This window comes from Asaia lannensis NBRC 102526 (genome assembly GCF_024054035.1).
Classification (GTDB): Bacteria; Pseudomonadota; Alphaproteobacteria; order Acetobacterales; family Acetobacteraceae; genus Asaia; species Asaia lannensis.
In genome coordinates this window covers 115,344-230,686 of sequence record NZ_JAMXQU010000005.1, presented here as the reverse complement: position 1 = coordinate 230,686, position 115,343 = coordinate 115,344, and the positions used below count along the sequence as shown (strand labels likewise).

Below are 115,343 nucleotides of genomic sequence, written 5' to 3'. Positions count from 1 at the left end.
CACGACGCTTGGCTTCGTTATTGAGAACCGACGCCAGCTGGCGCGCCTGATCTGCCGTGATATGCGGCGCGTCGGAAGCCGCAGGAGGATTATCCGCCCGGGCGGCAGGCGCCCCTCCAACCATCAGGAGCAGGCAGGGCAGCAGGGTGACGAGTGTCAGAAACCGGGCACGCAGCATGGGTGCTCGAGAAGGGGACAGCATCGGGCGCATCCTCGCGAGGCAAAAGACAGGGTTGGAGGCCCTGCCTATACCGTCTTGAGGGGATGGGTCAAAATCCGGTCGCGTCCGGCCCGGTCGGCCCGCAATACGAGGCGCAACGACAGGCGGGGGCAAAGAAGCGCTGGTCGGACCCGCGTCTGGTTGTCAGGCTGCCTGCCAGTTCCGCGACGTTCCTGTTGGCGCATCGTCGCGGAAAGGCAGGGAAATCTCAGGCAGCGTTTGCCAGACGATGCTCACGCCACAGAATGGCCAGAGCCTCGACCAGAGAGTCGATATCGGCCTTGGTATGCAGCGGACCGGGCGTGATGCGCAGTCGTTCCGTTCCACGTGGCACGGTGGGATAGTTGATCGGCTGGATGTAATGGCCGAAACGCTGAAGCAGCGCGTCCGACAGGGCACGGCAGCGCGTAGCATCGCCCACCATGACAGGCACGATATGAGAGGGATTGGCCAGATGGGGAATACCCGCCCGATCGAGGCTCTCGCGCAGCCATGCGACAGCCTGACGATGCGCCGCGCGCTCCTTCTGGCTGGAGCGAAGATGGCGAATGCTTGCAAGCGCCCCGGCAGCGATCATGGGCGGCAGAGCCGTCGAGAAAATGAAGCCTGAGGCGAAAGACCGCGTGAAGTCGCAAAGTGCCGCACTGCCGGTGATGTAACCGCCCACAATACCAAAGCCCTTGCCCAGCGTTCCCTCGATCACGGAGAGACGATGCGCAAGACCGCGTTCTTCGGCAACGCCGCCGCCCTGATGGCCGTAGAGCCCGACAGCATGCACTTCATCGAGATAGGTCAGCGCATTGTACTTGTCGGCCAGATCGCAGATCTCCTCGATCGGCGCGATATCGCCGTCCATCGAGTAGACAGATTCGAACGCCACGATTTTGGGTGTTTCGAGCGGGATCGCCTTCAGCTTGGCTTCAAGATCCGCCACGTCATTATGACGGAAGATCATTTTCTCGGCACGCGAATGACGTATACCCTCGATCATGGAGGCATGATTGGCTGCGTCGGAGAGCACAACGCAGCCCTTCATACGGGCTGCGATCGTGCCGAGCGTTGCCCAGTTCGACAGATAGCCGGAATTGAAAAGCAGGGCTGCTTCCTTGCCGTGCAGATCGGCCAGCTCACGCTCGAGCGCCACATGCTCATGATTCGTGCCTGAGATGTTGCGCGTCCCGCCAGCCCCGGCCCCGCTACGGGAAAGGCTGTCATGCATGGCCTTGAGCACGTCGGGATGCTGCCCCATGCCGAGATAGTCGTTCGAGCACCAGACAGTGATATCGCGGCCCAACCCATGATGATAGGCGTGGGGGAACTGTCCGGCATGGCGCTCCAGCTCGGCGAAATGCCGGTAACTGCCATCGGCTTTGAGACCGTCGAGAGCTGTCTGGAAATACCGGTCGTAGATCGTATCTACCTGCGCCATCACGTGCTTCCCTTTGTTTCGCTCATAGCGCAGAACAGCTAATCGCGTTGCAGGGCAAGTTAAAGTCACGTTATGGGCTCATCAGTGCGCACAACGCGAGCACGATGCCGCGACAAATGCCCGCCCGGCCTCGGCTACGGTCTTCCGCCTTGCGTCAGGAACAAGGCGGCTCCCCGTTTTGCGCAATGCCATCCAGCTCGGGACAGGACCCGCTGAACTCGTCAAACCCAGCTGAAAGCGCGAACTCATAGTGCCGTGACGAGGTAATGTGCGCGAGATGGGTCCTGAGGCCCAGAGCCTGTAGCCCCTGACAGGTCGATCCGTAAAAATGCTCCGCCGCCGGATCGAGTATTTCATCGTCCTGATTTGTCCCGGCATTGAACCCGCGCCAGATCCCCGATTGTGCGGTCACGAGCGAAACATCGAGACTGATGCCGGTAAGAAGTCCTGAAGCCGCCCTGTCGCGCAGCACGCTCAAACTCGAGACATCCTGACCGAAACGTCCCAACCAGAGTTCGATCCCCCAGTCGATCAGCACAGCAAGCGCCAGAGCAGAATCACGATCGGCATCGATCAGCCGCCCCTCGTCCAGGATGAGCCTCAATCCGGCAGGAGGGAAGCCCGTCTCGGCGAGAATCTCCCCGAGCCTGTCGACAAAACGGCCATCCGGTATCGAACGATCCGTCAGGCTCGTCCCAAGACGACATCCGGGAGAAACCGATCCGACATGACGGCATATGGCCCTGATCGTGGACAGATCAGTGAATACGGAACCGGTATCCTGCTTTTTGCCCACACGCGCCGCGTTCAGTCGACGGCGACCGATCGACGCAGGCAGTTCGGCATCCCAGCCCTTGGGCCGGATAATACGGACGGAACCGCAATAACGGCGAACCCAGTGCATGACAGGGGACGTTGGCCTGTGAGCACGACGCATGCGGCTTTCCTGGCCTGAAGGAAGCGCGATCGATGCACGCCCCTGACAGAATACACCTCTCTGTTTCGGTTCACATGTCTCCTGCATCCCTGTATCGGATATTTGTGTGCCGGAGGTCGGGTTTACAGCACCAGTCATCCGATATCCCTCCATCCGACAGGCTCCCCAAAACCGATTCCGCTGCTCATATCTCCTGCCCGTGATAAGAAGATATCAGAATCCTCGTCATGCTTTGGCAAAAAGCCAACTTACGACACAGGTATAAGGACACGGGTATAAGAACGGGTTAACAGGGCGGGTGATGTGTGGTCTGGCTTCTGTATGAGACTGTTCTGCGTGCTTCCGCGACAGGCCCCGAGGATGCCGGACACGGTCAACGCGATAGAAAAGAACACAGATAAACACGCATCTTCGAAACGGGACTCGATTTCATTCTCCGGTCGCGCCAGAATGCGGAGTGAACTTGTCCAGTATGTGAAACGCTTCATACGCTCCCCTTTTCTTTTCCCCTGTCCAAGGACGAGACCATGTCGGCCTCCGCCCGCCCTTCCTATTTGTCCCAGATCCTGACCTATCCCCCTCTTCTGGCCCTCAAACCCTTCTGGCGCGTCACTTTTGCTGCCTTTCTGGGGTGGTTTCTCGATGCGTTCGATCAGACGGCGCTCCTGCTGACCCTGCCCGATATCTCCCATGATTTCGGCGTTACGATCAGCGCCATGGGCACCGTGCTTCTGGCGCAGAGCATAGGGCGTGCCGTAGGCAATACGGGCTGGGGCTGGCTTGCCGACAAATATGGCAGACGCCTCGCCTTCCTGCTTGGCGTGGTCTGGTTTGGCGTGTTCTCGGCCGCAACCGGGTTTTCGCATAGCTTGATGAGCCTGATCGTCATCCAGTTCCTGTTCGGCATCGGCTTCGGCGGGGAGTGGACAGCCTCTGCTGCCCTGCTGATGGAGAGCGTGCCGGGCAAGAGCCGGGCCATGGCCTCAGCCATCATGATGTCGGGATACGAACTCGGATTTCTGGCAGCAACCGCAGCACAGGCCGTGATCCTGCCTCATTATTCCTGGCGCCTGCTGTTCTTCATCGGTCTGGCCCCTGCCCTGCTCGCCCTGTTCATCCGCTGGGGCGTTCAGGAAAGCCCTGTCTGGACCCTGGAACAGGAACGCCAGAAAGGACTAAACGGTGCAGCACCCAAGCCCAAGGCGAAATTTGTGCTGACCATGGCTGCGGTTCAGGCCATTGCGCTTATGTCCTTTCTGGAGTTCCAGAAAGCGGCAATCTACAGCCTCTACCCCACGATCCTGCGCAATGTGCACCATCTGACACCGTCACTGGTCTTCTGGCCCATTGGGTGTTTCTGCATCGGCTCTCTGGTCGGCAAACTCTCCTGCGGCGCACTGGCAAGCCGGTTCGGTGATCTGCGGGTCATCATCGGTACACTGATCGTGGTGATCCTGACGATCTATCCGTTCCTCAGCGCCGACACCTATCCCGTCCTTCTGGTGTCTGCCGTGATCATGGGCCTTGCCGCTTCGGGGGTTTTCGCCCTGGTGCCTCATTATCTGGCCAAGCGCTTTCCCTCCGATACGCGCAGTTTCGGCATGGGGCTCAGCTATGCCATCGGCTCACTCGGACAGGGCATTGCAGGCAAGCTGGTCCCTGTTGTGGGCCGCAATCTGGGATTGCCGCTTTCAGCCCAGATTTTCGTCATAGGATCGAGCCTCATCGTCGGTGCCATTGCCTGGGCAGAGCCCGACAAACTACCCGGTGAAACCATGGAAACCGAATAGAAATCACGCCTCCACACGAAGCGTCAGGGTACGAGCGCCTGCTTTCAATCCGGCGCTCATCTATGGAAAAGGCCGGTGGTCATCCCACCGGCCTTTCTTTTTCCACAATGATCGCCGTGCCTCAGGCTGCCATGGCGTTGAGGCTGATCTGACGCAGGACGTTTCGGGCGATCTCGCGTATCGGCTCGTTACGAGACAGAACGAGCAGCGAAATCTCGACGTTGAATTCTGTCTTGATCGCTGTCTGGATTTCCACACCTGCCAGTGAGTCGACACCCAGTTCGTTGGGTCTTGCTCCCGGGTCGATGCTGTCGGGCTCGAGCTTGAGCACGTTGCCGAGAATGGATTTCACGTTATCGAGCACGAACTCGTAACGCTCCTCCGGTGTCAGGCTCTGGAGATGCGCAAGCTTCTGGGCAGACGTGTTCTTGATGCTCTTCTCACGACGGATAAGGCCGAATTTCGGATTGCGCTCTATGGCCCCATGATGGGCAAAGCAGGTTTCCCAGTCGATTGCCATTGCTGCCACGGTATCGCGGTCGCGATTGATCAGCGAAGTCAGGAAAGACAGGGCTTCCTGCCCAGGCAGAAGACGAAAGCCTGCGTTCTCGAAGAACTGAACCACATTCTCGTCTTTCGCCAGCATACCCACTTCGGCAATCGGTCCCCACTGCACGGAAACTGCTGGCAAGCCCTCCTTGCGTCTGGCACTGGCCAGCGCATCGAGCCAGGCATTGGCAGCCAGATAACTGCTCTGCCCAATATTTCCCGTGACCGTCACGATGGAGGAGTAGAGCACGAAATAATCGAGCGGGCAGTCGCGTGTGAGCAGATCGAGGTGACGCCCACCCAACACCTTCGGAGCCAGAACGCTGCGGAGACTGTCTTCAGAATATTTCGAGATCAGACGGTCGTCGAGAATACCGGCTGCGTGAAAGACACCCTTGAGTTCATGACCCGTCTCGAGAATATCTTCCTTGATACGGGCCACATCCTCGTAGCGGCTGACATCCCCATAGTGCAGCGTAACGCGGGCCCCAGCCTTTTTCAGTGCCCTGATCTGATCGAGTGTCGCCTTGTCGCGCCGTGCACTACGCCCCACAAGATGCAGATGACGCGCGCCGCTCGCCACCAGCCATGCAGCCGTCGCCAGACCCAGACCACCCTGGCCGCCTGTGACCAGATAGGCCGCTGAAGGATCGACTGGCCGTACGGGCTGACGCTGTGCACGTACATTCGTCAGATCCTCGTAAGACACGAGAATTTTGCCGATATGTTTGGACGAGGACATGAACTTGAACGCATCGCGCACTTCCGACGCGGGGTAGACCCGGTGCGGAAGAACCACCGTGTCAAATTTGCGCGAGAGATAGGGAATACGGTCGAAAATCGAGACGGCCTTGCGATGGTTCTGCGCCATCATGAGATCAAGATCGAAAGCGTGAAACGACACATTTCCGTTAAAGCTGAACTGGGACAGATCGCGCTTTTCCCAGATGTCCTTCTTGCCGATCTCGACAAAGCGCCCCGTATTGCACAGCAGCGCAAGGCTATGGGCCTGTATTTCTCCCGGCGAGCTGTTCAGCACGACATCGACGCCCTGCCCGTTCGTGACTTCGAGAATACCGTCATAGAAGGCAAGGCTGCGTGAATCCCACACCGCCTCACACCCACGGTCGAGCAGTATCTGGCGCTTTTCGTCATTGCTGGCCGTCGCGAACACCCGTGCGCCGATGATTTTCGCGATCTCGATTGCTGCAAGACCAACGCCACCTGCCGCCGAGTGGACGAGCAGGATCTCACCCTTCTTGAGGCGGGCCAGATCGTACAGGCAATACAAAGCGGTCGCGATGGCAATCGGCAAACCGGTCGCCTCATGCACCGTGACAGGACGTCCCTGTGTCTCGAAAAGTTCGAGCGGCGTTGCACGGAAGCCCTTGACCGGGATCGTCATATGCGAGGCAAAACATCCCGGATGACAGGTCAGATAGCGTTTGCCGATCTCGAAATTCCTGACCCCCTTGCCGACCGCCATGACCTCGAAACAGCATTCCATGCCCATTTCAACCGTATGATAGGTATCGAGCAGGAATTTCTCAGGCAGAACCGAAATGCCCTTGAGCATGTCCTTGAAGTTCAGCGATGTCGCGAGGACACGCACGAGGATTTCCCCGCGACCCGGCGGTTTGACGTCGAAGGCCTTGTAATGCAGACCGTCCAGCGTTCCGGTGCGGCTTTTCTGCAGCTTTATGCCCGGTGACCCCGGCAACTGTGCCAAGGGCCGGTCCGGCTGCCCATCGACAGGCATGAAACGTGGAACGAAGCGACGTCCTTCGCGCAGGGCAATTTCTGCTTCGTTATCCTCGTTGAGGATTTCGGCTGCCAGTGCAGTCAGAGCCTCGGTGCCGCTGAGGGTAGCAACGTCGATACTTTTGCCTCTGAACTCCGGGCGCTCGTCCACCAGCCCCTTGAAGAAGCCAAGGAGGGCTGCTCCATCCGGATTGACGACCGAACGTGATGAAAGAACGTCCTCCGGATCGAAGAAATTCGCGTTTTCCGACACATAGATTAGGCGAGGCTGCCTGTCTTGCCCTTCGAGTTTGAGACACTCGCCGAATTTGACGAGAGCGTTGACCTGATCGATGAGTTTTTCGAACGCGTAATCGGGATCCGGCGATGCCATATAAACAATGCCATCAAGCGCCAGTCCGGGCTCCAGACCGATCGTTTCCGCCGTGATATCGCCCGAACGAGGGGCCTCCAGAACCGTCACGCCATTCTCCTCGAACAGCGTTGCAAGCTTCTTGCGGGCCGCATTTTTATGCCCGACCAGAAGAATGGTCTTCGGCTCTGCAAAAAGGATCGATGCCTCGACTTCGACCCATCTGGTAAAATATTCCTGCGTCTCGACTGTTGTCGTCACGTCCTTCTGCGCACGTGGCACTTCGGCAAAGCGCAGCCCCTTGACCTCGGCGACGGGCATACCCTCAGGCGTGTAAAGACGCACGAACGCCTCGATCTGGCTGCGGCTGATCGATGTGATTTCGACACGCGCCAGAATTTCTGCATGTCCCTTGCCGAAACAGCTCAGTCTGTCGAAACCGACCGGCACATACATATGATCCGAAAAGCTTTCGGGCACGAGGCCGATCAGCGCATGCATGGCGCCATCCAGCAATGCCGGATGCAGGTAATATGCATCAGCCGCAGCGATCTCGTTTTCGATCAGGCCGATACGGGCATAGGCGATACGATCCTGCACGGCCAGACGCTGAAGTGTCTGAAAGCGGGGACCGTAGTGAAAGCCATGACCGCGGATCTTCTCATACAGGGCAGCCCCTTCGACGCCCTGTTCGAGCGCCGACAGAGCCTGCGCTCTGTCGATAACGGGCATGGGCCAGGGCGCTGCAGAAAGGATATCGACCGAGCCGTGATCGATCCACATCTCGGAAAATTCTTCCTTCGCGCTATGAAAGCGAAGACGCTTTCTGCTTTCCTCGTAATCGAGATAGAGAATGGGGTTATCACCCGACTGTACGACCAGAGGAGCGAGAATTTCGAAATTTTCCAGCACGACGCCAGTCTGGCCTTCAATGTCATGCCCGACGGCCAGAGCGGATTCGATAAATCCTGCTGCAGGCAGCAAGACGACATTGTCGATACAATGATCCTTGAGCCAGGGCACACCGAGTTCGGTCAGATCGACCACCCATGATTTTCCTGGTGTCATGGCGCCGAAACCGATCAGCGGATGACCCTTGCCGCCATGACGGAACCGATGCTCGCGTTCGTTTTCTATACGGAATATTTCGCGCGACCAGCGATAGGTCGGCAGGTCGATCAGCCTACCGCCTGTGATGGCCGGCCAGTCGAGGCGTGCCGTGTGCAGGATTATCGAGGCGACAGCGTGTTCGAGACATTTTGCTTCGCTTTCCTGCCTGTTGAGTGTGCTGATGACACTCAGCTTGGCCTGCTGTTTGTCGGCAACGGATTTCAGCGCCCGCCCGATGACCGGATGCGGACCAATTTCGACGAATTGCGTAAAGCCGTCTGCAAGACAGGCTTCGACAGCCGAAGAGAAGAGGACCGGCTGACGGGCATTACTGAACCAGTATCCGCAATCCGCACGATGATCCTCATCCACACGCTTGCCGTAAACCGTCGAATAGAACGGTGTCACGGCTGCCTTGGGCTCAAGCCCCGACAAAGCCTCCTTGAGCGAGGTTTCGATCCTGTCCATGACAGCGCTGTGGAAAGGAACATCCACATTGAGGATCCTGTTGAACAGGCCCTTTTGCGTGAGATGGGCGGCCAGGTGACGAATGGCGGGTTCCGGCCCCGCCAACGTGCAGGTCGTGGGTGCGTTGATGGCAGCCACACAGAGCTCGGGCGCCTCTGCCTCGATTAGCTCCAGCGCCGCCTCGGCGGAAAGGCCGACGGCAAGCATACGGCCCGTACCATCGAGCGATCCCTGAAGTTTACTGCGATAATAGATGACGGTAACCGCGTCTTCGAGGGTGAGACTTCCGCACACATAGGCTGCGGCGACTTCACCCATGCTGTGGCCGAGCACGGCATCAGGGCGAATGCCCTGCTGGGCGAGATATTCTGTGACCAGAATCTGGATGACGAAAATGGCAGGCTGCAGGATTGCCGTATTATCGATCCGGCTCTCTGCCTCACCACGCAGGATTTCCTCAAGGATCGAGCAACCTGATAGAGCGCTGAACAGCCTGTCGCATTCCTGTGCCAGAGCGAGAATGGTTTCTGGCGCTTCACGCAGCAGATAGCGCCCCATACCCCACCATTGTGGGCCAACACCGGAACAGACGAACACGATGCCACGACCGGCCTCTGCCTCGACAGTCGCCGAGATCATGTCTTCCTGACGCTGGTCCTTGAGATACGCCTCGAGCTTTCCTGCGAGATCCTGCTCGTCATGCGCAAGGACGAGCAGACGGTGGCGAAAGAGCGTACGCGATGTGGCAACGCTGAAAGCAAGATCGCCCAGATCGGGGCTGTTATTTCCCTCCAGACGGTCCCGATAGGCTGCGGCCATCAGTGGCAAGGATGTTTTCGAGAACGCCGTCAGGAGAAACGGGATCTTCCCGTTGATGCGACGCGCTTCCTGCGGCGCCTTCGCAGCGGAGAAACGATTTTCCGGACGGCGCAAAACGGCGATTGCATTCGTGCCGCCGTATCCGAATGAATTGACCCCCGCGTAACGCGCCGGCTCGTCGCCCCCAAGTGCGCGCCGCTCACCCATTGGGATCTCGAGATTCCACTCATCGAGATGAATGGACGGATTGATTGTTTTCAGTCCGGGCTGGGGAGGCACTTCCTGATGACGCAGGCACAAGGCTGCCTTGAGCGTGCCCAGCACGCCGGCCGCAGCCTCGGTATGACCGAGATTGGCCTTGATTGCGCCAATAACCAGCTTCTCGTCCTTGAAGCGGGCAATCGATTGCGACAATGCGTAGGTCTCGATCGGATCGCCGGCGGGGGTACCCGTGCCATGTGTTTCGACATAGGCAATCTCGCGCGGATCGACATCGGCCCGTTCCAGAACCTCCGTCATCAGACGCGACTGCGCTCCGGCATCGGGAGAGGTCAGGAACTGGGTGCGGCCATCGGAATTGACGCCTGTCGCACTGACGATAGCATGGATCGTGTCACCATCGCGTTCAGCATCCTCCAGACGCTTGAGAATGAACACGACGCTTCCCTCACCGCGTCCGTATCCATCGGCTGCCGCATCGAAACTCTTGGAGCGGCCGTCACGTGCAATGAAATGGCCCTTCGACATGAAAATCGAGGTCTGTGGACAGTCCATGAGGCTGACACCACCTGAAATGGCAATGTCGATATCGCCCTCATTCAGGCTGCGGCAGGCCTGATGCAAGGCCACGAGCGACGACGAGCATGCCGTATCGATCGACATGCATGGCCCCTGGAAGTCGAAGACATGCGCCAGTCGGGCGGAAAGCATGGTCGACGGGGTAGCAGTCGCTGCGAAATGATCGCGCACGGTCGGCAGATTATAGGGGCTGGACGTATGCGCATGGGCATCGATCGCGAAGATGCCGACAAACACACCCGTTCTGTGGCCGGAAAGGCGCGCGGGCAGGATGCGTGCCGTTTCCATGGCCTCCCAGGTCACCTCGAGCAGGAGTTTCTGCTGCGGATCGAGAATCTGCGCCTCTCTGGGCGAGATTCCGAAAAACAGAGGTTCGAATTCGTGGATGTTCTGCCTCAGGAAACTACCGCGCCGCATATAGGTTTTCGACGGGGATTCGATTTCCTCGCTGTAAAAGCGTTTTACGCTCCAGCGCTCGTCCGGAACATCGGTGACCGCCTCGCCTTCCGCGCACAGGAAAGACCAGAGCTCGTCGACATTGGTAATGTTGGGAGCCAGACGGCAACCGATCCCGATAATGGCAATATCCGACGTTTTGCTACGCGACATGGTGTAACTCTGATCCTGCTATGACTAATGAAGAAGGCTTAGAGCCTAGTTGCAGTTTAATATTCCGAAACATTCCGACACAAAAATAGATCACTCACTCGCTGCCTGAGAGCGCGCGAAGGCGTCAGACAGTCTCTCACGGTCCAGACGGCCATCGATCGACCAGGGAATGTGGTCCACCGACATAACCCGCACAGGTGGCAACGTAGGGTAAAAGGCTCTCAATCCCTGCGCGAGGCTTTCGGCGTCGAAATCTTTCGACGAAGCCAAGGCGATATTGATTCGTGTCCGCCCCGTTTCATCCAGAGAAGTAAAGCTCCCAAGTTCTCGCTGCTGTAGCAGGTTCCGCGCAATATCATCCACAATTCCGAGGTCGAATTTCTCACCTCCGATAGATACAAGATCGTCTACGCGTCCGGTGATACAAAGCATGCCATCCGCGCTGACATGTCCGCGATCACCCGGATAGAACCATCTATCCGAAAAACGTCGTGCCTGTCCCGACCCTGTATCGACATAGCTATCCAACAACCCAGAGCTTCGAATTCTGACGATCCCCTCCACACCGTGAGAAAGAGGCTTGTCATACGCATCGACGATCTGCAGCGTAACCCATGGCAAGATCGTGCCGACCATAGTGTCGGCGCTGAATCTGGCTGCATCTCCCAGCGCAAGCGCGCCGCATTCATCGGCACCATAAGCCGAGATGACGTTAGGCGTGAGTTTCGCAATTGCCCTATCACGCAATACCTGATTGAAACGCCCACCGGTTACGATGAGCTTGAGTGTATCCAACGGCTTCATACCAGGGGGCAACACTTCAAGAATGTGAGCCAGATGACCTGGCGTCACGACCGCAACGGTCGGTATCTTGCGTGCAATCAGAATACCGATATCGGTATGGCTGACAAAATTCAGAGGCGATCCTGCGCAGAGCCCGGTGCACCCGACGATAAATCCGGTCAACGAAATCACACCGATGGTCGACAGGATATGAGGATGGGTGGCCGCCACAGCACTGAGTGACTGATCCTGAAGGATCATATGTGTGATCGCCATTTCCGCCTGGCGGAAAGTCATGGCAAGTACACGCCGCTCTGCATCAGTACCTGCAGCAATTGCATAGCGACACACAGCATCGTAATCGATCGCCAGATTGCATCGTTCGGCCGGCGCCTGCGTGACGCGTGAAAACCAGGCTTCGTTGATTTCCAGCACCTGGATTTCCTGCAGGGACAATCCCCCCACGGAAATGACGACATCAGGCTCCAGAAGCTGGACATCTCTGAGAAATGTCGGGTTCGAGCTCTCCGGCAGAGACGCACTGGCAAGCCCGAGCGAGGCGAGAGATAGGATAAGAACCCAGTGCCAGTATAGATTACCGCAATGAATTCCGACCAGACGAGGATCCACTTCTCTGAGTTTGCCCAGAGCCTGGGTAACCGCAGTAACATCCCTGTCCAGCTGCCCGAAAGTCCAGTCCTGCGCCAGACTGTCGAAGGCAAGGGATTGCGGGTTTTGCCGAGCGTGACGCAGGGCCATGACATGAAACATAGACAACAATCCCTAAATACAAACGGGGCGGCTACGAAAGCCGCCCCGGGTTCCCTTGCGAACAGGACCCGTTAGACAGTACGAAACTCAGCCCACCTGAGCTCCAAAAAGCTCAGTTGGCGGGGCTTGAACAAGATATGGCCCCCCTGCCAATACTTCGATCGCCACAATACAAACCGCATCGGATTGACGATCGCTCAGGTCCAGCATCGCAGCTCCGGTGGTCCATCGTTGATGACCATCCTCAATATTGGACCAACCTTCAAGCGTTTCATTGTGAAGATGATCGGCCATATAACGTGTCCTGTCGGCTTCCCATATCTGGATATCTCCAATCAACACACCCAAACGGCGCCTGTCGTCATGAAACGGTCCAACGACATCAGATGGCCGCGACACCCGCGAGACAATACGCACACGCTTCGCATCCGGCGGTAGCATGAAAACACTTGATCGGTTGACGACACGCATCTTGCGCATAACGCGACCGCTCTCATCAATCAGATGCAGATCGGGATCTTCGATAACTTCCGGTATCTGCACTGTCTGTCCCAGATTGAGAAAAGCAGCACGATGCGTAAGCGAGGCATGCAAGGGTTCCACAAAACCCCGATCAACACGCAGAGATGCCGCGGCATTATCTTCCCATGTGTTTTCTGACGCATTGAGAAGATGTACGACTGCACCTGGCTCGGCAAAACGCTTGCGATCGCCAGTATCCAGATAGCTTTCGCTCAGCGCGCCATCGGCCCAGAGAATGGAATGCGCATCGGTTTCAACATGATAGTAGTCGAAATGCGTGATCGTACGATCATAATAGATGCTGCGACCGTTCACGAGCATACGAGCCGGCACGAAGGCTCCGTTGAGATACATGGCATGTTCGGGTGTCACGAGCAGGTCTTTGTGCGGCACACCCTCGCTCAAGGCATTACGCAGGATACGTACCGGGTAACCAGCTTCGTCATCATCGAGCCATGTTCTGACAATCGTTGATCGATGACCGAGCCATATAACCTTACGATACTCGGTCGCTCCCTCAACATAAGCAGCGACACGATCCCCCACAACGAGATTCTCGACCGCAATCTCGCCGCGCTCTGTCAGGATCATTGTTCCCCTTAGAAAGCACTTGTCATAAACGATGATTGTGCTGCCGTCGGTCGGATCTCTTTCGAGATGATAATCGCTTGCCGCATTTCCGGCCGTGCCCCGCACATCGGCACTCCAGACAACCTGGCCGGCTGCGTTCACGATGCTGATTGTGCTGTTGCCGTAAACAATGCGCTGACCATCGGTCCAGTTGAGCGTGTCGACATCGATGCGCCCCTTCCATCCGATGCTGATCCCCTTGAGAACGGCGCCCGACTGCACGACAAGTAACCCACCGGGACCGTGCCCTTCCTCGCAGATTCCGGAAATGACTGCGTTGGTCAATGTAGCACCGGAATTGACTGTCAGCGTACCGCCTGCCGCAATCACCGCACTCATCAGATAGGACCGGGCGTCGAGCGTCGCCGCTGCAGCAGCCCGAACGGAAAGAAGGGTCATTCTGGCCCCGCCATCGGCAAGCAGGTTTCCGCCCGATCCAAGAGTGGTAGACAGAGCCGTCGCACCGGACCCGACATGAATAAGGCCGCCCGCAGAAGCGATACAGTTGCTTGCGAATGCACCAGCGCCGAGCAGCTGAGTTCCTGCACTGAATAGCGTACCGACAGCAGAACCGCCAGCCGAGACAATCTGTGTACCACCCACAATGCTGCCGATGTCAGTACCGCCGCTTGCGAGCGCTTCAGTCGAGCCTATATCGAACTTACTGGCTGAGATGACACCCGGCCCCACAAACGATTGCCCCTTGAGTGTAAAACCGCCACCCGCAAGGCCGACGCCGCCAGACTGAACGTGAACGTCGACAACCAGCCCCGCCGCCCCCCCGTAATTCGACATCTTACTAGCCAGCACGCCACCCTGGGCACCGATAGTCGCACCACTCACGACACCATCGTTGATGGCAGCAAAACCACCACTATCATACGCTGTACCGCCAGCCGCTGATCCTTTGCCACCGGCAAGCACCACGCCACCGGACACTGCCGTCGCTCCATAAGCGACCGAGGCCGCAGACCCGATAAGCATGGCCGGATTATTCGTCCCACCAGCCCCAAGCCCTGCAACATAAGCATTGGTCGTCGTGTAATTCACGCCGGTCGTGATGAGCGTTGCGCCACTCAGCACCCGATATGTCGTCGGACCGATCTTGGTAATCGAGGCGTTTCCACTCATACCTGCGGAAGTAATACCCATTTGCCGACATCCCTTTAGGAACCCACAAATCAGACCGACAACACGGCGCCACCCCAGGATTTACCTACACATCCCAGGAATACGATCGAATTTGCTTCTGGTTCGTTCATAATTACTTAACTTTCCCAAAATTGCATACAAGAATCCTATGCGCAATAAGGATGTATATAGGATATTACTATACTATACTTCGATATTCAGTTTCCAAAAAGAAAACACCGATGAACCATATGACGCAACCCAATGATTAAAAAAGATTTTTACCTCTCAGCAATAAAGGGAAGATTTCGGACTCAGATAAATATGCGATGTGGCATTCAGCGATGCGAATGCGGCAATACTAATAATACCGCGCCGAGGAGCCATAATTTTCTCAATCGGATCGCATTAATTATTCTGGATGCTGGCTCGAATCCGTACACAAGAGACATGAGCCGTCAGAGCAGCTCATGTCTCTTGTAAGGAGGGCTTTTATCCGACCGAGGAAAACACTTCGTTTTCGGAGGAACTGACTCGATACGGCCCACCATCCAGAACCTCGATGCTCACCATTGCAACAGCATCAGCAGGCAGCTCCGACAGACAGAGCAATGCACGACCGGTGGTCCAGCGCATTTTTCCAGCCTCTTTATTGGCCCATCCCTCCAGCGTATCACGTGTCAGATGGGTATCCAGATTACGGGTTTGCCCCGCTTCCCAAATCTGGATTTCACCAATCAGCACACCAAGGTGACGTCTATCATCCAGAAATGCGCCGACGACATCAACTGGGCGCGCGGTGCGAGACACGATGTATACGTCGCCAGCCTGAGCAGGAACCATGAAGATATAAGCTCCATTAGCCTGGCGTACGGAGCGATACACATGCCCATCATTATCGATAAGATGAAGATCAGGATTATCAGTTACCGGCATTTGGGTATGGCTACCAACAAGCCCCATTGCATTCGCCCTATCAACCAGAGAGGCGAAGAGAGGCTCAACGAAATCACGCCCCACACGCAAGGGCGCCGCCGCATCCGTCTCCCAACTACGCTCGGGAGCATTCAACAATCTTACAACCGGACTATTCTGAGAGAATGTCTGACGATCACCGGTATCCAGATAACTTTCACTAAGCGCACCATCCGACCAGATAATGGAATGTTCATCCGTCTCGATATGATAATAATCGAATTGTGTGATTGTGCGATCAAAGAGGATGCTTCGTCCGTTGACAAGCATGCGTGCCGGTACGAAAGCGCCGTTCAGATAGAGCGCATGCTCCGGGGTCACCAGAAGATCCTTATGGGGCACGTTCTCTGCCAGTGCGTGGCGCAGGATGCGAACAGGATAGCCCGCCTCATCATCCGGAAGCCCCTGACGCACGACGGCCGAGCGATGCCCAGTCCATATGATCTGACGCAACTCCTCGCGGCCGTCGACATAGGCCAAGACGCGATCACCCACGTTCAGATTTTCAACAGCAACCTCGCCACGATCCGTGCGAATCATTGTCCCTTTCAGAAAGCATTTATCGTAGACAAGGATCAGGCTCCCGTCGTTAGGATCACGCTCAAGATGGAAGTCTTTCGCTGTACTTCCAGTTAACGTCGCCACGCTTCCCTGCCACAAGACATTCGAGCTGGCATCAAGGATTGTGGCCGTACCCCCCGAATACTGGACTGTGGCGCCAGAGACGAATTGAACGCTATCGACATCGAGGCGGCTCTTCCAACCCATCGATGTCACACCGCTAAGCACCGCACCTGAGTGAAGCACAAGCAATCCCCCGGCAGCGCCATCCGAGGTTGTACCCACGATCGTGCCATTGAATAATGTTGCACCTGAGTTGAGGGTCAGAGTACCACCGCCATCAATTACTGCGCCCGACAGCACAGCTGCAGCCTCGGCAGTCGCAGCACCCGCGGCCTGAATCTCCACCCCCCTAACCAATCCATAAGGGCCGACATGAAGACTTCCAGCAGAGCCTACGGTGATGGACGAGCCAGTTCCACCTGAATATACCTCGATACGCCCCCCGGCAGAAACAACAGAACCACTCGCATAACCACCATACGAGATAAGCTGCGTTCCAGCACTGAAGATCGATTTGAACGCGATACCAGCTGATGAAACAATCTGCGTCCCACCAATAATACTCCCCACATCCGTGCCACCAGACACCAGAATCTCGGTCGAACCAATATCGAACTGTCCGCTAGAGATAATTCCAGAGCCTGCGAAACGCTGACCTTTGATGGTAAACCCACCGCCCGCCAGACCATAACCACCAGCCTCGACATGAGTATTGCGCACAACACCAGCACCGCCGTCGTAGCCCGAAACCTGGGAGGCTAGAACACCACCATTCGACCCAATTGTAGCACCATCGACATAGCCACCGTTCGCTGCAACGAAAGAACCACTATTGAGAGCGGTACCCCCTGCTGCCGTACCGCCATTAGCGCCCATCGCTACGCCACCAAAACCGACCGTCGAGCCTGAAACGATACCCCCAGCTGAAGCGAGGAGCAAAGCTGGATAATTAGTCCCCCCCGATTGCCCAGGGAGCGCACCCGAGTTTTCTGGCCCATTACCAAATCCAGAGACGATCGCCCCTGAAGTAACATAGCCTCCCCCAGTAACAGCAAGCGTGGCACCACTCAGAACTGTGTATTTACCGCTCGACGACGTAATCTGAGCACCACTTACCGAGACGTTGGACGTAATAGCCATTTCTTCTTCCTTTGATAGCAGACTCGACATGCAGGGCGATCGCGCTGCAGACAGACATCACAACCGCGGAAAAATTTACCGTATATTAACCATTCGCCCGCGCCCTTTAATCCACATTGGGTTGTTTATAAACAAACAACCACACAATTCAACCTGTACAGTCAATAAAATTCACAATTTTTATCTAATCAATTTTTTTGACATAAGAAGTAATGGTCAGGAAACCGAAAGAAGTCCACCGCCCTACCGAAACGACCATCGTGAACGGCACATAAACCTTCGTTATATTTTTTTATTAATGAATGATAGTTTATAAATTTTTTGTATATATCGAAAATGTCCGCCATTTCCCGAAGTTATATCCGTCAATCTTTCCCATTCCATAAGCTTTCTTTCAACAGGACGAGCGCCAGCGCATCCCTGTGATTGACGGATTACCGGAGATTATTTAACGGCGCACAATAGTTTTCTTAACGAGCCAGCATCATAGCACCGACGGACTTCTGCCTGAAAACATCAGCGCTTTATCATGAGACAGAGAGGGCCTCGGGCGCTATGACTGCATTGTGGCTCGGCGCCCTACAGCTTGGATTACATGCAACTGAAGACGTGCTGATCTGCAGAAGGCGCGAGAAACCTTGGCGAGGACGGAATATTTATGGGCAAAATCTTTTTCCTCAACCCATTCGGTACCGATGCGATATCGGGAGGGGTCAAGGTTACCTATCAGCATGCAGAAATACTCGCCAAAAACGGCTATGAAGTTGCTGTCTATCAGCCAGCAGGCAAACCGAGCTGGATAGATATTTCGGACCGCATAACAATCTGTGACAGTTTTCATGCGAGTGCAGGCGACGTTCTTGTTTTCCCCGAGATCCTCGTCGAGCCTTTACTCGAGATAGCGAAATCCCCATTCCCTGGGAAAAAAGTCTTATTTTGTCAGAATTCGTTCTACCTCTACAGCTACAACTACAGCGGCAGCGCATTGCTGGAGATGGGTTTCGAACACTTCATCGTTCCTGGACATGAGACGGCGCGTTCTCTCGCTTCTGTTCTACGAGTCCCGAATATCCACGTTATCCCCAATTCGGTCGATACCGGACTCTTTTACCCGCGCGCAAAGCGTATGTGCATCGCTACCAATCCACGCAAGTGGCCTGGCGAGGGAGGAAACTCTCCCCTAGCTTATCTGATCATGTCGATGCTGCATCTCAAATATCCGGACACTGCTGATGTTCCATGGCTGATGCTGGAAAAAATGTCCCAGAGAGAGGTTGCTGAGGCTATGGGCAGTTCGGCTATTTTCCTTGCCCTTTCGCGGCAGGAAGCCCTGCCCCTCACCCCACTTGAAGCCATGGCGTCACGTTGCGCACTCGTCGGATTTCATGGAACCGGAGGGAAAGATTACGTTTCGCACCGTAATGGATACTGGTTCTCACCCGAACAGTGCGAGGAAATTGTCGATTGCCTCGCCGCACTTATTTTTGATATTCCACAGCGCGCGCCACACGTTGAGAGAATGCTCGATGAGGCCCAGAAAACGGCTAGCACTTATTCGCTAGGAATGACATTTCAAGCGGTCATGCAGGTTTATGGCGAGATTTGTGCCGGTTTCGGCCCACGGGCCTGATAAAAATGGATAAGTATCGAAATTATGGACAACATGCCAAGTCAGGTCGGCCCAGAGGGAATTCAATTCGATTTTCAGGATGGATGTCGCATCAATATCCCCCAGGGTAAATGGCATGTAGAGATAAGTGATACGACAACGCAGACTCTGCTGTTCTCACAGGACACCTCCGGCGGACTGATCTCAAGCACGAAAAAATATTTCGTGCCGCTCGCTTTCAAAATCACTCGTGATGGAAAGACAGTCATCGAGCATCATCTCGATCTGACTGGCCGGGAGATACTTATCGATATGCATCTTGGCGGAGTGGGCGATCATCTGGCCTGGATGGGTCATGTGGAGGCTTTTGCAGCAGAGCATTGCTGCCAGATCACATGCCTTGTTCGACCTGGGCTAGCCGAGCTTTTCGAGGGACAAAACGACAGGCTATCGATTACCGAGGATAAAACCTTTCTCGTTCGTCCTTTTTATGCACGTTACAAGGTCCTGATCTTCTTCAATGATATCAACCGTGATTATCAACCGACCGACTACAGGCAGGTTGGACTGGCTGTCACCGGGGCCTATATACTTGGCCTTACGCCCAAAGAAAGACGACCCAGAATACGCATTGCCGAAGGTGGCAGGCCGATTGAACAGCCCTATGTCTGTATAGCCACACAAGCTACAGGTCATAATAAATACTGGAATAATCCGCAGGGCTGGCCGCGTACCATCGCTTATCTCAAGAAAATCGGCTATCGCGTCATATGTATAGACCGTGATCGTGTTGGGGGTCAGGGAACGATCTGGCATCACATTCCTCATGGCGTTGAGGATATGACCGGCCTTATACCTCTCAGCGAGCGGGCTCGCTGGCTGAAACACGCCTCATTCTTTATTGGCTTATCGAGTGGGTTATCATGGCTTGCCTGGGCGTCTGGCTGCCCGGTCATCATGATCAGCGGTTTTACAGAACCTCTCAATGAATTCGATAGTCCCTATCGCGTCATCAACCGTCATGTATGCAACAGTTGTTCCAATGATGTTACAATTGAATTTGAACGCCTGAACTATATGTGGTGCCCGCGCCACGCCAATACAGAGCGTGATTTCGAATGTACAAAAATGATCTCCCCCGAACAAGTCGAAAAAACGATCAACCGCTTAATTGCCGATTTGCGAAGCGAAGCCTGAAATGAGCAAAATCGAAGCAATCATCGATTCGATTCTGAATTTCGATGGGGTAGCCGCGCCGTCGGATCAGGGACAGCAAATCCCATCGGCTCCCGACACGGCACCGCAAACGGTGTTAGAGACGCCAATCGAGATGGTCACCGAAGACGCTGGGACAAGCCTGCTGACAGAGGCAACGCTTCCAGCATCGGAGATGCAAGCCACCTCTGCCAATGCTGAGTCACATGCTGCAGGCACAGGCAGTGCGTTTCCAGATCCATCACCGCATCCTACCCAACTTGCTGATCATGGGATTGCGTTCGATTTCAATGCTGGCACACGCGTTAGTCTCCCCCCAGGACGCTGGCGTGTAACACTGACGGACATGGAACGCTCCGTCTGTCTCTACAGGGAAGAAGCCAGTAACTGCATGGTGCTGGGCTCAAAAAAATACTTTATCCCGACCCGGATCGAAATTCATTCGCTCGAACTGGATCAAACGGCGTTTGTGCATGAATATGATTGCCGGAACAAAGACGTCGCAATTCTACTCCCCGGTGGCACATTAGGCGATGCCATCGGATGGTTTTCCTATGCCGTCAAATTTCAACAGAAGCATGGATGTCGTCTTACAGTTGGAATGAGTACGCACGCATGCAGTCTATTCTCCGGCCAGTACCCAAGCGTCCGATGCTGCACTTTCGATGAATATGAGAGTGAGAGGAACAAATTTTACGCAACCTACTATATCGGCCTTTACTTCACCGATGAGGTACATGACTGGCAGCCATCCGATTTTCGCTTGGTAGGCCTCCACCGAACTGCGGCCCACATTCTGGGCGTGGACGATACAGATTCACCTCCCAGGATCAATCAATGGCCGATCAGCGAGCGTCCAATCGAAAAACCCTATGTCGTGATCGCGACACAGGCGTCCAGCCAATGTAAGTACTGGAATAATCCGTACGGATGGTCGGCGGTTATCGAAAAACTCAATGCTTTGGGCTACGAGGTCGTCTGCATAGATCGCGAATCTGTCTCAGGAAACCACAATCACTGGAACTATATTCCGCACGGGACACGAGACGAAACAGGCGATCGCCCTTTGACTGAGCGGGCTTACTGGCTTCGCCATGCCGCATTTTTCATCGGCCTATCCAGCGGGTTGTCTTGGCTTGCATGGGCAGCAGGAACACCGGTGGTCATGATTAGCGGCTTTACTCATCCCTCGAACGAGTTCCACACGCCGTATCGTGTGTTCAATCCTCATGTCTGCAATAGTTGCTGGCACGATATCCGCACGCCCTTCGAACACGGTAATTTCCTGTTCTGCCCCCGACATCAGGACACGCATAGACAGTTTGAGTGCACTCGCCTCATCATGCCCGAACATGTGCTTGCTTATTGCGAGACCCTGCATCGTCAGCTGACAACGGCGGAAGCCGGGTGAAACATGGCGCTCGTCCATATATCCAACAATAAAAACAGTCAGGTCGCCGCCCATGTATGAAGAAGATCAGGCCATTGTCGGCGTCGATTCCTGGAAGCAGCGCACGCTGGTCGACCTGCTCGAATTCCGTCGTCTGACGAAGGGCGAAAGCCCGATTTTTCTCTTTCTCGGTGACGGTGAAAATGTAACGGAAAGCTTGAGCGCGATCGAATTACATCGTCGCGCCTCTCTCGCTGGCGCGCACCTCATGCGCACTTTACCCGCGAAATCACACGTCGTTCTGCTTTTCGAGAACAGCCTCGAATACATCATCGGTTTTTTTGCGTGTCTCTATGCGGGTCATGTGCCGGTATCCGGCATTTATCCCAGCGCGATCGGCGCCACGGAACGCTTTGCATTTATTGTGGATGACAGTAATGCGCGCGCGGTACTCGGCAAACGCGAAACACTGACATTATTTCATCAGGGCGGCGCCGCCTTCACGGGACTGAAATGGATACCTCTGGAAAGCGCTCTTTCGGCCAGAGCCCCGATCGAACCCGTACCGCTTGCATCCAGTGATCTGGCCGTCGTTCAATATACGTCAGGCTCGACCGAAAATCCGAAAGGTGTGTGCCTCTCGCACCGTAATATCTGCCATAATATTCATGCACAGCTGATTTCGTTCCAGTATCAGGACAACGATACCGGATTGAGCTGGCTCCCCTTCACGCATGATATGGGATTGGTTGGCGCTGTACTGCCCGCACTGGCTGCTGGTAATCCCTTTTATTTCATGGCACCGGACAAGTTCATCGAAAAACCATTACGTTGGCTCATGGCCATAAGCCGTTTCGGGGCCACGATTTCGGGCGGTCCCGATTTCGCCTATCGCTATTGCGCCCGTTTGCCAGCCCAGGATATCGCACAGGGCCTCGATCTCTCGCGCTGGGGTATTGCCTTCAACGGATCCGAGAATATCAATCCGGTGACGCTTGAACGCTTCGCCGACCGCTTCGGCGCGCATGGCTTTGACCGAAAGTCTTTCTATCCCTGCTACGGGCTCGCAGAAAATGCACTCCTCGTCACCTCGGGACAAAAAGGCACAGGAGTCCGGCTGACCGCTTTCGATCGCACCGCCCTGAGCCACGGCAAAGCCGTAGCGTCGGAGAGTATCGACGGAGAAAACACCTCTTGTCTCGCCAGCTGCGGTTCGGCCTATGAGGATCAGAAACTCATCATCGCCAATCCCGATACCGGAGATTTCCTTCCTTCAGATACAGTAGGCGAAATCTGGATCGATAGCCCCAGCGTGAGCCTGGGTTATCTCAACAACCCGGTGCGCAATGCGCACTGCTTTATTGAAAGAGATGGGAGGCGCTACCTGCGCACCCAGGATTTCGGCTTTCTGCATGGCGGCGAATTGTATCATGTCGGGCGCCTGAGCGAAAAATTCATGTACGATGGCAACGTCTATTACACAAACGACATCGCACTTTCGCTCAGTCATGCTCTCGATGGCGCAACCTGCGTCGTTGCCCCGCCCGCCCTGCCTGAGCGCGAACTGCCCAGCGTGATGATCGAGCAGGACGACAAAACCGGCATTGTCGCTGCACGTCAGACAATGGTCGACCTTATGAAGACCTATCGCATCGAGCGTTTTTCGTTCTTCTTCATTCGCAAGGGTTTCATCATTCGCACACCGAGCGGCAAGATACGCTCCGATCTGACTCTGGAAAACATCCTGACCGAGAAATCCGCTATCATCGTATCGGGCGACACGCATATCCCGGTCGCAACCGGGATGATACAGATCATCTAGGCAAAGCAACCACACGCCGCCACGTTCTACGCAGAAAGCAATGCTGGCCAGAGCTGAATTGTCGCCTTTCTGCAACTCATATTGTGGCTAATGTCAATATCGGACTTGTGTTCGCCTGACTGGTTCCTTAATGCAGGCCCCCAATGTTGATACCGACCTGTTGATACAAACACAAAGATCCAGCGTTTCCCCGGTCCTTGTAGCTCCTAGCATACTATGACATCCTGCCTGCACGGGCCGGTTGCGCACAATCAGAAATTAAAGGCATTCTGCAAATGGCAGACAATACGTCCGACAAGATCTTGCAGCAGATCGCTCAGGGTATCGCTTCGCTCAACGCGGGATCGGCCCCGATCATCTTTGCCGATAATGTCCCGGTTTATGGTCATGTGGGTGGTATTATCACTGTAACACTGGCTGCCGAACGCCCTCACGGAAACGAGATTGTCATTGCACCGACAGCTCATCTCAGGTTGACACCCAAGGCAGCCAAGTTGCTCGCGGAATCGATTCTCAAGGCGTTCGCAATGGGTGAGCGCAAGGATGCAGCCGTCAATTAGAACGGGGTTGCGGCCTTATTGATTGTTTATCCGGGTTTCTGCCCCTGCTTGCCCATTTCCACACGATCCGCGCCCAATAGGCATCGTGTTACTCGGCCGCGGCCTCTCACTGTGCCCCGACGTCCAGCCTAACTGAGGGGTCATCCTGCCCGTCAGCTTCTCTGCGCAATCTCATCAGATTGGCTCTGGCGTCCTCATCTCCGCAGGTACAGCCTGCATGAAAATATTCCAGCGCATATGTACGGTTCACCGGTGTCGGTCCGAATCCTTCTTCATAAAGCAGACCGATCATGTTGAACGCCTTGCCGACACCACGTCGCGCTGCCTGCACATAGAGCATACAGGCGCGCTCCCGATCCTGAGCTCCTCCCTCGCCTGTCAGACAAAGATCGGCAAGATTGTAGAAGGCCCAGCCCTCTCCGCCCATTGCAGCCTGCTCGAAAAGCCTGCGCGCCTGGACCGGATGACGCGGCACACCCCAGCCCTGTTCGTAAGCACGACCCAACATATTGAGACAGGACGGATGCTGCGATGCGGCAGCTTTTGCAAAGAGACTGAAAGCCTCATGCAGCGCCCCACGATCGAGCGACCATTGGGCGAGATAAAGCTGTGCCTGCAAAGCGGGTTCAAGCGATGGCGCACCCAGGGGAGCATCGCAGAATGCGCCATCTCGTGCGCCCGAAGAGATAACAGGTGGCAGAACAGTCATAAATGGAGACCGGAGGATCCACGGTGGTCAGGAAATGCAGGCTCTGACTTCACGCCAGAAGAGGAACGCGGGGGGGAGGAAACCCGCATTCCTTCAGCGATCAGAAGCGTAATCCGACCGATCCCAGGAAGGTGCGTCCCGACAGAGGCACCGCACGCGACGTCGAGAAGGCCGACGCATAATTGCGATGATTGGTCAGATTATTCGCATTGAACTGCACATGGTAATGCGAGATGTCGTAGGAAATCATGCCATTGAGCGATACATTCTCAGGCATGCGGCCAGTGCGCCCCTCATTGGACCAGTAGCCCGAGGAATACTGAACGCCACCACCGGCCTGCAGCTTGCCCTGATCGGGACGCAGCACGAAGCGCGACAGATTATAGCTGCTCCAGACCGACAGACTATTCGCCGGAAGCTGGGGCGCACGGTTCCCTCCATAGAGCGCGCTATTGGTCACCTTGCCGCCCATATAGGCGTATGACCCGTAGATCTCCCAGTCTTTCGTCAGCTTGCCCGTCGCGCTGACTTCAAGTCCGCGAATACGACGCCCCGATCCGGCATCCTGAAATCCGGTAATGATGTTACCGTCATCGTCATAGGTGAAGGAATTGTTCTGCTCTATCTGGAAGATGGCCGCCGTGACGCCAAGCCGCTTGTTCAGGAAATCGGCCTTGCCACCAAGCTCGTACAGGTCGCTGCGCTGGGGCTTCAGGTCACGCCCATTAACCGCCACATCGCCAATATTCGTCGAACTCATGGTCAGAGACGACACGTCCGTCCCCACAGGCTTATAGGATTGCGAGAAGGTAAAGTAGAACGTCGTATTTTCGAGCGGCTCATACATCAGGCTGGCCGACGGGCTGAACTTGTTCGACTTCTGCTTCTGAACGCCAATCGACGACTGGGCAGCACTCCAGTAGGTCGAACGGTAATCGTCCCAGCGCACCGTGCCATAGACCGAAAGCTGTTTCGTCAGATGGATCTTGTCTGCAAGGAACAGGCCCAGATCGCGGAAATCCGCCGTGCGGCTGCCCGTTGCCGGGAAGATCAGCTCCGTACCCGGATACTCGAATTGCGGCGTGCGGATCGACTGGTTGTTCACGCGATTGATATAGGTGCCGTAAAGGCGATCATCTTTCGTGTAATTGATATCGACGCCGGCACGCAGGTCGTGACGCAGAAATCCGGTTCTGAACTTCGAATGGCCCATGCTGACATTCTGCACGCCCCAGCCTGCCTGGTCGTAGCCCATGCCGCCGCCCGCGCCATAGGATAGTGTCGGGTTTCCACCGACGAGGAATGCTGTTGCACACGCCCCCGAGCACGCGGCCGGCGTGGTTGCCGCAAAATTGCGCGTATAGTGCGAGTAGCGGGTGTCGTTCGAGAGCGTCAGCCATTTGGCCAGTTCCGAAGCGAATTTCGACGTCACCATATGAACGTTGCCATGATCGCGGTCGAAATTGCGCGAATAATTCGTATCGCGCGGCAGACCATATTCCGTGATCGGACGATAGGTCTTGCCGATCTGGATCATGGGCACGCCGTAATCCGGGCGGCCACGACTACCGAGCCACTGGTAATTCAGATGCCAGGTGTTCTTAGTACCGAGCCCGACACCCAGATCGGCAGCAGCGCCATAGCGATCGGTGCGGACATTGTTGCGGTCTGCCACAATCTGCTTGTTGTACATGCCGTTCACGCGCAGCGCGGTGTGGCTGTTGATTTCATAATTCGCATCGGCCGAACCACGATACTGCATGCCGCTGCCAAAGGACTGATCAGCCCCGAACGCATTGCCGCTATGCGCCTTCTTGAGTGTCTGATTGATGACGCCGCCCACATTGCCCGCACCGAAATACTCGCCTGACGGTCCCTTCACCACCTCGACGCTCTCGGTGTTATAAACGTCACGAACGTAATTGCCGAAATCGCGCAGGCCATCCTCATAGATATCGCCACGTGCCTGCTGACCGCGAATACGGAACTGGTTGCCGTTCATGCCGCCATTGCCCTCACCGGCAGACATGGTGATGCCCGGCACGTTGGACAGAGCCTGATCGAGCGTGAAGAGACGCTGCTCCTCGATCAGCTGCTTTGGCACGACGCTGACCGTCTGGGGTGTTTCACGCACGTTATCGGGCATACGGCCGATATCGAGCTGCGTAGTGTTGGTGTTGAGCGTGTTGATCTGCTCCTGGCCGTGCACGCGCACAGCTGGCAGGGCGATCGACTGCCCCTCGGCAGATTGTGTATCTGTGGCAAGCGTATCCTGCGCTTCGGCGCCTTCAACAGCGCCGAAACCCGCGCCGGCCGTCAGGGCGAGAAGAAGAAGACGTTTCCGTTTTCCTGAATATCCATCGGATATGGCGGAACTGTTCTGGCTGCTTTCATGCAACCCACGGAGGAACGCGCAGTCTTCTGGCATACGAATCACCACAATTTCGTTTCTGGACAACAAGGCCCTGCCGCCACAACATCTGAAATGTTTTGACACAACATGATCTCATGGAAAATGTTCATGCCTTGGACTGTCATGCATGACAGTATTACTCAGAATCGCGGCGCACGGCCTTCGACGCTGTGTTTCTGCCAAGTTACATGAAGATGCAAACGATTCTTAAAATCTTTCTTAACTGGCGAGTCCTTTGTGACTTTCAGGCAACATTTCTGCGCCGCAGAACTAGCGCGCTTCATGCTTTCGTCAGCCGGAAAAGACGGGCTGCCACCCTGCCGGTCAGATAAACTCGATATGGGTCTTGACCCCTATCAGCAGCTGGTTGCGCAACGCCTTCTGCAATCCGGGATTGATGTAATACTGGATATCGGGCGCTATCGAGACACCGCGCCATATATGCATCTGATAGAAGGCCTCGATCACTCCACCGCCAGTCTGGGGCGTCAGGGTATGTCTGCGCAGTTTCCTGTTCTGCCTGAACGCCTCGAGCTGGGCACGTCTGGCACCATCGGATACACGCACCCATGAAGCATTGAGCCCGATCGTATCCCTGCTACGCGATGCGAACATGCCGCGTATCAGAAACCCCAGTGAATACTGGGCTTCACGCAACTGGGTCCGTGGCGAATTCCAGTAAGCGACACCCATAAGGATCACACCGGCATCCGGCCCACGCCCCTTGAAACGCCAGACCATCTGATCGGCCATGATCCAGCTCGACCAAGAGCCTTTCAGTCGGCGCGGGGTTCCATCGGTAATATAGAAGCTCTGTCCGTTACCATCCTGGAACGGGCTTTCGTGGCGCGCGGTGTCATAAACGAAACCGACCTTGTAATGGCCGGGCAAGGCTTTGGCGGCCTCGGAACGCGGAGTCCAGGCCAGCTCGATCGGGAGTGCCATGCCATCGATGTTCGCTCCGTTGAACTTGAAACCGGTACGTGTCTGGTGATGCGTGTAGATCGCGTCCGTTTCCGTCAGGTAGAGTCCGCTTTTGGCAACCAGTACATCGCTGATCTGCACACGCGCACGCATCGCCCAGTTCGACATGGGGAATGCGGCATGCGCCTTGTTTTCAGACGCCGCACGCGGATTACCGCAAAAAGCTGCATTCATGAAATTGCAGTAGAGCGGATTGGCCGAGAAATCGGACAGGAACGTCATACGCCCCATGGCGGCACTCACACGGTCGTACAGCATGGATTTTTCCGCATAGGCCGAGACGAGATGAATCACCACATTCCCGACACCGCCATAGGTTGCCTGGCTGGGCGTCAGATAATCGCCGAATTTATGGCTGGTCGGACTGCCATATCCGCTCGCAAGGATGATGTGCGTCGAGACACCTTCTGCGCCGGCAAGACGCTCCCAGTCGATATCCGCGCCATAAGTGGCAATACCGACATTGCCTACCCCCTTTTTCAGCCCAAGCCCCGGTGTGGGTGATCCAACCATCCCCTGCATTTCGTTCGTATGCTGTACATGAAGCATCACGCCACGATCGCGCAGGCCGGAGAGACTTGCCAGTGCCGCATCGGCACGGGCCGGGCAGGCAGCGAGCGTGATGAGCGTGCATGCAAAAACTGGCGACAAGGCCAGAACGAGCGATGAGGCATATTTGCCCCGCAGGCAGGAAAAACCAGTCAGAAAAGAACGCTCACCGACCCTCACCTTTTTTCTCCCTTGCGGTTTCCGCCCCGCTTCAATCGCGGATTTATGGCGAATTTTCGCCTGTCTGGTCCTAGCAATGTTTTGTCTGTTACGCTGCAGGTCCATTCTCCAGTGCTATGAAAGGACCGAACATGGGCAATTACGCTTTCTGGCAGGTCGATGTCTTTGCCTCCCGGCCCTTTGCCGGCAATCCGCTTGCTGTTGTCGTCGGTGCCGACGACCTCGACGAGACAACCATGGCGCGTATCGCCAACTGGACAAATCTGAGCGAAACCACCTTTCTTCTGCGCCCCACCGTACCGGAAGCATCTTACCGGGTGCGTATTTTCACACCGGGTGGCGAATTGCCTTTTGCAGGTCATCCTACCCTTGGCACAGCCGCTGTCTGGGCATCTCTCCCGGGCAATACGCATGACGGTACGATCGTTCAGGAATGCGGGGTCGGGCTCGTTCGGGTCAGGGTCGAGGGCGCCACACTGGCTTTTGCCGCACCTGCCCAAAAGCGCAGCGGTCCGCTGAACGATGACGAACGTCGCAAAGCCTGTGAAGCACTTGGCCTTGGGCCCGAGGATATCGTCGATGCCGCCTGGGGCGATAACGGACCGCCATGGCAGCTTGTCGCCCTGCACGAGAGGAAAGATGTGCTCGCCATCGAACCCGACTGGTCGAAAATGGGGGATGCACTTTATGGCGTCGTCGCACCCTGGCGCGACGGACAGGACGAGACGGGTGCGGCATTCGAGGTACGGGCCTTCGTAGGGCAAAATCAGGGTTTTGAAGATCCTGTGACAGGCAGTCTGAATGCGGCCTTGGCTCAGTGGATGACCGGCATGAATATGGCACCGTCGCACTATATCGCCAGCCAGGGCACGAAACTCGGGCGCGCGGGACGAATAACGATCAGGACTGAAGGAAACGTGATCTGGGTCGGTGGCACGGTCACCCCATGTATTCAGGGAACGCTGAGCGTCTGACGGCGTCCGGCCAAACCGGAAGAGACAGAAAAGACCAGGCAACAGAAAAGGCGACCCCTTGCGGAGCCGCCTTTTTCCCGCCCATGAAAGGCGCCGATCTTACGGGATCAGAACCGTCTTGATGGACTTGTCGCCCTTCTTCATCAGGTCGAAGCCTTCCTTCCACTGAGCCAGCGGCAGGGAGTGGGTCACCACACCTTCGACCGGCAGACGACCATCGGCAATGGCGGCGATGGTGAAGGGATAGCAATACGGGCCCAGATGCGCGCCGAGCACGTCCAGTTCCTTGCGGTCGGAAATGATCGACCAGTCACAGGTCACTTCATCGCCGAACACGCTGAACTCGACGAAGCGGCCGAGCTTGCGGATCATGTGCAGGCCCTGACGAACGCTGGAGGGATGACCGGTTGCTTCGATATACACATCGCAGCCATAACCATCGGTCAGTTCCTTGACCTTGGCCACCACGTCTTCTTCGAGCGGGTTCATCACGATATCCGCGCCGAACTTCTTGGCCAGATCCAGACGGTCCTGCTTGGTGTCGAGCACGATCAGCTTGCTCGGGTTCTTCAGGCGGGCAGCGCCCACCATGCCCAGACCCAGCGTCCCGGCACCGGCCAGAACCACCACGTCATCAAGCTGGATGTTCGCACGGTTCACAGCGTGAACGGAGCAGGCATAGGGCTCGATCAGAGCAGCCGCCTCGGCGGGCATGTCTTCGGGAACGCGATGGGTACGCGACGTCTTGGGGAAGCGCATGTACTTCGCCATGGCGCCGTTCGTGTTGTTCTGGAAGCCGTACAGGTCGTGACGTTCGCACATCCAGTACTGACCGCCCTTGCAGTAGCGGCAATCGTCGCAGGGAACGATCTGCTCGCTGATCAGGCGGTCGCCCACCTTGTACTGCCCACGCAGGTTCTCGCCGATTTCGACTGCGCGACCGATGAACTCATGCCCGGGGATCATCGGCGGCTTGACGTAGCGCGGCTGCTCCTTGTCGCCCCAGAAGGAAGGAGCGCCCAGGAAGCACTTGATGTCACCGGCGCAGATACCAACGGTTTCGACTTCGATGATGATGTCATCGGGGCCGGCACGGGGCACGTCCACCTCTTCCCAGCGGTAATCGCCGGGTTCGTAGGCGACGACGGCCATCATCTTTTCAGGCAGAGCAACGCTGGTTGCCTCTTTCTGCAGTGCGCCCAGATCAGGTTTGACGATCTTGTTCATGGTCTTGCTCTTTCAGGAATTGAGACGGATCAGGCGGCGTTATGCTTGCGCGCCGGGGCCTCAAGTTCTTTCGCAATGGTCTGGAGGATCAGGCAGCAGGAGGTTGCACCGGCATCGAGCACACCGCGTGAACGCTCACCCAGACGGCTGGCGCGACCGATGCGGGCCACCAGATCGACTGTCGAGTCACGTCCGCGTTCTGCCGCTTCCGACATTGCGTTCAGGGCCTGTTCGAACGACTTGCCGTCATCCAGCGCCTTGTGGAAGGCCTCAACCGAAGGCTGCAGCGTATCGACAAGAGTCTTGTCACCCACGCGGGCATTACCAAGGCTGTTGATACCGGCCAGCGCTCCATCGAGCATCTGGGCGAAAAGCTTGCCGTCGAGGAACTCGACATTGCGCAGCGGGATCGCCATGCCTTCGAAGAAGCGACCGTAGAGCGGGCCCATCGAACCGCCGATACCGGCCATCAGGGAGTCGGAGAGCGCATCGAGTCCTTTCTCCATCACCGGCGGATTGGCACCCAGCGCCTCGCCACAACGGGCGAAACCCTTGGCCATGTTGATGCCGTGATCGCCATCGCCGATCTTGCCGTCGATTTCGCTCAGCCAGTCACGTGCCTTGACGATGGCATCGACCAGCGCCGGGATCACTTTCGTGGTTTCAGCGACCGGAATACCGCTTTTGGGAACGTATTTCTCGCCCGTTGCGGTCTTGACCAGTGCCTCGACCGGATCGGCCTTGGCTGCTGGCGCTTCGGCTGCAGGAGCAACTGCCGCACCGGCGCCGACACGGACCAGTCCGATGGATTCGGCAGGCGCAGCCATCAGACGATCCAGCTCCTCGTCGGTCTTCATGACGGTGAGCGTGGCGCCCTTCATTTCGAGCGACGTAAAGAGGTTGCCGACGAAGCGATGCGCCACTTCGATGCCCTTCTCCTTCAGGAGATCGGCCACATCGGCATAGAGCACATAGAGTTCGATGATCGGGGTGGCACCCAGACCCGAGAGCAGTACCGTGACGCGATCGCCCTTGGTGAAGGGCAGATCGGGCAGGATATGCTCAAGCATCAGCTTGGCGATATCGCGTGAGCGACCCAGTTCCTGAACCGACACGCCAGGTTCGCCATGATGGCCGATGCCGACTTCCATCGTCCCGAGTTCGATCGAGAAATTCGGATGCCCGTTGGCGACGATGGTGCAGGGCGTCAGTCCGACACCGATCGAGCGGGTGTTGGCAATGGCCTTGCGGGCTACGGCGATAACCTCATCGAGCGACCCGCCCTCTTCTGCGCGCGCACCGGCAGCCTTCCACATGAGGATTTCACCGGCGACGCCGCGGCGGCGCTCGGCTTCGCTGGCCGGTGCGGAGGCCACGTCATCGGTAGCGACAACGGTTTCGACCTTGATACCGGCTTCCTGGGCATCGCGTGCTGCCATACGGACATTCATGGTGTCACCGGCATAATTACCGAACAGACAGGCCACGCCGGCACCCGTATCGGCTTCCTTCATGGCGTCGAGGAAGCTGACAGCGGTCGGAGAAGAGAAGATCTCGCCGATCGCCACCGAGTCCAGCAGACCCGTGCCGACATAGCCGAGGAAGGCAGGTTCGTGACCCGAACCGCCACCGGTGATCACACCGACCTTGCGACGCCCTGTGGTCTTGGCGCGCTTGACGACACGCGGATTGGCGGTCTCGACGATGATGTCCGGATGCGCGAGAAGCGCGCCGCGAATACCGTCTTCGACCACACCGTCGGGGTCATTGAAGATACGGTCCAGCTTGGGACGTCCTGCGGGAGACTGGGATGAAGCGCCATCGCCGTGGCCGGTATGCGCTGCGTGAACGATTGAATGAACCATAATGGGCCCCATACTGTGTGCCGGGAAAACACCCTGTGTGCCCAAGAACCATAACCGTAACAGCCATTCTGCGTGAAATCACACTATTGAGAGTTATATTCGTTACCTATTATGTAGGATAAAAACACTCCTAATTCTTGCCTCCTTTGGGGATCCGCTTCTTCATCACGATAAATTATCATGTTTTCAATGCGTTATGGAGCCCACCATATGAGTGCCCTCGTGAAACCGGAGACATTCGCATGGTATTTTCAGGCAGACAAAATGTTATATATTTCGTCACATAATTTTGGGACATAATTTAACATATTGGCATGTCACTTTCGGCAGTGAGATGCGCCGTTTTCACAAACGGTTTTCGCGCGCAATATGCGCGGGTGCTTTCCCCATGCGCTTTTCAACCGCATTCCACAGCACTGCAATTGCCACGTTGATTGCAACGGCAGGGAGAGCAGGGTGAACGCCCCCTGCCAACCACCCGCTCAGCGCAAGTCCGACCCCACTGGCAAGCCCCGCAATCAATCCAGCCAGGATGGCACGACTGCGAACGGGCAGTGCCTCGACGCATACCAGAACGGCAGGAAGAAGCTGGACGAGGCCAAGATAGAAAAACTGGTTCAGTGTGACGATCAGCGTGTGCGGCCTGATCGCGATCAGCACGGAACAAACAAAATAGACCAGAATGACAACCAGCCCGACACGAGACTGCAGACGTGCGGGAACGGCCGGTATCAGGTTGCGCGTCACAATGGCTGAAAGACTGAGCCCCATTCCCCCCAGCCAGACGAGCGCAGTAAGAACGACAGCACAATAGACCATACTCAGAGCCCAACCCGGCAGGAGCAGCGAGGCCACGGCCAGAAAAATCCTGTCGCCTGCAGCACTAGTACCCGGGTTCATGATGCCGAATACAGCGATCACACCCAGTAGCGGGAAAAGACCCATATAAAGAGGCAGCCAGATTTGCGCTTTGCGAATAACCTGCGGTGAACGGGCTGAAAACGTCGCTGCTACGGTCTGTGGCGCAATACAGAACCCCATTGCCTGCATGACAATCGTTGAGATCACGAAAAGCGTGCCCGCACCTTTCCCGGCTGGCGGCGTATGAAAAACGTCACGCAGAGGCATCGCCCGATCGCCAGGCCATGCAGCACAGACTGCCACGGCCAAAGTCAGGACGGCAATCATGATCAGCACGTCCTTGAGCAGGGAAATACGTGCGGTCGCTCGCAGCCCTGTCATCGCGACAAAAGCAAAGGCAATTCCGGCACAGAACACTGCCATGGGTAAGACAGGCAAAGGCAGACCCATCTGGGCGACAACACCGTTGAGTCCTATGAACTGCATCGCCCCCAGAGGCACCATGAGAACAACCAGAAGAAGCGCTGTCGCTCTCTCCAGCGGGACGTTGCAGAACCAACCCTTAACGAGATCGGGCAGGGTAACCGCGCCTGTTCGTTGGCCGGCTGCCCAGAGACGTGGATAAAGCCAGTAGCCCACAGGACAGGCGAGGAGAATATACCCGATAAACCACAACGCCACGTCGACAGTGCGTGTGGCGGCAATCCCTCCCGGAAAGCCGAGCAGTGAGCCTATTGAATAGGTTTCACCGACCGAAACGAGAAAGAAAAGCACTGCACCGAACTGACCGCGCGCTGCAAAAAACGCACGGGGATCCTGCCTGTCGGCGGATCGACCGGGCAGCATGGCAAGGCACAGGGCGAGCCCCAGACCGCCCAGGACAATCCACAAGGTCACGAGGCATCCCCATCACGTGACCTTTTCATATCCACAAACAGAAATACCGAGACAAGCGGGATACAAAGCACGATCCATATCAAGGACACCGGCAACCCATCGAGCGTGATCCCGGTTGCACGAAACGCAGCCAGCGGTACGAGAACGACAGCGAAAATGACCCCTGCGACACGCGCTCCGCCTTGAGGGCGTGTTTCTGACGATGCCATTTCTGTCTCTTGCTCCCGATGCGCCTTATCGCCCGGTGTCTAGCGACAAGACCCGCCTTTTCACAAGGTGAAAGGATATCGGGCGCCGCAACATCTTTCTGCCGCCAATACGCCCCGGCATTCATCATGAAGCGTCGCCAAAGACCCCCGACAGCGCGGAAATATACAACCCGGCGATATAAGGCCCGGTCAGAGTTCGGCCCATTGACGCAGAAGATTATGATAGGTCGATGTCAGTCCGAGCACACCGGGATGATCGTCAGGCAGGGATTTGCGCGTCTCGATGATCGAGCGATCGAAATCGTAGAGCAACGCGCGTCGCGTGTCGTCGCGCACCATCGATTGTGTCCAGAAAAACGAGGCCCAGCGGCTGCCGCGCGTCACTTCACTGACGCTGTGAAGACTGGTGGAAGGATAAACCACCATATCGCCTGCCGGCAGCCTGACACGCTGCTCACCATAGGTGTCGCGTATGACAAGCTCGCCCCCGTCATAATCTTCAGGCCCGGTCAGAAACAGTGTCGACGATACGTCCGTGCGAATACGGAACCCGGTTTCCGGAATAGGCCGTATCGCGTTGTCCACATGATCGCCGAACTTCATACCGACGTCGTAGCGGTTGAACAGGGGAGGAAAAACTCGCAGGGGCAAAGCCGCACTGTTGAAGGTCGGGTTACGACCGAGTGCACGCAGAATGATCTCACCCAGATGTCTTGCCTCCTCCGAGTCCTGTGGAACCTGAAGATTGTTCTTGGCCTGCGCGGATTGCTGTCCGGCCGTCACGCGCCCATCGAGCCATGCAGCCCGTTCCAGCGTCTCGCGACAGTGACGAAGCTCCTCGGAAGTCAGGACATTGGGGATATGAACCAGCATGGGGCACTCCGATGAAACGACAACTTGTAAATGCGAATGAATCTGATTTACACGTCTATAGCCATTAGTTACACCCCGTCACAAGAACACCGTGTCATTCCTGGACCTGCCTCTGCGCCGAGCCGGAAGCCGACAACGTCAGAAAAGGAAATTTCATGGCTGCCCAGACCGGCGCTCTCGCTGCATTGCCCGTTACGCCTTGGGAAATGTTTCTCGGCGCCGGTCCGGTCGTGCGGTTTGTCATGCTGCTTCTTATCGCAGCCTGTCTCCTGAGCTGGGCGCTGTTCGCAGCGAAAACGATCGAAATGCTGCGCGTGCGCAGAGCCCTCGCCGCTGCCGAACTTTCGCTTGAGGATGCTTCATCGCTCGACGCCGCTGAAGCGCTTTGCCCGGATACCGGAATCGCACGCTCCCTGCTTTCGGCCGCCTCGACCGAATGGTCGCGCTCTTCAGACGCGCTGTCGGATCGCGAAGGACTGAAAGAACGCGTGATGCTGCATCTCGAACGTCTCGAAGCCGCAGAGGGGCGACGCCTTATGCGTGGCACCGGTATTCTGGCCACGATCGGCGCCACCGCACCCTTCATCGGGTTGTTCGGCACAGTATGGGGCATCATGACGTCGTTCACCGGCATTGCCGCCACCAAGGCAACGAGTCTTGCCGTCGTGGCACCGGGTATTGCCGAGGCCCTTCTGGCAACAGCCATCGGTCTGGCCGCAGCAATCCCAGCCGTGGTGATCTATAATTACCTCTCCCGGCAGTGCCTCGGTTGTAAGGCACAGGTCGGCGACCTTACGGCCCTGATCCTGCGCCTCGTTTCACGCGATCTGAGCCGCATGCACCAGCAGGGCATGCCCGGGCAGATCCTGCATTTCAATCCTGCTGCGCGCAGCGAACAGGCGGGACGCTGATCATGGCCCTGCGTATGCGTCATGCCGATGACAGCATCACCGATGCGCATGAGCTCAACGTCACGCCGTTGATCGATGTGATGCTCGTGCTGCTGGTCATTTTCATGGTCACGGCTCCGCTCAGTACGGTCAATGTGCCTGTCGATCTTCCTGCCTCGACTGCCAAACCCGCACCAAGACCCAACGATCCTGTTTTCGTCACCGTCAAGGCCGATCACAGTCTTACCCTTGGCGAGGAAGACATCTCGAATGACGCTCTGCCAGCGCGTCTTTTGAGCCTGACAGACGGTCACAAGGATGAGCGTATCTTTCTGAGAGCAGACAAGACGGTCGATTACGAGACACTGATGAAAACGATGGATCTGCTGCGCAAGGCAGGTTTCCTGAAAGTGGCTCTGGTCAACCTTCAGGGGCAGGAGGAGGGCGACGCGCCATGAGCGCCGCGATCCATGAAACTGTGCTTACGGACTACACCGAGCGTCAATGTCCGGTCCCGTCAGCGTTCCGGTCGATTTACGGCCTGCATCTGGCAACCGAAAAGCGACGTCTGCGTCGCCTGTACAGTGCTTCTGTCTGTTGTATGACGGCACTCGGCGCGGCCACTCTGTGGTGGGTCGCCGGCCATCGTTCGCCGCCGCCCCTTCCGTATTCGCCCCCTCCGGCGGCCATCGCCATCGATCTCGCGCCCGAGCCTTCACAAATCCCGGCACCCCCACTGGCCAAACCGCCCGGTCCGCCGCCACTGGCCGAACCCGAGCCTCCAGTCAAACCGCCCGAGATCATGGCCCCGCCCTCTCCGGCTCCGCTGCCTCCTGTAGCAGTCCCGAAGAAGATAAAGCCTGAACCGGTGCGGCACAAACACCCTGTGTCCCCCCCTGTCGTGAAGGCCATATCGCCACCCGTACCGGCAAAGTCGACAGCAGATACCGCACCACCTGCCTCCAATGCGCCCCCCTCCACACTTTCGGCGAGCGCGGCGAAAGGCACCCCATCGCAGCGCAACGCCTCCCAGACGCCGGCAAGCTGGCAGGGCGCCGTTCTCGCGCGGCTGGAACAGGTCAAACGCTACCCGGCAGAAGCCCAGTCAGAGCATCAGGAAGGCACAGCCATGCTGCGTTTTTCGATGGATCGCACGGGTCATGTGCTTTCGGCCATGCTTGTCCACAAAACCGGCTATGCGTTACTCGACGAGGAAACGCTCGCTCTTGTCCGTCGCGCCGAGCCCCTGCCCGCGCCCCCGGAAAGCATCAAAGGTGCCGTCCTCACACTGACTGTTCCCATCGAATTTTTCATGAGCGATCGCTAGGCTCTGCCAAGCAGGGCAGCATACGGTGTTCTTTATCCGCGGATCAAGCAGCTCGATCGCAAGCGCGGCCCGGCACATCCGAATAGCAGGTCCGATCGGGCCAGACCGAATGCAGCACAACGATCGCAGGGATATGAGAAACGCATAGCCGGACAAAAGCCGCCCGTGTGCGTGAAACACTGACGTCCTGTCCGCAGGACGGGACAGTACGAGATGATAAAATACATACCCCCGAAGGCCGTCATGGCTTTCGAGGGTACGCATAAAGGCGAAGCTCAGGCGCTGAGTGCCTCGGGCTCCTCTTCTTCAAGTCGATATTCCGTCACAGCACGCACCTCGATTACCAGAGAGCTGCCGTGCGTCACGCTGTCCTGAGGCAGGGGCAGAAATGCAAAACCATCCGTCCAGCGCACAGGGCCATGTTCGCAGGTGTGCCAGCCCGGAAAATCCCGGCTTAGATGTGTCGTGATATCTACCGCCGTCTGACTTGAGAAAAGTGTAACCCCGCCCACGAGAATGCCGAGGCGTCGGCGATCGTCCACGAACGGTCCCAGCGTGTCGCACGGACGGGCGCTGCGCGAGACAAGACGAACGCTGTGCACGCCGCTGGGAAGGGCGAATTTGGCCACACCCGGATTGGTGGAACGGTTTTCGAGCACCGTTCCGCGGTCTGTCAGGAGATACAGCCCCGGATCACCGGTCAGGACCGGATCGATGGAGCGGGGGCGAACGCCCTGCACGATGGCACGATCCAGTATTGCCTTGTGCAAAGGCTGAACGAAATCGATCGACACGTCGATCGGCGCCGCGCTCTGTCCGTGCGCAGCAGGAATATACATGGACCTGTCACCGTCGAACATCGTGCGGTTGCCAGTGTCGAGATATGTTTCTGTCAGGACGTTATTGGCCCAGATGAGGCAGTGATCCTCGGTCTCGATATGATAGTAGGTGTAGCTTTCGAACGAACGGTCGTAGAAAATACTCCGGTCATTGACCAGCATGCGAACCGGCACCAGTCGCCCGTCCAGACACAGGCAATGTTCCGGCGTAATCAGCATGTCCTGCGACGGCATATTGGGTGCCAGGGCGTTTTTCAGAATACGTACGGGATAGGCGCCGCGATCGACTGCACCATCCAGAGCAGGGCTGCTCTGGGTCTGTACGGTCTTCTGACCCGTCCAGACGATAACGCGAGTTTCGAGCTTTCCGCTTTTCGCATCGAGCACGCTGACACGATCGCCCACCGCGAGCGTTTCAACAGCGCGCATCCCGTCAGGGGTCGTGATCATGTTTCCTGCCAGATAGCAGGTTTCATACAACAGATTGCCATCGGCGGTATCTGACAGGGAATATCCGGCAGCCTTGGCCCCAACGATGTTCAGCGTAATGATGCTACCGTTCTTCAGGGTAAAGACCACATAATCGGCATCGGGATAGCTGACAGAAGCGACGTCCGCCGCCCGTACGCCTGCAATCTTGATCGCATCGGAATTACCGGGAGCCGTACCGTCGAAATCGGTGATCTGGGTCGTCAGCGTGCCGCCCGCCTCCAGTCCCATAATCGTCAGCCCGCCATTGGTCGATCCTGCCAGAGAGATCTTGCCTCCGGTATTCGGCCCGATGAATGCCTTTCCGCCGCCTCTGATCGTCACACCATCGGCAAGAATCTTTCCGGAAACGGCATTCACGGTTGAACCGTCACCGATCCAGTGGGCACCGATCTGGCCGCCGGGCATGATATTGATTACGTTCCCGCTATAGGAGACACCACCGATATAAGTAGACCCCGAATAGACGTTCACTGTTGCCGCATCGGCAAACATATTATTGCCCAGGGGAACCGTGCCGGCATTGTAGAGATTGATCACACCGCCGCCGGGCCCGAACCGCGCATTCACACGCGTGCCGAACACATCGATCTGCCCGCCCTGGACTGTAACCATATTCCCCCAGGTCGCGCTGGCCGAAACCGTCATGATAGCCCCGGACAAGAGGGTGGTATTGGCATCCATACGGCCATTAACGAGGATAGAAGCGCCAGCGCTGACAGTCAGACCCGCAACGCCAGCAGCAAGCGTACCGCCCGGATTGATCACGATGCGATTACCCGATTGCAGTAAACTGGCGTTAGCCCACCCTGCTATCGAAGTATCGGTTCCGGTGATTTTGCCGCCGCTCAGAATATTGAAAGTCGTGTTTCCAGCGACGAGATTGCGTGCAAACGACTGGGTGGCACCACTCTGGACAGCAACGGTTCCACCAGCAGCCGTGTAGACGATCGCTGCATTTTTATACGTATTGATCTGGCCGCCCGAGAGATGGATCTCGCCGCCGGCATTCTGCGTGGTACCGCCATAGAGGCTGACCTGCCCCCCGGCATTGAGAATGGTCGGACCGGTGGTCGTTCCGTTGATGTGGTATATGCCTCCGTTCACCGTGACGGTCCCGCGATGTATCGCCCCGAGTTCGAGCGAAATCATCCCGTTAAAGCCCACTGTGGCGCCGTTGATTGTCCCGCCGCTCTTCACCCAGACCGGATTGCCAGGTGTCGTAACAACATTACTCTTCGTCACGCCTGACGAGACATAAATGTCGACCATCTCGAGTTTTCCTAGTTGGTATTTCGACATAGAAACAAAGAAAGCGAGTCTATGTTTGTGGATATAAAAAATTTTTTCTTATTATAGATATATCTATATTTTTCTATTCGAATTTATAGTGATTTTTATATCAAGCATGTCGCTTTTCTATCGAGATATAGTAATCTATAAATGCCACTCTCGAAGTATAGGTAAAATGCATTTGGGTCTACTTCGGGGTTCCGACGGGGCACTCGTTCACCGCGCCTGACCGCATCTTAACCACTCAGGGGTGGAACAAAACGACAAGACGCTTACCTCGTTTTCCGGTGCGATTTCCTGAACACTGGGCAGCATTCTTGCCAGATCCTGTTGTTAGGATCAGTATCTGTCCTCATGACAGCCCCTGACATGCCTCGACAACCATGAGTATGCCTAAGCCACCTGGTGAAAGCAGGTCGCTCCGCCCCAGCCAGCCGATATGGCAGATTACCCATGGGCCGACCGGACCACAGCTCTCCCTGACGGGTGCATGGCTCAGCCACGATACGGCCCTCCCCTGCTTCACTTCGGAAGACCTCGACCGTGCTGCTCAGGCAGAGACCTCCCGAGCGTGCGCGCCCTCTCTGCAATGCGACGCGTCGGGCGTCGCTGCCTGGGACACAGGTCTCGTAGCCTTTCTGTGGGATGTGCGACGTGCCTATGCCCAGGCCGGCGTGACTTTCGATACCTCTTCCCTGCCTCATCCCATGCGGCAACTGCTCGATCTTCTGCCGGATACGCCCCCGCCAGCACGGACGATATCCCGCGCCCGGCGCCCCTTTCTGGAAACGCTCGGCGCATCCTTCCTCGCTTTGCTGGCCGAGACAGGCATTCTCGCCGGACTTGCCGGCAAGACAATACGCGCTGCATTTCGTGCGTTATTCGGGCGCTCGGGCATGCGCGGCAGCGATTTGCTGACCGATTTCATCAATGCCGGGCCCTCTGCCCTCATCATCGTCGGTGTTGTCAATTTTCTCGTCGGTGCCATTCTTGCCTTTGTCGGCGCGGTACAGCTTCAGAAATTCGCCGCAGGAATTTACGTTGCCAGTCTGGTCGGTATTGCCACCGTGCGTGAAATGGCGGCTGTCATGACGGCCATCATCATGGCGGGACGAACCGGCGGTGCCTATGCCGCACGCATTTCCACCATGCAGGGTAATGAGGAAATCGATGCGCTGCGCGTCTTCGGTATTCCCGTCTCCTCCTATCTGATCCTGCCAGCCGTCCTGTCTCTCGTCATCACCATGCCACTGCTCTATCTCTATGGCTGCCTGATCGGGATGCTCGGGGGATATGTCGTGGCCATTTCGATGCTCGACATCACCAGTCTCGGCTATTTCCACCAGACTGTTATTGCTTTTGGCATCGGCCAGTTCCTTTTCGGCTTTATCAAAAGCATCGTTTTCGGGGCCTTTATCGGGCTTACAAGCTGTCGTATCGGCCTCAAGGCAGGTCGCTCTGCTGCCGATGTCGGTATTGCCGCCACCCGTGCCGTGGTTATCGGCATTGTGGGCGTGATCGCTCTGGATGCGATATTTGCCGTTATTGCCAATAGTGTGGGAATCTGAGCCATGAGCGATGTCCCCATTAGCGACGTTCCCATTCTGGCCATGAACGACGTGACACTGGCGTTCGGCCCGAAAATCATCCAGTCCAACATCGACCTGACCGTTCGCAAAGGCAGCATATTCGCCGTTATGGGTGGCTCAGGATGCGGCAAATCCACCCTGCTCAAAAGCATGATCGGCCTGCTAAGGCCGAAAACAGGCAGCTTCCATGTCGGGGGGCAGGATTACTGGGCAGGTAGCGACGCAGATCGCACAGAACTGAATCATCGTTTCGGCGTGCTGTTTCAGAGTGGCGCCCTATGGAGCTCGATGACGGTTGGCGAGAATGTTGCGCTGCCTATGCAGATGTTCACAAAGCTCGATGCACGCGCCATACGGCGTCTGGTCGAACTCAAACTGGCTTTGGTCGGGCTGCTGGACGCCATAGATCTTACCCCTTCGGAAATCAGTGGGGGCATGCGCAAACGCGCCGGTCTGGCCCGGGCGCTGGCGCTCGACCCCGATATCCTGTTTTTCGACGAGCCCTCGGCAGGGCTCGACCCCATTACCTCGGCACGTCTGGACGATCTGATCCTCAATCTGCGCGATGGGCTCGATGCGACCATTGTGATCGTCAGTCACGAACTGCCCAGCCTGTTTACCATCGCCGATGACGGTATCTTTCTCGATGCCATCACCAAACGCCCCATTGCCCATGGATCTCCGCGCGACCTGCGCGACAACTGCGATGACCCGCAGGTTCATGCCTTCATGAACAGGCAACGCAACGAAGAAGGAAACGCCTGATGAACAGACAAGCACTCGTCGGGGCGTTCGTTCTGGGGGGGATGGCGCTGATGATCTGCGCCTTCGTCTTCTTCGGCAATTTCCATCCCTTTACCCATACGGATCGGGCCGTTCTCATTTTCCGCGGCTCGACCAACGGTCTGTCGGTCGGAGCGCCAGTCAATTTCCGCGGCGTGCAAGTGGGCGCAGTCGATCGCATTGCTATCGAATACGACCCTAAAACGCGTGAGGCGTTTATTCCCGTCTATATCACGCTGCGCCGGGACGATATTCTGGTCGCTGGTCAGAAACACGGTCATCTGCCGAGCCTTCAGGACCTGGTGGCGCACGGATTGCGCGGCGAGATGAACCTCAAGAGTTTCGTGACAGGCACATCGCAGATCGATCTCGATATTTCACCCGGCACGCCAGCCACCCTGCATCCCGAGCTAACGAACGAGACGGAAATTCCCACACGGCAATCGCCCATACAGGCTATCACCAGCACCCTGACCCATCTCCCCCTGCGCAAGCTGACTGAAGATGCAGCGACAACCCTCGCCGTCGTCCGTCATCTGGCAGAAACACTCGACCAGCGCCTCCCTGCACTGGCCGACAGCCTGCAGCAGACATCCGATCACAGCCGTGCAGCGCTGGATACGGCGCGTACCATGATCGCAACGCTGCAACCGCAAGTCATGCGCACGCTCCAATCGGTGGACCGTCTGGCGACGACCGGATCGGAACAGCTGACTTCTCGCGGGAAAGACATTCATCTTCTGATCCAGAACAGCCGTGAGACCATGATGACGGCAAACAAGGCCCTGACCGACCTTCAGGGCATGACATCGCCCCGTTCGATCGATCGCGCCAATCTCGATTCCAGCCTGCGCGATATTGCTGCGGCTGCAGCGGCTCTGCGCGGCTTCGCCAACGATGTCGAGCGCAATCCTCAACTTCTGCTGACAGGACGTCGCCAATGACCCTGCGCCTTCGCACCTCTCTGTCGCTTATGGGTCTTTTGACAGGACTGCTCTCAGCCTGCGCATCGGCACCCGTGCAATTCTATACCATTGCGCCGCCCATCGACGGGAGCAGACTGGCACAAGCCGATGCCCCCGTCGTTTACGTGCCTCGCATCGCCATGCCGGATTATCTCGATACGCAGGATATTCTGCTGCGTGATGGCAGCCGCCTTCTGCGCAGCAGCAACGGTCGTTGGGCAAGCCGGCTTTCCCAATCCGCGACGGATCTGATCGTAGCGCGCCTCGCACAGGATTGGCCGCAGCGCATGGTCACAGCCTATTCGCCCCAGCAGACGCCAGACACCAGACTGGCCATTACAATCGAGCGTATGGATATCACGCAACAGGGACAGGCGATGCTTGTTGCCTCCTGGACGGATCTGCCCGGAATCGAGTCACGCGCCATACGTAACGGACGGGCCAACCTCAGCGTGACGGGGAGCGTGGCGGACGATGCTGCCAAGGCAGCATTGCTGCAAAAGCTGTTCACCCAGCTTGCCGACAGCATCGCCAGCAGCCTGCCCATGAACGAGGCGCGCCTGACCACGAAACCTTCCTGAACGAACGATACGACCGCCTTTCCGGGAGACTTCCTAGAAGGCTGCCTGGATACGACTGCCAATCATGTTGACCGAACGCCCCTTGGTATTGACCGTCCCGACGGTTTGCGAGCGCGTGGCGTCGATATGGCTGTATTGAAGCTGAATGCGGTAATGCCGGTTGAGGTACCAGTTCAACCCACCCGACCAGACCGTCTGAACACCGCCGCGTACTCCGCCAGTGACTGAGGCCGGTTTGTCGCGGGCGACGTTGCTGTTGAAATCCATCACGCTCCATCGCCCGACGAGTTCGAGTGCACCCCACTGGTTGTTCCAGAGATCGAAATCCTCTTTCGGCGCCGGCGCAGAGAACGCGGCGTCCTTGGGGCTGTAACGGCGCGGCTGACCGAACAGCGTATAACTGCCCGATACATAATAGCCGTCGAAACCTAGATTGGGCGCAGGCCCCTTCTTTCTGGCCTCGTCGGTGCGATCGACACCGATATGATAATATTCGGCCTGGATCAGGGCGTTTTTGTAGCGCAGGGCAATTTCCGGACCGATCGCCCAGACCCTACCGACATCGGCGATGGTCCCGCTCGAAATCAATCGCTCATTCGTCAGGCGTGTTTCAGGACGGTCGCTCAGCGACAGCACACGCCCCTGGGCAGTCTGGTTGCGCTTGAAAGACATCGTCGAGGACATGCCGAGATGCAGATCGACGTTTTTCGCGGCGACAGGGCGCCCTGCCACACGCAGCAGCCCACCCATCTGGCTGTCGGAAACAGTCGGATCGTTCGTGCGATCGCCATAGGTCTGACCGGTGAGATAAGCCCCGAGATACCAGCGTTTCTGATGCGTACGCCCACCCAGACTCATGCGCGTATCGCCTGCGGCAATCAGGCGGACGATTTCGGAAACCGATGCTCGTTCCATGAGAATGAACCCGTTCGAGGATTCCGAATCCTGCATGGTCACACGCGGCTGATAATAACCGACGGTCAGCTGCGAGTTGTGGAACCCGCTATAAACCATATTGGCTTCATATAGCCCCGCCGTACCATCCACCGTGCGCCCCCATTCCGGCGTCAGATTGGCCAGAAGGTTGCCATAGCGCCATGTCAGAGGAAGGCGCAGACGTCGCGCATTTTCATTCATTTTGGGGAAGCGGCCAGTCTGCCCCTGAGCGGAGCCGCCACTGGACGGAAAGCCGCCAATATCCAGATGCATGACCAGTCCCACTGAGAAGGCATACAGACCATCGCTTGAGGCAATGGTCGGACGACCTGCGGGGAAACCGATCCTGATACCACCGATATCGACCGTTTCAGCCGTTCGTGTTGCCCGCCGGAAATCCGCCAGAGACATGTTCAGACCGTGATCGGGCGGTGGAATGAGATGGGTGTCGTAGGCCACCTGCGGGTTTGACGGTTTACCCTCGCCACGACCGGCAGAGGCAAGCTGTACAGCAGCGGGAGGCGCCGCGATACGAGACCCCGCGCCACCCTTCGATGGCATCGTTTCCGAGGGCACCTGGACCGCGCCGGATGACGCAGGAACTGTATCGGCACGCGCCGTGTCCGAGACGGAAGAGGAGGCTACGGGCCGTCCGGCTGGTTGTCCGGTCGCCGCTGCGGTAGCAGAATGAGCAGAGGCAAGCCGTGTCGGTTCGGCAGAGACATCGTGGTGGGACGTCCCCCCTGTCTTGATGGTTTTTGTCGGAACAGGACGCGCCTGTGCCAGTTCCGCCCGGTGGCGCAGATTACGCTCTTTTTGCAGTTCATGCCTCAAATCCGAGATCTGTCCCTGCATCTGGGCCCGCATCTCGCGCATCTCGCGGCGCAAGGCCGCAATATCGTCGTCGCGATCAGCCCCGCTTGCGACAGCAGGCGTCAGAGCGAAGGACGGAATGACGACCCCGCACAGAAGCAACAGGGTCGGAAAGGAGCGAACACGCATGAACTTGATAAACCATAAGCTGAACTAAGTGTTCGCAGCTATAAACGAGCCTATAAGTCAGTTACGTGACGGTTTTATGACAAGACGGGCTTTTTGTAATATTAAAAAACAAAAGCGATCCTGTCGAAAGACAAGCAGAATCGTTTTGAAATAAATACATGAAATTCATAGGCCGGGGAACGACCTCACTCGCAAATATCGTACCGTCACTTTCCACCCGTGATTCCCGATGAAAATCCCACCCAAAAAAAGAGTAAATGCTTCATCCCTCCACCCGATCGCATTGGCATTGTTCCATCGATCACTTCGCGGTGCATTCCGTACGGAAATCCGAATTTGCACGCCAATACAGCATGGCAGCTTTCCCTGTTCTGCAATATTGTTCACACAAAACAGGATAAGGAGGGAGATCGACGTGTTTCTCGCTGAAGCTCTTACGATACGATCTGATCTTGCCAAAAAGCTGGAACAGCTAAAGGCACGCCTGCTCCGCAATGCAAAGGTTCAGGAAGGCGATACCCCCGCCGAAGACCCGAACGAACTGCTGCTGCAATACGATCGCGATATTGCCGAACTGCAATTGCTGATCGCACGTATCAATGCGACCAATGCATCGACCGTTCTCGATAACGGCATGACGATGACCCAGGCTCTCGCTGAGCGCGATATGCTTCGTTTGCGTGTAGCGACTTTTCGCGACCTTGCCAAAGAAGCAACCGTCACGCAGTCTCGCATAACCAAATCCGAGGTCCGGTTTTGCCCGACAGTGTCGGTAGCCGAGGTTCAGAAGCGGGTAGACACTTACTCCAAGAAACTGCGCCTGCTGGAGGTGGAGATACAAAAACACAACTGGAACATCGAACTGGAATGAAGGCGTAGCTGGTACCGTTTTATCGAGAGCGAACACACCCCTGCCGGCAGGGTATACCGGCCTTTCTGGTGGGCCACGGGGCAGCCAGTGCGGTTCGACTCCGCCAGCGACATACACGCCCAGCATCGTGACAACAGCACGACGCATACTGCACTTTTATCTACCGCGTGTTGGCTCGATATAACGGGAGGGCGGGACAGGGGCCCAGCAATCACTGCCGGGCGGGCTACGCATCACCCCCCACCACCTGCGATGCCCGTAAGGGTATGAGAGCATGCGGGCGCTGACACACGGCCAACCTACCGGCGAAAAAGTCTTCCGGATGCGATCGAACCGACGGCTATTTCCGTCACAATCACAGTTACAATGATGCGCCGTTCTCTCTCGCGGTCCGCTGATCGTCCGTCGCAGACATGGCAAGGCGCATGGGACAGCCGTTCAGCCTGCCACGCAGTTGTGAGGAAAACGGATAGGCGGCGCGTCTTGCGCGCATGATATTGCCCAGAGGTCGATGGGCAACCAGCCCATGCCAGGGCGAGAACGAAAGACTATCGTCGATTTCCCTTGATCTGCTCTCACTCCAGCTGACCTGAGGGGGAAATTCGATGCTCGCAATCGTCTGGAACGGGCTGAGCGTTTCGTTCCACTCGACAGTTGCAGACTCGACAGGCTGCTTCTCCAGATCGCGACAAAGCTGCACACGCAGGCTCATGCGTCCGCCCTCCTGTGCCATGACACGCTGTATCGCTCGCCTGATTGCAATCGGATCATGATCGATATCGATCATCCGACCGGTGAGCCGTCGAAAGCTCTCCGATTCAGGGACCAGATCGAGCTTGCCGATATAGGCTCCAAAACGCACAGGCACCTGAGAATGAAAGCGGTCACCCAACGGATGAGTCGGGGCAAAACCACCAAGAGCATCGAGCGCTGAACTACGCGCCGCAAAACGAGACAGAACACGCTGTAAGAAACGCAGGCTGCGTGAGAGCAGAGCCTTGGCTCCCTCGGCACGATCTGTGGTCAATGCGAGAACACGCAGCATCTGCAGAAACCCTTTTGCATCCGGGGCACCGAAAACCGTCCCATTTGCAAAAAGAAAGTCCTGAACGGCGACGCCGCGATTATCGTCGAGCAACGCGCCGGGCACATCGTGTATTTTCAGCGCGAAACCTCTTGGCCCGGATACAGCATCGCGCAATGGATCGCCCGGTATGGCAGATAAACGCGCGGTTACGCGAAAAGACCCGGGATGGGCGAACAATCCCTGGGCCAGCTCCGGCGGCAGACCTGAAGGAATATGGATCCTGCCATCGAGCAGGGCATGACTTTTCGCGTGCACGCCACGCGAAGCATGACCGAGATCGCGCCGTGTGGCCGTTATGATTTTCCGAAACGTCGCGAGCAGCTTGCTTTTGACCTGCTCCTCGCTGGCCTCTAGCGTTTCAATATCGGAACGATAAGCAACAGGAGAACGCATCGGCCAGTTCCACAGATCGAGTGAAAACGAAGAATAGAGGTCGGCGACCTCACCACTCTCAAAAGCGCATCGCACCCGGACTGGTTGCGTGAAACGGCAGAAAGCCCGGAGGTGACGATCCGATGTCGATCCTTCGTGACGCGAGAGCGCTTCTGACCGACAGTGTCACGGCAGGACATCGAGCTATAAACCTGCCGAATGAGAGATCTGACCCCCTGATCAAAGATATGATGAACAAAGATGGCAATGCGCCGCTATGGGCGTAACGGCCATGTCTGTATTGCCTTAAAACAGCACGAAAGCGGAGTGGGGAGATTATCGCTCCCCCTCCCCTTGCCCGTTATCTGGAAACGCTCAGACGTAATCCGGTGCGCGTTCTGCAGAATGCATTTCACCGAGATCCTTGAGCAGGTCACGATCCAGCGCCTCGATCGATGTGACCCCAAGAAGAGCGAGATCACGACTGATTTCGGTTTTCAGGATTGATACGGCTTTGTCGAGCCCTGCCCCACCCGCAAGAGCGCAGGCCTGGAGGAATGGACGGCCGAGCATGACGGCATCGGCCCCCAGTGCCATGGCCTTGAGAACATCCCCGCCGCAGCGAAAACCGCTATCGGCAAGAACCGCCATGGAACCGGCCGCTTTTTTCATCTCTCCCAGTACTTCGAGTGGCGCTATCGTCGAATCCAGCAGGCGCGCGCCATGATCCGATATGCCGATACCATCCACCCCGATACTGGCAGCCTCGGCCGCATCCTCGGGGCGCAAAAGACCCTTGAGCACCAGTTTGCCTTTCCAGCGTGCACGGATATGGCGGATATGATCCCAGGTAAAATGGGGAGATCCACCGACCGCTGCGATTTCACTGGAAAAAAGTCCCGGTCCGCCCTTGGGGCGTATATTCACGATCCTGGGGTTCCTGTCCCGCAGGATCGTGCGCCCAAGCGTACCGAACGTCCAGCCCGGATGGACAATCCCCCCCAGAGTGGAACGTAGATTAGGCCGGATAGGCATAGAATATCCGGCCTTCGTTTCCGCAATGCGCTGTGCTGGGACAGGCACGTCGCAGGTTATGAGAAGAACAGGATAACCCGCCTTCTGCACACGATCGATCATACCGTCGATCACCGCCATATCGCTGGGCAGGTACGCCGCAAACCAGCTGCGCGGATTGATGCGTATGATTTCTTCAAGCGGTGTCAGCGAATTGGCCGACAGGGCATAGAACAGATTATGACGTCGCGCTGCGGCAGCCTCGATACGGTCGGCGTCATAGCGGGTCATGGCGGCTCCACCCGTGGGCGCAAAACCGAAGGGCTGATCGTAGGTCTCTCCAAACAGCGTGATTTTCGTATCCAGAGACGAGACGTCACGCAAACGATAGGGACGCCATAGATAGCGTTGAAAAACCGCCCTGTTGCGACGCAGGCTGATTTCCGACCCGGCACCGTTGCGCACGTACTCATAAACCGCTTTTGGCAGATAGCGCTTCACCGCCTTTTCGAAATCAGTAAGCCGATAGATATCGTGCAAACGCCGCTTGGCCGTCATGGACATGGAGAACCTCCGGATAGATCGTGCTGGGCAAACGCCAATGAAATCACAACGATGGGCGGAGCCCGGGACACTACTCCGTTGCCGTCACGTTAATGTGAGGCAAGGCGGCACCGTCGCATTTCATTTCCCACCGTTGATAACGCTCAACAAAGCGGGGCGGGCTCATCCGAGTTCATGAATATAAAATAATTTTACAAAGTATGTGAATGAACATTCCGGCTTGACGCGACGTTCCTGTGCCACACAGCCAATCGCCGGAGCATCACAGCCATGTCCATGAATGTCAGCGAGTTCATGTGGAAACGCCTCCAGGAATGGGGACTCAAAAGAGCCTATGGTTATCCCGGCGATGGTGCAGGCGGCATCGATGTAGCACTGCAGCATGAGATCGATGCAGGGCGCATCGAATATGTGCAGGTTCGCCATGAGGAAATGGCCGCCTTCATGGCATCGGCTCATGCAAAATTCACGGGTCAGGTCGGTCTGTGTTTTGCAACATCCGGGCCGGGGGCCATCCATCTGCTCAACGGGTTGTATGACGCCAAGCTCGACCATGTCGGTGTCGTTGCCATCATGGGGCAGCAGGCCCGCACCTGTATGGGTTCGAACTACCAGCAGGAAGTCGATCTGCAATCGCTCTGCAAGGATGTCGGGTCCGAATATATCGTCACGGTTACCGAGCCTACGCAGATGCGCCATGCCATCGACCGTGCCGTTCGCATTGCCCGCGACAAGCGCGCCCCAACGATCGTGATCGTTCCCAATGACCTGCAGGAACTGCCCTACAAGGACGCGCCTGTGGCGCATGGCTTTACCCATACCGGCATTGGCGAGACCGTTATCAGCCCCGTGCCCGAAATGCACGGATTGCAGGCCGCAGCCGAAATCCTGAATTCGGGCAAGAAAGTCGCCATACTGGCCGGCGCGGGCGCGCTCGATGCGACGGACGAACTGATCGCCATTGCCGATCTGCTCGGCGCAGGCATCGCCAAGGCTCTTCTTGGCAAGGCAGCCGTGCCGGACGAACTGCCCTATGTAACCGGATCGCTCGGTCTGCTCGGCACCAAACCGTCCTGGGACCTGATGAAGGAATGCGATACGTTCCTGATGGTCGGCTCCGCATATCCCTATAGCGAGTTTCTGCCCGATCCGGGTCAGGCACGTGGGGTGCAGATCGACATCAACGGGTCCAATCTGTCTCTTCGCTACCCCATGGAAGTCTGCCTGCAGGGAGACAGCACGGCCACCCTTCGCGCCCTTATCCCGCTTTTACAGCGCAAGAGCGATCGCAGCTGGCGCGAGAAAATCGAAAAAGAGGTCGAGACATGGTGGAAGGTGCTCGAAGCACGCGCCATGACAGATGCCAATCCGGTCAATCCGCAACGCGTGTTCTGGGAATTGTCCCCTCTCCTGCCGGAAAACGCCATTATCACCGCCGATTCAGGCTCGGTCGCCAACTGGTTTGCGCGTGACATCAAAATACGCCGTGGAATGAAAGCATCCCTCTCAGGCGGCCTCGCCTCTCTGGGGGCTGGCACGCCCTATGCGGTCGCTGCCAAAATGGCGTTCCCCGAACGCACCGTCATTGCCTGCATGGGCGATGGCGCGATGCAGATGAACGGACTGAATGTCATGATCACGATTTCCAAATACTGGAAGCAGTGGGAAAATCCGAAACTGATCGTTCTGGTTCTCAATAACCAGGATCTCAATCAGGTGACATGGGAAGAGCGCGTCCAGCTCGGCGAGGGCAAGACGACTGCCACACAGTCCATCCCCGATTTCCCCTATCACAAATATGCCGAACTCCTCGACCTCAAGGGCATTCTGGTCGATCACCCGGATCAGATCGCCGGCGCGTGGGAAGAGGCTCTGAGCGCAGATCGTCCTGTCATTCTCGAAGCCAGAACCGATCCCGACGTGCCCCCGCTACCGCCTCATATCACCCTGCAACAGGCGAAAGCGTTCCTGTCGTCCCTGCCGACCGAGCCTGAACTGCTCGATGTCATTCGTGGATCGGCCAAGGAGATGCTTGCGACCTTCCTTCCTGCGAAGAAGTCCTGAGTGGCGCGTTATAACGGCCCACGCGGGGCCGTCGGCTGGGCTCTCGGCCTGACCGGCGCCCTGACGGCGGCTGCCTTTGCCGCGGCAGCACGCGGTGGGCGCATGAGCAGGAAAGCTCTGCCCCCCGCCCTTTCAACAGAGCGCGCTCCATCGCCAGACCGGGCCAATCTGGCGGCGCGGCGACTCAATCGCTCAGCAGGCACATTGGCTGCCTCCGTGCTTTTCGACAGTGCCGTGGAACATTATCGCGGCAGCTTCGAAAACAAGGCAATGTACACGCCCCTGGTGACATCGGCATTGGCGCTGGCGGTTTCCGCGCATGGAACGGCCGACAAACGCGCAAAGTCGCATTGGGCGCGCGATAGTATCTATGCGCTGACCGGCCTTGTAGGACTGGCGGGAACAGGCTTCCATTTCTGGAACGTCATCCAGAAACCGGGTCGGTTCATCTGGCAGAACCTGTTTTACGGTGCACCGCTCGGCGCACCGATGGCTATCGGCCTTTCGGGATTGCTCGGCTTTTTCTCCGAGCGCGTGCGCGACACGCCTGCAGGTGAAACACCGCGCCTGTTCGGTCTGCCTGCCGGACGCGTGATCGGTGCCGTTTCCGGCGCAGGTATGATCGGCACGACAGCAGAAGCCGGATTGCTGCATTTCAGAGGCAGCTTTCATGATCCTTTCATGATGCTGCCCGTCACCATGCCGCCAGCAGCGGCGGCTGCGCTGACCAACGCATCACTGGGCGATACACGCACCGACCGGCGTCTGACGCGCTGGTGGTTGCGCGCAACAGCCATCATGGGTGTTTCAGGCACTGTTTTTCATGCCATTGGCGTCGGTCGCGATATGGATGGATGGCGCAATATCCAGCAGAACCTGCTCAATGGCCCGCCCATTCCCGCGCCACCCGCCTTTACCGGCCTGGCACTGGCCGGGCTCGCTGCCCTCGATCTGATGGAGGATGACAGCGATGTCTGACGTGACCACGAACGCGGCGACAGAGCGTTATCCCGGCTATGACGTTCTCAACAAGCGTCTTTCCCCTTCATGGAACGAGGCGACACGGCGCGTGATCGATGCGCGTCTCGCCGTTCCGCGAGAGGCCCGCTATCTGAATGCACTGGAATGGCGCACACTGAGCGCATTATGCGACCGGATCATGCCGCAGCCGCGCGACCGTTCGCCCGTGCCACTGGCCGCCTATGTGGATCAGAAACTCCTTCACGACACACGCCCCGGTTTTCGCGACGCGGCGCTGCCACCTCAATGCGACACCTGGAAAAACGGTCTGGCCGTATTCGAAGCGGAGGCGCTTGCACGCCATGACAGAAGTTTCCATGCGCTACCGCCGGAACTACAGGAATCCCTGATGCAGGAGGCGGCCGATGGAAATCTGGGGCACGCAGGCTGGAGCGCCGAACAGATGCAGCTCTTTTTCAACGGCCATGTACTGACCGATATTCTCTCCGCCTATTACGCCCATCCCACCGCCTGGAGCGAAATCGGGTTTGGCGGCCCCGCCAGCCCGCGTGGCTACGTGCGCCTGCAGAACGACCGGCGTGACCCATGGGAAGCGATCGAAGCAACTCCCGGGACAGTCGAGAAGACGCGCAAGGAAAACCGTCATGTCCGATAATCCCCTGTACACGCCGCGGGCCACGAACGGCCGTGCGCCCGACGTTTTCCGCAAAGGCGCATGGGTTCCCATGCGCGAATATGCGCAGAACGAGGCTGTGGACTTCGTCGTAATCGGAACCGGTGCCGGGGGTGGCCCTCTTATCGCGCGGCTGGCTGAAATGGGCTATTCGGTCATCGGCTTCGATGCCGGTGCGTATTTCCGACCGCTCGAGGATTTCGCCTCGGATGAAACAAGCCAGAGCCAGCTCTACTGGACCGACGAACGCCTTGTGGACGGCGCCAATCCCATCAAGATGGGAAGCAACAACAGTGGCAAGGCCGTCGGTGGATCGACGGTTCATTTTGCTATGGTTTCGTTGCGTTTTCGACCCGAGTGGTTTCAGGCACGCACGAAACTCGGCTATGCCGTGGACTGGCCGCTCGACTGGCGTGAGATGTGGTCCTATTACGACAAGGCAGAGCGTGACCTCGCCATTGCGGGGCCGGTCTCGTATCCCTGGGGGCCCAGACGCCCGCGCTATCCCTATCGTGCACATGAAATCGGCAGTGCGGGTGAGTGGCTGGCACGCGGTGCCGAAGCCATGGGGTATCGCTGGTCGGAGACACCGCTCGCCACGGTGTCGGCCCCGAGAGGCGACTCACCGTCTTGCGTCTATCGTGGCTTTTGCCGCGTGGGCTGTTCCACCAACGCCAAACAGAGCCAGCTGGTCACCTATATCCCGCGCGCGTTGAAAGCCGGAGCGGAAATACGCGATCTGGCCATGGTGAGCCGCATTGAAACCGACTCACGAGGGCTCGCCACCGGTGTGCATTATCATCGTGAGGGCAAATGGCATTTCCAGCGTGCGAAGCAGGTTATCGTTGCGGGCTATGCCATCGAAACACCGCGCCTGCTTCTGAATTCTGCCACAGACCGTTTCCCTGACGGGTTAGCCAACCGCTCCGGCTATGTCGGGCGCAATCTGATGGTGCAGTCCAATCAGGCCGTCTATGGCCGCATGAAGGAAATGGTGCGATGGAACAAGGGACCGCCTTCGCTCACCATCACCGAACACTGGAATTACGAAGATAAAAAGGACTTTTTCGGCGGTTATTGCTGGATGGCCCAGGGACCTCTTCCGCTCGAATGGTCCTCTGCCGTTTCTTCCTCGCGCGGGATGTGGGGCGAGGCGCTGCGCCAGAAAATGATGGACTACAATCATCAGGTCGGTCTCAAGATGGTGGGCGAAATGCTGCCAAGCATGGAGAACCGCGTGACGCTGGCCGATGAAAAAGACCAGTACGGTCTGCCGATCACGCGCATCACCTATGGATGGCAGGACAATGACAAGGTCATGATCCAGCATGCCCTGGGGGAAATGCAGCGCTCTCTCGAACTCATCGGGGCACAGGATATCTGGCGTCAGGAGAATGATACGAACCATCTGGCAGGTACGGCACGAATGGGATTTTCCGCTGAAAACTCGGTTGTCGATGCCGATTGCAGAAGCTGGGATGTGCCCAATCTGTGGATCTGCGATGGCTCGGTCTTTCCGACGGTCGGCGGGGTCAATCCCTCACTGACCATAACAGCGATCGCGCTCCGCACGGCAGACCGCATTCAGACACTGCACCGTCAAGGCAAAATCACGCTCTGAACGAAGCAGAAAACCGATCCGGGTACGCCATTTGGCCCGCACAAGCGCGGATAGATCCACCGCTCCTGACCGGGGGCGATCCCCCCGGTGTTACAGGGCCCGGATAAGGAGAACGACACCCAGAGAGGCAGGGTCGGGCACCAGACGCAAGCGTGTTTCACGCCGTGCTGGCATTAAGGCAAGACTGAACGGAGCAAAGCGTGTCATGGCAGCCCCACCGAATCCCCCTCCGGAATACCAGCACACATCGTCATGCCCATAGGCACAGAACAGGGTCAATCTCCCACCCGGCTGAGGCATGCCTCCAGTCCCTGTGCTGAGCGTCAAATGAAGCCTGTTCGACCCGGACAGGGCAGCTGCGAGCGAAGCGCAGTGGATAATATCCTCGATCAGAAACGCCGGGTAAGAGGCGTGTCCATGCTCACCTGCGCCCACGACGGGTTCTGGCTGCCGGTCTTTCACAGCCTGCGTGATCTGCTCGACGGTACCGGTAAGGTCGAACGGCGTGAGGTCAGGCAAATGCGCTCTCATCGCCTGCACCCAGCCTTCCGGGGGCCTGCGCGCCCACACCACCATATCGAGATCCTCCCGCGTCAGATGGGAGAGCGCATCCTCAAGTCCTCCCGCCCGGACGCGTGGCGCATCGTCGGTTGCGCCAGAAAGGGGGGAGACATCGGGCCAACTCTCAATGGAGAACATGCGGACCCGTTCCCTGAGCCATGTTCCAGGTGCTTTCACGCCGCGCCAGCTGTTCGGACGACAGGGCGGAATGCTGGAAAGACGGATCTTCCGGGCTTTGCGCGTGCATATGTTTCTGCGCGGCTTCAGTCGTTGCGGCTACCTGCTCTGCGTTCTGGTGCGACGCGGTCTGACCAGATTCTCCCTCGAGCTGAGCTGCATCATGAATCGCAGCGCAAGCCGGATCGGCACAACGGCCCGACCAATCCCCATGCGGCTCATCGGTTTGCGCCAGCATGGCATCAATGGATCGGTCCGTTCCGAGAGATGTTTCGTCTATCGTCAGAAGCAATCGGCCACCCAGACTCAACTGGGCGTCGGTCATGGGTGGAGAACGGTGTCTGGCCGTGCAGCTTTCCGACCAGCCGGGGTGCGCCGTACCGGCGAGCAATACGACCGAGCCGGGCGGTGTATCGTGAATCGTAACCCCTTCGTCACGCGTCCATTGTACGCCAGGCCCGACATAGCTGCGCAGCAGGCGCAAGCTGAGATGATCCACATGGAATTTCCGGCAGCTATCGGTCAGAACGCGCTCCAGCCTGATACGAACGAAGTCCTGTCCTGAAATATCTGCGTAAAGCCGGGCCAGAGACAGAATATCCTCTTTGAGTGCCGGGGATTGTCCCTGCAGCAACGTGTCGAGCTGCGCTGACAGCGCCTCGATCGTGCCACGCAGGATCACCGGTCGCGGCTTCGACCCGAGATAACGAAAGGCCTCGTCACGCACCCGGTCCAGCAACCCGAAAGGCAGAATGGTCAGATCGCCTGCCGGGAGCGTGATTGCCAGAGGCTCTTTGCGATAGGCGAGAACACGACGTGTGGGACATGGGTTGAACATGGCGCATCTCTCGATTAGGTTATGTTATAACATAACAGATCTACCTCGAAAATCAATGTGTCGCCTCGAAAGACTGCCATGACCCAAAACAGCTCCCCTGCATCGTCAAAAGCCGCTCCTAGTTCCGACACGCCTGCCCGGAACGACACACGTCTGCCCGTCACGATTCTGTCGGGGTTTCTCGGTGCGGGCAAAACCACATTGATGAATCATCTGCTCAACAACAGCGCAGGGCTGCGTATTGCCGTCATCGTCAATGACATGAGCGAAGTGAATATCGATGCCGCACTGATACGATCCGGCGCCGGAGAGTTGAGCCGTACCGAGGAAAGCCTGGTCGAGATGACCAATGGCTGCATCTGCTGCACACTGCGTGACGACCTTCTTACAGAAGTGGGCCGTATCGCTGCCATGGCGCGTTTCGACTATCTTCTGATCGAATCAACGGGCATTGCCGAACCCCTGCCCATCGCCGCAACCTTCGAATTCCGGGATGAAAACGGACGCAGCCTCAGCGATATCGCGCGTCTGGATACGATGGTGACACTGGTCGACGCGGCCAATCTTCTGGCCGATTTCTCCTCGACGGATTTCCTGCGCGACCGGGGTGAAGTCGCGGGAGATGACGATGGCCGCGCCCTTGTCGATCTGCTGGTGGACCAGATCGAGTTTGCCGATGTCGTTCTGCTCAACAAGATCGATGCCGCAACGGAATCGCAGCGTCAGACAGTACGACGCATCATACGCGCCCTCAACAGTGAGGCGAGGCTGATCGAGACGACAGAAAGCCGCATCGATCCGGCTCAGGTTCTCGATACCGGTCTGTTCGATTTCGAACGTGCCCAACGTCATGCACGCTGGTATCAGGAACTCTATCACCCCGAAACACATGCTCCGGAAACCGGGGAATATGGCGTGTCGAGCTTCGTCTATCGCGCAAGACGCCCTTTCGACCCCGTTGCCTTTGCACGGTTTATCGAGGAGTCCTGGCCCGGCCTGGTCCGTGCCAAGGGGTATTTCTGGCTGGCCACACGCCCGGACTGGGTTGGAGAACTGAGCATTGCGGGCTCACTGGCGCGCAATCAGGCTGCCGGACGCTGGTGGGCCAGCATCCCACACGAACACTGGCCGCAAGACCCGGCATGGCACGAAACCCTGCTGGGATATTGGGACGAGACTTATGGCGACCGCAGACAGGAGATCGTTTTCATCGGAGCCGGATTGAATGAAATCGCCTTGCGCCTGCGTCTCGACAGCTGTCTCGTCATGCCGGACAGTCTGGGTGCCTTCGATCCGACCGCCCATGCACACCTTGCCGATCCGTTCCCGCATTGGGAATAGGGAACATCCGGTGCTTTATATGGCGGTATAACCGCCATCGACGAAGATCTCCTGCCCGTTGATCATCCCCGAGGCAGGGGTAGCGAGATAGAGCACAAGATCGGCCACTTCCTGCGGTGTCGCGACGCGGCCTGCGGGAATTTTCTCGAGAAAGCGCTGGAGCTTGTCACCTACGCCCCAGACACGCTCGCCCATGGGCGTCCAGACCACGGTAGGGCAGACAGCATTGCACTGGATATTATGGGGTGCCCATTCGGCTGTCATCACCTTGGTCAGACCGTTGAGCCCGGCCTTGGAGGCCACATAGGGGCCATGATCGGTCAGCGCCACGCTGCTGGCCATGGAGCTGATATTGATGATCTTCCCGCCCCCGGCCTCGATCATGCCCGGCGCCAGCGCCCGCGCCATAAGCCAGGGCGCCCGCAGGTTGAGATTGAGAATGGAATCCCATTCCTCAACGCTTTGCTCGATGAGCGATTTCGGAATGCTCATCCCGGCATTATTGACAAGGATCGTCGGTGCGCCGAGCTCGCCGCGTATGCGCGTAGCAACCTGCTCCGCAGCCCGGGCATCGAGCAGATCGGCGGCAATGGCGAGACAGGTCCGGCCCTGCGCAGTGACCAGCGCGCGCGTCTCGTCCAGCAGCGCCTCATCGCGTGCGATAGCCACGATATCGGCCCCTGCGGCGCTCAGCGTTTCGCAGATGGAGACACCCAAGCCCCGTGAGGCCCCGGTGACGACGGCAATCCTGCCCTGAAGCGAGAAACGGGTGGAGAGATCGGTCATGACAGGCTCAGGCCTCCTGCAGTTGGCGCTTCGGGGCGCCAAGGGAACGGGTATGCACCCTGAGGTCGGGTGCGGCGATCTGTCGCGATTGCTGGCGGAACTGGCGCGGAGTGCAGCCGCGCAAGCCCAGAAATACGCGATTGAAGTTTGAGAGATTGCTGAACCCTGCTTCCCGACAGATATCGGTCACCGCCTTGGGGGTCGTCGCGAGCAGATGACAGGCATGGCCGATACGCAGCTTCTGCATGAAGCTCATGAACGTCTCACCCGTCACCGCACGAAACTGGCGCGAGAATCCCGATGGCGTCATGCCGATGGTAGAAGCGATGGTCTCATGCCGGATGGTAGCGGGATCGGTCGTCAGGAGCTGGCGCACCAGACGGTTGATGCGCGCTGCGCCCGAAATCCCGTCACCACCCGCCACAGTGCGATCGCGCCCGGTAGAAAGACGCCGCCATGGCGATTGCGACAACCCGGAGAGAAGGGACACGCAGGAGGCAAGTTTCTGGCCCGGACCCTGCGTACTACCCAGGGCGACAAGCGCCTCGGCATGGGCCAGTGCCTGCACCCCGGTGAATTCAAGCCCGTGAACCGATTCAGCAAGCATGCGGGTCAGGCCCGACAGCTCCGGACAAAGCGCGATCAGCCCCTCAATCCAGTTCTGGCTGAATTGAAGCACCACGTCGCGCCCCTGAAGCACCTCGCCCTCGGAGAGAGGGCTGAACCACGCATGAGGCAGATCAGGCCCGATGAGAACAAGCTGCCCCGTCGAGAAAGAGCCGATATGATCACCGATCATGGCACGGCCAGCGCCCTGGGTGATCAGGTGCAGCTCATATTCCGGGTGGTAGTTCCAGCAGGCGATGGCTGCCGGGTAATCGTGCCGGTGCCAGCGGAAACTGCCGGTCTTATGCTCCGGTATCAGTTCCAGAATGGCGGAGTTCCGCCCCCCTCGTCCATTCTGACCCAAAGGGGTGTGACCCGTGGAAATGCCATTGAGAAACGACATGAGACGTGCCTCGTGCGCGTGGAAAGTCAGAGCGTTATCTGGAGTTTGACGTCTTCCGGCCGCCCTTCCGCCGCGCGCCCGAAGGCCGCAATGCCCTCGCTCAATGGAAAGCTGCCCGAGATCAGCGGCTTTAGGTCGATGCTCCCCGAGGCAATGAGTGCAATGGCGCGATCATAGACATGGGCATAGCGAAAGATTGTCTCGATGCTCAGCTCTTTCGACTGTGCTGCAACGATATCGAAGGCGATCTTTTCAGGTGGCATACCGACCAGAACCAGACGCCCACCGGGGCGGGTGCAATCCAGCGCATCCTGATAGGCGCTCTCGAAACCGCTGGCCTCGAATGTCACATCCACACCCCAGCCTTCACCGCACTGGGCGGCGATACGCTCGGCCGGTTTCGCCGCGGCCAGATTGATGGGCACGATATTGGCATAGCGCCCGGCTATAGCGAGTTTGGGCGCAGAAAAATCGCTGATGAAAACCTGGCTCGCGCCTGAGGCAAGTGCAGACAGCGCTGTCATGATGCCGATGGGCCCGGCACCGGTAACGAGACAGACATCTCCTGGCTGGATCTTCGCCTTGACGCAGGCATGAACGCCCACCGTCAGCGGCTCGACCATCGCACCCTCGGCGAAGCTCACATGATCGGGCAGTTTGAAGGTGTAGGCAGCAGGATGCACCACGGTAGGTGTCAGGCACCCATGCACAGGCGGCGTCGCCCAGAAACGTACAGCCGGATCGATATTATATTGTCCCAGACGTGCGGCGCGGGATAGCGGATCAGGAATGCCGGGCTCCATGCAGACGCGATCGCCGATCCGAAGCGTCTTCACCCGCTCGCCAACCGCCGTGACAACACCTGACGCTTCATGCCCCAGCACCATGGGCTCACGCACCACAAAAGGTCCGATTGCCCCATGTGTGTAATAATGCACGTCGCTACCGCAGATGCCGACCGTATGGATAGCGATACGCACATCATCGGGGCCAAGTGTGTCATCCAGCGCGATCTCCCGCAGGGACAGTTTTCCACGCTCTTCCAGAACCAGTGCCTGCGCCATCTCGTCGTCCTTCCTGCATTCTGCCTCGATCCCGACATTGGGGAACATGACAGTTATGTTAGATATAACGACACCATCTCATCAAACAGATCGGTTCTTAACAAAAACCGATGATTTCTTGCCTGATATGAACACCACTCCGTGATCCGACATTCTAGGCGATGCGCATCGAGGAGAATGGCGACAGCGCCTAGATCCCTTCACCGTGCCCGTTTGTCGCGACAGGATGCATGGCCTATGGTCGAGCCCTTCTACACGACCTCCTGTCGCAGTTCCCGAGGAAGACCATCATGACCGAGCGCCCTGCCCTCTCCGGATTAAGCCGTCGTCGGGCGCTTGCTTCTCTTACAGTTACAGGTGGAGGCCTGATGGGGGCGGCTCTGGCGCAGGCCGCGCCCGGTCCACAATCCCCTCCCAAGGCGCCGGATGGAGAAAGAAAAGCCGAGCCGAACGCCTCTCACCCCTCACCCGCCGATCAGCCCGGCGCCACGGCACATCCGGTCATTCGCACGCAAAGCGATGCATTCTATCGCCCGACGATCCACTTCTCACCCGAAAGCGGGTTCATGAACGATCCGAACGGGCTGATCTACAATAACGGTGTGTTCCATCTCTATTACCAGTTCGACCCGTTTGCCCCCTATGCAGGTCATGTACACTGGGGCCACGCCATCAGCAGCGACATGCTGGCCTGGGAAGATCAGCCGATTGCGCTGAATGAAACACCGGACGGCGAAGCATTTACCGGCTGTGCCGTTCTCGACACGCATAACAGTTCCGGCCTGTTCGCCGGGGGCAAAGGCGGCCTGATTGCGCTCTACACGCGTGCAACACCGAAAAAACAGTCGCAGTTCCTTGCCATCAGCGAGGATGACGGCAAGAGCTTCAGGGATATTCCCCATAATCCCGTGCTCGATATCGGCAGCAATTCCTTTCGCGATCCCAAGGTATTTTTTCACATTCCGACCGGACAATGGGTCATGGTCGTGGCCAAGGCACGCCTTCATCAGATTGCATTCTACGCCTCCATCGACCTGCAGCATTGGGTGCATCTGAGCAATTTCGGCCCGTCGGGTCTTTTCGGCGTCGATTACGAATGCCCGAACCTGATCGAGATCCCTATCGAGGGCGGTGGGTCGCGCTGGGTGCTGTTCATTTCGGTCAATCCGGGTAGCCCGACAGGCGGAAGCATCACCCAGTATTTTGTCGGCAGCTTCGATGGCAGTCACTTCATCCCCGATGACACGGTGATCGGCCTGACCGATTTTGCCAAGGATGCCTATGCGCTTCAGGTCTATGAAAACATGCCTGGACATGAGGCTGTATCGATCGCATGGCTGGGTAACTGGCAGTATTGTCAGGAGTTGCCCACACAGAGCTGGCGTGGCTGCATGACCCTGCCGCGCCTGATGATTTTACGCCATGATTCTGCAGGGTGGCTACGTCTGGCCCAGTCGCCCCGGGACCTCGACACCCTGCGAGAGGCCACCGTGCCATTTGCCTGCAAGAGACTTGCCGCGGGGGCGAGTGCCTCCGTGCAGCTTCCGCTCGGCGCGGCGCTTGAACTGGTGTTGAGTGCGACGGTCGATCAGATGAACCCCAATCTCCCGCTGGGAGACAAGGGTCGCACCGGGCGCTTTGTCATTGTTTTCGGCAATGATACGGGCGAAAGCCTGACCATCGGTTTCGATGCCTTCAGCGGTCAGCTCTGGATCGACCGGGCCGATCTGAACGGTTTCAAACAGCCTTTCTTCACCGGGCAATTCTCGACGACGCTCAACCCGGATGATCGGCATTTCGATGTCAGGCTCGTGCTCGATGCCTGCACGCTTGAGGTCTTTGCCAATGGCGGCCTGTCGGTCGGTACCGCGCTGCTGTTTCCCGCCAACCCGCTGACCTACCTGAAACTGGAAGCCACAGGCGCGGGGGCAAGTATCGACACGCTGGAGCTTTACCGGCTCCGCAAAACGATGGCGCGTCAATCGGCCCTGTAACATGCGCACCCTATAAGCGCGGGCTGTCCGAAATCGACCTGCCCGGGGATTGTCCGGCCCGTCTTCGCGACTGACCCCGCGGGACCACCTGTGATAAGACGGCACAAATACCCCCTGACCGGAGTTTTCTGTTTCTATGTCTTTTATGACCTGTCTTGTTGTCATGCTCGGCGGCGCAATCGGTACGCTCGGCCGCTACCTCGTCTCGGTTGCGACGGCTCCCTATAGCCGTGCCATGCCATGGGGAACGATCCTGGCCATCAACACAGTGGGCTCGTTCGTCATCGGATTTTTCGGCACGCTCACTCTGGCACATGGTCGTTTTCCCGTTTCGGAAAACATGCGCCTGTTCGTGATGGTCGGCATCTGCGGTGGCTACACGACATTCTCGTCGTTCAGCCTGCAAACGCTCGACCTGCTACGCGCCGATGCCTGGGGGCGTGCGCTGGCCAATATCGTTCTCTCGGCCGTGCTTTGCCTCGGGGCCGTATCGCTCGGCCATCTCGCAGCCTCGAAACTCAATACGGGCGCCTTCCAGATTGCGCAGAACGAAACCGAGGAAGACGCCTGAGCCTTCGTGCAAGCGGATATCCGTCGAGTGTAGTCGCTCAGGCGGAAAGGGCCTCGAAACGGGCTGTCTGCTCATCGCAGCGATAGAAGTCGGCCATCGGATAAGGCTGTTTTGCCAGAGTAGTAACAGCGCGAATGACACGATCAGCCTTGTCATCGCTCATCAGGGCGCTGAAGTTGAGACGCGTCCAGCCTGGCTTTTCGATCTCCTGCCCTGAGAGAATGGCACGGCGCAGGATATCCGATGCCTGCGCATCGATCGAAAGCAGGCGATGGGCATAGGGCCCTGCACAGGCACAGCCCCCGCGTGCCTGAACGCCATAGCAGTCGGACAGAAGTCTGGTGAAAAGCTGCTGATGGATATAGCCGCCACGCTGCACATCGCGAATACGCATCGAGAAAATCGGCAGAGCCGGTTTGTCGCCCGAGGCCCCGATCAGCTCGATTTCAGGCACGTTTTCCCAGGCAGCCAGTGCACGCTGTCGCAGTTCGGCGTGGCGACGATCCATGTACGCCTGGCCTATCGCATCCTTGACCAGAAAGCAGAGTGCCGCGCGTATATCGCCTACCACATTGGGCGTACCGGCTTCTTCGCGATCGCATACGCGGCTGGAATAATCATGACCCCAGGGTGAGACAAAGCGCACGGTCCCGCCGCCCGGCAGGCTGGGCTTCGAAATGGCCACGGCCTCATTGCGCAGGATCATCACACCCGAAGCCCCCGGCCCACCAAGGAATTTATGCGGCGAGATCACCACGGCATCTTTCTGCTCAGGCGTTCCGCATGCCATGTCGATGGCGAGATAAGGACCGCCGCCTGCATAATCCCATACCGAGCGCGCACCGTAACGGTTGAGCAGACGCGTGACGGCATCCACATCCGTCAGGATACCTGTCACATTCGATGCAGCCGAGAACGCACCGACGACCAGACGCCCGGCCTTCTGAGTAGAAAGCACCTGTTCGAGCGCAGTCAGGTCGGGACCTCCTGCCTCGGCCTCTGCAATTTCGATCAGCTCGGCACCGCTTTCGCGCCAGGGGAGAATATTGGAATGGTGCTCATAGGGGCCGATTAGGACCAGCGGATTTTTCCCCTCTGCCACAGCCTGAGTCACCCCGGTGAGACTGACGAGACGATTGATCCCTGCCGTTGCCCCCGAGCCCGTAAAGACCACACTATACGCATCGGTGGCGCCGCAAAGTCTGGCGATATGGCTGCGTGCCGATGCGCGAAGACGCGTCATGACCCGCCCGCAATACGAGGCCTGCGTATGGCTGTTGGCATAATAAGGCAGGATCTGCGTGAGCATGAAGGCTTCGACCTGCTGGAGCGCACGCCCCGAGGCCACATAGTCGGCATAGAGAAGCGGATGGTCCCCGAACGGCCCAGGCACCGCAACACCCTCGCCGATAATCCCGGCGCCAAGCGCCTCCCTGCCCCCATCGTTTCTGAGCGACTGTGCAAAAGCGGCAAGACAGGTATCGGGATCGATCATCGGGCAGGCTCCTTGAATGGCCCGTCCGAAGATAGAGCGATCAGTCCGCGGAATCCCTACCTGTTTTCATCATGAAACAGGCTATCTTTCTATCATATGATCTGTTTTTAGTCTTTTCATGGATCATATAGACCGCGCCATTCTTCGTGCCCTCCAGGCCGATTCCTCCCTTTCGCAGCGCGATCTGGCCGAACGGGTAGGCCTTTCGCAAAATGCGTGCTGGCGCCGGCTGAACGCCCTGCGTACCAGCAATGTGATACAGGGAGAAACGGTACGCCTGTCGAAGGAAGCCGTCGGGCTGGGCGTTACGGTGTTCGTGATGGTGCGCACACGCTACCACTCGAAAGACTGGCTGAAGCAATTCCGCGAGGCTGTTCTGTCCATCCCTCACATCGTCGATTTCCATCGTCTGGCAGGGGATTACGACTACATGCTCAAGATCGTCGCCAGGGACATGAACGCTTTCGATGGCATTTATCAGACCCTGATCAGCAAGGTCGAGCTGGATACGGTGACCTCCTATCTTTCGATGGAGGCCATTGCCGACAACCGCGACATGCCTGTCTGAGTCTACCATCAAAAAGGGGGAGAGACTGTCCCCTCCCCCGTTCTGCGTCAGGCTGAGACCGGTTTGGTGATCAGCTCGAACAGAAGAACCGAACGACCGGTGACCGTATAGATCTGCTCCTGGGCGAAAAGCTCCTGCTCAAGAGCCTCACCATCGTCGGGCCGGTTGGTGTCGAGCAGCAGTTTCCATTCCTCGCCTTCGGCCTTGGGCAGGGCGAATTCGACGACATCGTGCCAGCTGTTGAGAATCAGCAGCAATGTCGCATCTGCACCGCGACGCATGATACCGCTGGGCTGGGCGCGCCCGTCGAGCATCACGCCGAAGCACTGGGCCTGCGTCCATTCCTCCTGCTGCATCTCGCCGCCCGAGGCACTGACCCAGGTCAGCTCCTTGACGTCGAGCTCGGGATTATAGGCCTCGGTCAGAAAACGTGCACGACGCAGGATCGGGAAACGGCGGCGCAGGGCAAGCAGGCGTGTCGTGAATTTGGACAGGCGCGTCCCCTCATCGCTGAGGCGCCAGTCGACCCACGAGATTTCATTGTTCTGGCAATAGGCGTTGTTGTTGCCCCCCTGTGTGCGGCCGAACTCGTCCCCCGCGACAATCATGGGCGTGCCCTGCGAGAAGATCAGCGTTGCCAGCATATTGCGACACTGACGCCAGCGTATGGTGTTGATCGCCTCGTCATCGGTCGGCCCCTCCACCCCGTAATTGCAGGAGCGGTTATCGCTGGTGCCGTCCTTGTTGTCCTCACCATTGGCTTCATTGTGCTTCTCGTTATAGGAGACGCAATCCCACAGCGTGAAACCGTCATGCGCGGTAAGGAAGTTGACGCTGGCCCAGGCCTGACGACCGGAATGGTTGAACATGTCGGGGCTGCCGAGCAGACGGGGGGCAAGCTCGTTTGCCTTGGCCTCACCACGCCAGTAATCGCGCGTCGTATCACGATACTTGTCGTTCCACTCGGCCCAGCCCGGCGGGAAATGACCGACCTGATACCCGCCGGGGCCAACGTCCCAAGGTTCGGCAATCAGTTTCAGATGGGTCAGTGTCGGGTCCTGCTGGCATATCCTGAGAAAGCCGGACTCACTGTCGAAACCGTCCAGCTCGCGGGCCAGAATGGTACCGAGATCGAACCGGAATCCATCGACTCCGATCTCGTTTGCCCAGTAACGCAAACTATCGACAACAAATTGCAGCGACGCTGTTTTTGTAAGGTTGAACGTATTACCAGTGCCCGTGTCATTAATATAGAAACGTTTGTTATCGGGCATGAGTCTGTAATAGGACGCGTTATCGAGCCCCTTGAACGACAGGGTCGGACCAAGCTCATTGCCTTCTGCGGTATGATTATAGACCACGTCCATAATCACTTCGATCCCGGCCTCGTGATAGGCAGCGACCATGCGCCGCACTTCGGTCAATGCATCGTCCTGATCGGCGGCATAACGCGTATCGGGAGCGAAAAAGCCGATCGTGTTATAGCCCCAGTAATTCGTCAGACCCTTGTCGACCAGATATTCATCCGCGACGAAGCTCTGGATCGGCAGCAGCTCGATCGTTGTGATACCGATCGATTTGAGATGATCGATCACGTGGCGATTGGCGAGCCCGGCATAGGTTCCACGCAGACGTCTCGGCACACGAGGATGGTTGAGCGTGTAGCCACGGACATGGGTCTCGTAAATCACCGTATCGGTCCACGGTGTCTTGAGCGGGCCGAGATGCTGCGCCTTGGGGTCGGTAATCACGCATTTGGGCATGAAAGCCGCGCTGTCGCGTGAATCGAAACTCAGATCCTTGTCGGCATGACCGAGCTCGTAGCCGAACAGGGCCGGATTCCACTCGATCTGGCCGAAATGTTCACGCGCATAGGGGTCGAGAAGGAGCTTGTTCGGGTTGAAACGATGCCCCTGATCGGGCTCGTAAGGTCCATGCACGCGATAGCCATAGAGCTGGCCGGGACGCAGATCGGGCACCCAGCCATGAAAGATCTGATCGGTATATTCCGGCAGTCGGATACGGTCGGTTTCCTTTTCGCCATTCTGGTCGAAAAGGCAGATTTCCACCGCCTCGGCATTAGCCGAGAAAACGGCAAAATTGACGCCCTTCCCGTCATAGACGGCGCCGCGTTCGGCGGGGCTTCCTTCTTTCAGGCGTTTTGCAAAAGAATCGCTCATAGGTTTCTTTCCATCCTGACCCGACACACCGGCATTTCCCTGTCTGCACTCGGGTTCGAGGGGCCTAACGCTGCGATGAGGAAAATGGCTGATAACATAAACGCGAGCGGATAACGATTTATGGCGCCCGGCGTTTAACAAGTATTAGCATCCTCAATGCTCTGATATTTCCACATCAAAATTTCATACGAGGCTCGCCATGCCTACAGACCAGATCGTTGCGCTTCCGACAGATCTGCAGCTGCTTTCTGTCACGGCGGAGATGTTCCCTTTCGTCAAGACAGGCGGGCTGGGCGATGTCGCTGCCTCGCTTCCCAATGCCCTGCGTCATCACGGCGTGCGCACGCGCTCCATCCTCCCGGGATACAGATCGGTCCTTGGTGCACTCACCCATAAGACCGAAGCCTATGTTTTCGAAAACATGCTCGGCTACAGGGCCATCCTCTGGGAGGGAAAAGCGCAGGGCCATCATCTCTATGCCATCGAGGTGCCCGAGCTCTACGACCGGGCGGGCGGACCCTATCTTGGCCCTGACGGGCGCGACTGGCCCGATAACGATCTTCGTTTCGCCGTGCTGTCCCGCGTGGCGGCCTGCATTGCGCAGGGCTGCCTTGCCAGCTGGCGCCCCGATGCCGTCATGACCCATGACTGGCAGGCCGGACTGGTCGCTGCCTATCTGCGTTATGACCAACTACCCGCCCCTCCGGTCGCTCATGTCATTCACAACATGGCGTTTCAGGGCCTTTTCCCACACGAGCTTCTGGCGCGTATCGGCCTGCCTGACCGCGCTTTTGCCGTCGATGGCGTCGAATTCTACGGCAAGGTGGGCTACCTCAAGGCAGCGCTGCAGATTGCCGATCGTCTCGTCACAGTCTCTCCCACCTATGCCGAAGAAATACAGACAGCAGAAAACGGCATGGGCCTTGAGGGCCTGCTGAGCTCACGCGCAGCAGATCTGCACGGCATTCTCAATGGCATCGATCTGCATGACTGGAATTCCCTGACCGATCCGTCCGTAATCTTCCCCTATGCGATAGGCGATATTGCGGGGCGTCGTGCCAACAAGCGCGTCTTTCAGGCCGAATTCGGCCTGCCACAGGACCCCAATGCCCTGCTTCTGGGTATCGTCAGCCGCCTGACACGCCAGAAAGGGGTGGATATCCTCGCCGAGATCGCACCTCGTCTTTTCCAGGCAAACATCCAGCTTGCTGTGGTGGGTGTGGGCGATGCCGAGATCATGCAGTCTTTCCGCGCTCTGCAGCTTGCCTATCCGCGCAATCTCGTCTGCCATCTCCGCTATGACGAGGTGCTTGGGCACAGGCTGCATTCCGCAGTGGACGCCTCCCTCATTCCCTCACGTTTCGAGCCCTGCGGCCTTACCCAGCTTCATGCCCTGCGTTACGGTTCCGTGCCGATTGCAGCGCGTGTGGGCGGACTGACGGATACCATCGTCGATGCCAATGCGGCGGCGATCGAGGAGGGCGTGGCCAACGGCATTCTGTTCTCCCCGACGCAGGGCGATGCCCTGTATCGGGCCATCAGACATGCCCAGAAGCTGTTCCGGCAGAAATCCACTTGGGCGCGCCTGCAGAGAAATGGCTCACTGCATGACGTTTCCTGGCACGGCAAAGCCGCCCATTATGCGCGGCTCCTGCTTGAAATGGCGGGGCGTGCCCCAACCCGTCACGCAGGAGACGGTGAGATTGCTCCCCGTCTGGGCGATCTGGGCATGCCTCTTGCCCCCAATACTGCCTTCACCAGAACGGCAAGAATGCCGCAAAGCAGGCCGCGCAACCCTGGGCTGGGACGCACCGATCTGCCACGTTTCGGCACGTCAGCCTGATTATATTCCTTCTCCTGAGGCGAGACTAAACATTCAATGACCGACACTGAACTGTCCCAGCCTCCGGCGCAGGCCATTGCGCCTCAGGAGCAGGGTGTTATCGACGAGATCGTCGAGGGCCGTGCTCATGACCCTTTTTCCTATCTTGGGCGTCATCGTCAGGGACGCGGCTCCGTTGTCCGCGTCTTCTATCCCGATGCCGTGGAAGTGCGTCTTGTCGCTGAGCGCAGGAACAAACCGCCGCTCGAGAAAAAAATGGAGCGCATCGACGAGCGCGGCATTTACAGCGCCACCATCGCCGCAACCTCGCCGCGTTACAGCCTGCGCATTCTATGGGCAGATGGATGGCAGGAAACGCACGATCCCTACAGCTTCGGCACATTGATCGGCGATCTGGACCTGTATCTCTTTGCCGAGGGCAATCATCGCGATGTCGACCGGATCATGGGCGCGCATATCTGCGAGGTCGAAGGCGTTTCGGGTGTGCGTTTCAGCGTATGGGCGCCGAATGCCCATCGCGTCTCGGTTATCGGGGATTTCAATATCTGGGACGGGCGACGTCATGCGATGCGTCTGAGGCATGGCGCCGGCATCTGGGAGCTGTTCGTTCCCGGCATAGGCTCGGGAGAGCGCTACAAATTCGAAATCATGGCACAGGGGGGCATCGTCCTTCCGGCCAAGGCAGATCCCTATGCGCGCTATGCCGAATTGCCGCCCGCAACAGCCTCCATCGTCGCGCCCCCGCTCGAACATGCGTGGCAGGATGGCGATTGGATGGCGCAGCGTGCGGAACGTCAGGCGGTCGGCGCACCGATTTCGATTTACGAACTGCATGTGCCTTCCTGGCAGCGCATCAACAGCTCTACCGGTTACATAAGCTGGAACGATCTGGGCGACAGGCTCATCCCCTATGTAACGGAACTCGGTTTTACCCATATCGAGCTGATGCCGATCACCGAATATCCTTTTTCAGGTTCCTGGGGATATCAGCCTCTAAGCATGTATGCGCCGACATCGCGTCATGGCACGCCCGCCGAGTTTGCCCGATTTGTCGATCGCTGCCATCAGGCGGGCTTAGGTGTGATCATGGACTGGGTGCCTGCGCATTTCCCTGCCGATGCCCACGGTCTCGCCCTTTTCGACGGAACGCATCTGTATGAGCATTCCGACCCGAGAGAAGGCTATCATCAGGACTGGCACACGCTGATCTATAATTTCGGCCGGACCGAAGTGCGCAATTTCCTGACAGGCAGCGCGCTCTACTGGCTGAAGAATTTTCATATCGACGGGCTGCGTGTCGATGCTGTCGCCTCCATGCTGTATCGCGACTACAGCCGCAAGGATGGAGAATGGTGCCCCAATATCTATGGCGGCCGCGAGAACCTCGAAGCTGTCAGCTTCATGCGCGAGCTTTCGGGCATCATACGCGATTATTGTCAGGATGCCGCCCTGATTGCCGAGGAATCGACAGCCTGGCCCGGCGTCACCGCGCCTCCAGAAACAGGAGGGCTCGGTTTCCGGTTCAAATGGAACATGGGGTGGATGCACGACACCCTGCACTACATGCAGGAAGATCCGCTATGGCGCCGCCACCATGGTTCGAACCTGACCTTCGGCATGGTGTATGCCTATACCGAGCACTTCATTCTGCCTCTCTCGCATGACGAGGTCGTTCACGGCAAAGGCTCGCTTCTGTCGCGCATGCCCGGCGATGACTGGCGTCGTCACGCCAATCTGCGTGCCTATTTTGCCTTGATGTGGGCCTATCCAGGCAAGAAGTTGCTTTTCATGGGCGGTGAAATGGCCCAGTGGGAGGAATGGCACAATGATCGCGAACTCGCCTGGCACAGGCTTGGCGATACGCTGGGGCGTGGTGTGCACGATACGGTGGCACTGCTGAACCGGACCTATCGTCAGGAGGTCGCCCTTCACGCCCATGACTATTATCAGGACGGGTTCCGCTGGGTCATTGCGGACGATACGGAAAACGCCGTCTTCGCCTGGCTGCGCGAAGCTCCGGAGGCTCGTCCGGTCCTGGTGGTCTGCAACATGACACCTGTCGTTCATCATGCCTATCGCATCGGCGTGCCATGGGGTGGAGAATGGGTCGAGCAGGTCAATACCGACCGTACCGAGTTCGGCGGATCGGGTGTAACGCAGAGCGCCCCGCTCTGGACGAAGCAGGAAAATGCCCATGGCATGGAACATTCTCTGGTTCTGACGCTTCCTCCTCTCGCCGTGCTGTATCTCGTTCCGAGACATAGCTGATCATCCCCCGACAGGAGGCACTGATGCATAAAGCGTATCTCTATCCGACCCGTTTCGGTGCCACCCCCCAGAGCGACGGAACCACCCGTTTCGCGCTCTGGGCGCCATCCTGTGAAACGGTCAGTCTCGAAATCGAGTCCGAAGCACCCCAGCCCATGACGCGCGAAGCGGACGGTACTTTCGTGCTCAACACGCAATGCGCTTCCAATGCGCGCTACATGTATCGTGTGCGCAAAGATCTGGCCGTTCCCGATCCGGCAAGCAAAGACCAGCCGGACGGCGTGCATGGGCCGAGCGTGGTGACGGATCCGCAAAGCTATCAATGGAAGACCACAGACTGGAACGGTCGCCCCTGGACGGAAGCCGTGATCTACGAGCTGCATGCCGGTCTGATGGGCGGCTTTGACGGGGTACGCAACAGGATCGACGAACTCAAGGCGCTCGGGATCACCGCTATCGAGATCATGCCGGTCAACAGCTTCGGCGGTACGCGTAACTGGGGCTATGACGGCGTGCTGCCTTACGCACCGACTCAGGCCTATGGCGACCCGGATTCTCTCAAGCGTCTTGTCGATACGGCTCACGCCAAAGGCATGATGGTCATTCTCGATGTGGTCTATAACCATTTCGGACCGGACGGGAATTTTCTGCACGAATACGCGGAGGATTTTTTCGATACGGAAAACAATTCCACCTGGGGCACAGGCATTGCCTTCGCCAAACCTCAGGTCGCCGATTTCTTTATCGACAATGTGCTCTACTGGCTCATGGAATTCCGCTTTGACGGCGTACGCATAGACGCTGCCTCAGCCATTACAGACCATGCGTGGTTCGGCAAGCTGCGCCAGCGCGTGAATGAGACGGTCGAACCCGGTCGTTACGTCCATCTCATTCTTGAAAACGAGAATAACGACGCAGGACTTTTGCGCGACGGCTACACTGCGCAGTGGAACGATGACGGTCATAACGTCCTGCATGTCATGCTGACTGGCGAGAAGGAGGGTTATTATGAAATGTTCGCCGATAACCCGACAGAAATCCTGGCACGTGTCCTGCATGAGGGCTTTGCCTATCAGGGTGAGGTCAATCCATATTCAGGCAAAAAGCGCGGCATGCCAAGCGGCGATCTGCCCGCAACGAAATTCATTCTTTTTCTGCAGAATCACGACCAGACCGGTAATCGCGCCCTGGGCGAAAGACTGATTTCGCTCGCCAGACCCGATGCCCTTCATGCCGTCTATGCCCTTTTGCTTCTCTCCCCGATGGTGCCCATGCTGTTCATGGGCGAGGAGTGGGGTTGCACGACACCTTTCCTGTTCTTCTGCGATTTTCACGACGAACTCGCCGATGCGGTGAGAGAGGGCAGACGCAAGGAATTTGCGAAATTCGCGTCGTTCCAGGATCCGGAAAAGCGCAAGACCATCCCTGACCCGAATGCCCTTTCGACTTTCGACCATTCCCGTCCGGATCGTGAGGAGAGGGCAACACTTGACGGCCGCATCTGGCTCGATCGCACGCATACGCTTCTTGCCCTGCGCAAGCGCTGGCTCGTGCCCAGACTGAACGATGTTCATAGCATCGGCGCCACCGTCATCGGCGACAAATCGGTGCTGGCGCGCTGGACACTCGATGATGGAACGATCCTCTCCATCGCCCTCAATCTGTCCGAGCATGAAACCTGCAAAATCGATGAGCCTGAGACATTGCTCTATAGCTCGGCAGCAAGACGCACAGTAGAAGAGCTGCCACCCGGCAGTCTTGTGGCCGGACTGGAGAAAAGCGCATGAAAAACCTTCCGCTGACCGCCACATTGCGTGTGCAGTTTCATCGCGATTTCACCTTCGATCAGGCAATTCCCCTGATCCCCTATTTCAGGGGCCTTGGCATCAGCCATCTCTATGCCTCTCCACTTCTTGCCTCCACGCCTAGCTCCATGCACGGTTACGACACCATCGATTGCCACAGGATCGATCCCGACCGCGGTGGTCTGGAGGGGCTCTGCAGGCTCGTCTCTGCGCTGCGCACAAAAGGCATGGGGCTGATTCTGGATATCGTACCCAATCATATGGGTGTCGGCCCGGATAACGGATGGTGGATGGATGTGCTGCGCAATGGCGAAACCAGCGCCTATGCCCAGCATTTCGATATCGACTGGTCACCTGCCGAACCCAGCCTCCGGCACAAGGTTCTCCTCCCGTTTCTCGGCTCGCCCCTGGTCGATCTGCTCGATGCAGGTGAACTGAAGGTCGATTTCAACAAGGCACCCCTTGATGGGACCACTCCCAACGGCCAGACTTTCCGAACAGGTCAAGGAGCCATAGCGCTCTTCTATGGTGAGCAGCGCTTCCCTCTTTCACCCGAGAGTGAGGCCGCGCTCCTGATGGATGCGGACGGCCCCGCGCCACAGACCATAGACAATGCCTTTGCCTTATCGAGCGACGGAACAGCGCTCATCGAGCGGATACACGGCCTGCTCGACCCTCATACCAAACCCGGCCGCGAGCGTTTCGAGGCGCTTCTCGATGCCCAGCATTATCGCCTCGCCTGGTGGCGCGTGGCGGGCGATCTGATCAACTGGCGCCGCTTTTTCGATGTGACATCGCTCGTCGCGTTGCGCATGGACCGTCGCGATGTTTTTGACGACGCACATAAACTCGTCTTCGACCTTTATCGTGACGGACTGATTGACGGACTTCGCGTCGATCATGTCGATGGGCTGGCACGCCCTGCCGAATACTGTACCCGCCTGCGGGCTAAGCTCGATACATTGCGTGGACAGCGCCCCGAAGCATTGCGTCAGCAGGCACCGTTCTTCATCGAGAAAATCCTGCAAAAAGGCGAGATCCTGCCGCTTGAATGGCCGGTAACAGGAACGACGGGGTATGATTACCTCGAGCAGGTCGACCTGCTCTTGCATGACCCGCAAGGGGAAGCGCCGATCACCGCATTCTGGGCCGAAATGGGCGATGCCGATTTCGAGAATGTTGAGCATGTTGCGCGACAGGAAAAGCTCGATACATCCTTTGCTGGCGATTTCGACACGCTGGTTGGGCTGCTTGCCGGTGAATTCCCGCTTCACCGCGACCTGACGCGCCATGCCCTCGCCGCTGCTCTGCGTGCGTTGCTGATCGTGTTTCCGGTTTATCGCAGCTATTTTGCAGATGGGGGCGATTCAGGGGCCGATTTCAGGGCCATCGACAAGGCCAGGCTTGCTGCACAACAGATCCTGCCGTTCTATCAGCATAACATCCTCGATCAGCTCTGCCAGTATTTTGCCGACGCTCGCATCGACACGACGATGCGTCAGGATATTCTGGAGCGCTTCGAGCATCTGACAGCGCCGCTCACAGCGAAAGCCGGAGAAGATACCGCGTTCTATCGCTATGCTCGCCTGTTATCGCGCAACGATGTCGGATGTAGCCCCGATCGCTTTGCAGCGCCGATTGCCGCATTTCATGCCATGAACCGTGAACGTCTTGCCAACCATCCTCTTGCCCTGCTGACGACCGCAACCCATGACCACAAGCGGGGCGAAGACGGACGCGCGCGCCTGATGGTTCTCAGTGAGCCTGAAGCCGCCTGGCCGCAAACCGCCCAAGGCTGGCTAGACCGCACGTCCAGTCTGCTCGAAAAGACATCGCACGGTCCCTCCCCGGTGCCTGCCGATGCCTATTTCATTTTCCAGACCCTGATCTCTTCCTGGCCACTTCAGCAAGATGAATTCAAAGACTTGCCGGAACGCCTCGATGCATACCTGACAAAAGCCCTTCGTGAAGCAGGATCGAGAACAGGCTGGAGTAATCCTGACGATGCCTATGAAAAAGCCTGTCTGGACTTCGCACGTGGCTGCCTCTCGTCACCATTCAGAGAGGAATTATCCAGTTATGTCGCGCGTATCGGTAATGCGGCCGCTCTGAACAGCCTGACTCAGACTTTGCTGCGCATGACCAGTCCGGGTGTCCCGGATCTTTATCAGGGTCGGGAATGCTGGGATTTTAGTCTTGTCGATCCCGACAACAGACGGCCCGTCGATTATGCACTGCATGAGCGACTTCTGGATGACGGTGTCTCGTTCGATAGCAGCTGTGAAGAGTGGCAGACGGGGCGCGTCAAGCAATCCCTTATCGAGACGGTTCTGGCATTGCGTCTGGACCTGCCCGGTCTGTTCGGTGCCGGGCGCTACCTGTCACTCACACCGACGGGGCCATTATCCGAGCATTTTACTATTTTCATGCGCGAGGAGGCCGGCAATGCCTGCCTCGTCATCGCCCCTCGCCTTACCCTGGCTCTTTCACCGGACGATGCCTTGCGTGTAGCGCATCAGGGGCTGACGGATACCAGACTATCACTTCAGGGCACCTGGCACAGCCTTCTGCACGACAATGTCACCCTCCCACCCGGAGACACCGGTCTTGGCTATCTGAAAGGGCGTGCCCCGATCGATATTCTATTACGCAGTAAGCAATAAGACGCGAAGATTGGCTCAACGAGCCTAACCTGCCCATGACACCCCCGCTCCATTGGACACCAAGTGTGCCAATCAGAGCGGGAATTACTCCACCGGCCCAGCGGGACCGGTGAGAGGTATTACTTGTCCTTGAGGCTTACGACGCCCATCTTCGAGATCTCTGCGCCTTCCATGCCTTCGGGATTATGCAGCGTCTTCTTTGCAATTTCATGCTCCTCGGGCGTGGCATGCTCACCGCTCTTCAGCACATGCTCTGCCAGCCGGATAAGCTCTTCCTTTGTCAGGAGCTTCGGGTAGTCGATTGCCTTGCGAGCCAGATCGCGGAGGGAGCTTGCAGCGTGGGGCATAGCGTGATTGGACATGATGTTATCTCCATTCGATTATAGATTTCATGTAACAGGGAAGAATGACGTCAGTGATGCTGCGCCTATGCTCCATGTTATATTTACAACCAGACTAGTTGGTTATCTGTTTATTTCCGCGCGCCATGTCGAGAGCAATAACGGCTTCAGTCGTCAGCACGCGGAACGTAAAGCTTTCCTGCAGATAAAGACGCACGGCGTCGGCCGTGTGGTCGAGATATCCGATCGAAAAATCCTCTCCGATCTCGATGGCATAATCGCCGCCGCGCCCGCTCAGGACGAACGCCCCTTCGATTGCGGGAGCCCAGATGATCTTGCCATCGATCAGACTTTCCAGATGCTTCTGCACAGGATAGCCCTCATCGTCACCGCTCGTGACAGCGAGATAGGCCTGTGCCCCCAGTACGATCGAATAGGGACCGCCGACACCGGAAAGACGCAATGTGTTCAGCGCCTCGGAAATGACCTGCGCATAGTCGCGGGCATCTTCAGGAAGGGTCAGGACATCTGCGCTTGCAGACTCGCGCAGCCCCCGGATACCCGCAGCCCGATAGCCACTGAAAATCGCCCGATCCTCGCAAAAGGCAATCTTGCGCGCTGCAATCTTGACCGGCTCCCAATCCGAATCCAGGGCGCCACGCTCAACCGCGTCGATCTCGGTACGCTTGAGCGTAAACGGCACCTGAAACTGCACAAGAGGCTGCACGTCGCGTAATGCCGCCGTGATGCCATCGGCCGGGTTCTGCAACCCGTTGAGACGCCCGGTGTCGACCGCCGCAAAATCGTTGCCATGCGGGCCGTTGCAGTCAACAATGCGACGCCCCGCCAGATGCCGGCGAATTGTGCGCTTTGCTTCCGCCTCGATCTGCGCCCAGGCGGCGTCGGAAATCGGGGCAAGTTCGCGATGAAGATTATTCATATCAGGCATCTTCCTTGAGCGAGCCAATATCCAGAGAGCCCGATCCCGCCGAAGCGGAAGAGGAACCGGATGATGAGGGTGAGGCGGTCGTCGGCTCGGCAGCCGTGTCGAAATCCGGCGCGCCATCCAGAAAACCGGACGTGGGGATGAAGAACAACCCGCCCGTCACTGCGGTACTGACATCGAGGATCCTGTCATAATTGCCGACAGGGTTACCGATGAACATGTTCTGCAGCATTTTCTCGATCCGTGCGGGATCGCACGCATAACCGATGAAAAACGTGCCGAATTCGCCTTTGGAGACATTTCCGAAAGGCATGTTGTCACGCAGGATCTGGAGCTGCTTGCCGTTCTCTTCGATCGTCGTCAGAACATTATGGGCGTAGCTCGGCTTTTCCGCATCGCTCAGTTCGATATCGGAAAGCTTCTTGCGCCCTATGATATGCTCCTGCACTTCGACAGGAATAGCATTCCATTTTTTCAGGTCGTGCAGATATTTCTGAATGATCACATAGCTGCCGCCAGCGAAATCCGGGTCTTCTGCCGCGATCAGCGTCGAATCCTCAGCGACCTTCCCGGTAGGATTTTCGGTGCCATCGACAAACCCGAGCAGATCGCGCTCGTCGAAATACTTGAAGCCGTGAACTTCATCGATGATCTGACCGATCCCGTCGAGACGGCTCCCGATCGCTGCAGAAAGCTCGAAACACAAATCCATACGCGTCGCACGGATATGGAATAGCAGGTCACCCGGTGTTGAAGGCGCGTGATACACACCGTCGATCGGCTGGAAGGGGTGGAGCCCTTTTGGACGCGGCCCGGGAAACAGGCGGGACCATGCATCCGACCCTATACCCGTCACGCAGGATAACTGCCCGTCGGGAATACGAAAACCAACCCCGCGTACAAGTGCAGAGAGGTCACCCAGCAAATTCCTGACTGTTGTCACGGCGTTTCTCTGTTCCAGATCGAGCTGGACAACAAGAAACATAGCGGCGCTTGTCAATTTTGCATCGATAGACTGAAGCATAACCAAGGGGTGACTGCACCTTACAAGCAATTAGAACGCCGAAGCGTCTGTCGTCTTAATGCACATAATCATCGATCAGGCATTGGCAACCCGGTTCATGACATATCTGCCAATCCTATAGATTTAGACATGTACGCGTAATAATAGACACATCGGGCACCTGACATTTCCACAGATAAATTCTTTTCGGTAGGGAACTATCCGGTTTTACTAAAAACAAATGGGCCGCCAACATCCCCAATGAAAATATCTCCTGCTCAGAAACCTGTCCGTCCGATCACGCATGCCAAGCGATTCGTGCCTGCTCCCCTGCGCGCGGTCCGTTCGTCGCTGAAACAGTAAAGATCGCGTTTTAACCAACAGGGCGCTCAAACTGACATAATTGCGGGACGGTATTCTTGTAATTGGGCTACACACGACACTGCCCCCTCAGCTCGAAAGCGCGACGCGACTGACAGGAAAACGTCTGCGATCAGCCAAGCGAATTCGCACGCACGGATCGCTGCAGCCGGGGCTGTGTCTCCCGTCAGCAAATATTCTCAACATGAAACGTGAAGTCTCCAGTTTCCTGTCTTCCCAGCCAACGGCGAGCAATACTCCAACCCACCACCCGATCCAGTGCTTCTTAACCCCTGTCGCGTGATTGCCACATGGCCCTGCCCGTCCATGCTTCCTGCGCAGCGGCCAGAAACCCGATCTCTCCTGTAGACGTTACACCGCTCCACAGGCGAGGTGACACGTGCATATCCTCCACATTGCGCTGGGCGGATGCCTGCGTGCTCCCCCGGTACTCTACGGAATCACCCCCGACACAGGCGGTCATATCGCCTATGTGCTCGAAGCCGCGCAGGCTCAGGCGGCATGCAATCATGTCGACCATGTGACCATCGCAACAAGACGATTCCGAAATGAGGCGCTTGGCCTCATACACGATCAGGCAATCGAACAGATTTCGGAAAAGGTGACAATTCTGCGCCTGGGGCCGCCCGGCGCACTTTATCGTGAAAAAGATGAAGCTCTGGCCAGTCTGCCGGAAATTGCCGACGCATTGTGCCATTTCGCAAAGCAGGCCGACCTGCATTTCGACGCCATTCACTGCCATTTTTCCGACGGTGTTTTCGTCGGGCAGGCCCTTTCCAGAATGAGCGGCGCACCGGTTATTTATACGCCCCACGCTCTGGGTATCGACAAACTCATGGCAGGCGGAACGGATTGCCCTGCCTTGCGTACCCGCATCGATCGTGAACGCGAGGCGCTCGATCACGCGGATGGCGTTATCGTCTCGACGCGTGACGAAGCCGCGCATCAGGTGCCGCGTTACGGTGTTTCGCTGTCGTCCAGGAGCCTGCGCATGATCGCTCCCGGCGTGCCAACACTGCCCCCAGCCTCAACCAGTCATGGGCGCAACTTTCTTACGCCTTATCTCAACCAGCCCGATCGTCCGCTCATTCTGGCCATTGCGCGCCCGGTCGAAAAGAAGAACCTCGCTTTTCTTGCCGAAACCTATGCCCGTAGCGAGCACCTGCAGGAACGCGCCAATCTGGTCATCCTTTGCGGTCAGCATCAAGCTCTGCATCCTGCAAGCGAAGATGCCCGTGTCATTGGCCGACTTGAGCAGATACGCTCTTCATACGGTTTACAGACCGTCTTTGCCCTCCCACCCTCTCACACCGCGCACGATGTTGCGGGGCTGTACCGTCTTGCCGCCGAAAATCATGGCGTTTTCGTCAATCCTGCACGTCATGAACCTTTCGGTCTGACCCTGCTCGAAGCCGCCAGCGTCGGCCTCCCGGTCATTGCAACCGATCGCGGCGGTCCGGTCGATATCATACGCATGCTGGGCCATGGCCTCTTGGTCTCTCCGAATTCTGCTACGGCTCTTTGCGATGCCCTTTTGCGCATGCTCGACACACCCACGCTCTGGCAAGGCTTTGCCCGAGCTGCACAACGTGCTGCGCCTGCGCTTGGCTGGGAAGGTTACGCCCATGAATCGACGCTTTTCTATCGCGATCTGATACGGGCACGCATCAGCCAGATTGCTCCCCTCCGCCGAACCGTTGCGGAGCTTTTACCTGGCCTCTCCAGTTTTCTGCCCGAAACTCTGCCGATAACAGGTCTGCGCGGCATAACGGAAGACAGACACCCCATCACTCTCGGGGGGCTACCCGCATGACCCGACCGATTGGATATTTCGTGCATCATCAGGGCCGTGGTCACGCCGAACGCTGTCTTGCCATTATCAGCGCCCTGCCTTCGACACGTCCTGTTCGTCTGTTCTGCGCACGCGCAGATCTGTTTCCCGATCTGCCCGAACATGTGACGCTCAGCGTCATTCCATCGCTCTTCGAAGCAAGCGGTGCCGAAAACACCGCCATGGCCGATCAGCCCACGCCGCGCACGCTCCATTGCGCCCCTCTGGGCTGGCCAGGCATCAGAGAAGCCATGGGGCACATTGCAAACTGGTTTGCGAAAGCCGATCCCGCCCTGATGATCTGCGATGTTTCGGCAGAGATTGCCCAGCTCAGCCGCATTTGCAGCGTGCCGCATATCAAGATCCTCCAGCATGGCGATCGTGATGATGAGGGCCATCAGGCAGCGTATGACGGCGCGGTAGGCCTGCTCGCGCCTTTTTCGGAACGCCTGGCCCAGCCCGAGTGGACACAGCAACGTCGCAGGCAGATCTTTTTTGCGGGCGGGCTCGGCCTGTCCGACCCCCTGCCGGAAAAAGAGGTGGCGCGCGCGCGCATCGGTGTCGCACCCGACCAGGAAATGATCCTTGTCATGTCCGGCGGCGGCGGTTCGGGTTTCACACTCGCGCCGCTCTCTGTCGGGGCACGTTACCGCCCGGAAGCGCTCTGGGTCACGATCGGTGCCATGGAGCGCGAGTGGCACGCCACAGAACCGGGCAATATCGTCCATCGGGGATGGGTCGCGAATGCCCTCGACTATATCGCCGCGGCAGACTGCATTGTGTCGAGCACCGGTAATACGACCTGCCAGCAGATCCTTTCGGCACGCAAACCCTGGCTCGCCATACCGGAATGGCGCTACTTCGACGAACAGCATCGCAAGGCCGAATGTCTGCAAAGCGCCGGAATGGCTGTCACGCTCCCCCGCCTGCCCGGCTCCGGTCCTGCATGGGCGAAAGCGCTCGAAGAGACGTATCGGCGACACGATCCGGATCTTCAGAGGGCAGCAATCGACGAAATGCCTGCTGCACGCACGGCCCAGTGGATCGAGGGCCTGATCGCCCGGCTATGGGATGGATCACCCGTTTGCCCTCCCGCTACCCTGCAAAGGAATACCCCCTGATATGAACACGCTTTCCGTGCTCACCCTTGCCAAGGGCCGCCCTGCCCATCTCGTCAACATGATGCTCGGCCTCGCAAAACAGACCGTTCTGCCCGATGAGTTCATTATCGCCGTCATGCAGGACACACCCTATGAGGGCCTTCCGTCAGTACCCTTTCCTGTGCGTCAGATCCTGCTCGACCCGCAGGCCCTCACCCTTGCCACGGCGCGAAACCGTGCTGCGGAGGAAGCAAAGGGCGAGGTTCTGGTGTTTCTCGACATCGACTGTATTCCGGCTCCGCATTGTCTGCGCGACTATCGCGATGCGCTGGAAACCTGCGATGGGCTTCTGATGGGAGAGGTCATGTATCTTCCGGCAGGCGCAGCAGATTCCGGATGGACCTATGAAGGGTTCGAGACCGTATGCGAGCGGCATTCCGACAGACGCGGTCCACCGGCTTACGGGGTTGAACCCTGCAGCGACTATCGCTGTTTCTGGTCGCTCAATTTTGCCGTGACGCGCGCACGCTTTCTCAGGACGGGCGGTTTTGACGAGCGCTATATCGGCTATGGCGGAGAAGATACGGATTATGCCAAGGGCTTCACCCTGTCCGGCGGCGTGCTGGCCTGGGTCAATGGCGCACGCGTCTATCATCAGCATCATGCCCACCATATGCCGCCCGTCCATCACCTTGAATCGGTGATACGCAACGCCGAGATTTTCGAACAGAAATGGGGCTATCGCACCATGGGGCACTGGCTGCATGCTTTCAGACTCATGGGGTTGATCGACGACACACCAGGGCAGGCAATACGTATCCTGCGCATGCCCGATGCCGCCGATCTGGCCCTGACCGGCCAGCAGAGCCATCAGCCCTATGCCAATACGGCTTCCGTCATCCGCCTGCTCGAACAACGCCGGAAAACCCAAGCGTCCGAAACCGTGCCTCCGGAAATCCTGCCCGTCGACCTCCCAAACGCATCCCCTCATGCCATTGCCGCTGAATGACGCGTCCCCTGCGTATCGCGCTCGTCGCGCATCCGAGACACCCTATCGCCGAGCCTTTCAAGGGAGGGATGGAAGCCCATAGCTTTCATCTCGCTCAGGGCCTCATGGCACGAGGGCATGAGGTTACGCTTTTCGCCTCAGGCGACAGCGATCCACGTTTTACGGTCGATCCGATCATGGCCGTGCATTACGACCGCGATTATCCCTGGGAAAATACCCGCCCTCACCCGCAGCTCTACACGATACTGGACACACAGTTCGGCGCAGTGCGGCATCGCATTTTCTCGGGACACTATGATGTGGTACATAACAACTCGCTGCATCGTTTCATTCTGCAGGAAGCGAAGCATACAGGTCAGCCCTGCGTAACATCGCTGCATGTTCCGCCCTATGACGCCATTCATGGTGTCGTGCGTGACAGTCTGTGCGCCACGCATCTCGCGACCGTGACATCGGCACGGCAGAATATCTCATGGTGGGGAAACACCCCTCTTCCTGAGAGCCTTGTGGTACATAACGGAATCGATCCGTCTCTATGGCCATGGAGCGCGCAAGGAAAAGGTCATGCCCTGTGGTGCGGACGCATTTCCCGCAACAAGGGACCGCATTTCGCCGTACAGGCGGCCCGACGCACTGGTGTGCCACTCCGGCTTTTCGGCTATCTGGAAGATCGGCCCTATTTCGATCAGGAAATCGCCCCTTATCTCGACCAGAACCTGCGTTATGGCGGTGTGCTGTCGGGGGATGCGCTTGCCACTGAAATGCGCATGGCGTCGGTCCTGATCTTCACCCCGTGCTGGGATGAGCCCTTCGGGCTCGTCGCCGTCGAGGCCATGGCAAGCGGCCTGCCCGTAGCAGCGTTCGAACAGGGAGCGGTACGGGAAATTATTGGCGAGGCAGCCGGTCGCTATGCCCCACCGGGCTGTATCGACGCGCTGTCAGATGCCATTGCTGCGGCGATGACGATAGACCGCGCTGTGCCACGAGGGCGTGTCATGAAGGCATTCACCCATGACAGGATGATTAACAGCTATGAACAGCTGTACGGGCGCGTCATGGCTGCTGCCCATGACGCGTCTGCGAGAGTGCCTTATGAAACGCTCATGTTGTAAACGGCGTAAAGTGCCGACAACAATGCGCCACCAAGCGCCCAGTAATTGGTGTGGAAGTGATCCTGCATATCGACCGATGTTCCGGCGATGGCCCATGCCAGACAGACGTGGAACATCAGGACACCAATGAGCATGGCAACCATACGATAGCGCAAACGACGTTGCGCGGCAGCTTCCTGAACTTCCAGTGTCTGATCGGCGAGTTGTACACTCATTGTCATTCTCCACGCTGGAATGAATACGGCCACTGATACGGGCCGTTCCATGTCCTGCCTGTCTCTGTTTACAGCCCGCCACAAACTGACTGGGCCTTATTCGATGAGGCCAATCTGAATGAAACCGGCCTGGAATGCAAAATATTGTATGGAACACTCATCCATACAATCGGTTCATTCATGAATCTTTACGCCGATAGTAGGATATATATCCATACAATATGGATGGAATCTCAGGACAATGTGAGAGACTAGTCCTAACACACTGTCCGCAGTCACCTTTTTGCTCTCGTTTTCGTGATCGTTATTCCTATCGTCCCGGTCAGACGATATCCGAAAATCCAACTGCCGGACGATAATCGAGCACCGATCGCAGATTGATCAGCGAGTCCCTGAGGCTTTCAAGATCGGCAACGCTGCCCAGAGCAATCCTGACCGCAGCGGGTGACTGACCGGTTACGGCAAAAACCGAACTCGGCACCAGAGCCAGCCCCTGTCTTCTGGCGAACGCCACAAAATCCGCACTGCTCCACCACTCCGGCAAAGGCAGCCAGACATGCGGGCTGGGCGAGCGATCCCGGATATGGGGGCCCATGACCTGTTTGAGAACATGATGCCTCTGGGTCAGTTCATCGCGTATGCTCTTGAGGCAACGCTGGGCCAGACCCGTTTCGATCCAGCGCGAGACGAGCGCATCGAGCAGACCTGCCTTGGCCTGACAGATCGCCCTGATACCGGAGCCGATACGGCGCGTCATCTCTGCACCGGGCAGTACGATATAAGCCGTGCGCAGACCGGGGCTCAGAACCTTGGAAAGGGTCGACACATAAATCACGCGCGAAGGATCGAGTGCCGCCAGTGGCGGTGGTGGCGCCTTCAGAAGCAGGCTGTAGGGATCGTCTTCGACAATCTGAACCTGATGACGTCTGGCAATAGCCAGTATGGTTTCGCGCCGTGACGTCGACCATGTCGCCGTGGTCGGGTTCTGCAGCGTGGGTGTGCAATAAAGCACTCGTGGGCGGTGTTGGGCACAAAGCACATCGAGGGCCTCGGGGTTCATGCCCTCGTCGTCATGCTCCACACCGATCAGCACATAACCGAACTGCGCCGCGATCGATCGCATGCCCGGATAGGTCAGATAATCGGTCACGATTGCTTCGCCCGGTCTGACAAGCGAGCTCATGATTGCAGAAAGCGCCACCTGCGCGCCGGGCACGATCAGCACCTCATCGGCCCGTCGCCGCCCCAGCAACGGGGCAAGCCATGTCGTCCCCAGCTGGCGATCCTGCAGCGTACCGCCCGTTACCCTGTAGGACATGAGCGATTGCACATCCTGATGACGGAAAATCGAAGCCATTTCGCCCTGGATCATGGACTGCAGCGATGGATTGTGCGGCAGGGGAGGAGAATTCATCGTCAGATCGACCACGCTGCCCCCAGCCTGGCGCCACGATCCATCGCCCGCATTGATCCTGACGAATGTACCGCGTCCGACCGTGGCATCGAGCAGGCCACGCTTCTGGGCCTCACCTATGGCCCGCGTCACCGTACTGAGATTGGTGCCGAGCCGCGCCGCCATGACCCGCTGTGGCGGGAGTTTCTCGCCCTCCTGCAAGGTCCCCTTGCGTATCGAATGCGCAATGGCCTCGACCATGGCGAGATATAGCGCCCCGGTCGCCCGTGAGAGTGTGGCTTTCCACTCCTCCAGATAGGCCTCGCCCGTCATGAATACTCCTCGACATTTCGGGCCCGGACATCCTGCCCACGCTCCGTTCTAGCGTGCAGGCCTCCCGCCCGAAAGCACCCCACAGACAGTCCGGACAAGCGGCTCGAAAGCCGCCTTTGCAAGGTCTCTCCCATCCCGACAATTAACGATTGGGCGATGTGATTAACGAATTTAACGAGAATCCTCGTTGACATCACGACGGAATCCATTCTGTTATACCGAAATAACAACGAAATTTGTAAGTTGTTTTTTGAAAATCCAGCATTTACGCGGGAAGAGCGAGATGAGTTTCACAGATATTTTTAGCGTTATTGCTCGAGATGCAGCGCAACGCGACTGTGAAAGACAGCCAGCCTTCGAGGCCGTCTCGTCACTTGCCCGCGCAGGTTTCGGACGCCTGCGCCTCGATCCTGCGTTCGGCGGGTCAGGGCTGACGCTCTCGGAAAGCTTCCGCCTCCTCCGTGATCTGGCCAGCGCCGATTCCAATATTCCTCAGATCTTCCGTGCTCATTTCGCCTTTGTGGAGACTCTGCGCGCCGGTCTGCCTCAGGCTGAAAAATGGCGAGGACTTATTACGGAAAACCGGATTTTCGGTGCCGCCATGGCGGAGCGCGCAAACGAGACCGGCGTAACAACAGAGGTAACGCAAACCCCGTCCGGATTAACGCTGAACGGACGAAAATACTATTCCACCGGAACGCTCTACGCCGACTGGATCATCGTCTGGGCGGTCTTTGCCGGTGACAGGGTGCGCGTGCTTGTGCCTGCCAATGCGCCGGGCGTCACACGCCTCGATGACTGGGACGGTTTCGGACAGCGCCTGACCGGAAGTGGCACCACCCTGTTCGAGCAGGTATCCATTTCACCCGAGCAGATCGTCGAACGCGCGCCAGCAGATACCCCGCCGAGCCAGCCTTTTCTGGGAGCGTATTACCAGCAGTTTCACAACACCACACTGGCCGGCATCGCGCAGGCCGTCTTGCGCGACGCGCTGGATTTTGTCCGCCCGCGCGAGCGCGTGTTCGGTGTGCCGGGCAAGGTGGTGCAGAAAAACGACCCGATCGTGCAGAGCGTCGTCGGTCGCCTGTCCTCTCTTGCCTATTCCACTGCTGTGCTGGCCGACCGTGGCGCGCAGGCGCTGCAGGAAATCGAGCCACTCTATCTTGCCGGTCGGCACGATGACGACGCCATTGAAAAAGCGCAGGAGGAGATCTTCAAGGCGCAGCAGATCATTGCGGAACAGACACTCGAAGCCGCCACGACGCTTTTCGAAGTCGGGGGCGCCTCGGCAACCTCTGAAACACGCCGTCTGGACAGGCACTGGCGTAATGCGCGCACCCTTGCCTCGCATAATCCAGCGGCCCAGCGACAGCGCGAACTGGGCGATGTGGCACTGAACGGAACGAGGCTGTGGACGCCCTATCGCGACGGGCTTCGTCGTCAGGCACAGCACGTGGGAGATGCCGCATGACCGGCCAGTCCACACCAACGCCAGCGACCTCAGGCCCGAAGACACTTCACGTCAATCTGTTCGAAATGGCCTGCGTCAGCCATATCGTGCACGGCCTGTGGCGTGAGGAAGGCAATCAGCGTCACCGTTTCGGTGAAATGGCATTCTGGCTGGAGACGGCCAGAAAAGCGGAAGCTGCCGGGATGGATGCGATTTTCCTGGCTGATGTCATCGGTATCTACGACAGGTTCGGCGGGCTCGATGCCTCATTACGTCTCGGACTCCAGATTCCCAATCTCGACCCGCTATCGCTCATTCCTGCCATGGCCGCCGTCACCACCACACTGGGTTTCGCGGCCACGTTCTCCACGACGTACGAGCCCCCCTTCGCGTTTGCCCGCCGTATGAGCACGCTCGACCTGCTCACTGACGGGCGCGTGGGGTGGAATGTCGTGACCTCCTACCTCCCCAATGCCGCACGCAATTTCGGCCTCGATGGCGAGCTGGAGCATGACAGCCGCTACGACCGTGCCGATGAGTATCTCGATGTGCTGTACAAACTCTGGGAGGGCAGCTGGCAGGACGACGCCATTCTCCAGGACCGTGACGGCGATCGCTTCGCCGACCCCGAACGTGTACGCCATATCGACCATGAAGGGACGCATTTTCGCGTTGAGGGACCCCATCTGGTCCAGCCCACACCGCAGCGTACGCCAGTGCTGTTTCAGGCCACGGGCTCACCGCGTGGGCTGAAAACCGCATCGCGTCATGCCGAGGCCGTTTTTATCGGCGGACGCACACAGGACGAAGTCCGCGCCCATATAGCCCGCACACGCGCTGCCGCAGCAGCAGAAGGACGCGACCCGTCCGAGCTGAAATTCTATGTGATGGCAGGATTGATTGCCGGGCAGACAGAAGCGGAAGCCAAGGAAAAACTCGCGCGCTATCGCAGGCTTTACAGTGTGGAAGGCGCTCTGGTGCATGCGCAGGCCGAAATCGACCTGCGGCAGTTCGACCCCTCACTGACCATTGGCGAAGCACTGGCACAGAGCGGGCGCGAACTCGGCAATATGGGGCGACGCTTCGGCACCGAGCAGACGATCGGCGCAGCGCTGACCCAGATCGCGAGCTTCGATGAGGGGCGTTTCTTCATCGCCGGCACACCCGGGCAGATTGCAGATGCCATAGAGACCTGGCTCGACGAAGACGGGATCGATGGCATCAATCTGCGCCAGTATCACAGCTTCGAAACGCTCGACGATTATGCCAGCCTGATCGCCCCGGAGCTGCGCAGACGCGGCAGGCTGCCTCCGGCAGCCAAACCGGGAGAGACGCTACGCCATCGGCTGACCGGGCGCGATCGTCTGCCAGACACCCATCCCGCCGCCGCCTATCGTTCGGCCGGGACCTTGCCCGCGCGACATAAGGCCCATTCCGGCGTGCGTAGCGACCCGAGCACCTCAACCTCGCCGACGCCAGCCGCGCCGACACAAGACAAGACCCTGAGCAAAGAGGCCGCACTGCCATGACCGTGAACACCCATATCGCCCCGAATGAGAAACCGGATGGCACCCCCGATAAGATCAATGTCCTGTGGTTTCTGCCGACCCATGGCGACAGCCGCTATCTGGGAACAAGCGAGGGGGGAAGATCGGTCGATCTGCCCTATCTGCAACAGATCGCACGTGCGGCCGATTCCCTTGGTTATTATGGCGTGCTTTTGCCCACCGGGCGTAGCTGCGAGGATTCATGGGTGGTCGCATCGGCCCTCGTGACCTCAACGGAGCGGCTGAAATTTCTCGTGGCTGTGCGCCCCGGTCTGCAATCCCCCACCCTTGCCGCACGCATGACATCCACGCTTGACCGTCTTTCGGGGGGGCGTCTGCTGATCAATGTCGTGACAGGCGGTGACCCGCGTGAAAACGGCGGTGACGGGCTGTTTCACGATCATGCCACGCGCTACGCCATTACGGACGAATTTCTCGATATCTATTCCCGCCTGTTGCGTGGCGAAACAATCGCCCATGAGGGACCGCATTTTCGCATCGAAGACGGCCGTCTGCTTTTTCCACCTCACCAGAAAAACGGGCCGCCGCTCTATTTCGGTGGCTCCTCCGATGTCGGGATCGATATCGCCGCAAGACGTGTACAGAAATATCTGACCTGGGGCGAACCTCCAGCACTCGTGCGCGAGAAAATCAGTCGCGTGCGTGAGGCCGCAGCCAGGGCCGGTCGCGAGGTGAGTTTCGGCATACGCTTTCATGTGATCGCACGCGAGACGACCGCAGAAGCCTGGGCCGAAGCCGACCGGCTGATTTCCAAACTCGACGACAGCACCATCGCCGAGGCCCAATCGGTTTTCGCGCGTCTGGATTCCGTGGGACAGTCGCGCATGAGCGCACTTCATGGCGGTCGGCGCGACAAGCTCGAAATCAGCCCCAATCTCTGGGCCGGTGTCGGGCTGGTGCGCGGCGGCGCGGGGACGGCGCTGGTTGGCGACCCGGCAACCATTGCCGAGCGCATGGACGAATACCGTCGTGCAGGATGCGACAGCTTCATTCTCTCGGGTTATCCGCATCTTGAGGAGGCCTATCGCTTCGGCGAACTGGTTTTACCTCTGCTGCCCACAGCCCATCCCGTGCGGACGCAGCAGGCCAGCAGCAATATGGGGCCTTTCGGTGAAACCATTGCCGGAAGCCACAGGCCCGGACGGGTCGCGGCGTCATAATGGGCGAGACGACACCTCCCTTTGCCGTGGTGATTATCGGTGGTGGGGCAACCGGCACCATGGTGGCCTATCATCTGCTGAAACTGCGCCCCGACCTGGGGCCGGGCCAGGTGGCGATCATCGAGCCGCGTGCCCAGCTGGGTGCAGGTCTTGCCTATGGCACACAGGACCCGCAGCACAGGATCAACGTTCCGGCCGCGCGCATGAGCCTCGATACCGGCGTGCCGGGGGATTTCCGCGCATGGCTCGATCTTGACGCGCTCTCCGCCACCGATCCTGACGCCTTTCTGCCCTCTGGCGATCTTTACCCGTCCAGAGCGCAGTTCGGTCGCTATCTTGCGGCGCGTATTGCCCCGGCACTTGAGACCGGTCGTCTGCAACATATCCGCGATCAGGCAACAGGGGTCACGCGCGACAGACGATGGCGCGTGATGCTGAGCGATGGCGAGACGATACAGGCCGAGCGTCTCGTTATCGCCCTCACCCATCCGGCACCGGCCCTCCCGGGGCCGCTTCAGGCGCTGGCGCAGGACAGGCGGGTCATCGCCAATCCATGGCGTGATGATGCGCTGTCACGTATCGGGACGCAGGATCGCGTGGCGATTATCGGCACAGGCCTCACCATGGCCGATGTCATCGCCAGTCTGACAGCACGCGGTCATACCGGTCCGGTTCTGGCTTTCTCACGGCGCGGATTGCGCCCGCGTGCGCATGCCGCCGAGGCCTCGGCGCTTTCCGAGGTTCTGCCCATTGCACCCGCACTGACGGCACGCGGCCTGCTGCGGCATGTGCGTCAGGCCCTGCACGATCACGCCGATCTGTCCTGGCATGAAATTATCGATGCAACGCGCAAACAGGGACGTGTGCTCTGGTCTGCCCTTAATCTTGTAGAACGACGCAGACTGATACGGCACCTGCGCCCCTTCTGGGACGTGCATCGCTTTCGTATCGCCCCCCAGATCGATGCATTGATCGAACAGCGCCTTGCGGATGGCACGCTTTCTCTTCAGGCAGCGCGTCTCGTCCGGGTCGAAGCCGAAGAAGATGGTCTTGTCCTGCATATCGCACCACGACGCGGCCAGCCGACACGAAACCCTGTCGATCATGTCATCAACACGACCGGGCCAGATCATGCTGGCATTGTGTCCCATACGCCCTTCCTGCGCGATCTCGTTTCGCAAGGTGTCCTCCAGCCCGATCCTTCGGGGCTGGGGTTGCATACCGGCCCCGATCATCATGCCCTTGCCGGTGAAGATAGCGTGCCCTCCATCCTTGTGGCGGGGCCGCTTTCACGCGGCACATTCGGTGAGCTGATGGGCCTGCCCGAAGTGACAGAGAATGCGCAATCCGTCGCACGTCATCTGGCCGACCTGCTGTCTCCCGTACTCAACCGCCTTCACGAAGAGGTCCGATCATGAGTGCCGCGCCCCCCTCTTCCGCAGACCGCCCGGTCATACGTTCCGCCGATGATATTGCTGCCCTCATCAACCGTGGGCCGACAGGCACGGGGCATGCCAATATCATCGTTCTGCTCGCTCTGGGCGGCGTGTTTCTGGATGCCTACGATCTGACTACGTTGTCCTACGGTATAGGCGATGTGCAGAAGCATTTCGGACTGACCGGCTCTCAAACCGGTATGGTGGCTGCTGCCATGAGCGCCGGGACGATCATCGGTAGCCTCATGGGTGGCTGGCTGACCGATCGCATCGGTCGCTATGCCGTTTTCATGGCCGATATGGCCTGCTTTGTAATTGCAGCCCTTGTGGCTGCGTCGGCCCCGACGGCAAGCATTCTTATTCTGGCGCGTTTTGCCATGGGGTTCGGTGTGGGCATGGATCTGCCCGTTGCCATGGCCTTTCTCTCGGAATTTTCCAAAATGTCGGGAAAAGGCAGCAAGGCCGGTCGCGCAGCCGCATGGTGCCCCACCTGGTACGCGGCGTCTTCCGCCTGCTTCATTCTGGTATTTGCGCTCAATGCGGTTATTCCCGCCAGCCATCCAGACTGGCTGTGGCGCGCGTCGCTCGGCTTTGGTGCTGTGCCTGCGCTGGTCATTATTCTTGTGCGCAGCCGCTATATGAGTGAGTCACCGCTCTGGATTGCCCGTCATGGCGATCTGGAAAAAGCCGCAGCGATCCTGCGTGCCACACATGGCATCGATCCCGTGCTGCATATCAGTGTTGCGCCAACCCGCCCCGCGCCGCCCAGCGCATTCGCCCTGCTGCGCAAACCGCTGCTCAAGCGCACCGTGCTTGTCATCGGTATGAAAATTGTCAGCGCCACGTCCTATGCGGCCATCGCCTTCGGCCTGCCGGGGCTTTTATCGACCATGCTTCATCTGGGACGCACAGAGGTTCTGGGCGTGTCGATCGTGCTCAACCTCGTATTCGCATTCACGGGTGGATTACTGGGCGTTCGCCTGACGCGCAGCTTTGGCTCACGCCCGATTACGCTGGCGGGCTATGCCATGCAGGTGGCAGGAATCCTGCTTCTGGCCCTGACCGGCATGCCGCATAACATGACCGGCATCGTGCTTGTCATCACTGGTTTCGCGCTGTTCCTCTTTGCACAGGGCTTCGGCTTAGGTTGCCAGCAGATGGTCTATCCGACCCTGAGCTTTCCTACCGAACTGCGCGGGACAGGCATCGGCTTCACCAATTTCGTCGCGGGCTTCAGCGGAACGCTGAGCATGTGGGCGCTGCCTACGCTTTATACCGCGCTCGGAATGCAGATTTTCTGGGTCATTCTGATCGCTCCCCTGTTCGGAATCGCTCTGCATATGGCCCTGCGCTGGGAAGTATTCGGCTATGACGCCGACGCCGATCCGGCCTTGCGTCGCGCTCTGCAACCGTCCCTCTCACAGACGCATAGTCCGTCCCTGTGTCCTTCCAACCCGTCGCCCTGAGGCAATCCCCCCGGAGACGATCCGGAAGGACGATCCGGGGGTATGGCACGCGTCCATAGGCGGGGCTTCAGCTCTACTTGCGACCGAATTCAACGACAAGAAATGATTGAAATCATGAAGAACGACAAATCAACGTTTTATGCCCCAACCACACGATGTCCGGCCTCTCCTGCGCGCCCTCTTCTCACACTCTCTTTGCCCGGATATCGCCCCTATGAAACACCGCCACCGATCTGATTTCCTGTCCACAAGACGCAGCAGGCTGGGTGCCAACTCACTCGCCCTCCTGGCGGGTGTGAGTGTGCTACCTGTCTCACCGGCATGGTCTGCCACCCCCGTCCCAGACAGGACACGCCTTGCCAGCAAACCTCATTCCGTAGCGACACCGACCGGGGCTAACACTGCAAAACCCGTCCAGCCTGGCAGGTCTGCTCTTCCCGCAAAGGGCAAGGCTGAGTCGATCACGGTCACCCAGCATCGCCTTTCTCCTGCTGCTGCGGCCGCGCGACAGCTCGACACCGTGCCCGGCGGTGTCTCGGTGATCAGCTCGAAAGAAGTCCTGCGCAGCCGTAACCTGACAAATGCCGATCTGCTGGCGTTCCAGCCCGGTGTGTTCGCGCAAAGCTCGGGCGGTGGCGATGGATTGCGCCTGTCCATTCGTGGTTCAGGTATCCAGACCGGAACCAATTATTTTCGCTCGGGCATTCTGATGATGTTCGATGGGCTGCCGGTTACCACACCAGCGGGCACCCCCTACGAGCTTTTCGAGACGCTGGGCATTCAGTATACCGAAGTCCTGCGCGGCGCGAATGCCTTCGATTATGGCGGATTGCAGCTTGGCGGAGCGATCAACTACGTCGCCCCCACCGGCTATACAGCCGATCGTTATCAGGCACGCGTCGAGGCGGGTAGTTTCAATTACAACAAGGAGCAGATCAGCTCCGGGGCCGTCATTGGCAAGTCCGATTATTATATCAGCCTCACCAAGTCCTATCGTGGCGGCTATCAGGCGCAGACGGCGGCCAGCAGTTTCGGCGTCAATGCGAATTATGGCTATCGCTTCAACGACAATGTCTCGACACGTCTTTTTTTCCGCTATCGTCAGACCCAGAATGGCTATCCGGGCTATCTGACGCGCGACCAGATCGAAACCAACCCCAAACAGGCGCAGGCACTTTACGCCACGCTGCACGGACATCGTATCCAGCCGGGCAGCAAGTTCTATGGCGATATGACGACGATCCGCCTTGACGACCGCTCCAAACTCGAACTCGGCTTCGATTATCAGGACGCGCCGATCGATATCCAGAACACCGCCACTGCCCAGCGCTGGGGCTATAAAACCGTTGCCGGCGTGCTGCGCTACAGCCGCAACGACACTCTATGGAACCATAAAAGCGAAACGCTGTTCGGTATCGATACCTACACCGATCTGGAAGCCTGGCAGACCAATCGCACGCGCACCAATACCGGCATTTACGCGAAAATTCCCTTCGGTACGGTGCTGCGCCACTCGAATTACGGCGGTACGGATAACTACTTTCATATCCGGAACAATTTCGAGCTTTTTCATAATTTCTGGCTGACTGCAGCAGGCGCGCTCGATTTTGTGCAACGCTCGACCGAAGTGACCTATCCCACGCAGAGCTCGGTTGGCACATCGGGGCTCGGCTTTACACCGCGCGGCGGATTTCGCTACGTCATTTCGCCTCATGCCTCGATTTACGGCAATGTCAGTCGCAGCTTTCAGCCACCCAATGACTGGCAGCTGCTTTCCGGTGCCCTTTATACCTCAGGCCCAGCCCAAGGGCTCAATTCCTCTGGTGTAAAACTCGATAACCAGACTGCTACGACCTATGAAGTCGGCACACGCGGCGACTGGAAAAACAATCGCTGGAGCGTGTCCTACTATTATTCGAATGTACGCAACGAGCTGCTTTCTGTCATGACACCGCTGTCACAGCTCTATGGAGCTGCGACCTATTCCAATGCCAGTCCGACGACACATCAGGGAGTCGAGGCCTCGCTGGAAACTGATCTGGTCAAATGGTCGGGTGGCAAGCTCGGTTTGCGCCAGTCCTATACCTGGCAGGACTTCCATTTCAGGCACGATGCCGTGTTCGGCCATAACGCCTTGCCCGGTATTCCCGCCCATTTCTATCAGGGCGAGATACGCCTCGATCTGAAAAACGGGCTGTATGCCAATTTCAACACACAGGTCTCGTCAAAGGTCTCAGGCTCTTACGACGATACGTATTTCGCGCCGTCCTATCACATCTTCAACACGACCATTGGCTATGACTGGCCACACAAGCACCGTCAGGTCTTCCTGTCGTTCAACAATCTTGCCAACACCCATTATGCCTCCATTGTCGTACCGGGCTATATTTCGGCAGGCAAACAGCTCTCGGTGTTCCAGCCCGGCGACGGATTCGGCGTCTTCGCCGGTGTCTCGGCAGGGTTTAACTGAACGCTCTCCCGACAGGATGAACATGTGCCATCTGTAGCAGGCTGAACGAGAGCCTGCCGCACCCACACGATGCGCTGGCTACATGGACCTTATTCAGCGAGAGCAGAAGTTTGCGGGAACGGCGCACCGGCCCATGCATTCTTGCCGGGCGAATTCATGGAACGGTCACACACCATCGCCAGCGAATCCTCTATCGAGGCGCCGTAACCCGGCACTCTTCTGGAAAAGGAGCAGGTCAATGGAACTTCAGCTTCAGCACGACATGCAAGCAGCCCCTTCCGATCGCTGGCGTCAGACGCTTGTCGCCGCATGGCGCGAGCATCGTCTGGCCACGATTTCTCTGCAATCGCGTCATGGCGCGCTGATGTCTCTGGACGACGAGACATTGCGCGACGATGATCAGACCTGACCCCGGAGGAGCCGGTCGCCTGCCTTTGCCAAAAGAGGCGCGCAACCGGTCGCTCTTTCATACACCACAGGTGATTCTGCATTCTCCATGACACGTTCGTTTCGTTCTTTCGCCTCCGCCCTGCTGGCTTTGACCTGCCTGAGCCCGTCTTTGCCCACCCGCGCTGAGGTACTGCCTCCAGCCGGCATGCAGGCATCGCTCCAGACGAAAACACCCATCAAGCACGTTGTGGTGATTTTCGATGAGAACGTCTCGTTCGATCACTACTTTGCCACCTATCCCCAGGCTGCCAACCCCGAAGGCGAGCCCGTCTTTCTGCCCAAACTCGGCACGCCGCCGGCCAATACGCTGCTGCGCGCCAGCCTGCTGGTAACGAATCCCAACACCAACCCGGCCAATGGTCCCGATGCAGCCCTGCCCTTCAGGCTCGACCGCAGCCAGGCCAGCACGGCTGACCAGAATCATGGCTACACCGCCGAGCAGATGGCCTATCACGGCGGCAAGGCCGATCTGTTTCCGCTTTATACCGGCAAGGGATCGCCCGGTGGCGTGGGCGCCTTCGCAACGCGCGGGCAGGTTATGGGCTATTTTGATGGCAATACCGTCACGGCCCTGTGGCGCTACGCCCAGCGTTTTGCCATGAGCGATAATGCTTATACCGATACTTACGGCCCCTCGACGCCCGGCGCGCTCGAAATCGTGTCGGGTCAGACTAACGGTCTTCATATCACCCGCTCCGCTCAACCGCGCAGTACACGCGAGCACCCCACGCCCTTCATTCCCGACGGTCAGGGGGGCATGACGATGATCAACGATATCGACCCGGCCGGCGATGTCTGCTCCCTCCCCGGCGAGCAGGTCTGGATGGAAGGGCGCAATATCGGCGATCTGCTCAACGAGAAGGGCGTGAGCTGGGGCGGTTTCATGGCGGGATTCGATCTCTCGCAGCAGAACCGCAACGGCACCACCGGCTGCCAGCGTGCCACCTATTCGAGCGTCGTTGCCCAGACCATTGTGGACTACATCCCGCATCATAACTGGTTCCAGTATTACCCCAGCACGTCGAACCCCAAACATCTGCGCCCGTCGGATATTGCGGCGATCGGGCAGACCACAGGCGCGGACGGCAAAACAAAAGATCCTGCCAATCATCAATACGATCTGGAGGATTTCATAGTCGCAACGCGCGCAGGCCATATGCCCGCAGTGTCATTCCTGAAACTCCCGGCCTTTCAGGATGCCCATGCAGGCTATTCCGACCCGCTGGACGAGCAGGAAGGTATCGTGCGTCTGGTCAATTTCATTCAGTCCCGACCGGAGTGGAAAGATACGGCGATCATCATCGCCTATGACGATTCCGACGGCTGGTACGATCATGCTTTCGTCAAGCCGCAGCACAGCTCCCACGATACCTCGGCCGATCAGCTCGATGCTTCCGGCCAGTGCGGGACCGATCCGGCCCCCATTGGCCTCAAAGGCAAGCCTGTGAACGGGCGTTGCGGCCCGGGCACACGTACGCCGCTTCTTGTGCTCTCTCCCTGGGCAAAGCGTAATGCCATCGACCATACGCTTCTGACCCAGAGCTCGGTGCTGCGCTTTATCGAAAACAACTGGCTCGACGGCGCCCGTATCGGCGGCGGATCTTTCGATCAGGATGCGCAGGATCTGGACGGGCTGTTCGACTTCACACACAAACCCGACGCGACCCCGCTCTACCTGGCCCCCAAAGACGGTTCGATCCTGCGCGATGAACCCAAAGTGTTCTGATACGAAGCCTGCCAGACACGCGAGGACAACGCTGACCATTCTGTCTGGAACGACACGGTTTCTCCGGTGGCACACAGGGCGCATACGTCTCGCCCTGTATGCCGCGTCCGTTCTGTACGCCATACCGGCTTTCGCGCAGAACAACGCCTGCGCACCTGCACAGGACGGCAGCAATCCTTGCCCGGTCATATTGCGAAAGCCGGAGATCGCCCCGCTCTCCGCCATGGCGCGTCTGGGCAAGGCCCTGTTCTTCGATCCCGGCCTGTCAGGGTCGGGCCGCCTTTCGTGTGCCTCGTGTCATGTCCCGAGCGCGCATTTTGCTCCCGATACAGCGCTGGCTTTCGCCCAAGGCGGACGCAACATGGATCGTTATGGCGCACGGGCCGTGCCCTCGCTGACCTATCGCGAGCGCCAGTCTCCTTTCAGTGTCGGTCCGGACAACGCCACAAGTGAGGCCGCCCCGGTTCCGCCACCCCCATCAGATCTTTTGCCTGCACAAAAAGGCGCAAAATCTGCCGGTAATACCGGCGCTTCAGCGCAGGCCATGGTGCCTCAGGGCGGTCTGTTCTGGGACGGTCGCGCCGACACGCTGCAGACACAGGCAGAAGGCCCGCTTTTCGACCCGAACGAAATGGCTTCAACGCGAAAGGAAGTTGTCACACGCCTGCGCACTGCGTCTTACAGCGCCGATCTGCGACGCCTGATTGGCCCCGGCGCGTCGGATACAATGCTCATCGCAGAGGCGATGTTCGCTCTGGCGCGCTATCAGCTCGAAGCCCCGGAATTTCACCCCTATTCCAGCTGTTTCGACGACTGGCTTGAGGGAAAGACACGTCTTAGCCGTAACGAAGCCGAAGGACTTGCATTGTTCAACGATCCGGCAAAAGGCAATTGCGCGGCCTGCCATTTGAGCACTGTGGACGCAGAGGGTCATCCACCGCTTTTCACCGATCATCAATACGAGGCGCTTGCCGCCCCGCGACAGCCGCGCGCTATGCCGGGCCGCTTCGATCTTGGATTATGTGCAGCGGGACGACGGGATATCGGGGCAGTATCCGCCTATTGCGGTTTCTTTCGCACGCCCTCGCTACGCAACAGCGCAACACGTCATGTCTTTTTCCATAACGGTGCTTTCACATCCCTGCGTCAGGTCATGGATTTCTATGTTCTGCGCGATATCGACCCGGCGCGCTTTTACTCACGCAGGACTGACGGCACACTTATGCTCTACGACGATCTGCCTCGGCAGTATTGGCCCAATATCGATAAGACCGATGCCCCTTTCGGCCCGCGCAGAACCCCGGCCCTGACGCCGCAGGAACGTGACAGGATCGTCTCGTTTCTTCAGACTTTGACCGACCGCCCCTGAATACGGGAACGCAGCCGAAGCGACCTATTGCACCGCAGGGATAAACTGTCCTGCTGAGGCGGCGGCGATCTGCCCGGTATTCATGTCCGTCGGAACGAAAATGACTGTCGCCTTGCCTGAACGACTGGCCGTTACCACCATATCGGCCTGATTGACATTCTGCATGAGGGTCAGGATCGCCTCTTCGCTGACACCGGGCACACTGAGGCGGAACAGTTCGGCTGCCTCGGCAAAGCCTGCGGCAATCGCCTTGCGCTCATTGGCAATACCCTCGCCCTGCAGTTTCTTGCTCTCGGCCTCGGCACGGGCAATGCCGACACGACGCACCATCTCGGCCTCCGCTTCGGCCTGTGCAGCATCCTTGCGTGCGATGGCTGCCAGCTTGTTGTTCATGGCCTCCTGAATTTCGCGCGGTGGCATGGGCTGCTCGATGGTCACACCATGAATATCGAGGCCTGAATCGAGCGCATCGGCGGCCTGATCGGCAATCACACGGCGCGCAATCTCGTTACGCTGCGAATAAAGCTCGGCCAGTGTCATGGTCGAGGCAATCTGTCGTATCTCGTTCTCGACACGGAATACGAGACGCTTGACGGGCTGCGAGACCTTATAGGCGTAATTGAATACGGCCTCGTTATCATCACGCACGCTGTAGAGCAGCACCCAGCGTATCTCGATAAACACGTCATCGCGTGTCTTGACCTCCGATGAGGTCTCGACCTGCATCTGCTGGAGAGACACCCTGTACGAAACACGCGTCAGGATCGGAATACGGAAATGCAGCCCGCTTTCCAGTAGCCTGCGCTGAGGCTTGCCAAGAAATTCGGTCACATAGACCATACGCCCCGGTACGATCATGATACCGCCGAACAGGAGGCATATCGCCAGAAAGAGCCCGAGCACCGCAAAGCCGGTCAGAAGCACGATGGGAGGAATTACCGGGGTTTCCTTCTCTTGGGGTCTGTCCCTGTTTTCAGGATGCGATGCAGAACGTGTAATAGAGACGAACCGCATTTCCCGTGTAAACCGGTTTGATCGTTCCATGCACAACAAAATGGCGTGGGCCGATCAATATGATCCTCTGGTTATCAGTCATACCCACATCGCTGCCAATCCATTCGGAGCAATGGCGAACGCACTGGCGGCGTAGCGTCGGCTATGCGATGAACGGGGCATCCGACCCTTTTGCCGAGGAGCTGCCGCCGACATGTCACCTGCCACGGCTTTGCGTCGGGGATGGACCACGGGCAGCTGCGCCACGGCCGCCGCAAAGGCTGCCTGGTCGTTATTGATACAGGGTGAATGTCCGGACCCGGTGGTCATTTCCCTGCCGGGCGGCAAGGAGGCCGGTTTTGCGCTCAACGGCGCAGGCCGCAACAGCATGAGCGCATGGGCCAGCGTCATCAAGGATGCGGGAGACGATCCCGACGTCACCAATGGCGCCCTGATACGGGTCGATATCGCGATCGCTCCCCCCGGCACCGGAACCGTGTTCCGTGCGGGAGAAGGTGTCGGCACGGTCACGCAGCCGGGCCTGCCACTCCCGCCAGGGGAGCCGGCCATCAATCCCGTGCCCAGAGACATGATACGCACGGCCCTGCATCAGATTACTCCACAGGGCGTCGATGCCATCGTCACGGTTTCGGTCGCCAATGGGGCGAAACTTGCAGAACATACGCTCAATGCCCGTCTTGGCATTATTGGTGGACTCTCGATACTCGGGACGACAGGGATCGTTGTGCCCTATTCCTGCTCGGCCTGGATCCATTCCATTCATCGCGGAATCGATGTGGCACGTGCGCTGAACATGCCGCATATCGCCGCCAGCACCGGCGCAACATCCGAAAAAGCGGTCAAGGCACTCTACGACCTGCCCGATGCGGCCCTGATCGATATGGGTGATTTTGCTGGGGGGACGCTCAAATATCTTCATCGCCACCCTGTATCGCGCCTGACGATTGCAGGGGGTATTGCCAAAATGACCAAGCTGGCACAGGGCCATCTCGACCTGCATTCCAGCCGCAGCCTTGCAGACCCGGCGGCCCTGCTCCCTCTTGCCGCCCCGCTTGGGCTTACAGATGCACAAAAGACGCGTCTTGCCGAAGCCGCAACCATTGCGCAGGGCTATGCGGCCATTGACGATCCTCGCCTTGGCACGCTGATCGCCGAGGCTGCGGCGATATCGGCGCGCCGGATACTGGATTGCCCGACTTGCCAGACCAACGTCGTTGTCGTGGACCGACAGGGTGTTATCGTGGGCATAAGCACGCCCTGATGGCGAACAAGCGTGCGCGTGCATACAGCCTCGTACCCTGCAGGACATTGCGCCGCCCGGTCTGACACCCTCTCTCCCTGACAGTCACAGAAGCACGAGGTCAGGGACAGGTCGTATACGCAGAACGCACCTAGAAATTCGTGGTGAACTGCCCGCCAAGTATTGCCGCGTCGTGAAATGTCGTCGTTGCACCGGGCCGTTGCAGATACTGGAAGTCGAACTGGAGCATGGTGGCGCGCATCAGATGAAAACTGTAAAATGCCTCATAGACATTCTCCCAGTCCTGCACGCCATAGACAGCGCCCCATTGATTGGGAAGAAAAGGCAGCCCCAGTGCGAGTGAGGATTCCTGCTGCCGGCTGACGGTTCGACTCATGTTCATATGCTGGAACATGATACCCGCCTGATCCGACGAGCGGTGCCACGGCGTGCCGCTTTCCGCCAGACCGATCCATTCATGATCGCGCATCGCAACGACGTTGCCTTGCGAATAGCCTGCACCGCCTATGGCGATCAGTCCGTTCATCAGACCGGGCCCGTTTCGCACCAGCATCTGGTCGAACATGAACCATGCAGTCGACATGCCTGCAACATAGCGTCTGGGTAGGCCGGTTTCCTGGAAGGAACCGCCATGGATATCCTCATAGAGATGAGGATAGCGGGAATTATCGTACCACATGCCGATCTTGTAATTGCCGCGCAGCTTCTGCTTTCCGAATTCGGGCATCCAGCCGATCTCGAACTGCGAGGAAACCTTGCCCAGACCGCTCTGTGCCATCGACCAGCCGGAAATGCCGCCGTTGTAGTTATGGGGAGACACGGCAAACAGGCCAGCCATGATATAGGTGTGTTCCGTCGGTCTGACACGCAGCACGCCACCGAGATTGCCAGACGGCCAGTCGCGCCCGCCAGGCACGTATTTACCCGGTGCGAAATTGCTGCACACCGAAACATTCATGAAGGAACAGGCCGTATAATCGAAGGCGAAAAAGCTCCCTGTCGGAATATCGCCCAGAGAGAGAATGATACGGTCGTTCAGAAAAGACTTGTCTGCATAGAGCGAGACAAGATGCGCTACCACATTGCCACGCGCGCCGTAGATCTGTTCGGGATTGGTGACGGAATCGCCCAGCGTATTGCTGAACGAACGCCCGAACCCGTTGACCACCAGCATATGGGTCCACAGCCCCTTCACTCCCGCGAGCTGCTGCCAGTCGATATCGAGCTCGCCTGCGACCTGCCCGGAATTGACATTGTCGCGTGTCTTTCCTCCGGTCACGTTCCCCATATACTCGTCGTTGAACGCGAAATTCAGATACATTCCGTGCTTGACGAGCCATGTCTGCGCGCCAGCCCAGTCACCGAAAAGATGCGGATTTCCATAGAGCGTCGGGATAATCGGCCCTACCGCAAAATTCCCGATCCCCTCCATGGGAAAGGCGCGTGACTGATAGCTATTGGTCTCAAGTAGCGAATGGGTGGTTTCGCTTTGTGCCCAGGCGGTACCGGACAGGGCACAAAACGAAAGAACCAGAGACGAGCGGGCGAGGTCGGCAACAAGGCGTACCGCATGTCTCCCGAAGCGGGGAAACGCTGCGGTCATTCAGAAGTCTTTGCACCGATCTTCGTCAGACTGGCCGATACGCTGTCCTGCGCCAGATGGGCGTCGGTTTCCCCCTCACCGCCACTCAGACCGAGGGCACCCACAAGCCTGTGATCGACCATGATCGGATAACCGCCCCCGGCCGGTAGCGCATTGGGCAGTGTCGCAATCATGAAGTTTCCCTTGTCCAGGGCGTGTTCCATATCGGCGGTGGGGCGTGCAAAATTGACGGCGCTCTCGGCTTTCTTCATGGCCAGTTCGACACTGCCCAGCTGGGTGCCATCCATTTTCTCGAACGCCACCAGACGGCCGCCCTGATCCACGATGGCAATCGCAACATGCGCACCCCGGCTTGTCGCGAGGGCACGAGCCGCATCGATGAATTTCAGGGACGTATCGAGATCGAGCGTGAACGCCTTTTCAGGCGCAGGCGTGGCTGATGCCATGACGGGCAGTGCTGCACCGATAAAAACACTGGAAATCTTCAGAAGACGGAAAAGGGTTTTCATGAGGGGCTTCCCGATTTGTGGTCGCGCAGAATGGCGTCAGCTGCGCGCAGTGTGAGCGCAGCCATCGTCAGGGTGGAATTCACTGTGCCCGATGCTGCCATGGCACCGCCTGTCGCAAGGAACAGATTGGCGTGGTCATAGGTGCGTAGCCAGGAATCCACGACGGAATCGGCCGGATTGGTCCCCATGATTGTCCCGCCCGTGATGTGGTTATTCGGCGTGAAATAGGGTGTCATCTCGATTTCGGTCCCGCCCATTGCGGCGGCGATATCGTTCAGGCGCTTTCTGGAGAGGACGGCCGATTTCCGGACATACTCACCGACATCGTAGGTGACTTCGGGATGGGGAATGCCCAGCGCATCCCGATGATCGCGCGAGAGAACGAGGCGGTTTTCCGGATTGGGCAGAATCTCGTGATTGGCGTAGATATCGACGCCATGCGCCGTTCGGCGACGGATTTCCTCATCCAGCTTCCGGCCCACCAGCCCAAGCGACAGGGCCTTGAGACCTGCGCGGGAGTTCTGCGCCGTATTGTTATAGCCGATCTGCGTTGCCGCATATTCCGAGCGGAAATCGCCATCGCGGAAATTCGTGATCGAACTCATCTGGACAGAGCCACCTCCTGCCCAGACCGGTTCCTTTGCCTGAAAGCTCATCCCGATACCGGGATGATCCATCATGTTACGCCCCACCTGACCGGAGGAGTTGGCAATGCCCTGTGGGTTGCGCGTATTGGCGGCAAGCAACAGGAGCTTGGGTGTCTCGAGCCCGTTCGCGGCCACGACGAAGGTTTTTGCCGTCAGGCGATGACTGCCTTTATCCGGGTCGTAATAACGGATTGCCGTAATGCGGTTCTGCGCATCGTTCTCCATGGCATAGACAACGGCATTGGCAATGATACATGCGCCAAGACGCTCCGCCTTATAGGCCGAATAGACGCCGTTATACATCGCGCCGATCGGGCAAATGGGCATGCAGTTGTTGTTGCCGCAGCATTGCGGACGCCCGTCATAGGGACGGCTGTTTCTGGCCTGAGGTACCGGGGTATTGTCGAATCCGAGCGGCTTGACCGCATCGGTGAACGTTCTGTCGCCCGGTCCATAAGGCATGGACGTCATCGGCCATGGTTTGCTTCTTGGCGCTGAGGGAACGATCGTCTGACCGTTCGGCCCCATAACGCCCATTTCGCATTCGGCCTCGTAATAATAAGGCTCCAGATCGTCATAGCTCAGCGCGTAATCCCGCCCGACGCCGTACCGGCTATGCAGCCGGAAGTCATTGGGAAGATAGCGCCAGCTCGACGCGGCCCAGTGCCAGGTCGTGCCGCCAACCCCCTTGATGATGCCCTGACGATATGCCGTGCGATCGGGCCCGTTGACGATCAGATAGCCATTATCCGGAAAGAAATTCGTATGTGGCGCCCAGGGCACGCTAGGATAGGGCGTTGCATAATCGTAGCCGGATTTGTTGGCAGGCGGCATTGTGCGCCAGTTCTCGACAATCTGCGCACGGTCGCGATGCGGCCCGGCATCGAGAAGAATGACACTCAGCCCCTGACGGACAAGCTTATGGGCAAGCATGGAGCCGCAGATACCGGCGCCGATAATGACCACATCGGCGGAAGAAGAATTCTCAGACATTGTTCTGCCTTGTGACCCCGGACCGGCGCGCAGCATGCCGCCGCCTGGCCGCCCTGAGGATAATGACAATAGAAAGGACAAGTGCCGCCAGACCGCCTGCAATAAGCGAGAGACCCACGACCGGATTGATGAGCAGCGCGATCAGAACCGGTTTGCCACCCGCTCTGGAAGCCGCGACATCCGAGACGGAAACCGAGGCCTCGGCATTGCCGAAATGACTCAGAACATAATCGGCGATGCTGGCAATCTGCTGATTGTCGAGCGGCTGAACCAGGGGCGACTTGCCGAAGGCCGGCATGACGATTTCATGCCTGTCCGATACTCTGTCGACCCCATAGACGATGCTCGAAACGAGGTTGGACGTATTCTGCTGACCCGTGGTCGTATTCCAGGCGAGCGAGGGATAATACCCGTCTGCCGTTCCTTTGCCGTCGGACTGATGGCAGCTTGCACAGGCGGCCTCATAAAGCGCGGCGCCGTCTTTCATATGAGCAAGGTTATCCGAAGAACGCCGGTCGAATGCCTGATCTATCCTGTACCCGCTCGGCAAGGCGGGATGCGCGAATGCCGGAACGGTATTGCCGGGCTGGGCAATGGGAGGCACCGAGCGCAGATAGATGATGATTGCGTTGATATCCGCATCGGGAAGGTACTGAAGGCTGTGCTCGACAGCCTCTGCCATCGGCCCGTTGGCGCGGGCATGCGGACTGCGCCCGGTCGTCAGATAGGCAAACAGATCGGCATCTTTCCACGTACCGATGCCACTGACTGGATCGTCGGTGATATTGGGGGCGTACCAGGCACCGAGCTGGGCACCGGACAGATATCCGGACCGTTTGGGCACCAGCAGCATATTGCGCGGCGTATGGCATGTCCCGCAATGGGCCAGCTCATCCACAAGATATTTGCCACGGTTCCAGTCATCGCTCTCGGAGTGATCGAAGACGTATGGCTTGCCCTGCACGCTTGCCGCGATTTTCCAGACACTCAGGAAAGGCCGGAACGAGAACGGGAATGGAAGCTGCGTTTTGGGGGCAGGCACATCGACCGGTTTGACCTCGGTCATCATGTAGTCGTAGAGCGACTTCACATCTGCATCGGTCAGACGCCCGTAAGCGTCATAAGGCATGGCCGGATAAAGCTGCGCTCCGTCCCGACGTACACCTTTTGCGGAGTGCGTCGCTGAACTGCCTCAGGGAATAATTGCCAATACCATATCGTTTTGATGGCGTTATGTTGGCGGAATAGATTGCCCCCATCGGCGATAGAATGGCGTAACCACCCGCCATGAACTGACCGTTTCGGCCATTCGTATGACAGGCGGCACAATCGGCGGCGATGGCAAGGTAATGACCACGACTGATCGAGCTACTACGCGCATCGAGCGGCGGCGGCGCATCGAGAGCGGTCTGTGCAGATGCCCTGTGCACGGCGGCACCGCCCGCACAGAGCACGAGCGCGCCCGTCAGGACAAGATATGGAAATCGGGACACGAGACGTTTCCTCAGAAAACCGGCATGGTTTCGACGGGGGGTGGCGCTGCGACCCAGTAATTCGGGCCGTTATGCGCAAAGGTCGGAATAACGACCGCATCGCGTGCGGGCTGATACATCAATGCTTTTTCAAAGGCATAGACCTTTGCATTCGTCCCGTCCGACAGGATGCCGGCGTACCAGGCCTTGATGAGCGTCATCAGCAGGGCATGCCCTTCCCTGCCACGCAACGGCGGCTCGGCCTCTTCCACATTCTGGTAGCCGCCATCCCGTATCAGTGTTTCGAGCGCCTCGAGACGTACGATGAGACGGGAATCGCGCTCGCGCATATCCGCCAACAGGGCCTGACCGACCTGGCTATCGAGTGAATCGTGACCCGTGGCAAAGCGGGAGAGAGACATGAACAGTGTCATCTCATCATGGACGACGTCGCGGGCGAATACTGGCGTCACAGTGCTGGCGACCGCTCCCAGAACCGATGATATGAGAATCTGTCGTCTGGTCAGGCGTGACTGTAAAAACCCGGGCATCCTGGTCATTGGGTGGGTCTCACGATACTGTAATTCGCTATTTTGAGCGATGTTTAGTCTGACCCAATACTCGTTTGATATCTCACATCATTACAAGCTGAATTATTGATACATTAAGCACGCAATTTTGTGATATTAACGTATCTTAACGATACCCTCCTCCTGAAGGGATCAACCAATACCGCAGGATACCATTTTGTCGGACAATCGGCACGCTCGCTTAGGCGCGTGACCGTTCGAATGACGTATCGAATGGAAATATTCTGACAATGTATTAATTCTTGAGATAGGATTGCAGAAATCGTGATTGACGAATTGTTTTTTTAAGTCCTCAACGCCTTCGCAAAGCCAGATAGTATATCCGAAGAATTAGTGCCTGCCTTGCTCGACCGGCATTGGCGCCCTCGGCGATATGAACTGCATTAAGCGTAAAGAATGTCTGATGACAGGCTTTGTGGCGGGCGTTTCCATCAAGGGTACCAGCCAGCGTGTCCCAGGCCGAGCAACGGATCACGGATCCGCATGCGCCATACTGCACATCTCTTTGCGGACGATTCCGCAAAGCCCCTCAATGCGAACCCGTACAGATAACATTGTCATGGATATTACCTGTACAGGACAATGTCTGTCGGTTCGATCGATATCGTTAGCGCGACTATCCCGGTTTACTCGTCGCGTTTATTGCCGAAACTTCGAACGCAACCTGCGCGAATTTCAGTTGCAGGTATGCAGGACCGATTTCGGGCCGTTCACCTCATAGGAGGTCGCCGTCGGATCGTTTGCACAGGCAGCATGGTCGATACCGTTGCACGAGGTCAGGGCGAGTGCGCCCAGAAGGATTGCCAGAAACTTGCTCATACCCGCTCTACTTTCTTCAGTCATTCCGCGCCGTATCCGGATCGATACGCAATCGCCCAATTTCATAACGTGCGCCGGACCGTGAAGATTGCAAGTAACGTTGTCGCATCGTCGGGGCAACATTCCACACGTATCGCGCCGGACACGAGGTGAGCCCCGTCAACACCGGAAATGGACAATAACAGGAAATGCACTCATTGCGGCTTTCCCTGCCTGACCCGATCAATAGGACGACAACTCAATCAGGCTCCCATCCGGGTCACGACAATAGACAGAGTGAATTTCTCCCTGAGCACCCTGTTTTGTAACAGGCCCCGTCTCGATCGCCACACCCTGAGCCTGTAGATGGGCAACCACCTGTCTTGGCGCGAGATCAACCAGAAAACACAGATCGGCAGACCCTGCTTCAGGATTTTTCGCGGTAAACCATGATGCCTGAGACGCGGTTTTCGGTCGAAGATTGATTTTCTGTGCGCCAAACAACAGGAATGTCCGGCGCTCGCCGTTTTCTTTGGGCTCGGTCCGGGCGCGTTTCATCCCAAGTACATTTTCATACCATCGCGCAGAAGCCTCAACGTCTTCCACGTTGAGTACGAGATGATCGATTGCTTTTGCCGTGAGCATTGGAAAGTGCCTTCGCCGAATACCATGATACCGCGAGAAAACGATCCATCTCGATGCCCGGTTGCACCTGATCTTCTCTCTCTCCGCCCTCAAGCAGAAGTCACGAGGCAAAACCGGCGACAGGTCTGATCGCGGCACAACTCAGACGACCGCCCGTCGCAAGTTCAGGCGCGCCAGTAATGCCGGGAGCCGATAGGGGCAAACCACGCAGGCTCCGTACAGCCAGAAAAGCAAAACATTCGGCTTCGACCATATCGCCATCCCAGCCAAGCTTTTCGACGGGCAGCACATCACCCGCCAAAACCTCATTGAGTGCCCGCATGATGGACGGGTTATGACGCCCCCCGCCGCATACAAGCCAGCGCAGCGGAGCCTCAGGCAAAGCGGTCTGCGCCACACTTCGTGCCGTCAACGCCACGAGTGTCGCTGCACCATCCTCCGGCGAAAGCGTCGAAACGATATCCAGCACCCCGGCAAAGGTCTGGCGATCGAGCGATCTGGGCAGCGGACGCCGAAAGAAGGGATCGCTCAGAACCTTGTCGAGACAGCCCTCGTCAACGTTGCCTGCCCTTGCCAATGCGCCGTCCCGATCGCAGGCGATTCCGGTATGACGCAGCGCCCAGTCATCGAGCAGGGCATTACCCGGCCCCGTATCCCCTGCAAGAATAGCGCCATCACGCCCGACATAGGTCACATTGGCGACGCCACCGATATTGAGTACCGCAACCGGTCTGGCGCTATCCGATCCGTCCTCCCCGGACTTGTGCCAGGCCGAAAGGCAGGCTGCGTGATACCAGGGTGCCAGGGGGGCACCCTCGCCACCTGCGGCGACGTCGGCGGACCGGAAATCGTGGATAACAGGCAAACCGGTCTGGCCCGAGAGGTGCAGCGCATCGCCAATCTGCCACGTACGCCCGAGTTTCGGTGCATGGTAGATCGTCTGACCATGAAACCCGATGAGATCGACCTGCCCTTCGATGGCCAGAATCCGTTGGACCGCCTGCACATGGATATCCGTCAGGGCACGTTCCACAGCGCGAAGCTCGGGGGCGTCCACAGCGATATCATGAGCTTTTGCGAACAGCGCATAAACCGCCTCACGCAGCTCCGGTGTATAGGGCAGGCTGAGAGAGGCACCGCGATGGCGTATACCATGACCATCGGTCTCGATCAGGGCCGCATCCACCCCATCGAGCGATGTTCCGCTCATTAGCCCTATGACACGCAGAAACCGGCCTCGTGCATCCCGCGCTTCGGTTGCGATTTCAGATCCCGTCACGTTCAGGCTCCGCCCTGCATGGATCGCAATACGGCGTGGAGGTCACCCGCATGCGCGACCAGTGCCTGCTCCGCCTCATCGGGCGTCAGACCATGGCGAAGCAGCACCGCGCGCTTGACGTTCCCACCGGTCAGGGCGAGAGCCTCGCCGATTTCGGCATCGCTGCCGCCAGCAAGCCTGCGCACCATGCCGGTTGCCCGTCGTGCCAGCTTGGCGTTGGTGACACGCATATCCACCATCATGCCACGATAGACATGACCGAGACGGATCATGAGCGTGGTCGACAGCAGATTAAGCGCAGCCTTCTGGGCAGTACCCGCTTTCAGTCGCGTCGACCCTGCCACAGCTTCCGGCCCGGTGGGGAGCACAATACCATGCTCTGCCTCGCGCAGCAGACGCGTACCGGGGACACAGCTTATGCCTATCGTGATCGCACCGGCATCGCGGGCGAACCCGACAGCCGCACAGCTATAAGGTGTGTTGCCGCTCGCCGCGATGCCGAAAACCACGTCGTTCGGCCCGACATGATGCGCTGACATTTCCGTACGGGCTGCCTGTTCGTCATCCTCGGCACCTTCTGCCGCCCGGGAAAGCGCATGGCTGCCGCCTGCCAGCAACATGACCAGTTTTTCCGGCGGCCAGCCATAGGTGGGCGTCAGCTCCACACCATCCTGCATACCCACGCGTCCCGCTGTTCCTGCACCGACATAGAACAGACGCCCGCCGTTTCGCAGTCCGGGCAGGGCTGCTTCGACCGCGACCTCCAGCGCAGGCACGGCAGCGCGCACCAGCGCCGTGGCTGCCATCTGCGCTTCGGCGAGAGAGTCCAGAATGGTTGCGGTCGGCCAGAGCTCTATCGTCTCGTAGCGCGGATCATGATGCTCTGTCTGAAGGGATGGCGGGGTGTCATTCACGACGAGGCTCCTGTGAAACAAAATGAGAGCAGTCGGGTCCAGACGGCATGACTGCGCGATAGAGCCCCGCCCCGACAAGGTGAAACAGGATACCGAGTGGCACAAGCCAGGAAAAGGCAATGACGATACCGCCCTTCTGTCCCCATATCAGCACCAGTGCCATCATCACGAGCGCCCCCGCGAACCCGGCCATGACGGCACGCCTGCCGAGTGACGGGAGGAAAAGCGCGCAAAGAAATGCCCCGAGCGTCGGTCCATATGACCACCCCGCAACAGTCAGACCGAGAATGACCGCCGACTTGCTCCCCATCGTGAACAGGGCGGCGCCGGCAAGAAGAACACCGCCCCATAGCAGGGTCATGAAACGCGGCGCCGAAAGGGGCCCGGGACGGTAACCAAGGCTAAGCATCATACGTTCGATCCACTCTCTGGGGGCGGGGCCGAAATCGGTCAGGACGGCCCCCGCCATGGCATTGAGTGTGGAAGAAAGCGAGCCCATTGTTGCACTCAGCACCCCGGCGATAAGCAGCCCTGCAATGCCGGAAGGCAGCACATCGACAATGAAATGGGGAAACAACGCGTCAGGCGTATCGAGCCCGCGTGCTGCAAGGCTCTGGCCGCCCTGCACGATCCAGAGTTGTACGCCCAGCAGGGAAAGCGTTCCGAACAGCAACGCCACCACAATTGCACTCCCGATCAATGCCAGCCTTGCCTCGTGAAGCGAGCGTGCGGCCAGGATACGCTGCACCATCAGCTGATCCGTTCCATGAGAGGCCACAGACAGCACGGCCCCTCCGAACAGGGCTGCAAGCATCGTGAAGGGATCGCTCAGCCAGTTGGCAGATGTGAGCGGATGAAACAGGCGAAGCAGCCCGGCCTGCGCGGCTGCATGCCACCCTGTTGCCGACAGGGTGCCTGCAAAGCCGGACCAGACATAAATCACGCAGAACAGGGCGCCGAACCCGTAAATGCCGAGCTGGATCGCATCGGACCAGACCACGGCACGCAAACCGCCCAGAAGCGTGTAGAGCAGCGTGAAACCGAGAATGGCCAGCAGCACGCTCCATCGACCGAGCGGCAGCCCACTTTGAGATAATAGCCAGACCACAGGCAGCGCACCCGCCAGAAGGCGTATGCTCTCAGCCAGAAACCGCGTGACGAGAAAGGCACCCGAGGCCAGTCTTTGCATAGGCGCGCCGTATTGCCGGCCCAGCAGCATATAGGCGCTTGTCATCGACCCCTCTGAGTAGCGCGGCAGAAACCACAGGGCGACGATGCTGCGGCCTATGAAATACCCTGCCGCAATGCCGAGAAAGACCATGCCCTGCGTGTAGCCTATCCCGGGAATGCTGATGAATGTGAGGGTCGAGGTCTCGGTCGCGACAAGGGAAAAGCACAGGGCCCACCAAGGCAGATCATGATGGGCAGAAAGAAAATCCGAGGCGGAACCACGCCCTGTCCGGCTCACGCGCCAGACCAGAAGCGATAACCCGGCAAAATAGACAAGAATGACGAGACAATCGAGCAGATGCATTGGCGAGGACCGGATCCGGGGCGAGGCAGATCCCATGATGACAGCAGACAGACCTCATGCAAGCCCCGCGCCTCATACCGGGTGCGAAACAACAAAATTACGCGGCCCGTTTCTGTTTCCGGCATCTGCCTGTGCGGGACAGCGCGCCGCATCTCCTATCCCGCCGGGATTTGCAAATTCGGACGCAAGGGAGCTGCCAGACAGTGAAAATCCGCGCACTGCAAAGCAGCATATTGCAAGGCTGCGCATTACAAGACAGCCGGGGCGTCATTTCTCGATACGATGGATAACCTCATCGAGCGCATTTACGTCGATCCTGCGATCGCGAAAGGCTGCACCCGTGGGATTATGGATTTCGATCGTCTCCTTCTCCTCAAAGCTCAGTGTGGCGTGCCCGGCACTGAATTCGAGTACATGCCCGCTGATCTTCTCGTCCCTGTCGAGAAAATGGAAGTGAAACCCCGGCACCGATACGCGTCCGAAAAGCTCAGGAGTCCAGAACCCGATAAGCCTGCCTGTAATCGCCCGATGCCGGTCAACTTTCTGACCTGCCGCCACATCCTCCACGCTTCGGGTGCCGTCTCCGGCGCGCTGGGGGCGCCTGATGACAAGATCGTCGAACTCTGCCTCGATGCTTACCGCCAGAAAGATATTATCCGTGTTGATGAACCGGCGCAGCATTCCCGTAGCCGTCTCATGCGTGACAGGCCCGATCTGCTGGCTATCCTGAGCGACAAACTGCGTGACCTGCATGAAAGGCACGTCTGTTTCGACGGACAGGCAATGCAGTGTCTCGCCTGCTGTGGCCTCATGAATACGACCATTCCAGATGGTCAGTTCACCACTGATCTGCGCGGAGCATCCCAGCCCGAAAGCCCGTTCACCCTCGCAGCAGAGCGAAGCAAGCGATTTTCCGGGTTCGAAACACCCGGCCATCAGCGCCCCTATGGTTGAGAACTGCGTAATCCTGCTCATTGATATGGGCTCCTGCCGTCTATTCTGCCATCTGTTCTTTTCGAAGGCGGGTGTGAGAGACCGCCCTTTACGGGCAGAACGCGTGAGGCCCCGAAGCAGGTTTCACAAAATGGTCTGCACCGAGAGGGGAAAAGGATTGAACACCGACCAGCCGGTTCTTTGAACCAGACGCTCCAGAGCCAGCGTTCCGAGCAGCGAATTGCCTTGGCTGTTGAGCCCCGGCGACCAGACGGCCACAGAAGCAATCCCCGGCGCTATGGCCAGAATGCCTCCTCCGACGCCTGATTTACCGGGCAGACCGACGCGTATGGCGAAAGCGCCGGACCCGTCATAATGACCGCACATCATCATGAGGGCCATAATGGTACGCGCATGCGGCACGGTCGTGATCATACGCCCCGAGTGCAGATCGACCCCGCCTGTCATGAGATAGCCACCGATGGAGGCAAGCTGCCTGCATGACATGGTCAGGGCGCACTGATGAAAGTACAGATCGAGCGTATCTTCGATCGGGTTACGGATATTGCCGAATGTGCGCATGTAATTGGCGAGCGCCGCATTACGAAACCCCGTATCGCGTTCCTGCTGGGCCATGTGCTCGTCGATATGCAATCCGTCGGGTGTGCCGGATTGCAGAAGGGAAAAATCAAGCAGGGCCTGACGTGCGCCCAGACGCCCCAGACGTGTCACAAGAATGTCCGAGATGACGATGGCGCCGGCATTGATGAACGGGTTGCGCGGAATGCCATGCTCGCTTTCGAGCTGGACGATAGAGTTGAAGGCACTTCCAGAAGGTTCCTGACGGACGCGGCTCCACAGTTCGCTTCCCTCGAGTGTCAGTGCCAGCGTCAGACCGAAAACCTTGGACAGACTCTGGATCGAGAAGGCCTCGTCGGCATCTCCGGCCACATGGGCCTGCCCACCGGCATCGATCACGGCAATGCCGAATTTCGACGGATCGACACAGGCCAGAGGCGGTATGTAATCCGCCACATGACCGCGCTCGCTGATACCCTGCATTTCATGCGCGATATCGGCAACGATACTGTCGAGATCGGCCATGCCCTGTCCTTCTTGCTCTATCCTGAACGTGACCCGAGACATGGCATGCCGGACCGGACGAGACAACGCTTTCACACGCCATCGCTCCGCCTTGCGGGACATTCTTTCGACAGCCTCCTCATACCGTATGTCCCTGTCCGAAACTGCCCGGCATGGCGCTCCTCTTGCGATCATGACAGTTGAGGTCGGCGGGCTTATCTGCAATGACACGGGCATGACTGGCGGCATCAAAAGAACGGACGGGAGCAATCCGGCCCATAAGGGCTACGGAGAGGCCACCCTGCCCGATATCGACACGCAATCCGAAGGGTTCCGCCTCAATCGCGAGGCCCGTCGCAATGCGCTGATCGAGGATTACGTCGAGCTTATTGCCGACCTTCTGGCCGAAGGTCATGAGGCCCGCCAGGTCGATATCGCAACGCGTCTGGG

87 protein-coding genes (2 of these 87 cut by a window edge) are annotated in these 115,343 nt (G+C 58.0%); 42 read left to right on the top strand and 45 right to left on the bottom strand.

From position 1 onward, the window contains the following. The 3 genes from NF685_RS09075 to NF685_RS09065 form a co-directional block, all read right to left on the bottom strand. A protein-coding gene (locus NF685_RS09075) for a mechanosensitive ion channel family protein (protein ID WP_252849395.1) crosses the window boundary here: on the bottom strand, positions 1–202 show its 5' portion. 2,414 nt of this gene lie to the left of the window's left edge; 202 of the gene's 2,616 nt are visible here — the first part of the coding sequence; it begins with the start codon at positions 200–202; its stop codon lies beyond the left edge, outside the window. A 226-nt stretch (positions 203–428) separates the two neighbouring features. Next, positions 429–1,649, bottom strand: coding sequence for a 5-aminolevulinate synthase (gene hemA, locus NF685_RS09070; RefSeq protein ID WP_222548098.1), 1,221 nt, complete (start codon positions 1,647–1,649; stop codon positions 429–431). Positions 1,650–1,803: 154 nt separating this feature from the next. Continuing rightward, the gene (locus tag NF685_RS09065) at positions 1,804–2,586 is read right to left on the bottom strand and encodes an EAL domain-containing protein (RefSeq protein WP_252849394.1); all 783 of its coding nucleotides are present in this window, start codon (positions 2,584–2,586) and stop codon (positions 1,804–1,806) included. Positions 2,587–3,113: 527 nt separating this feature from the next. On the opposite strand from NF685_RS09065, the gene NF685_RS09060 reads away from it, so the two are divergent. Next, positions 3,114–4,376, top strand: a complete 1,263-nt coding sequence (locus NF685_RS09060; RefSeq protein ID WP_222548100.1) for an MFS transporter — start codon at positions 3,114–3,116, stop codon at positions 4,374–4,376. A gap of 121 nt (positions 4,377–4,497) precedes the next feature. Here the strand turns inward: NF685_RS09060 and NF685_RS09055 are convergent, their stop codons facing one another. From NF685_RS09055 to NF685_RS09040, 4 genes are all read right to left on the bottom strand, one after another. After that, positions 4,498–10,842, bottom strand: coding sequence for a type I polyketide synthase (locus NF685_RS09055; protein WP_252849393.1), 6,345 nt, complete (start codon positions 10,840–10,842; stop codon positions 4,498–4,500). Positions 10,843–10,932: 90 nt separating this feature from the next. Continuing rightward, entirely contained in the window at positions 10,933–12,396 is a 1,464-nt protein-coding gene (locus tag NF685_RS09050; protein WP_252849392.1) for an AMP-binding protein, read from the bottom strand. 87 nt (positions 12,397–12,483) lie between these two features. Beyond that, a complete protein-coding gene (locus NF685_RS09045; RefSeq protein ID WP_252849391.1) occupies positions 12,484–14,700 on the bottom strand; it encodes a Hint domain-containing protein in 2,217 nt (738 codons plus the stop codon). 471 nt (positions 14,701–15,171) lie between these two features. After that, the gene (locus tag NF685_RS09040) at positions 15,172–17,448 is read right to left on the bottom strand and encodes a Hint domain-containing protein (RefSeq protein WP_252849390.1); all 2,277 of its coding nucleotides are present in this window, start codon (positions 17,446–17,448) and stop codon (positions 15,172–15,174) included. Positions 17,449–18,076: 628 nt separating this feature from the next. On the opposite strand from NF685_RS09040, the gene NF685_RS09035 reads away from it, so the two are divergent. The 5 genes from NF685_RS09035 to NF685_RS09015 all read left to right on the top strand — a co-directional run bounded on the left by NF685_RS09035 (position 18,077) and on the right by NF685_RS09015 (position 24,014). Next, positions 18,077–19,048 carry a glycosyltransferase family 4 protein gene (locus NF685_RS09035; protein WP_222548105.1) on the top strand — a complete coding sequence of 324 codons (972 nt, stop codon included), beginning with the start codon at positions 18,077–18,079 and terminating at the stop codon, positions 19,046–19,048. Between the two features lie 24 nt (positions 19,049–19,072). Beyond that, entirely contained in the window at positions 19,073–20,224 is a 1,152-nt protein-coding gene (locus NF685_RS09030) for an autotransporter strand-loop-strand O-heptosyltransferase (RefSeq protein ID WP_222548106.1), read from the top strand. Between the two features lies 1 nt (position 20,225). Next, on the top strand, positions 20,226–21,653 hold the full coding sequence (locus tag NF685_RS09025; RefSeq protein ID WP_252849389.1) for an autotransporter strand-loop-strand O-heptosyltransferase: 1,428 nt from the start codon (positions 20,226–20,228) through the stop codon (positions 21,651–21,653). A gap of 52 nt (positions 21,654–21,705) precedes the next feature. Then, positions 21,706–23,454, top strand: a complete 1,749-nt coding sequence (locus NF685_RS09020; RefSeq protein ID WP_252849388.1) for an AMP-binding protein — start codon at positions 21,706–21,708, stop codon at positions 23,452–23,454. 275 nt (positions 23,455–23,729) lie between these two features. Beyond that, entirely contained in the window at positions 23,730–24,014 is a 285-nt protein-coding gene (locus NF685_RS09015) for a hypothetical protein (protein WP_222548109.1), read from the top strand. Between the two features lie 106 nt (positions 24,015–24,120). Here the strand turns inward: NF685_RS09015 and NF685_RS09010 are convergent, their stop codons facing one another. The 3 genes from NF685_RS09010 to NF685_RS09000 form a co-directional block, all read right to left on the bottom strand. After that, positions 24,121–24,723 (bottom strand): tetratricopeptide repeat protein, encoded by a 603-nt coding sequence (locus NF685_RS09010; protein ID WP_252849387.1) that lies wholly within the window; start codon positions 24,721–24,723, stop codon positions 24,121–24,123. Between the two features lie 100 nt (positions 24,724–24,823). Further along, positions 24,824–27,151, bottom strand: coding sequence for a TonB-dependent receptor (locus tag NF685_RS09005; RefSeq protein ID WP_252849386.1), 2,328 nt, complete (start codon positions 27,149–27,151; stop codon positions 24,824–24,826). Positions 27,152–27,460: 309 nt separating this feature from the next. Then, the gene (locus NF685_RS09000; RefSeq protein WP_222548112.1) at positions 27,461–28,849 is read right to left on the bottom strand and encodes a carbohydrate porin; all 1,389 of its coding nucleotides are present in this window, start codon (positions 28,847–28,849) and stop codon (positions 27,461–27,463) included. A 131-nt stretch (positions 28,850–28,980) separates the two neighbouring features. Here NF685_RS09000 and NF685_RS08995 point away from each other — a divergent pair, with 131 nt between their 5' ends. After that, positions 28,981–29,823 (top strand): PhzF family phenazine biosynthesis protein, encoded by an 843-nt coding sequence (locus tag NF685_RS08995; RefSeq protein ID WP_222548113.1) that lies wholly within the window; start codon positions 28,981–28,983, stop codon positions 29,821–29,823. Between the two features lie 99 nt (positions 29,824–29,922). On the opposite strand, the gene NF685_RS08990 is transcribed toward NF685_RS08995, so the two are convergent. The 5 genes from NF685_RS08990 to NF685_RS08970 all read right to left on the bottom strand — a co-directional run bounded on the left by NF685_RS08990 (position 29,923) and on the right by NF685_RS08970 (position 35,755). Continuing rightward, positions 29,923–31,050 carry an MDR/zinc-dependent alcohol dehydrogenase-like family protein gene (locus tag NF685_RS08990; RefSeq protein WP_222548114.1) on the bottom strand — a complete coding sequence of 376 codons (1,128 nt, stop codon included), beginning with the start codon at positions 31,048–31,050 and terminating at the stop codon, positions 29,923–29,925. Positions 31,051–31,079: 29 nt separating this feature from the next. After that, positions 31,080–32,915 (bottom strand): dihydroxyacetone kinase subunit DhaL, encoded by a 1,836-nt coding sequence (dhaL, locus tag NF685_RS08985; RefSeq protein WP_252849385.1) that lies wholly within the window; start codon positions 32,913–32,915, stop codon positions 31,080–31,082. Between the two features lie 345 nt (positions 32,916–33,260). Beyond that, complete coding sequence (locus tag NF685_RS08980; protein WP_252849384.1) at positions 33,261–34,673, bottom strand: sodium:solute symporter family protein; 1,413 nt, start codon at positions 34,671–34,673, stop codon at positions 33,261–33,263. Continuing rightward, entirely contained in the window at positions 34,670–34,882 is a 213-nt protein-coding gene (locus NF685_RS08975; protein WP_222548117.1) for a hypothetical protein, read from the bottom strand. Before NF685_RS08975 ends, NF685_RS08980 begins: the two co-directional genes overlap by 4 nt. Positions 34,883–35,071: 189 nt before the next feature. Next, positions 35,072–35,755, bottom strand: coding sequence for a Fe2+-dependent dioxygenase (locus NF685_RS08970; RefSeq protein ID WP_222548118.1), 684 nt, complete (start codon positions 35,753–35,755; stop codon positions 35,072–35,074). Positions 35,756–35,910: 155 nt separating this feature from the next. Between NF685_RS08970 and exbB the strand changes: the two genes are divergently transcribed. Genes exbB through NF685_RS14290 form a run of 3 tightly spaced genes read left to right on the top strand, consistent with a single transcriptional unit; the run spans position 35,911 to position 37,972 of the window. Then, a complete protein-coding gene (gene exbB, locus NF685_RS08965) occupies positions 35,911–36,666 on the top strand; it encodes a tonB-system energizer ExbB (protein WP_252849383.1) in 756 nt (251 codons plus the stop codon). A gap of 2 nt (positions 36,667–36,668) precedes the next feature. Beyond that, positions 36,669–37,103 (top strand): TonB system transport protein ExbD, encoded by a 435-nt coding sequence (gene exbD, locus NF685_RS08960; protein WP_252849382.1) that lies wholly within the window; start codon positions 36,669–36,671, stop codon positions 37,101–37,103. Continuing rightward, entirely contained in the window at positions 37,100–37,972 is an 873-nt protein-coding gene (locus NF685_RS14290; RefSeq protein WP_261390395.1) for an energy transducer TonB, read from the top strand. The genes exbD and NF685_RS14290 overlap by 4 nt, the downstream gene beginning before the upstream one ends. A 275-nt stretch (positions 37,973–38,247) precedes the next feature. Here NF685_RS14290 and NF685_RS08945 read toward each other — a convergent pair whose 3' ends face one another. Then, on the bottom strand, positions 38,248–40,572 hold the full coding sequence (locus tag NF685_RS08945; RefSeq protein ID WP_252849380.1) for a Hint domain-containing protein: 2,325 nt from the start codon (positions 40,570–40,572) through the stop codon (positions 38,248–38,250). A gap of 410 nt (positions 40,573–40,982) precedes the next feature. On the opposite strand from NF685_RS08945, the gene NF685_RS08940 reads away from it, so the two are divergent. From NF685_RS08940 to NF685_RS08925, 4 genes are read left to right on the top strand one after another with little or no spacing between them, the layout of a single operon-like run. Beyond that, the gene (locus tag NF685_RS08940; protein ID WP_252849379.1) at positions 40,983–42,161 is read left to right on the top strand and encodes an MlaE family ABC transporter permease; all 1,179 of its coding nucleotides are present in this window, start codon (positions 40,983–40,985) and stop codon (positions 42,159–42,161) included. 3 nt (positions 42,162–42,164) lie between these two features. Further along, positions 42,165–42,947 carry an ABC transporter ATP-binding protein gene (locus NF685_RS08935; protein ID WP_252849378.1) on the top strand — a complete coding sequence of 261 codons (783 nt, stop codon included), beginning with the start codon at positions 42,165–42,167 and terminating at the stop codon, positions 42,945–42,947. Further along, positions 42,947–43,909 (top strand): MlaD family protein, encoded by a 963-nt coding sequence (locus NF685_RS08930; RefSeq protein ID WP_222548122.1) that lies wholly within the window; start codon positions 42,947–42,949, stop codon positions 43,907–43,909. Before NF685_RS08935 ends, NF685_RS08930 begins: the two co-directional genes overlap by 1 nt. Then, positions 43,906–44,511, top strand: a complete 606-nt coding sequence (locus NF685_RS08925) for a PqiC family protein (protein ID WP_222548123.1) — start codon at positions 43,906–43,908, stop codon at positions 44,509–44,511. The genes NF685_RS08930 and NF685_RS08925 overlap by 4 nt, the downstream gene beginning before the upstream one ends. A 33-nt stretch (positions 44,512–44,544) precedes the next feature. Here NF685_RS08925 and NF685_RS08920 read toward each other — a convergent pair whose 3' ends face one another. Beyond that, a complete protein-coding gene (locus tag NF685_RS08920) occupies positions 44,545–46,449 on the bottom strand; it encodes a porin (RefSeq protein ID WP_222548124.1) in 1,905 nt (634 codons plus the stop codon). 229 nt (positions 46,450–46,678) lie between these two features. On the opposite strand from NF685_RS08920, the gene NF685_RS08915 reads away from it, so the two are divergent. Beyond that, positions 46,679–47,320, top strand: a complete 642-nt coding sequence (locus NF685_RS08915) for a DIP1984 family protein (protein WP_252849377.1) — start codon at positions 46,679–46,681, stop codon at positions 47,318–47,320. 361 nt (positions 47,321–47,681) lie between these two features. Here NF685_RS08915 and NF685_RS08910 read toward each other — a convergent pair whose 3' ends face one another. Both NF685_RS08910 and NF685_RS08905 read right to left on the bottom strand, forming a co-directional pair. After that, a complete protein-coding gene (locus NF685_RS08910) occupies positions 47,682–48,800 on the bottom strand; it encodes a catalase family protein (RefSeq protein ID WP_252849376.1) in 1,119 nt (372 codons plus the stop codon). A 354-nt stretch (positions 48,801–49,154) separates the two neighbouring features. Beyond that, complete coding sequence (locus NF685_RS08905; RefSeq protein WP_252849375.1) at positions 49,155–50,357, bottom strand: alpha-hydroxy acid oxidase; 1,203 nt, start codon at positions 50,355–50,357, stop codon at positions 49,155–49,157. 276 nt (positions 50,358–50,633) lie between these two features. Here NF685_RS08905 and NF685_RS08900 point away from each other — a divergent pair, with 276 nt between their 5' ends. The 4 genes from NF685_RS08900 to NF685_RS08885 are packed head-to-tail and all read left to right on the top strand — an operon-like array spanning position 50,634 to position 55,696. Continuing rightward, positions 50,634–52,421, top strand: a complete 1,788-nt coding sequence (locus NF685_RS08900; RefSeq protein WP_252849418.1) for a thiamine pyrophosphate-requiring protein — start codon at positions 50,634–50,636, stop codon at positions 52,419–52,421. Then, complete coding sequence (locus NF685_RS08895; protein WP_252849374.1) at positions 52,422–53,399, top strand: hypothetical protein; 978 nt, start codon at positions 52,422–52,424, stop codon at positions 53,397–53,399. Then, positions 53,392–54,057, top strand: a complete 666-nt coding sequence (locus NF685_RS08890; protein ID WP_252849373.1) for a gluconate 2-dehydrogenase subunit 3 family protein — start codon at positions 53,392–53,394, stop codon at positions 54,055–54,057. Before NF685_RS08895 ends, NF685_RS08890 begins: the two co-directional genes overlap by 8 nt. Further along, positions 54,047–55,696 carry a GMC family oxidoreductase gene (locus NF685_RS08885; protein ID WP_252849372.1) on the top strand — a complete coding sequence of 550 codons (1,650 nt, stop codon included), beginning with the start codon at positions 54,047–54,049 and terminating at the stop codon, positions 55,694–55,696. The genes NF685_RS08890 and NF685_RS08885 overlap by 11 nt, the downstream gene beginning before the upstream one ends. A gap of 90 nt (positions 55,697–55,786) precedes the next feature. On the opposite strand, the gene NF685_RS08880 is transcribed toward NF685_RS08885, so the two are convergent. After that, the gene (locus tag NF685_RS08880; protein ID WP_252849371.1) at positions 55,787–56,395 is read right to left on the bottom strand and encodes a DUF1826 domain-containing protein; all 609 of its coding nucleotides are present in this window, start codon (positions 56,393–56,395) and stop codon (positions 55,787–55,789) included. After that, positions 56,382–57,272, bottom strand: coding sequence for a DUF1826 domain-containing protein (locus NF685_RS08875; protein ID WP_252849370.1), 891 nt, complete (start codon positions 57,270–57,272; stop codon positions 56,382–56,384). The genes NF685_RS08880 and NF685_RS08875 overlap by 14 nt, the downstream gene beginning before the upstream one ends. 78 nt (positions 57,273–57,350) lie before the next feature. On the opposite strand from NF685_RS08875, the gene NF685_RS08870 reads away from it, so the two are divergent. Next, on the top strand, positions 57,351–58,613 hold the full coding sequence (locus tag NF685_RS08870; RefSeq protein ID WP_252849369.1) for a GTP-binding protein: 1,263 nt from the start codon (positions 57,351–57,353) through the stop codon (positions 58,611–58,613). A 15-nt stretch (positions 58,614–58,628) separates the two neighbouring features. On the opposite strand, the gene NF685_RS08865 is transcribed toward NF685_RS08870, so the two are convergent. From NF685_RS08865 to NF685_RS08855, 3 genes are read right to left on the bottom strand one after another with little or no spacing between them, the layout of a single operon-like run. Further along, positions 58,629–59,399 (bottom strand): SDR family NAD(P)-dependent oxidoreductase, encoded by a 771-nt coding sequence (locus NF685_RS08865; RefSeq protein ID WP_222548133.1) that lies wholly within the window; start codon positions 59,397–59,399, stop codon positions 58,629–58,631. Between the two features lie 7 nt (positions 59,400–59,406). Further along, positions 59,407–60,408 (bottom strand): AraC family transcriptional regulator, encoded by a 1,002-nt coding sequence (locus tag NF685_RS08860; protein ID WP_252849368.1) that lies wholly within the window; start codon positions 60,406–60,408, stop codon positions 59,407–59,409. 26 nt (positions 60,409–60,434) lie between these two features. Beyond that, entirely contained in the window at positions 60,435–61,472 is a 1,038-nt protein-coding gene (locus NF685_RS08855; RefSeq protein WP_252849367.1) for an NAD(P)-dependent alcohol dehydrogenase, read from the bottom strand. Positions 61,473–61,762: 290 nt separating this feature from the next. Here NF685_RS08855 and NF685_RS08850 point away from each other — a divergent pair, with 290 nt between their 5' ends. Further along, a complete protein-coding gene (locus NF685_RS08850) occupies positions 61,763–63,466 on the top strand; it encodes a glycoside hydrolase family 32 protein (protein ID WP_252849366.1) in 1,704 nt (567 codons plus the stop codon). Between the two features lie 136 nt (positions 63,467–63,602). Further along, entirely contained in the window at positions 63,603–64,037 is a 435-nt protein-coding gene (gene crcB, locus NF685_RS08845; protein ID WP_222548136.1) for a fluoride efflux transporter CrcB, read from the top strand. Between the two features lie 37 nt (positions 64,038–64,074). Here the strand turns inward: crcB and NF685_RS08840 are convergent, their stop codons facing one another. Next, positions 64,075–65,532 (bottom strand): aminotransferase class V-fold PLP-dependent enzyme, encoded by a 1,458-nt coding sequence (locus NF685_RS08840; RefSeq protein ID WP_252849365.1) that lies wholly within the window; start codon positions 65,530–65,532, stop codon positions 64,075–64,077. Between the two features lie 118 nt (positions 65,533–65,650). Here NF685_RS08840 and NF685_RS08835 point away from each other — a divergent pair, with 118 nt between their 5' ends. Further along, complete coding sequence (locus NF685_RS08835) at positions 65,651–66,100, top strand: Lrp/AsnC family transcriptional regulator (protein WP_222548138.1); 450 nt, start codon at positions 65,651–65,653, stop codon at positions 66,098–66,100. A gap of 47 nt (positions 66,101–66,147) precedes the next feature. On the opposite strand, the gene glgX is transcribed toward NF685_RS08835, so the two are convergent. After that, positions 66,148–68,280, bottom strand: a complete 2,133-nt coding sequence (gene glgX / locus NF685_RS08830; RefSeq protein ID WP_252849364.1) for a glycogen debranching protein GlgX — start codon at positions 68,278–68,280, stop codon at positions 66,148–66,150. Between the two features lie 199 nt (positions 68,281–68,479). On the opposite strand from glgX, the gene glgA reads away from it, so the two are divergent. Genes glgA through treY form a run of 4 tightly spaced genes read left to right on the top strand, consistent with a single transcriptional unit; the run spans position 68,480 to position 76,859 of the window. Continuing rightward, complete coding sequence (gene glgA, locus NF685_RS08825) at positions 68,480–70,123, top strand: glycogen synthase GlgA (RefSeq protein WP_252849363.1); 1,644 nt, start codon at positions 68,480–68,482, stop codon at positions 70,121–70,123. Positions 70,124–70,159: 36 nt separating this feature from the next. After that, positions 70,160–72,391, top strand: coding sequence for a 1,4-alpha-glucan branching protein GlgB (glgB, locus tag NF685_RS08820; protein WP_252849362.1), 2,232 nt, complete (start codon positions 70,160–70,162; stop codon positions 72,389–72,391). Positions 72,392–72,414: 23 nt separating this feature from the next. Beyond that, positions 72,415–74,178 carry a malto-oligosyltrehalose trehalohydrolase gene (treZ, locus tag NF685_RS08815; protein ID WP_252849361.1) on the top strand — a complete coding sequence of 588 codons (1,764 nt, stop codon included), beginning with the start codon at positions 72,415–72,417 and terminating at the stop codon, positions 74,176–74,178. Next, positions 74,175–76,859: a malto-oligosyltrehalose synthase gene (gene treY, locus NF685_RS08810; protein WP_252849360.1), complete on the top strand. Its 2,685-nt coding sequence runs from the start codon at positions 74,175–74,177 to the stop codon at positions 76,857–76,859. Before treZ ends, treY begins: the two co-directional genes overlap by 4 nt. A 119-nt stretch (positions 76,860–76,978) precedes the next feature. Here the strand turns inward: treY and NF685_RS08805 are convergent, their stop codons facing one another. From NF685_RS08805 to NF685_RS08795, 3 genes are all read right to left on the bottom strand, one after another. Further along, positions 76,979–77,221: a hypothetical protein gene (locus tag NF685_RS08805; RefSeq protein WP_222548146.1), complete on the bottom strand. Its 243-nt coding sequence runs from the start codon at positions 77,219–77,221 to the stop codon at positions 76,979–76,981. Positions 77,222–77,315: 94 nt separating this feature from the next. Further along, positions 77,316–78,140: a family 1 encapsulin nanocompartment shell protein gene (locus NF685_RS08800; protein ID WP_252849359.1), complete on the bottom strand. Its 825-nt coding sequence runs from the start codon at positions 78,138–78,140 to the stop codon at positions 77,316–77,318. Position 78,141: 1 nt separating this feature from the next. Beyond that, entirely contained in the window at positions 78,142–79,131 is a 990-nt protein-coding gene (locus NF685_RS08795) for a Dyp-type peroxidase (protein WP_373317822.1), read from the bottom strand. Between the two features lie 778 nt (positions 79,132–79,909). Here NF685_RS08795 and NF685_RS08790 point away from each other — a divergent pair. The 4 genes from NF685_RS08790 to NF685_RS08775 are packed head-to-tail and all read left to right on the top strand — an operon-like array spanning position 79,910 to position 84,582. Further along, the gene (locus NF685_RS08790) at positions 79,910–81,343 is read left to right on the top strand and encodes a glycosyltransferase (protein ID WP_252849357.1); all 1,434 of its coding nucleotides are present in this window, start codon (positions 79,910–79,912) and stop codon (positions 81,341–81,343) included. Further along, entirely contained in the window at positions 81,340–82,482 is a 1,143-nt protein-coding gene (locus tag NF685_RS08785; RefSeq protein WP_252849356.1) for a hypothetical protein, read from the top strand. The genes NF685_RS08790 and NF685_RS08785 overlap by 4 nt, the downstream gene beginning before the upstream one ends. A 1-nt stretch (position 82,483) precedes the next feature. Next, entirely contained in the window at positions 82,484–83,470 is a 987-nt protein-coding gene (locus tag NF685_RS08780) for a glycosyltransferase family 2 protein (protein WP_252849355.1), read from the top strand. Beyond that, entirely contained in the window at positions 83,467–84,582 is a 1,116-nt protein-coding gene (locus NF685_RS08775; RefSeq protein WP_252849354.1) for a glycosyltransferase, read from the top strand. The genes NF685_RS08780 and NF685_RS08775 overlap by 4 nt, the downstream gene beginning before the upstream one ends. On the opposite strand, the gene NF685_RS08770 is transcribed toward NF685_RS08775, so the two are convergent. Continuing rightward, a complete protein-coding gene (locus tag NF685_RS08770; protein ID WP_222548153.1) occupies positions 84,561–84,797 on the bottom strand; it encodes a hypothetical protein in 237 nt (78 codons plus the stop codon). The two genes, NF685_RS08775 and NF685_RS08770, sit on opposite strands and share 22 nt — an antisense overlap. A gap of 322 nt (positions 84,798–85,119) precedes the next feature. Continuing rightward, the gene (locus NF685_RS08765) at positions 85,120–86,523 is read right to left on the bottom strand and encodes an aminotransferase-like domain-containing protein (protein WP_252849353.1); all 1,404 of its coding nucleotides are present in this window, start codon (positions 86,521–86,523) and stop codon (positions 85,120–85,122) included. A 283-nt stretch (positions 86,524–86,806) separates the two neighbouring features. On the opposite strand from NF685_RS08765, the gene NF685_RS08760 reads away from it, so the two are divergent. The 9 genes from NF685_RS08760 to NF685_RS08720 all read left to right on the top strand — a co-directional run bounded on the left by NF685_RS08760 (position 86,807) and on the right by NF685_RS08720 (position 99,618). Further along, positions 86,807–87,994, top strand: coding sequence for an acyl-CoA dehydrogenase family protein (locus tag NF685_RS08760; protein WP_252849352.1), 1,188 nt, complete (start codon positions 86,807–86,809; stop codon positions 87,992–87,994). Positions 87,995–88,059: 65 nt separating this feature from the next. Continuing rightward, positions 88,060–89,502 carry an NtaA/DmoA family FMN-dependent monooxygenase gene (locus NF685_RS08755; protein ID WP_373317823.1) on the top strand — a complete coding sequence of 481 codons (1,443 nt, stop codon included), beginning with the start codon at positions 88,060–88,062 and terminating at the stop codon, positions 89,500–89,502. Beyond that, a complete protein-coding gene (gene ssuD / locus NF685_RS08750) occupies positions 89,499–90,701 on the top strand; it encodes an FMNH2-dependent alkanesulfonate monooxygenase (protein ID WP_252849350.1) in 1,203 nt (400 codons plus the stop codon). Before NF685_RS08755 ends, ssuD begins: the two co-directional genes overlap by 4 nt. Then, a complete protein-coding gene (locus tag NF685_RS08745) occupies positions 90,701–92,119 on the top strand; it encodes an FAD/NAD(P)-binding protein (RefSeq protein WP_252849349.1) in 1,419 nt (472 codons plus the stop codon). Before ssuD ends, NF685_RS08745 begins: the two co-directional genes overlap by 1 nt. Beyond that, positions 92,116–93,603: an MFS transporter gene (locus NF685_RS08740; protein ID WP_252849348.1), complete on the top strand. Its 1,488-nt coding sequence runs from the start codon at positions 92,116–92,118 to the stop codon at positions 93,601–93,603. Before NF685_RS08745 ends, NF685_RS08740 begins: the two co-directional genes overlap by 4 nt. A 214-nt stretch (positions 93,604–93,817) precedes the next feature. Next, the gene (locus NF685_RS08735; RefSeq protein ID WP_252849347.1) at positions 93,818–96,073 is read left to right on the top strand and encodes a TonB-dependent receptor domain-containing protein; all 2,256 of its coding nucleotides are present in this window, start codon (positions 93,818–93,820) and stop codon (positions 96,071–96,073) included. A gap of 238 nt (positions 96,074–96,311) precedes the next feature. Then, positions 96,312–96,482, top strand: a complete 171-nt coding sequence (locus tag NF685_RS08730) for a hypothetical protein (protein WP_222548160.1) — start codon at positions 96,312–96,314, stop codon at positions 96,480–96,482. An 87-nt stretch (positions 96,483–96,569) separates the two neighbouring features. After that, complete coding sequence (locus NF685_RS08725; RefSeq protein WP_222548161.1) at positions 96,570–98,249, top strand: phospholipase C; 1,680 nt, start codon at positions 96,570–96,572, stop codon at positions 98,247–98,249. Beyond that, a complete protein-coding gene (locus NF685_RS08720) occupies positions 98,230–99,618 on the top strand; it encodes a cytochrome-c peroxidase (RefSeq protein WP_252849346.1) in 1,389 nt (462 codons plus the stop codon). Before NF685_RS08725 ends, NF685_RS08720 begins: the two co-directional genes overlap by 20 nt. A gap of 24 nt (positions 99,619–99,642) precedes the next feature. On the opposite strand, the gene NF685_RS08715 is transcribed toward NF685_RS08720, so the two are convergent. Then, positions 99,643–100,632, bottom strand: coding sequence for an SPFH domain-containing protein (locus tag NF685_RS08715; protein ID WP_252849345.1), 990 nt, complete (start codon positions 100,630–100,632; stop codon positions 99,643–99,645). A gap of 193 nt (positions 100,633–100,825) precedes the next feature. On the opposite strand from NF685_RS08715, the gene NF685_RS08710 reads away from it, so the two are divergent. After that, positions 100,826–101,893 (top strand): cobalt-precorrin-5B (C(1))-methyltransferase, encoded by a 1,068-nt coding sequence (locus NF685_RS08710; protein WP_252849344.1) that lies wholly within the window; start codon positions 100,826–100,828, stop codon positions 101,891–101,893. A gap of 130 nt (positions 101,894–102,023) precedes the next feature. On the opposite strand, the gene NF685_RS08705 is transcribed toward NF685_RS08710, so the two are convergent. From NF685_RS08705 to NF685_RS08645, 13 genes are all read right to left on the bottom strand, one after another. After that, positions 102,024–103,496, bottom strand: coding sequence for a carbohydrate porin (locus NF685_RS08705; protein ID WP_252849343.1), 1,473 nt, complete (start codon positions 103,494–103,496; stop codon positions 102,024–102,026). Next, positions 103,493–104,005 carry a GlcG/HbpS family heme-binding protein gene (locus NF685_RS08700; protein WP_222548165.1) on the bottom strand — a complete coding sequence of 171 codons (513 nt, stop codon included), beginning with the start codon at positions 104,003–104,005 and terminating at the stop codon, positions 103,493–103,495. Before NF685_RS08700 ends, NF685_RS08705 begins: the two co-directional genes overlap by 4 nt. Beyond that, complete coding sequence (locus tag NF685_RS08695; protein ID WP_252849342.1) at positions 104,002–105,645, bottom strand: GMC family oxidoreductase; 1,644 nt, start codon at positions 105,643–105,645, stop codon at positions 104,002–104,004. Before NF685_RS08695 ends, NF685_RS08700 begins: the two co-directional genes overlap by 4 nt. Next, complete coding sequence (locus tag NF685_RS08690; RefSeq protein ID WP_252849341.1) at positions 105,638–106,774, bottom strand: c-type cytochrome; 1,137 nt, start codon at positions 106,772–106,774, stop codon at positions 105,638–105,640. Before NF685_RS08690 ends, NF685_RS08695 begins: the two co-directional genes overlap by 8 nt. Further along, the gene (locus NF685_RS08685; protein WP_252849340.1) at positions 106,764–107,138 is read right to left on the bottom strand and encodes a hypothetical protein; all 375 of its coding nucleotides are present in this window, start codon (positions 107,136–107,138) and stop codon (positions 106,764–106,766) included. Before NF685_RS08685 ends, NF685_RS08690 begins: the two co-directional genes overlap by 11 nt. An 11-nt stretch (positions 107,139–107,149) precedes the next feature. Next, the gene (locus tag NF685_RS08680; RefSeq protein WP_252849339.1) at positions 107,150–107,677 is read right to left on the bottom strand and encodes a sorbitol dehydrogenase family protein; all 528 of its coding nucleotides are present in this window, start codon (positions 107,675–107,677) and stop codon (positions 107,150–107,152) included. A 705-nt stretch (positions 107,678–108,382) separates the two neighbouring features. After that, positions 108,383–108,550 carry a hypothetical protein gene (locus NF685_RS08675; RefSeq protein WP_252849338.1) on the bottom strand — a complete coding sequence of 56 codons (168 nt, stop codon included), beginning with the start codon at positions 108,548–108,550 and terminating at the stop codon, positions 108,383–108,385. A gap of 198 nt (positions 108,551–108,748) precedes the next feature. Continuing rightward, positions 108,749–109,150: a VOC family protein gene (locus NF685_RS08670; protein WP_252849337.1), complete on the bottom strand. Its 402-nt coding sequence runs from the start codon at positions 109,148–109,150 to the stop codon at positions 108,749–108,751. 100 nt (positions 109,151–109,250) lie between these two features. Continuing rightward, positions 109,251–110,429, bottom strand: a complete 1,179-nt coding sequence (locus NF685_RS08665; RefSeq protein ID WP_264813720.1) for an anhydro-N-acetylmuramic acid kinase — start codon at positions 110,427–110,429, stop codon at positions 109,251–109,253. 2 nt (positions 110,430–110,431) lie between these two features. Beyond that, positions 110,432–111,343: an N-acetylmuramic acid 6-phosphate etherase gene (locus NF685_RS08660; RefSeq protein ID WP_252849336.1), complete on the bottom strand. Its 912-nt coding sequence runs from the start codon at positions 111,341–111,343 to the stop codon at positions 110,432–110,434. Beyond that, positions 111,336–112,877 carry a sodium:solute symporter gene (locus tag NF685_RS08655; RefSeq protein WP_252849335.1) on the bottom strand — a complete coding sequence of 514 codons (1,542 nt, stop codon included), beginning with the start codon at positions 112,875–112,877 and terminating at the stop codon, positions 111,336–111,338. Before NF685_RS08655 ends, NF685_RS08660 begins: the two co-directional genes overlap by 8 nt. Before the next feature lie 267 nt (positions 112,878–113,144). Then, positions 113,145–113,852 (bottom strand): acetolactate decarboxylase, encoded by a 708-nt coding sequence (locus NF685_RS08650; RefSeq protein ID WP_252849334.1) that lies wholly within the window; start codon positions 113,850–113,852, stop codon positions 113,145–113,147. Between the two features lie 102 nt (positions 113,853–113,954). Beyond that, positions 113,955–114,914 (bottom strand): glutaminase, encoded by a 960-nt coding sequence (locus tag NF685_RS08645; protein ID WP_222548174.1) that lies wholly within the window; start codon positions 114,912–114,914, stop codon positions 113,955–113,957. Positions 114,915–115,128: 214 nt separating this feature from the next. Here NF685_RS08645 and mntR point away from each other — a divergent pair, with 214 nt between their 5' ends. Further along, positions 115,129–115,343: the 5' portion of a manganese-binding transcriptional regulator MntR gene (gene mntR / locus NF685_RS08640; RefSeq protein WP_222548575.1), read on the top strand. Its footprint extends 289 nt past the window's final position; only the first 215 of its 504 coding nucleotides appear in the window; the start codon lies at positions 115,129–115,131; its stop codon lies off the right edge, out of view.

Coding starts and splice junctions, on each gene's coding strand:
- hemA (WP_222548098.1), bottom strand. CDS start 1,649: ATGGCGCAGGTAGATACGATCTACGACCGGTATTTCCAGACAGCTCTC.
- NF685_RS09065 (WP_252849394.1), bottom strand. CDS start 2,586: ATGCGTCGTGCTCACAGGCCAACGTCCCCTGTCATGCACTGGGTTCGC.
- NF685_RS09060 (WP_222548100.1), top strand. CDS start 3,114: ATGTCGGCCTCCGCCCGCCCTTCCTATTTGTCCCAGATCCTGACCTAT.
- NF685_RS09055 (WP_252849393.1), bottom strand. CDS start 10,842: ATGTCGCGTAGCAAAACGTCGGATATTGCCATTATCGGGATCGGTTGC.
- NF685_RS09050 (WP_252849392.1), bottom strand. CDS start 12,396: ATGTTTCATGTCATGGCCCTGCGTCACGCTCGGCAAAACCCGCAATCC.
- NF685_RS09045 (WP_252849391.1), bottom strand. CDS start 14,700: ATGGGTATTACTTCCGCAGGTATGAGTGGAAACGCCTCGATTACCAAG.
- NF685_RS09040 (WP_252849390.1), bottom strand. CDS start 17,448: ATGTCGAGTCTGCTATCAAAGGAAGAAGAAATGGCTATTACGTCCAAC.
- NF685_RS09035 (WP_222548105.1), top strand. CDS start 18,077: ATGGGCAAAATCTTTTTCCTCAACCCATTCGGTACCGATGCGATATCG.
- NF685_RS09030 (WP_222548106.1), top strand. CDS start 19,073: ATGGACAACATGCCAAGTCAGGTCGGCCCAGAGGGAATTCAATTCGAT.
- NF685_RS09025 (WP_252849389.1), top strand. CDS start 20,226: ATGAGCAAAATCGAAGCAATCATCGATTCGATTCTGAATTTCGATGGG.
- NF685_RS09020 (WP_252849388.1), top strand. CDS start 21,706: ATGTATGAAGAAGATCAGGCCATTGTCGGCGTCGATTCCTGGAAGCAG.
- NF685_RS09015 (WP_222548109.1), top strand. CDS start 23,730: ATGGCAGACAATACGTCCGACAAGATCTTGCAGCAGATCGCTCAGGGT.
- NF685_RS09010 (WP_252849387.1), bottom strand. CDS start 24,723: ATGACTGTTCTGCCACCTGTTATCTCTTCGGGCGCACGAGATGGCGCA.
- NF685_RS09005 (WP_252849386.1), bottom strand. CDS start 27,151: ATGCCAGAAGACTGCGCGTTCCTCCGTGGGTTGCATGAAAGCAGCCAG.
- NF685_RS08995 (WP_222548113.1), top strand. CDS start 28,981: ATGGGCAATTACGCTTTCTGGCAGGTCGATGTCTTTGCCTCCCGGCCC.
- NF685_RS08990 (WP_222548114.1), bottom strand. CDS start 31,050: ATGAACAAGATCGTCAAACCTGATCTGGGCGCACTGCAGAAAGAGGCA.
- dhaL (WP_252849385.1), bottom strand. CDS start 32,915: ATGGTTCATTCAATCGTTCACGCAGCGCATACCGGCCACGGCGATGGC.
- NF685_RS08975 (WP_222548117.1), bottom strand. CDS start 34,882: ATGGCATCGTCAGAAACACGCCCTCAAGGCGGAGCGCGTGTCGCAGGG.
- NF685_RS08970 (WP_222548118.1), bottom strand. CDS start 35,755: ATGCTGGTTCATATCCCCAATGTCCTGACTTCCGAGGAGCTTCGTCAC.
- exbB (WP_252849383.1), top strand. CDS start 35,911: ATGGCTGCCCAGACCGGCGCTCTCGCTGCATTGCCCGTTACGCCTTGG.
- exbD (WP_252849382.1), top strand. CDS start 36,669: ATGGCCCTGCGTATGCGTCATGCCGATGACAGCATCACCGATGCGCAT.
- NF685_RS14290 (WP_261390395.1), top strand. CDS start 37,100: ATGAGCGCCGCGATCCATGAAACTGTGCTTACGGACTACACCGAGCGT.
- NF685_RS08945 (WP_252849380.1), bottom strand. CDS start 40,572: ATGGTCGACATTTATGTCTCGTCAGGCGTGACGAAGAGTAATGTTGTT.
- NF685_RS08940 (WP_252849379.1), top strand. CDS start 40,983: ATGCCTAAGCCACCTGGTGAAAGCAGGTCGCTCCGCCCCAGCCAGCCG.
- NF685_RS08935 (WP_252849378.1), top strand. CDS start 42,165: ATGAGCGATGTCCCCATTAGCGACGTTCCCATTCTGGCCATGAACGAC.
- NF685_RS08930 (WP_222548122.1), top strand. CDS start 42,947: ATGAACAGACAAGCACTCGTCGGGGCGTTCGTTCTGGGGGGGATGGCG.
- NF685_RS08925 (WP_222548123.1), top strand. CDS start 43,906: ATGACCCTGCGCCTTCGCACCTCTCTGTCGCTTATGGGTCTTTTGACA.
- NF685_RS08920 (WP_222548124.1), bottom strand. CDS start 46,449: ATGCGTGTTCGCTCCTTTCCGACCCTGTTGCTTCTGTGCGGGGTCGTC.
- NF685_RS08915 (WP_252849377.1), top strand. CDS start 46,679: ATGAAAATCCCACCCAAAAAAAGAGTAAATGCTTCATCCCTCCACCCG.
- NF685_RS08910 (WP_252849376.1), bottom strand. CDS start 48,800: ATGCGTTCTCCTGTTGCTTATCGTTCCGATATTGAAACGCTAGAGGCC.
- NF685_RS08905 (WP_252849375.1), bottom strand. CDS start 50,357: ATGTCCATGACGGCCAAGCGGCGTTTGCACGATATCTATCGGCTTACT.
- NF685_RS08900 (WP_252849418.1), top strand. CDS start 50,634: ATGAATGTCAGCGAGTTCATGTGGAAACGCCTCCAGGAATGGGGACTC.
- NF685_RS08890 (WP_252849373.1), top strand. CDS start 53,392: ATGTCTGACGTGACCACGAACGCGGCGACAGAGCGTTATCCCGGCTAT.
- NF685_RS08885 (WP_252849372.1), top strand. CDS start 54,047: ATGTCCGATAATCCCCTGTACACGCCGCGGGCCACGAACGGCCGTGCG.
- NF685_RS08880 (WP_252849371.1), bottom strand. CDS start 56,395: ATGTTCTCCATTGAGAGTTGGCCCGATGTCTCCCCCCTTTCTGGCGCA.
- NF685_RS08875 (WP_252849370.1), bottom strand. CDS start 57,272: ATGTTCAACCCATGTCCCACACGTCGTGTTCTCGCCTATCGCAAAGAG.
- NF685_RS08870 (WP_252849369.1), top strand. CDS start 57,351: ATGACCCAAAACAGCTCCCCTGCATCGTCAAAAGCCGCTCCTAGTTCC.
- NF685_RS08865 (WP_222548133.1), bottom strand. CDS start 59,399: ATGACCGATCTCTCCACCCGTTTCTCGCTTCAGGGCAGGATTGCCGTC.
- NF685_RS08860 (WP_252849368.1), bottom strand. CDS start 60,408: ATGTCGTTTCTCAATGGCATTTCCACGGGTCACACCCCTTTGGGTCAG.
- NF685_RS08855 (WP_252849367.1), bottom strand. CDS start 61,472: ATGGCGCAGGCACTGGTTCTGGAAGAGCGTGGAAAACTGTCCCTGCGG.
- NF685_RS08850 (WP_252849366.1), top strand. CDS start 61,763: ATGACCGAGCGCCCTGCCCTCTCCGGATTAAGCCGTCGTCGGGCGCTT.
- crcB (WP_222548136.1), top strand. CDS start 63,603: ATGTCTTTTATGACCTGTCTTGTTGTCATGCTCGGCGGCGCAATCGGT.
- NF685_RS08840 (WP_252849365.1), bottom strand. CDS start 65,532: ATGATCGATCCCGATACCTGTCTTGCCGCTTTTGCACAGTCGCTCAGA.
- NF685_RS08835 (WP_222548138.1), top strand. CDS start 65,651: ATGGATCATATAGACCGCGCCATTCTTCGTGCCCTCCAGGCCGATTCC.
- glgX (WP_252849364.1), bottom strand. CDS start 68,280: ATGAGCGATTCTTTTGCAAAACGCCTGAAAGAAGGAAGCCCCGCCGAA.
- glgA (WP_252849363.1), top strand. CDS start 68,480: ATGCCTACAGACCAGATCGTTGCGCTTCCGACAGATCTGCAGCTGCTT.
- glgB (WP_252849362.1), top strand. CDS start 70,160: ATGACCGACACTGAACTGTCCCAGCCTCCGGCGCAGGCCATTGCGCCT.
- treZ (WP_252849361.1), top strand. CDS start 72,415: ATGCATAAAGCGTATCTCTATCCGACCCGTTTCGGTGCCACCCCCCAG.
- treY (WP_252849360.1), top strand. CDS start 74,175: ATGAAAAACCTTCCGCTGACCGCCACATTGCGTGTGCAGTTTCATCGC.
- NF685_RS08805 (WP_222548146.1), bottom strand. CDS start 77,221: ATGTCCAATCACGCTATGCCCCACGCTGCAAGCTCCCTCCGCGATCTG.
- NF685_RS08800 (WP_252849359.1), bottom strand. CDS start 78,140: ATGAATAATCTTCATCGCGAACTTGCCCCGATTTCCGACGCCGCCTGG.
- NF685_RS08795 (WP_373317822.1), bottom strand. CDS start 79,131: ATGTTTCTTGTTGTCCAGCTCGATCTGGAACAGAGAAACGCCGTGACA.
- NF685_RS08785 (WP_252849356.1), top strand. CDS start 81,340: ATGACCCGACCGATTGGATATTTCGTGCATCATCAGGGCCGTGGTCAC.
- NF685_RS08780 (WP_252849355.1), top strand. CDS start 82,484: ATGAACACGCTTTCCGTGCTCACCCTTGCCAAGGGCCGCCCTGCCCAT.
- NF685_RS08775 (WP_252849354.1), top strand. CDS start 83,467: ATGACGCGTCCCCTGCGTATCGCGCTCGTCGCGCATCCGAGACACCCT.
- NF685_RS08770 (WP_222548153.1), bottom strand. CDS start 84,797: ATGAGTGTACAACTCGCCGATCAGACACTGGAAGTTCAGGAAGCTGCC.
- NF685_RS08765 (WP_252849353.1), bottom strand. CDS start 86,523: ATGACGGGCGAGGCCTATCTGGAGGAGTGGAAAGCCACACTCTCACGG.
- NF685_RS08760 (WP_252849352.1), top strand. CDS start 86,807: ATGAGTTTCACAGATATTTTTAGCGTTATTGCTCGAGATGCAGCGCAA.
- NF685_RS08755 (WP_373317823.1), top strand. CDS start 88,060: ATGGCCTGCGTCAGCCATATCGTGCACGGCCTGTGGCGTGAGGAAGGC.
- ssuD (WP_252849350.1), top strand. CDS start 89,499: ATGACCGTGAACACCCATATCGCCCCGAATGAGAAACCGGATGGCACC.
- NF685_RS08745 (WP_252849349.1), top strand. CDS start 90,701: ATGGGCGAGACGACACCTCCCTTTGCCGTGGTGATTATCGGTGGTGGG.
- NF685_RS08740 (WP_252849348.1), top strand. CDS start 92,116: ATGAGTGCCGCGCCCCCCTCTTCCGCAGACCGCCCGGTCATACGTTCC.
- NF685_RS08735 (WP_252849347.1), top strand. CDS start 93,818: ATGAAACACCGCCACCGATCTGATTTCCTGTCCACAAGACGCAGCAGG.
- NF685_RS08730 (WP_222548160.1), top strand. CDS start 96,312: ATGGAACTTCAGCTTCAGCACGACATGCAAGCAGCCCCTTCCGATCGC.
- NF685_RS08725 (WP_222548161.1), top strand. CDS start 96,570: ATGACACGTTCGTTTCGTTCTTTCGCCTCCGCCCTGCTGGCTTTGACC.
- NF685_RS08720 (WP_252849346.1), top strand. CDS start 98,230: ATGAACCCAAAGTGTTCTGATACGAAGCCTGCCAGACACGCGAGGACA.
- NF685_RS08715 (WP_252849345.1), bottom strand. CDS start 100,632: ATGCGGTTCGTCTCTATTACACGTTCTGCATCGCATCCTGAAAACAGG.
- NF685_RS08710 (WP_252849344.1), top strand. CDS start 100,826: ATGTCACCTGCCACGGCTTTGCGTCGGGGATGGACCACGGGCAGCTGC.
- NF685_RS08705 (WP_252849343.1), bottom strand. CDS start 103,496: ATGACCGCAGCGTTTCCCCGCTTCGGGAGACATGCGGTACGCCTTGTT.
- NF685_RS08700 (WP_222548165.1), bottom strand. CDS start 104,005: ATGAAAACCCTTTTCCGTCTTCTGAAGATTTCCAGTGTTTTTATCGGT.
- NF685_RS08695 (WP_252849342.1), bottom strand. CDS start 105,645: ATGTCTGAGAATTCTTCTTCCGCCGATGTGGTCATTATCGGCGCCGGT.
- NF685_RS08690 (WP_252849341.1), bottom strand. CDS start 106,774: ATGCCTTATGACGCTTACGGGCGTCTGACCGATGCAGATGTGAAGTCG.
- NF685_RS08680 (WP_252849339.1), bottom strand. CDS start 107,677: ATGACCAGGATGCCCGGGTTTTTACAGTCACGCCTGACCAGACGACAG.
- NF685_RS08675 (WP_252849338.1), bottom strand. CDS start 108,550: ATGACTGAAGAAAGTAGAGCGGGTATGAGCAAGTTTCTGGCAATCCTT.
- NF685_RS08670 (WP_252849337.1), bottom strand. CDS start 109,150: ATGCTCACGGCAAAAGCAATCGATCATCTCGTACTCAACGTGGAAGAC.
- NF685_RS08655 (WP_252849335.1), bottom strand. CDS start 112,877: ATGCATCTGCTCGATTGTCTCGTCATTCTTGTCTATTTTGCCGGGTTA.
- NF685_RS08650 (WP_252849334.1), bottom strand. CDS start 113,852: ATGAGCAGGATTACGCAGTTCTCAACCATAGGGGCGCTGATGGCCGGG.
- NF685_RS08645 (WP_222548174.1), bottom strand. CDS start 114,914: ATGGCCGATCTCGACAGTATCGTTGCCGATATCGCGCATGAAATGCAG.